Below are 115,343 nucleotides of genomic sequence, written 5' to 3'. Positions count from 1 at the left end.
TGCGCATCCGACTCTGTCTGAGTCCGTGCACGAAGCGGCACTGGGTGTGAATGGCGGTGCGATCCATATCGCTAACCGTCGCAAGAAGAAGTAACGCAGTCATGAGAGCAGGGGCGCCAATGTGGGCGCCCCGTTGCCATAAGGTGGTAGCTTTCTGGCGCGCTATGGCGTACTGAGGTGATCCCCGGTATGTCGAACGGAATTCGCAGTTGGCGGATTCAAATTCCGTACGTGGTTATCCTCCATCAATAACGGGACAAAAAACTATGAATTTGCACGAATATCAGGGCAAGCAGCTGTTCGCTGAATATGGCTTGCCTGTATCCAAGGGCATTGCCTGTGATACACCAAAAGAAGCGGCTGCGGCTGCTGACGAAATCGGCGGAGATGCCTGGGTTGTCAAGGCTCAGGTACACGCGGGTGGTCGCGGCAAGGCTGGCGGTGTGAAGCTGGTCAAGAGCAAAGACGAGATTCGCGAGTTCGCAGAGCACTGGCTGGGCAAAAACCTGGTCACCTACCAGACGGACGAAAATGGTCAGCCGGTTAGCAAGATTCTTGTTGAGTCCCTCACTGACATCGATCAGGAACTCTACCTGGGCGCTGTTGTTGATCGCAGCACCCGCAGCATCGTTTTCATGGCCTCCACTGAAGGTGGCGTGGAAATCGAAAAGGTAGCGGAAGAAACTCCGGAGAAGATTCTCAAGGCAAGCATCGATCCGCTGGTCGGCGCTCAGCCTTATCAGGGTCGTGAGCTGGCGTTTAAACTCGGCCTGGAAGGCAAGCAGGTTGGCCAGTTCACCAAGATTTTCCTGGGTCTGGCAAAGCTGTTTGAAGACTACGATCTGGCTCTGCTCGAGATCAACCCTCTGGTTATCACCCCGGCGGGCGACCTCCACTGCCTCGACGCAAAGATCAATGTGGACGGCAACGCTCTGTACCGTCAGAAGAAAATCCATGAAATGCACGATCCTTCCCAGGAAGATCAGCGCGAAGCCGACGCTGCCAAGTGGGAGCTGAACTACGTAGCTCTTGAAGGCAACATCGGTTGCATGGTTAACGGCGCAGGCCTTGCCATGGGCACCATGGATATCGTCAAGCTGCACGGTGGCCAGCCGGCCAACTTCCTGGACGTAGGTGGCGGTGCGACCAAAGAGCGCGTTACCGAAGCGTTCAAGATCATCCTGTCTGACGATGCTGTACAGGCAGTTCTGGTCAACATCTTCGGTGGTATTGTCCGTTGCGACATGATTGCTGAGGGTATTATCGGTGCGGTTAAGGAAGTTGGCGTCAAGGTACCGGTCGTGGTTCGCCTCGAAGGTAACAACGCTGAACTGGGTTCCAAAGTGCTCGCAGAAAGCGGCCTGAACATCATCGCTGCAACCAGCCTGACGGATGCTGCTGAGCAAGTCGTTAAAGCTGCGGGAGGTAAGTAATGAGCGTCCTGATCAACAAAGATACCAAAGTCATCTGCCAGGGTTTCACCGGTGCACAGGGCACCTTCCACTCCGAGCAGGCTATCGAATACGGCACTCAGATGGTTGGTGGCGTTAGCCCCGGCAAAGGCGGAACCACCCATCTGGGTCTGCCTGTGTTCAACACCGTTCGTGACGCCGTAGAGGCTACCGGTGCTCAGGCGACTGTTATCTACGTTCCTGCGCCGTTCTGTAAAGATGCCATCATCGAAGCGGCAGATGCCGGTATCGAGCTGATCGTCTGTATCACCGAAGGTATTCCTACCATCGACATGCTGTACGCCAAAGAGTACGTCGATCGTAAGGGTGTGCGTATGATCGGTCCGAACTGTCCGGGTGTGATCACTCCGGGTGAGTGCAAGATCGGTATCATGCCGGGCCATATTCACAAGCCGGGCAAGGTGGGTATTGTTTCCCGTTCAGGTACCCTGACATACGAAGCCGTCAAGCAGACCACTGACTTCGGTTTTGGTCAGTCTACCTGTATCGGTATTGGTGGTGACCCGATCCCGGGCTCCAACTTCATTGATATTCTCAAGCTTCTGCAGGAAGACCCGCAGACTGAAGCGATTGTGATGATCGGTGAAATTGGTGGTACTGCCGAGGAAGAAGCGGCTGCGTTTATCAAGGAAAACGTAACCAAGCCGGTGGTTTCCTACATTGCCGGTGTTACTGCACCTCCAGGCAAGCGTATGGGCCACGCCGGTGCCATCATCTCTGGTGGTAAGGGTACTGCGGACGAGAAGTTCGCTGCCCTGAATGACGCTGGTGTTAAAACCGTGCGTAGCCTGGCCGATATCGGTCAGGCACTGAAGGAGCTGACTGGCTGGTAAGCTGGTTGCCTCCTGACAAAACCCCCGCTTCCGGTTATGCCGGAGGCGGGGGTTTTGTGCTTTTGGGCTGGAGCGCCTTACTCTGGCGTTCGCATCGGTCTATAATGGCCGGTCAGCCCTGTCCCGACAGGCTGGATCAAGGTCCCCTGTAGCGCCTCTGGCGGCTTCAGGCGCCGGCCTCCCAACGTTGAAAAGAAGGAGTTCATGCTTTGAGTTCTGTAGATTCCCAGCAAAGAGTGCTGTCAGGAATGCGCCCCACTGGCAAGCTTCACCTTGGTCACTACCACGGTGTGCTGAAAAACTGGGTGAAACTCCAGCATGAATACGAGTGCTTCTTCTTTGTTGCAGACTGGCACGCTCTGACCACAAATTACGACGATCCCAGCGCCATTGAAGCGAGTGTCTGGGACATGGTCATCGACTGGCTGGCTGCCGGGGTCAATCCCGGTTCCTCAACCATGTTCATTCAGTCGAAGGTACCGGAGCACGCCGAGCTTCACCTTCTGTTGTCGATGATTACTCCGCTGGGTTGGCTGGAGCGGGTACCGACCTACAAGGATCAGCAGGAAAAGCTGCGGGAAAAGGATCTGGCGACCTATGGTTTCCTGGGTTATCCACTGCTGCAGAGTGCTGACATTCTGATGTATCGCGCTGGCCGGGTCCCGGTGGGTGCTGATCAGGTATCCCATGTGGAGATTACCCGGGAAGTTGCGCGCCGCTTCAATCATATCTACGGACGAGAGCCGGGCTTTGAGGAGCAGGCGGAAGGTGCCATCGTCAAGATGGGCAAGAAGAACGCCAAGCTCTACCGTTCGCTGAAAAAGCGTTTTCAGGAAGAGGGCGATCTGGAAGCTCTGGAAACTGCCCGTGCGCTGCTGAAAGAACAGCAGAACATTTCCCTGGGCGACCGTGAACGCCTATACGGCTATATTGAAGGCGGCGGCAAGGTTATTCTGCCTGAGCCGCAACCGCTGCTGACGCCGGAATCCAAGATGCCCGGACTGGACGGCCAGAAAATGTCCAAGTCCTACCACAACACCATTGGCCTGCGCGAAGAGCCGGACAGTGTGGCGCAGAAAATTCGCACCATGCAGACAGATCCCCAGCGCGTTCGTCTGACCGACCCGGGCGAGCCTGAGAAATGTCCGGTGTGGGGTCTCCACGAGGTTTATTCGGATGAAGATACCAAGCAGTGGGTTCAGGCCGGTTGTCGGAGTGCCGGTATCGGCTGTCTGGAGTGCAAGAAGCCGCTGATTGATTCCATTGTGGAAGAGCAGCGTCCGTTGCATGAGCGGGCCGCGGAATACGAGAGCAGCCCCGATCTCGTCCGTGCCATCATCGAAGAAGGTTGCGAACGAGCTCGTGATGCGGCACGGGATACCCTTGAGGAAGTTCGTGAGGCGATGGGCCTGAGCTATCGCTAAGCCCGCAGAACTGACCGATCCGGATATGATGGAAGACGCCGCCAGCAACCCGACCATAGATGCCCCGGAGGACGATGCGCCTGCCGGGGTAGGGCCGTTGGCAATGGTCTCCGGTAAGCCGCTGGTTGAAGTGCCGAAGGATCTCTATATTCCGCCGGACGCATTGGCGGTTTTCCTGGAGGCCTTTGAAGGCCCGCTCGATCTGTTGCTGTACCTGATCCGGCGTCAGAACATGGATATCCTTGATATCGATGTGAGCGAAATTACCCGCCAGTACATGGACTATATTGGCGCCATAGAAGCCATGCGTTTCGAGTTGGCCGCGGAATATCTGGTGATGGCGGCGACCCTGGCGGAGATCAAGTCCCGCATGCTGTTACCGCGCCAGGAAAGCGAAGACGACGAAGAACACGATCCGCGGGCTGAGCTGATCCGGCGTCTGCAGCAGTACGAACGCTTTAAAAAGGCGGCCGAGGACATCGATGAGATGCCGAGGCTTGATCGCGATAACTTTGTCGGATCTGCGGCCCTGCCCAAGATGCCGGCGAGCCAGCCGCACCCCGACGTCGACCTGCGTGAGATGTTGCTGGCGCTGCAGGGTGTGCTTAAACGGGCTGACCTGTTTACCAGTCATCATGTAGAAAAGGAAAAACTCTCAACCCGGGAGCGTATGTCGTCGATTTTGCAGGCGCTCAGCGGTGACCGTTTCGTCAGCTTTGAAAGCCTGTTTACCCCGGAGGAGGGGCGGCTTGGGGTCGTTGTGACCTTTCTGGCAACCCTCGAATTGGTCAAAGAGCAGTTGATTGAAGTCGTGCAGAGTGACGTATTTGCTCCCATCCATATCCGCTCCCGTGCTGCCGACTGATTCGGCGGAGCAGAATTCATATATATACAGGCATCCCGGTTAGAGCTGGCATGAACGAAGAACGTATCCGTCATTTACAGGCTATTGTTGAAGCTGCCTTGCTGGCGGCGGGTAAACCGCTGTCGCTGGATCAGTTGCAGGAGCTTTTCGACGACAACGACAGGCCCGCCCGACAGCTTTTGGAACATGTCATGGTACAGGTCGAGGCCGCCTGTGAAGGTCGCGGTTTTGAGCTTAAGAAGGTGGCAAGCGGATATCGTCTGCAAGTGCGGGAAGACTACGCCAAGTGGGTTTCGAGACTGTTCGAGGAGAAACCCCAGCGTTACTCTCGGGCGTTGCTCGAAACCCTTGCGCTGATTGCTTACCGCCAGCCGATCACCCGAGGTGAGATTGAGGAAATTCGCGGGGTAACCGTCAGCAGTAATATCGTTCGTACCTTGCTCGAACGGGAATGGGTTCGCGTTGTCGGGCATCGCGATGTGCCGGGTCGGCCTGCGATGTATGCCACCACCCGCCAGTTCCTGGATTATTTCAACCTGACCAGTCTCGACCAGTTGCCGCCTCTGTCCGAAGTGCGTGACCTGGAAGACATTGGTCGCGAGATTGAAAAAAACATGCAGGGCGAGATTGCGTTTTCCGAGTCTGTTGAGACGCAGCCGGACGCCGCTGGGGAGGGCGATACGCCCTCCCAGGATTCGCAGCAGACCCTACACTGAGTGCCGGCACACGTTCATCGTACCGGCACATTCACCGAATGACTTGAAAGGATCACATCATGGGATCACATCGTTCCCGTCGCGAACATACGTCCGCCCCGGTTGTCGCAGAACCTGAGCGTCTGCAGAAGTTGCTGTCCCGGGCAGGCCTGGGCTCACGCCGAACCATCGAGGCGATGATTGAGGCGGGGCGGCTGAAGGTCAATGGCGAGATTGCGGTCATGGGACAGAAAGCCCTGCCCACCGACCGGGTCGAACTCGACGACCGGCGGATTGATCTTGAGGCGGCTGCAGAGGTGGTTCGTCGGGTGCTGGTCTACAACAAGCCGGAAGGCGAAGTGACTTCCCGCAAAGATCCTGAGGGGCGTCCTACCGTGTTTGACCAGCTCCCACGCCTCAAGGACCAGCGCTGGATCGCCGTAGGCCGTCTTGATATCAATACCACCGGCCTGATGCTGTTCACCACAGACGGTGAGCTGGCTAATCGGCTGATGCACCCGTCCCATGAGATCGACCGTGAATATGCGGTGCGGATTTTCGGCGAAGTGGATGAGGCGATGATCGGTCGCCTCCTTGAGGGCGTTCTGCTGGACGACGGCATGGCGCAGTTTACGGATGTCAGCCCGGCCGGCGGCAGTGGTCTTAACCGGTGGTTTCACGTAACCCTGATGGAAGGGCGTAATCGTGAGGTTCGTCGCCTGTGGGAGTCTCAGGGTGTGCGGGTCAGTCGCCTGAAGCGGGTTCGTTACGGGCCGATTTTCCTTCCCAGCCGGTTATCTGTTGGCCGATGGGAAGAGCTGGATCAGAAAGCCACAGACGACCTGAGCCGTTCGGTTGATCTGGAGCCCGTCGCGATTCCCCATAAAACCCCAGGCGAGAAAACCTCCCAGGAGCGGTTGCGCAAAAAGCAGCCTCCACGTTCGGCCCGTAAACCGTCGGGTTCCAAATGGCAGGTCAGCGACAGTAAACCGGCCGGAGGTCGTCGCAAAGCTCCCCAGAAATCCCCTAAACGCTGACGTCTCGCTCAGGATTGTCTGGTTCACCCGGTGGATCGGGCAATCCTGCTGGCAATGCTGGTGCAATTCCGGCCGCAGCTCTTGGCCCGGTAGAGGGCTTCATCGGCACGGGCCAGCCACTGTTCCGGAGACTCGTTGCGCTGTCTTGTCGCCACTCCGGCGCTGACGGTCACCGTCACGTCGTCATCACCGCAATCTACTGTCAGATTGGCAATCCGCCTGCGGATTCTCTCCGCCACGACCTGAGCGTCTTTCTCTTCGGTATGGGGAAGTAAAACCGCGAATTCTTCTCCGCCAAACCGGTAGGACTGATCCGAGCTTCTGACCGCCAGTTCAATCTCACGGGCTGCGGCCTTCAGCAGATGGTCCCCGATCACATGCCCGTAGGTGTCGTTGACCTGCTTGAAATGATCGAGGTCGCAGATGATGAGCGAATAATTCTCGCGGTGGCGTTCGGCAACACTGCAGGCTTGGCTCAGCGCCAGATCGAGGGCCCGTTTGTTGGGCGCGGACGTCAGTGAGTCTGTGAGGGTGGCCTGTTCAATCACGGCGTACTGGCAGGCGTTTCGAATCGGACAGATGGCGATGGCCAGCATCTGTTCTATGGCCGTCAACTCGACTTCATCAAACCGGTGGCGACGTGCCAGTGTAAGCTCGCCGTAGTGCTCACCCTGGAGGGATAGGCGATATTCGCAGCGGTGCTGGCCACCCAGGCCACTACGGAACACCAGATCCTGTTTGCCGATCCGGTGACGGTAGGTCAGTTGATCAAATCGCACCAGGGTTTCCAGCACTTCCGTAAAAATCGCGATCAATTCTTCCAGAACCAGGCTGGTCGCCATTCGCCGACTGAGCACCGTAAACGGGTTACTGTTCTGCTGCCAGTCAGCCGTCGCTTGCCGAATGATGGCCAATTGATTGGCACTGTCACCGAGGCGGGCAATGTTTGGGGTGTTCTTGCTTGGCATAGCGCAGATCCTGGCTGGATTTTACTCTTGCCAAGCATGACCGGTGCCATAAATTAAATAGTATTTAATTACAATGACTAAAGGGTTTATTCTAAGGCTGGTTCTATATGGAAATGGCTAAGCGTTGTCGTTTTGCCAGGAATTTGACGCATAGGGGGCTGGTCTGTTGTTAACGGGCCGGATCTGCCCGGTTGCCGCTATTTTGATGCCCCGAAGTACACTCCGGGCGGGGAAATGCTGTGATACACTTCCCAGCCTGTTTTGACACCAGAACAAGACCGATTTCCACACTGTAAGGCAGGCATCACATTTCATGCAGTTCCAAGCGCCAGAAAGTCTTTCCGAGCAGATTGCCCAGTTCGTAGGTCAGCGCATTATTTCAGGCCAGCTGGCGCCGGGTGAACGCATTCAGGAACTCAAGGTGGCCGGGGAACTGGATGTCAGCCGTGGCTCGGTACGCGAGGCTCTTCTGATTCTTGAACGACGTCATCTGGTGGAAATTTTCCCCCGTCGTGGCGCGGTCGTTTCCCAGCTCACGCCAAACCTGGTGAACGGCTTGTATGACATCTATATCGAACTGTTATGCATGTTGGGACGGAATCTGCTTGAGCGCTGGTCAACGGCCGACCTTGCGGGGCTGAGCAAGGAAATCTCGGACTTGCAGATAGTGCTTACAAGCAGTCAGCTCAAGGGACGTGAGTCCTGGGAAAAAGCCATCGAAGCAGGTTTTAACATTATGCGCTCGGCCTATCGCATGGTGGCCAACCCGTTTCTTGAGGAAACACTGGAGAACTTCAAACCAGCGATCAGCCGAACCTATTACGTGGCGATGCAGGCTTTCGATGGTGAGCTTTCCGAGACCATCCGCCTGTTCCAGCGCCTGGCGGGCGCGAGTACCCGGGGTGATGTGGCCGGCCTCGATCAGGCCCTGCGGGAGTTCGGGGAGCACCAGCGGCAACAGGTTCTCAAGGTGGTGCTTGAAAAGGAACACACGGCTTGATGACTGTTGGCAGGTCGTGGTTATTGATGTGGACTGCTAATCCGGGCGAAACAACCGACTATGCGACTTAAATCGATCAAACTGGCGGGCTTCAAATCGTTTGTCGACCCTACGACGGTGCCGTTTCCCACCAACATGACTGCGGTGGTTGGCCCCAACGGTTGTGGCAAGTCCAATATCATCGACGCCGTTCGCTGGGTGATGGGGGAGAGCTCCGCCAAATACCTTCGTGGCGAGTCCATGACCGACGTCATCTTCAACGGCTCCAGCGCCCGCAAACCCGTGGGGCAGGCTTCCATTGAACTGGTTTTTGACAATGGCGATGGCTCCGCGCCGGGTGAGTTCGCCCGCTTTGCCGAGATTTCGGTACGGCGCCGGGTGTCACGGGAAGGTCAGTCGGAATACTTTCTCAATGGATCAAAGTGTCGCCGAAGGGACATTACCGACCTGTTCCTTGGCACCGGCCTGGGTCCCCGAAGCTATGCGATCATCGAGCAGGGCATGATTTCCCGGCTGATCGAGGCAAAACCGGAAGAGCTCCGGATATATATCGAGGAAGCCGCAGGGATCTCCAAGTACAAGGAACGGCGCAAGGAAACCGAGAGCCGTATTCGTCGCACCCAGGAAAACCTCGAACGGCTTGCCGACCTCCGTGAAGAGCTTGATCGCCAGCTCCAGCACCTCAAACGTCAGGCTCAGGCTGCCGAACGCTACAAGGAATACAAGCAGGAAGAGCGTCTGAAAAAAGCGGAACTGACGGTTCTGAAATGGCAATCCCTGGACAATGACTTGCAAACCTGGCGGGGCAAAATCAGCGAAACCGAGCTTGAGCTTGAGAAGCTGCTGACAGACCGTGTCAGCATGGAGACCTCTCTCGAAACGCTGAGGGAAAACCATCACGAGCGCACGGAACACTTCAATAAGGCTCAGGCCCGCTATTACGAAGCGGGGGCCGATATTGCCCGTATCGAGCAAAGCCTGGAGCATCAGCGTGAGCGCAGCCGCCAAAGTGCCGCCGAGCTTGATCAGGCCCTGACCAATCTGAGAGAGCTGGCTCGGGAGCTGGAGCAGGACCGGGAAAAACTGGCGACTATCCAGGACGAAATCGACATGATGGAGCCGGAGCAGGAAGCTCTGGCTATCCGTTCTGAGGAATCCGGTGAAAAGCTGCAGCAGGCGGAAGACGCCATGAGCGACTGGCAGCAAGGCTGGGAAGCATTCAGCGCCCGTTCAGCGGATGCCCGGCGTCAGGCTGAGTTGTCCCAGTCGCGTATTCGCTCCCTTGAGGATTCCATCGATCAGCTGGGGACGCGGCGCCAGCGACTGCTTGATGAGCAGTTAACATTGGAGGGGCAGCTGGACCGTGAGGAACTGGATGCCCTGACGGAACAGCAGGAAGAATGCTCCATTCGTCGCGAAGAAGCGTCTGAACGGATTGAGCGGGTGTTGGAACAGGTGCAGGACGCTCGCAACAGTGCACGGGCGTCAGACCAGTCGGTGGCTGATTGCCGTCAGCGGGTGCAGACACTGCGGGCTACCCTGGATTCCCAGCAGGCGCTGCTGGATGAGCAACTGGGTTCGCAGGATAGCGGTCTTCAGGGCTGGCTGTCTGACAACAACCTCGCAGCACTGCCGCGCCTGGTGCAGCAACTGGATATCGATGCTGGCTGGGAATTCGCGGTTGAGCAGCTGCTTGGCCAGATGACCCATGGTGTGTGTGTGGCAACACTCAATGATCTGGGCGGCGCGCTCGGCGATGCGCCCCGGGGGGCGGTGCTGGTTGAGCAGGAGAGTGGCGTCAATAGTGGCGGCCTGCTCGACAAGGTGCGTAATGCCGGCGGAATGGCAGGGCTCCTTGCTACGGTTGGGTACGCCGAAAGCCTGGCCGAAGCCATTGAGCGACGCCAGCAACTGAAGCCAGGCCAGACCCTGCTGACCCGGGACGGTGTCTGGGTTGGTCAGGGATGGGTACGGATGCCGGATTCCGACAGCGGCAAGCTTGGTGTCATTGAACGTCAGAAGCGATTGGCACAACTCCAGGCTGATTATGATATTGCGGACGCTGAGCTTGAATCCGCCAGTGATAGCCTCATCCGTTTTCAGGCGCAGCTGGAGCGTGCAGAGGCCGAGCGTGAAGAAGCCCAAAAGGCGGTCGGTGATATCGAGCGGGAGTTGGCTGACGTCAACTCGAGAATAAGCGGAATTCGCGCTCGATCCGAACAAATTGATGCGCGCTTGCAGCGTATAACCGATGACGGTGAAGAAGTGGCTGCCCAGTTGATTGAACAGCAGGAGCAGCTGGCAGAGGAGCGGGAAGTCTGGCAGGAGGCGCTGGACGCCACCGAAGACACGGAAGAAGAGAGAGAGCGCCAGCTTGAACAGCGCGACCGTCTTCGTGAAGCGTTGGATAACCTGCGTCAGCAGGCCCGCCATGATCGTGACCATGCCCACCAGCTGCAGTTGCAGCTGCAATCCCTGCAAAGCCAGCGCGAAGGGCTGAAACAGACTCTGGAGCGGATGGCCCTGCAGAAAGAGCGGCTGGATGAGCGGGTTGAGGTTCTGCAGGAAACCCGGGAGAGTGCCGAGGAGCCGATCGAGGATCTGCAGATGCAGCTCGAGGGTTTGCTTGAACGCCGGATTGCCGAGGAAGAAAAGCTAGCCAAGGCCCGGGATGCCCTTGAAGACATCGATCGCGAAGTGCGCGAGGTGGAACAGGGTCGAGGCGGCGCCGAACATAAGATTCAGGATGTCCGTGGCCGCCTGGAAAAACTGAAGATGGAGTCCCAGGCGCTCGAAATCCGCTCAGCTAACCACATAGAGCAGTTGCGGGAAATGAATGTGCAACTGAAAGATGTACTGGAGCAGATGCCGGAGGAGGCCAGTGAGCAGGTCTGGTCGGACGAACTGGAAAAGATTGCTGCAAGAATCCAGCGGCTTGGCGCGATCAACCTGGCGGCGATTGAAGAGTATCAGGTCCAGAGCGAACGCAAGACCTACCTCGACACCCAACACGAGGATCTGACCGAAGCACTGGAAACGCTGGATACCGCGATTCGCAAGATCGACCGGGAAACCCGCCAGCGTTTCAAGGAAACTTTTGATCAGGTGAACGGTGGTCTCCAGGCACTGTTCCCGAAAGTGTTCGGAGGGGGTAATGCCTATCTTGAGCTCACGGGCGAAGATTTGCTGGAAACCGGCGTTACGATTATGGCCCGACCACCGGGTAAGAAGAACAGCACTATCCACCTGTTATCAGGGGGCGAGAAGGCACTGACAGCGATTGCTCTGGTATTTTCCATCTTTCAGCTCAACCCGGCGCCGTTCTGTATGCTCGATGAGGTTGATGCGCCCCTGGATGATGCCAACGTCGGTCGTTACGCCAATATGGTCAAGGAGATGTCCAAACAGGTTCAGTTTATTTACATCAGTCACAACAAGATCGCCATGGAAATGGCCGACCAGTTGATGGGGGTTACCATGCATGAGCCTGGTTGCTCCCGTCTTGTTTCCGTCGATGTCGAAGAAGCGGCAGCGCTGGCGGAAGCGTAATAACGTGAAAAGATGACAAAAACGCCATCTGGCCTGCACACGCGTTGTATTCACAGCAGGCTTTTCATAGAGTAACGACGTTAAGCGGATTGCATACAGGACAGCAACATTATGTCTCTTAGGGAATGGTTAATTGCCATAGGTACCCTGGTTATTCTTGGTATTGTTATAGATGGGGTCCGCCGCATGCGCCGGGCCCGCAAGGAATCCATGGCGATATCGTCAGGCATGGGAGCGAACGACCTCCAGGAGTCGCCTCTGGACGAGGAGTTTAATCCCGAGCTGCCCAATGGCGGTGCTCGCACGATATCCCGAGAAACCCTGGAAGAGCGTGGGTATGTGACGAAGGCGCCGAAAAGCCGCTTCGCCAACCCCGAACCAAAGCCAACGCGGCCGGTGGTTTCCTCCCGTGACGTTGAGCCAACTGAGGCATTTTCCGTAGACGAGTCGGCGTCAGCGTCTGACGCCCCTGATCGAATTGAACCCTCATTCAGCGAGGAGAACACCGGCTGGAGTGCCCTGGACAATGAGCCCGAGGTTACCGAGGGCGCTGATGAGATCATCAGTGAGGCGCGTGTTATCAAGCCGGAGGAGGCGAGAGCGCCTCGTTATCAAACTGATGACGAAGAGCCGGCGATCGAAGCTCTGGCGCCCGATCAGACCACCGATGTTGAGCACGACACCGCTGCACGAACCCAGGCTTCTGTCACTAATGACCAGCCACTGGCCGGTGCCAACCGCCCGGACGCCCAGGAGGTTATTGTGATCAATGTTCTGGCCAGGCAGGGCAACGACTTCCAGGGCAGCGCGCTTAAACAGCTGTTCGAGGCCTGTGGGTTGCTGCATGGTGATATGGACATCTATCACCGCCACGAGGAAACGGACACCAGCAGCCCCGTCCAGTTCAGTGTCGCCAACGCCGTTGAGCCAGGTACGTTCAGGCCCGAAGACATGCAAACCCTTTCGACCCCCGGTATCAGTTTCTTCATGAGCATGCCGGGCCCATCCAATTGCATGCAGGCTTTTGAATTCATGCTGGAAACTGCCCAGTGTGTCGTCCGCAACATGGGTGGAGAGATGAAGGATGAACGCCGCAGCGTGATGACGGGTCAGACCATCGAGCATTGTCGTCAACGCATCCGCGAATACGAACGCAAGCGCCGGTCCCAGCGTCACTGAACGATCGGCGGTATTGAGACTGTGGAGAGAGCGCCCGGACTTCCGGGCGTTTTTGGTAAAGCTTCAGGATTCCAGGCCATGTCAACAGGTTCGCCTTCCGTCAACGAGCAGATTGATGATCTGCGTCGTCAGATTAACGACCACAACTACCGTTACTACGTACTGGATGACCCCGGTATTCCGGATGTTGAATACGATCACCTGTTCCGCAGACTGAAAGAGCTTGAAGCGGAAAACCCGGACCTGGTGACGCCTGATTCGCCTACACAGCGGGTTGGCGCCCTGGGCGATACCACCTTTGATGCGATTACCCATCGCCTGCCCATGCTGTCCCTGGATAACGCCTTTGACGAGGCGGAGTTGAGAGATTTCGAGCGCAGGATTCACGACCGCCTGGCTTCTGATGAAGCTGTAGAATTTGTGTGTGAGCCGAAACTGGATGGTCTTGCCGTCAGTCTGCACTATGAGAACGGTCTGCTGGTCAGGGCCGCGACCCGGGGCGATGGTTATATCGGTGAAGATATCACCGGCAACATTCGCACGATCCCTTCGGTCCCTCTGCGCTTGCGTGGCAAGTCTTTCCCGAAGGAAGTGGAAGTCCGGGGTGAGGTTTACATGCCCAAGGCGGGTTTCGAAGCGCTTAACGATGCGCTCAGGAAACAGGGTGAGAAGACCTTTGTTAACCCAAGGAATGCTGCTGCCGGTAGCCTGAGGCAGAAAAACCCGGCAATCACTGCCCGGCGTCCGTTGGAACTGTGTGCCTACAGCGTTGCACTGCCGGATGAGGGTGAGCTGCCATCCACCCATTGGGACTGCCTGCAAGAGGTTCAGGGTTGGGGGTTCCGCATTAACCCTGAAATGTCGAAGGTGGTTGGGGCCAATGGCTGCCTGGAGGCCTATGAGGCACTGCTGGCAAAACGCGCTGATCTGCCTTATGAAATTGATGGCATCGTTTTCAAGGTTAACCGACTGGACCTCCAGGTTCGACTGGGCTTCGTTTCCAGGGCCCCACGCTGGGCCATCGCCCACAAGTTTCCTGCTGAGGAAGCACTGACCATCCTGGAGGATGTTGAATTTCAGGTCGGCCGAACGGGCGCGGTCACCCCTGTTGCCAGACTGAAACCGGTGTTTGTCGGGGGTGTAACGGTCAGCAATGCAACACTGCATAACATGGACGAAATTGAGCGTCTGGATGTTCGCATTGGTGATACGGTTTTTGTCCGGCGGGCAGGGGACGTGATTCCCCAGGTTGTGAAGGTGGTCGCCGACAAGCGGCCAGCGGGCGCCCGTGAGATCCACCTCCCGAGTCAGTGCCCTGTCTGTGATTCTGATGTGATTCAGGTGGAAGGCGAGGCCGTGGCGCGCTGTTCTGGCGGGCTGTTCTGTCCGGCTCAGCGTAAGGAAGCGATTCGCCATTACGCTTCCCGTAAAGCGATGGATATTGAAGGGTTGGGCGACAAGCTCATTGATACCCTGGTTGAGCGGGAGCTGGTTACGACCGTTGCGGATATCTACCGGTTGCGCAAGGCCGACCTGGTCGGTCTGGAGCGAATGGGGGACAAATCCGCAGCCAATCTGATCAAGGCGATCGAAGGGGCCAAGGCGCCAGAACTGTGGCGCTTTATCTACGCTCTGGGAATCCGGGAGGTTGGGGAGGCGACGGCCAAGGGGCTGGCTCGTCACTTCGGGACCCTGGAGTCACTGGCTGCGGCTGACGAAGACGCGTTGCAGGACGTGCCGGATGTCGGGCCGATTGTTGCCGGTCATGTGCATGGCTTCTTTACTCAACCCCATAACCAGGAAACCATCCAGTCATTGCAGGCTAATGGCGTAAGCTGGCAACAGGAACTTGTCAGTGAAGATGAGCAGCCGCTGGCGGGCGAAACCTGGGTGCTGACGGGCACGCTGTCAAAAATGAGTCGTGCGGAAGCAAAAGATATTCTGGAGCGCCTGGGAGCCAAGGTGGCCGGCAGCGTGTCTGCAAAGACCAGTTGTGTTGTGGCGGGTGAAGCGGCTGGCTCCAAACTGACCAAGGCGCAAAACCTGGGCGTCAAGGTGCTTGATGAAGACGAGTTCCAAGCATTCCTGGCCGCCCGGCCAACGGGCGGCTGATGGGGACAGAGCGGCCTCGCTAATACGATTCTGAGAACTCGCGCAGATCGGCGCCAGCGCAATTTGAGTACCATGGGATTGTTCTGTAACGGTGTGTAAATCGCCGGCCCATAACAATAATCCTACTAAATGGACTTTTGCATGCGCGTCAAATCATTTCCTGGTGCCAGGTTCTGTGTTGTTACCCTGATTTTCCTGGCCTTTGGCGCCACGACAGGGTGCAAAACCAAGAAACCAGCGGATGATCCCTCCATCATTGGCATTCCCCCGGCCACTGCGTACCTTGGTGTTGAGTACTACTACAATTTCGGCGCCGACGGCGGCGAGGGCATCCTCAATTACTCCCTGAGCAATGCGCCTTCCTGGCTTGCCCTCGAAGACACCCAGAACAAGGCCCGGCAGGGCATTATCATGAGAGGTGTTCCCGGGATCACCGGCGGTCGGCGAGGCGGGGCTGATCTTGGTGAAACCAAGGACATTACCCTGTTGACCACCGACGGCAGTCGCGTTGGGGTTCAACCGTTCAATATCACCGTTGAAACCAATGATCTTGCACTCACCGGCGCCGATATAGTTGAGGGGACGGCGGACACGGACAGCTACAAGAGCGCTGACGATTCCAGCTGTGCTCTGCCCGTTATGACGGGGCCCGGGGAGCACACGTACACCGTCAACGAATACGATGAAAACGGCGATTTTGTCGCTACCGCGGAACGAACTTCACCGACCGAACCGGTGATTATCCGCATCTCCCTGGATCAGCCCTCAGTTACTCCGGCACAAGTGGCCTTCGAGCTGCGAAGCGAATTCGACCCGAATGTCTGCGAAGAGGGAAGCGTGGTTACGCCGCCACACCAGAAGTGTGAATACGGGCCCCAGAACCAGACCCGGGCCATTCTTGGCCAGGATATTGTCGGTTGGGGCAACGGTAGCGCCGGTGACTTGCCGGTACCGGATTACCTCGTTTACCAGCTGGACGACGCTGGGGAGTTTTACACCAGCGGTGTCATCACCCTCGAGCCCGGCATCACCGAATGCTATATCCGTCTGGAGGTGATTGATGACGGCATCGCCGAAGATCCGGAAGTGTTCACCCTGGCCCTGACTGACGTCCGGGAAGGCATGGTCAGCTTTGGCAATGGTGAAGACGAACTGGTTTTCGGCTCCGAGATCAGGGACGACGAGCCGTCAGCGTCTCTCGAAACTGAGCTTGGTCTGACCCGCGATGTGGTCAATATTGCGCCAGTCCTTCCGGCCAGCCCGGCTGACAGTCCGCAGTACGTGGTTCGGCTGGACGGTGAACGCGACGGTACCTTCAGGGTGCGACTGGGATCAACAGCCACCAGCAGCGCTATTGTTGGCCTGGACTATGAGATCCAGGTGCCGGGAGACGGCGACACCTGGGAAGCTGGTAACGAACTGAGTTTTCCAGAAGGAATTGACGAAGCCTATTTCAGGGTCGTGGCGCTCGGTTCGTTCACCAATGCCCTGAACAATGACAAGTTTGCCGATATCGTGATTGATGAGTCCTACCAGGCGGGCAGGGAGGGCTACGCCGGCAGTGCGGGCACGGTCCTTCACGTGGGCATTAATGAATTGACGTCTGGTCTGATCGTGGGTAGCGAACCCGACTTTGTGCCCACCGACATGGCGGTTGGCCACGACGGACATATCTTCGTTGCCGGGTATGTGCCTGCAACCCGACAGGCAGAGGTTCGCGTTTGGGATCGCGTGGGCAACCCCGCATTCGGTCCGGTTGTGTTGCCCTCCGTAACGGTTGCCGAGGGTAATGAGCCGGTGCTCGCGTACGCGGAAAAGTTCGAGGGTGCGGACGAGTGGTCACGTCGGCTAGCCATCTCATGGGGTACCGACGGTGCGTTGACAGGCGCGAGCAATTCCGGTGGCAGCGACCTGGTGACGGTGTTGTTGAAGTTCGATAGCGCGGCAGTTCCTGAGGCTTATGTGCCGGTGTGGGAGATTCAGAGCGGCACTTCTGGCGACGATTCACCGGTCTGGGTCGGTCTGGACAGCAAGTACACGGTCTTCGTCAGTGGAGAGACTTCCGGGATCTGGTCTGGCCAGACAGGCGCGGGCGGAGTGGATAGCTTCGTCCAGCGGATCGATGATCAGGAAGAGGGTGGCGGGCTGGTGCCATCCGTGGCCTGGACCCGACAGGCCGGGTCCGGTCTGGATGATGCAGTCGTCGGCGGGGGCCTCGCCAGTGAAGGTGCGTTGGCGGCTGGCAATACCTCAGGTGGAGTGAATGGTGAAACGCAGTTCGGCCTGAAAGATTTCTTCTTCTATACCGCTTCTGCCAGAGACGGCAATCTCAACATAAACCAGCGTGGAACTGAGGCTGATGATCCCCTGGCCGCCTCTGTGGTTGGTGACAACCTGATCTGGCTTCTGGGTAATAGCCAGGGGCGTTACTTCGCTCAACCGGTTGTGAATGCAGATGGAGAGGAAACCGCGGCCAAGGAACTCGGGCGGGAAACGACGGCCAGTCAGGCGGGGTACCTGTTGCGCTATAGCCTCGGTGGGGTATTTACCGGGGCGGAATCCCTGAACGACGTTGACGATGTGTCGACAGAAACGTTCACCGAGATTGAACGTTTTGATCAGGCCATCGTTGTTGGGGGATTCACCGACGGCGACTTTATTGCCGGCGGAGGGAATCCTGGGGCGGAACGCCAGCCGGTACTGGTGGGTATCAAAGAAACGCTGGCTACGACGGGGGGCGAATCAGCCGAGTTATGGCGCGTGCAACCTGTTCAACCCAATAGCCGCATTGTCGGGCTGGCCAATTACCGCAACGATGAAATCACTGCTCTGTTTGAGCAGGGCAGCGTTGGCAGTCGGGAGTGGGGTGTGGTGCTGTTCAGCGGCGACGGGCGCCAGCTCAACAGTTTTACCCCCTGAGCCCGGGTCACACGCTGCTTTCCTGCCGCCTGGACTCGGCGTAGAGGCGAAGAAAGTCAGCGCTGGTTACGATGCCCGAGGCGGTTCCCTGGGGCGTGATCAGCAGTGCAGCATCCAACTGGTGGGCCAGCATTAATCGTGCGAGCAAATGGCCATCGGTTTCCGGCGTTGCGGTCAGAAACGACGGCAGCTCAATTTGGCTGAATGTGTAGTTCGTCGCTTCCGCGCGGTTGTTCTGTAGCCACGTCAGTATCCACAGCCGGTCTACCAGTCCCGCAATGGTTGTGTCTGACTGAATGATCAGGTGATGGATGCTGTGGCGTGACATTTCGGCGAGGCCATCAGCCAGGGTTGCCGAAGCGTCAATCGTGAACAGGCTGTGGCTGGTCAGCGCCTTTGCCGGAAGGTAAGGGCGCTCGGGTTCCGGCTCACTCTCCCCGCTTTGCTGATACTGAGCAGCTGCGTGTTCGGGGGAGTTGGAATGCCATTGTGCGTTTAGCACTTCAGGATCAATGGCATCGCCTCGGTTGGGGTTGATACGATGCCCTTCCACCAGTTCGGTGACCGAGCCAACTGGCCGATCCCGAAACACTTCAGGTAGCCGGGTGCCGGTTGGTCGCCCAGGTTCGCTGACATGTATAGCCATAGCCGTTTCGCCTCGCCGTTTCCGCGACTCCTCTGAAAAACGGAGAGCCACGTTATTTATCGCTGATGTTAATAGGTATCGGCGTTGAGGGCTAATACTTGAGTTGGCTGCTCAGGATTGGTTCCGACATCGTTCGGCGCGCAGGCGCTGGCTCATCGATATTGGCAGGGCTCGGGGCTGACCGGAAATAACGTCCGCCAGATATTCCGCGAGTAGCGGCCCGTAAGTGAGGCCTTTGCTGCCAAATCCGGTAAGCAGGTAGGCCTTAGTAGCCTCGTTGGTATCCTCGGCGTCTTCGATATCCAGAGGGCCAACAACCGGCTGGTAGTCATGGGTGGTACAGCGAAAGCCTACTCGTCCGCCCAGCGACTCTGTCGCAACGCCCGTCTTGGTAAAGATGCCAGGAAGCATTCGGGCCAGCTCCTCCAGGTTTTCCTGGTGGCTGGCAGTCGTCAGTTCCGGATTGCTATCTCTCAGGTCGAAGCTCGCGCCCGTCAGGCAGAGGTCATTGTCAGCCGGGTTAAGGTAACGGTTTCCGCAGATTACGCAGGCGGGTGGCTGTATTGCTGTCTGGTCCAGTAAGGTGACCTGCCCCCTGATCGGCTTGAAGCGATACTGCCCCTCGGGCAACAGTTCAGTCACTCTGTGACCGGCACATAGCACCAGCGTGTCCGCATCGACCGTTTCGCCCTGGCGGCTGGTGATTCGCCAACGGCCGTTCATATGGAACTTATCGGCTACGTCAAAACCGAACCGGGTTGTGATTCCCGGATGCTCAAGCATCTGGTTACACAAGACTGGCGGTTTCAACCAGCCGCTCTGAGCGAACCACAGACCAGACTGCTTGATCGGGATGCCAGCGAGATCTGAGGCTTCGTTCGGGGTAACCGGGCAAACGATCGAGGGCGGGTAGTTGTTGCTGGCGAGAAATTTACTCTGGCGCCGCTGCTCGGCGTCGCTGTAGGCAATCTGCAACACGCCGGTCGGAAACCAGGCGCTGCCTTCACGACTGGGATAGAAACGCTGGGCATAGAGCAGGGCCGACAGCGCAAGTTGGGTCTGCGGGCTGTAATCCACCCCAAGTTTTACATACAGCGCGCCCTGCTGGTTGCCGGAGGCGCCATGACCGGGAGCGGTGCCAGAGTCAACGACGGTAACCCTCAAGCCCCGTTCCGCCAGATTGCGGGCCAGCAGGGAGCCCGCCATGCCGGCGCCGACAATAACGGCCGAACGCGATGGCTGGATTCCCGCGGGTCCGGTATCGGTCAAGTCCTTGTCTGGCCGATGGGGCTCCCGGGGCTCGTACGTGCCGGTCAGCATTTCCCGCTTTCTGCCATAGCCGGGGACCTTGGCCATCTCAAATCCCGAAGCGATCAACGCACGTCGGATCCGGCCAACAGCCGTGAAGGTCGCGATGGTGGTTCCCGGACGGCTGTGTTGGCTGACCGCATCGACGACGTCATCAACCCAGAGTTCGGGGTTGAGGGACGGCGCGAAGCCATCAAGGAACCAGGCGTCTGCTGTGAATTCGAGATCTTTCCAGCCATCGAGCGCATCGCCGAAAAACAGGGTCAGCCGCACCCGCCCGCCGTCAAGGACGATCCTGTGAACGCCTGCGGTGAGCTCTGGGTAGGCAGCCTGCAGTTGTCCCGCCAGTTCTGCCAGTTCAGGCCAGAGCTGGTGGGCGCGATGCAGGTCTTCCGGGGTTAGGGGGAATTTCTCAACGCTGACGAAGTGAAGTACCGCGCCGGTGGGGGGGGCTGCGTTTCGCCAGCATTGCCAGGTGGCAAGGAAATTCAACCCGGTCCCGAACCCGGACTCCGCAATGACAAAATGGCCGCCTTGTTCAATCGCCCGGAATCGCTCGTCCAGGTGATTGTGGCCGAGAAACACGTAACGGGTTTCTTCGAGTCCGTTGTCACGGCTGAAATAGACATCTCCGAAATCGCGGGATTCGGGTACGCCATCCACCCAGTTGAGTCTGGCGGGCGAGATGGCGACCTGAGTGGTGGTGTCAACGGAATTCATTACTCAGCCGGGGTTAGACGCTCAATACGCTCAATAATGATCGGTTCCATCGGCACATCTGCCATTCCACCGACGCGACCGGTGGGTTTGCTGGCAATGGCGTCGGCAACCCCCAGTCCTTCCGTTACCCGGCCAAAGACGGCATAGCCCGGTCCCTGCACGCCAGCGTTCAGAAAGGCGTTGTCAGCAACGTTGATGAAGAACTGGGAGGTGGCAGAGTGGGGATCATTGGTACGCGCCATGGCAATGGTGCCACGCAGGTTGCGCAGGGTCTGCGAGGCCTCGTTACGAATCGGGTCTTGGGCCTGCTTGCGGGAGAGGCTTTGATCAAAACCGCCGCCCTGAATCATGAAGCCGGGAATCACTCGGTGAAACACCATGCCATCATAGAAGCCACTATCCACATAGGATAGAAAGTTGCTGACGGTCTCTGGCGCGACATCAGGGCGTAGCGTCAGGACCATGTTGCCTTCGGAGGTCTGGATGGCTACCTGAGGCAGCGGCTCGCTGCTGTCCTGTGCCCAGCTCAGGCTGGCACCGGAAAACAGCATAACAGCGAGTAAAAAGAGTGGATGGATCATGTTTTGGAGCAGTTTTACCGGATTTTTCTTTTTGGGTGTCGTCACGGTAGGGGGCCTCATGTTTAATCGGTCAGGAACAAGCGTCGCTGAGTCTACCAGAATTGTCTGCATTTACAGTAAGCGGCGCCCCGAAATGAACGGTTACAGAGAGCATGGCGGGATGGAGTCTGCCGATACCTGCGGTAACTCAATCATGCCAACCGTTTCTGTACTCAAGCGACATATCGCAAGATCATTGCGTTGATAGCCGGGCCGGGTTGTACGGTGTTTCCAACTATTCAATGGAGGGTGCTGTGGATATCCGTCACGGTCATAAGGAAAAGTCCAGGCTCGGTCGGCTGCTGGTCAATCGCGGCTATCTGAGTGAGATCCAGCTTGAACAGGGGCTGCGCCTGCAGCGTGAATCCGGTGAACGACTCGGCGAGGTGTTCGTTGGGCTCGGCTGGATCTCCGATAAAGAGCTCAATCGCGTGCTGCGCCATCAGGCCCGGTACCGCAATGCAGCTGCGTTTGTAACCATGGTCACCATGCCGTTTCAGCCTCTGGTTTCGCTGGCGGCGACCAACTCCGTCGTCACTCCGGCGGACCAGACCTCCGGAGCGTTGCACCGGGTGACCGGAATGTCACCGCTAGACGACGATGAACTGGCGTCCTTCGCAGGGCGCTCCACCGAGGATTTCCTGGCTCAGCTTGCTACCGTCCGCGGAATGGCAGAAGCGGCGGAGCAGAGCGACGGCGGGCCTGTTGATGAGGCCTATACGGATGCGGTTGAGGGATTGAAACTGGTGGCCCGTTCTTTTGTGCCGGTACTTAATTTTCTCCATTCCGATCTGTCCATTGTCGGAGTTCACTACCGGGAAGGAGAGCCTCGTTACCGCATCTCCGGAGAGGGAGCGCTGGAACTCGCCTTGCCGGAACGTATTGAACGTATCGGGATGAACAACATCCGTGTCAGCGAGAGCGCGTCGGCAACACTTGGAAACGTCACCTTGTCTGATATCCGGTTCCAGGCGGGATCCCACCTGCGGATCTATACCCACTGAACAATCAACGGAAAAAGCCGACGCAGTTCGTTGCTGGCGTCGGCCTTCTGTTTGTCTGATGGGATCTCAGATGCCGTCAGGCACTGGCCAAAACGGTACTCTGATTGACCGAGGTCTGCTGGCCGGTGGCCCCGTAAAGCTTCTGGTTACCGGTGGTTCCACGGAAAATGTCACTCAGCCGGGCCAGGCGTTTCTGCAGGTTGCCTACGACCCTCCCGTTTATCCGGTTGAGCTTGTGGCATTCCTGAAGGCGTTGTTCTGCAGACTTCCAGAGCTCGACCAGGTCGGTCATTCCGCCTGCGGTGATGAACTGGGAGGGGTGCCCGCTGTCAGGGCGGAAGCCCATCTGTACCAGCAGGTGAATCTTCTGTTTGGCGCGTTCGCGCACTGACTGGAGCAGGGCATTCTTGTCTCTGGTCAGTGCTTCCAGGGACTGGACGTCGGATTCGGACAGTGACTTCCGTTCCGTCTTCAGTAGGGCCGCCAGTGCGTCAAGCTGGCGGATATCTTCGTGCAGCAGGTCTTTTAACGTATCTATAGCAGCCATTGTTCAACTCACCCAAAAATGCTTTCATCCATCTCAAGCATTTTCTGGGCCAGTTTCTCAGCATCTACCTTGTAGGAGCCGTCGGCGAGGGCCGCCTTGATCTGCTCAATACGATCATCGTCGGTTTCCGGGTAGCTGTTAAGCCGCTGTTCAAGCTGTTTGAGGTCCTTTGCCTGGGAGCTGAGCTTAACGCTTTCGCCACGTGCTGCCTGGGCCTGGGCCTGCTCAACGGGTGACTGAGGCGCCTTTGCAGTGGCATCGGACTTGGTGGCCGTATTTTTCTGGTGGTTGACCTGGCCTGGGCCAATTCCATTGAAGTCAACTGACATGACGATATTCCTGCTTGCCTGAATGTTTGAGCTGCAACTGGCATAACTGCCTGGTTGGAAGCATTTACCTGATTAACGGCCGAGTGTTTACATTCTTTAGCATTTTTCTCAGGTACTATTAAGAAAAACCGGTTTTACTGGCCATTGCTTGCCATGCGCCCGGGCTGCAGCGGCAATTTGTTGCCGCTTTCACATGGGGATTTCAACCATCCCTGGGGCAATAACCCGGGCCCTGATGCGTCGCTGTGATGACAGATTCTCTACCAGAATCTGCTCACCGTGCTGGCCATTGGCCAGCGCCTGCCCGCGGGTACGAACGGTATAATTGCCGGAGCGCGCGACGATAATAACATGATCACCGCGCTGCACGGTGTCTGGCTCAACGATCAGGTCTGAGGTAAGAACCGTGCCGCGGTTAATGGAGCGGGTCATTTCCTTGCCAAGGAGATCCTCAATCCGAGTGATCGGAGGTCGGCGGCTGTTATTCAGTTCGCCGGGCTGGGGGGTCAGCATGGCGGCCGTGATTCGTTCCCCACGCCCTATGGGCTGAGCAGCGCTGAACACGTCTCCTGTGATGGTCAACGAGACGGGTAAATACATTCGCCATGGCCGGTTACCGTCGCAGCTAATCAGCAGCGTGGGCTGACTCGTGGTCCAGGGATCACCGTTGAAGTCCGCGCTCACGGCATTCGGGCAGGGCGCCAGGTTCAGCCGCGGGTCGAGGTGGCCAATCTGATAGTCCACGGATTGGCCCTCATCGCTCCTGGCCTCGGCAAACTGGTCCAGAAACCGGGTTGCCGCCGAGCGGATTTCGTCGGCGGTGCTGGTCGTGCCAGTGGCGTTCGCTGATGTGGCTATGGCCAGTACTGAGAGCAGAAAAATGATGCTGCGCATATGGCTCACTTTGTCCTATGCTTTGGTTATCAGTGGCCTGGCTACCCGGTTCGGTAGTTGTGCTGATAGCGCCGAGCCGGATTTTCCTCAACATTTCCGGAGCTTGGCCGATAAACAGGTCACAGGCCAAAAAAATGGCATTTGGCACTTAAAAAGCAATAAGCATGCCGGAATATTGGTGTCAGTAGGCAGGAGAAGGTTCGAATGGCAGGTGTATTGGATAGCGTCAACCAAAGAACCCAGCTTGTGGGGCAGAACCGGCTGGAGTTGCTGCTGTTTCGTCTCAGGGGGCGTCAGGTCTACGGCATTAATGTCTTCAAGGTTAAGGAGGTGCTGCAATGTCCCAAGCTCTCCTCCATTCCCAACAGTCAGCGGGTGGTGCGCGGCGTTGCTCATATCCGAGGTGAAACCATCTCGATTATCGATCTGGCGATGTCGATCGGGTTACCAGGTGTTCCCGCGGAAGACCTGCCGAACAGCTTTGTGATCATTACCGAGTACAACCGCAAGACGCAGGGGTTCCTGGTCGGCGGAGTGGACCGGATCGTCAACATGAACTGGGAAGATATTCTGCCTCCGCCGAAGGGAGCGGGACGTGACGTCTATCTCACGGCGGTTACAAAGCTTGACGATAAGCTCATTGAAATCATAGATGTAGAGAAGATACTTGCAGAGTTTTCTCCGCTCAGGGAAGATGTTAATGAGGAGATTCTCAGCAAAAATACCAAAGACCGTGGCGGTCTGTTGCCGGTGTTGGTGGTGGACGATTCCTCGGTGGCGCGACGCCAGATCGAGCGCTGTGTTTCTGCCATTGGTCTTGACGTGATCACAAGGAATGATGGCAAGCAGGCGCTCGAATTCCTCAAGGAGATCACTGCCGATGGCTCCAGGGCATCGGATCATCTGTCGCTGGTCATCTCCGACGTAGAAATGCCTGAAATGGACGGGTATACCCTGGTTACCCGGTGCAAGGGTGATCCGGCGCTTGCCGATCTGTACATCATGCTGCACACCTCGCTCAGTGGCGTCTTTAATCGTGCCATGGTCGAGAAGGTGGGGGCGGACGATTTCATGGCCAAGTTCAGCCCGGACGAGCTCGCTGAGCGGGTGATGGAAATCATTGATCGCCAATGACGGCGGTACAGGCTTAAGTATAGAGACCTAATGAAAGCAGATATTACGCAACAGGAATACGAGGCGTTCAAGACATTCCTGCAGGATGCGTGCGGCATCCTTTTGGGCGACAACAAACAGTATCTGGTTAAAAGCCGACTGCGCCGAATTCTCGAAGAGCATAAAATGACCAGCATCAGCGACCTGCTGGGCAGCATCCAGAGGCCGGGACGCAGCAACCTGCGCGAGGTTGTCATTGACGCCATGACAACCAATGAAACGCTTTGGTTCAGGGATAATCATCCTTTCCGTATTCTGAATGAAAAACTGCTGCCCGAATATGCGGAGTCCAAGGTGCCGGGTTCCCTCAGGATCTGGTCGTCAGCCTGTTCAACCGGGCAGGAGCCATACTCCATTGCGATGATCATCGAGGAGTTCCGGCGTACCCGGCCGGGTCGTATCCGTGATGTTCGGATCACCGCAACAGACATTTCCAAAAGCGTGCTGGAAGTTGCCCGGCGTGGCGAGTATGAAATGATCGCGATTGGTCGCGGCCTGTCTCCTGAGCGACAGAAAGCGTTCTTCACACCTTCAGCCAATGGTGGGTGGCAGATCCGTCCGCAGATAAAGAGCATGGTTGATTTTCGTGAGCTCAATCTCCTGGATCGCTATATGTTTGGCAAGTTCGATATTGTCTTCTGCCGCAATGTACTGATCTATTTCTCTGCCGAACTCAAGAAAGATATCCTCACTCGTATCCATGCAACGCTTAACCCTGGCGGTTATCTGATCCTGGGATCCTCCGAGTCACTGAACGGGCTTTCTGACCTGTACGAAATGGTGCAGTGCCACCCCGGAATTATCTACCGCAAAAAATAGGCCCGATTATGCCCTTCACCGTATGGACGCTGGTGATTGCCCAGTCTTTGGCCATGTGTACGGCCCCCTTTATCGTATTCATTGGCAGCTTACAGGGACGAGCGTTGGCGCCTTCACCCGGTCTCGCCACTCTGCCGGTGGCGCTGGTTGTTATTGGCACCGTGCTGGCGGTCAAACCGGTAACGGTTCTGATGTCCCGTTGGGGGCGTAAGCCGGTGATGCTGCTTGGAGCCGGTGTTGGTGCCATGGCGGCTGGACTGGGGGCGCTGGCGACCGTTCAGGAAAGTTTCGCACTCATCTGTGCCTCCTCGACCATCGGTGGAATGGCGCTTGCGGTGGTTCATCAGTACCGCTTTGCCGCCATGGAGGTCGTTCCTGAGGGATTGGCCGGTACCGCGGCCGCACGGGTACTGCTGGGTGGAATGGCGGCAGCCTGGCTGGGGCCTGAGTTGGCAATGCTCGGGTTTGGCGGTGGTGCCGAATCAGGTTTTGTCACCGGCTGGTTGGCACTTGCGGTCGTCCAGTTGCTGGCGGGCATGGTGGTATTTGTCGGCTATCATGATGGGGGGGCGGTCGCGAACCATCACGGCGGCCATGGTGGACGATCGCTCATCCTGATTTTTCGGCAGCCGGTGATATGGGCTGCGATCAGTTCTGCTGCGATTGGCTATGGCCTCATGAGCTTCATCATGACGGCAACGCCCCTGAGCATGACGGAGATGGCCGGTCACCCGATGGAAGATGCCAAGCTGGTCATCCAGCTTCATATCCTGGCCATGTACCTGCCATCGCTGGTGAGCGGATGGCTCACCCGTCGCATTGGTCTGGCCTGGATGATGATTTGGGGGCTGGTTAGCTATCTGGCCTGTGTGCTGGTGGCGAGTAGTGGCACAGGGTTCAGTCATTTTTTTGTGGCTCTGGTGCTGCTGGGTGTCGGCTGGAATCTTTTGTTCGTCGCTGGCACAACCCTGTTGCCGCAGGGCTATCGTTCTGAAGAGCGGTTCCGGGTACAGGGTATGAATGACATGCTGATCTTTGGTGTGCAGGCCGCTGCGGCCTTGTCTGCCGGTGCGGTGCTGAACGGTCTTGGCTGGCAGGGAGTGCTTTACCTGGCGATTCCGTTCCTGGTTGTTCATGGTGTGGTGATGATCCTTTGGCGAAGGCCCGGGCAGAATGCCGCGTGCGAAGCGCCATAGGGCAAATGTTGGCTAACAGGGAAAATTCTTCGATGGGAATGATAATTAACCGGGTTTCAATGGGGGTTATTGTTGCGCTGGGCTGCACTGGCGCTATGGCAGTGAACGCTGCGCCGTTTGAGTCCAGGGCCTATATTGGTGCGTCAGCGTCGTTGCTGGAGTATTCGCTGGACGGTTCTCCAACGTTCGACTCCACGGCTGTCTCCGGTAAGTTTGGCTATCGCTTTACCCCGGCCATTGCGTTTGAAGGGCGTCTGGGTGGTGGCGTCAAGGACGATGAGTTGGATGCCGGCTTTGTTGACGTCGAAACCCGCCTTCGTAACTACATTGGGGGTTACCTGGTGCTGGGGTATGACAGCCCGAACCCGGTATATCCGTATCTGATGGCAGGGGTGACTCATGCCGAGGCGGAATTCAAGTTCTACGATACGGTCACCGGAAATCGCTTGCTGAATGAAAATGAAGCCGAAACGGCCTTCAGTTATGGCGTAGGTGCGAATTTTGTTGTCACTCGCAATACGGCTGTGACCCTGGACTATTCCTGGTACCTGAGTAAGGACAGGTTTGATCTTGAAGGTGCGTCCCTCGGCCTCGTATTCCAGTACTGAGTCTGCTGGGGGGGGGGGTTATCCGCCGGAGCTAACCCTCAGTATGAAAATGCCGACAGTAATGGTGACGCTGGCCAGTAGCGTGGTGAAGGCTACGATGTTTGCTGCCAGCCGTTCGTTACCGCCAAAGGCTTTTACCATGACGAAGCTGGCGGCAGCGGTAGGGCTGGCAAAGAACAGCATCATCAACCCCAGTTCTTCGTCGCGGAAACCCACAAGCCACGCACCGAACGTGCACAGAGCGGGCAATACTATCATTTTCATCAGGCTGGCGCTGGTTGCCGTTTTGCTGTCGCCGCGAATGGCGCTCAGAGAGAGTGTGCCGCCTATACACAGCAGTGCCAGTGGCAGGGTCAGCGATGCAAAGTAGCTGCCACTGGTCATTATCCAACTGGGCAGGGCGATACCGCTCAGTGCGACTGGAATGGCGGCGATGACGGCCAGAATCAGCGGGTTGCGGAGAATATCCCGGGTGATGCTCCGCCACTGGGGCTGACGTCCGGGTTGATACGCTGCCAGCACGATCACTGATAACGTATTGTAGGAGACGATGACCAGGCCCAGCAGTATCCCTCCCGCGGACAGTCCATAGTCGCCATAAACGCTCGCCGCCAGGGCCAGACCGACAATCCCGCAGTTGCCACGGAATGCGCCTTGCACATAGACGCCACGATCCCGGTAAGGAACTCTCCAGGCCGCCCATAACCAACTGAGCGTAAACCCGGTGATCGTCGCTGCCAGGTAGTAGCCGAGCAGCCTCGGGTTCAGGGCGCTGGTCAGATCGGCGCTTATAATGCTCAGAAACACCAGCGTGGGCAGGGTGGCTTTGAATACCAGCGAAGACGCGGTATTGATAAACGGCATGTCGATCCACCCGATCCGACGCAGGCCAAGTCCGATAAACACCATGGCAAAAACGGGCAGGGTGGTTTCAAGTGTATGGACAAAAATCTGGGTCAGAGTCATGGCCGTCGCCGAAAAAAGTTGGTAAATCGGGAAGTTTGCCTGATTCTGGGGAGGCGGGGGAATAGGGGATATCCTCTCCTCAACGTGTGAATGGTAAGGAGGAAGTATGGGGCGTTCCTGGATGATTGGCGTCGATCTGGGTGGCACAAAAACCGAAGTCATTTTGATGGATCGGCAGAGCCGGGAGCATTTTCGGGCGCGAAAGGACACGCCGGTTGGTGATTACGCAGGAACTCTGGATACGATCTGCCAGCTGGTCGCGGCCGCCGAAGCTCATGCAGGAGCGCAGGCATTGTCCGTGGGTGTGGGGATTCCTGGGTCGGTCTCCCGGGTGACCGGACGGGTAAAAAATGGCAACTCGACCTGGCTGAACGGTCACCGAATGGCTGAGGACCTTGGCGCGCTGCTCGGGCGCAGGGTGACTCTTTCTAACGATGCCAACTGTCTGGCTCTGTCTGAAGCGGCCGACGGGGCCGGGCAAGGTTACCGGGTTGTGTTGGCGGTGATTCTTGGGACTGGCTGCGGATCAGGCATCAGTGTCAATGGTCACCTGCTGGCCGGTCCTAACGGGGTTGCCGGGGAGTGGGGGCACAATCCTTTGCCCTGGACTGCCGGGAATGAGCTTCATAAGCGGCCCTGTTTTTGCGGGCAGTCCGGATGTGTGGAAACCTTTGTTTCCGGCCCGGGGTTCGCCTTAAGTCATCGACTGCTTGGCGGGGACCTGCTGTCACCCAGGGACATCGTTGAGGCGGCCAGAGGGGGGGATGCCAGAAGTACCGCGACCCTGAACAACTACATCGACCAGTTGGCAAGGGGACTTGCGGGAGTGATAAACGTACTGGATCCCGATGTCATCGTACTGGGGGGCGGTATGTCAAACATTGATGAGATCTATGCGCGTTTGCCACAGCGTCTGCCAGCCTGGGTGTTTGGCGGAGAGTGCGACACCCCGGTGCTCAAGGCGGTTCACGGCGATTCCAGCGGTGTTCGTGGGGCTGCCTGGCTGGGTGCGCAAGAGGGGTAGCGAAGGGCGCGGTCAAGCCCACAAGGTTTATCGCCTGGCCTTATTGTGGCCAATAAAAAAGCCCGGCATTTCTGCCGGGCTTTACTATTGGCGGAGAGGGAGGGATTCGAACCCTCGATACGCTATTAACGTATACACACTTTCCAGGCGTGCTCCTTCAGCCACTCGGACACCTCTCCAATAACCTGTGTCGATGCACGGACAGGGCGGGTAAAGGCCCGATAATCTGTGCAAAATCAGCGTGCTGATTCGAGGGCGCAAACTTTAATAGTTTTGCCTGGCTTTGGCAACTCCGTTTCTGGAATTTTTTCTAAAAAAGTCAGATGGGATCCCTAACGGCGGATCGAGAAGTCGCTGAACTCTCCGGTCGCCTGGGATTCGGTAACCACGATCCGGTCAACACGGGCGGCAGGCGGGCCTTTTTTGCACCAGTCGTGTAACGCTTGCAGATTCTTCCGGTCACCTTCGGCTACGACCTCAACGCCACCGTCTGGCAGATTGAGCGCGTACCCTGTGAGGCCCAGGTCTGCCCCAGCCTTTTGGGTATTCGCCCGATAATATACTCCCTGAACACGGCCGGTAACCTGCATTGTCCAACGCGTGGCAGTCATCGGAAGGCCTCTTTTACTATGGGGGATAACGCTAAGTTACCCCTTGCAGGCGTGGGATGGGAAGCAGAAATCCGTTGTAACGAGATGTTAATTCTTGTTGGTATTCAGGAAACCTGTCCTGCGATGAAACAAAACTGTCATGGTTTCTTTCTACCCTTCGGCTGATTCCCGTGTCAGGTCAGAATCATGCTCCGAACAGTCCGCAGTCGTATCTTTTTCTTTTCCACCCTATCCGTGTCTGCACTGGCGGTGCTGGCGTTTATTTCGTGGGCGATCATGAGTCGGGCAGAGCGGGCGACCCATCACCTGCTTTCCGATAATCTCGGTGAATCCTGGGTGCTGAATGATCTTGAATCCGATCATCGGCGGTTGCAGGACCTGGCGTTCAAGATCAAGGCGCAGCTAATGCTGTGGGATGAAATCCACGCCGAATTCGGTGAGGTTGCGCAAAACCTGGAGCTGCACTGGAAGGTCGCCAATGAATCGGCACCTTTAACCGCTTGGGTTCGTGAGCACGAGTTGACGTTTGCGCTGATTCAGGAGTTGGTTGCCTCCATGGGCGAAGGCATCGAGCAGGAAAGTTATTACCGGGTTGGGCAGGTGGTGGATTTCAGGCTCTTTCCCGCGGTTGATCCCATGCTCGACGCCATCAGTCGGCGCAAGGCCGCGAGTCGGGAGCAACTGGAAGTGGAATCTACACGCTTACTGGTGTTCCTCGAGCGTCAGAAATTTAATCTTCTGCTAGCGTCTGCGGCGTTCCTGGTCGCAATTGTGGTGATTACTGCCTGGCTCCGCAGGACTGTGATTGTGCGACTTCAGAAGATAGAAAGGGATCTGCGTGCGATGGATTCCACGTCGGACCTGACCCGGCTGCCGAGGGTCAGTGGGACCGATGAGGTGGCAGGCCTGGGAGCGGCGTTAACCGGGCTAGTGGATCGTTTTGAGCATTTTATCGTCGATATTCGGGGGGCGGCGGCCAGCCTGGTCTTGCGATCAGAGGTGCTTGAGGCTCAGGCGCATGATGTGCAGGCAAGCTCGACCCTTACACGTCAGCAGATCATTGATGTAAACCAGTCTGCCACGGTGATTGCTGATCAGGCGTCAGCCATTGAGCAGGCAACGACTGCGTCTGATCTGACGGTGAACGCTGCAGTGAGGCGAAACCTTGAGGTTCAGCAGGGGCTTCGGAACAGCGAGCAGGCGGCCGAGCATGCGGTAACGGTGATTGACCGGGTGAGTGATTCAATTCAAGTTTTGAACGAGTCATCGTCGAAAATCGAACAGGTGATCGGCGTTATCGCTGATATTGCCGAACAGACCAATCTGCTGGCGCTGAATGCTGCAATTGAGGCAGCGCGAGCTGGTGATCAGGGGCGGGGATTTGCCGTTGTTGCTGAGGAAGTGCGCAACCTGTCCCGCCGGACCTCGGAGTCCACCGGGGAAATTCGTCAATGGGTTCACGACCTGTTGGACGGCGTGGGCGATGTTGGGGGCTTATTGTCTGAAATGCGGGAGGCTGGCGGGCAAAACCGGTCTTATCTGGATGCCTTGAAGCGGCATTTGGAGGGGATGAAGTCGCAGTTCGAAGACCTCGAAGCACACAGTCTGGAAATCAGTCGGGCAGTGCTTCTGCAGCGTGACGAAATCGGACGGGTGGGCCGTCGGGCTCAGGCACTCGATGCAAGTGCTGAAACCCTGAGCTGCAATGTGGAGCAAACCCTTGACGTCAGTGAGGCGCTGCGTGACGAATCGCGGATCATGACAGAGCTGGCGTCACGTTTTACGACATCCGGGTGACAGGGTAGGATAGGCTGCTAATCCAAACACGTGCAGGAGCGGTATGTCCACATCTGAGAATGAGGTTCAGGGTGATCCTCGTGAGGAAAGGTTCGTGGTTGATGCCGAACTTATTCCGGAAGATCAGCTCATGGGGCTCGTGGAAGAGTACTGTACCCGCTACCATGGGCTGAATGACACGGAATCACCCATGGCCGAGCGTGACCGGGTTCGGGCGGCGGTCAGGCAGGGTGAGCTGGTGGTGTGGTTTGACCCTGTGGAGAATACCGCAGGACTGGGCCCCAGTGCTGGCACAAGATCCTAATACTTTGACGCGTTACTACCCCTGATTTACGGTAGACGTTACAATCCCTGTGTTTTCCGGTTAGTCGAACTCGCGAGAGGTGCGCGTTGATTAGGGTATTGGTTGTAGATGACCACGAACTGGTGCGCTCCGGGATAACCCGGATGCTGGCAGACGACCCCGATATCGAGGTGGTCGGCCAGGCGTCTTCCGGTGAGGATGCCATTGATACGGTTCGGCAGCTGAGCCCCGACATTGTATTGATGGATATTCGCATGCCCGGCATTGGTGGCCTGGAAGCTACCCGGCGAATCCTTCGTATTGATGATGGCATACGCGTGATTGTGGTGACGGCTTGTGCTGACGATCCTTATCCGACAAGGGTTATGCAGGCGGGCGCTACGGCCTATATCACCAAGGGTGCTGACATTCGTGAAATGGTGCGTGCGATTCGCATGGCCCATGCCGGTCAGCGATACATCAGCCCCGAGATTGCCCAGAAAATGGCCCTCAAGAACCTCGGCGGTGATGCAGGCGGCGATGCCGGTGATTCTGCATTTGATCGCCTGTCTGAGCGCGAGCTCCAGATTGCCCTGATGGTGGTTGATTGCCAGAAAGTGCAGGACATTTCCGACAAGCTGTGCCTCAGCCCGAAAACCGTCAATAGTTACCGCTATCGTATTTTCGAGAAGCTGGGCATTTCCAGTGACGTGGAACTGGCCTTGATGGCGGTCCGGCTCGGATTGCTCGATGCCGACAAGGTCTGACGATCAGAGCTGGGGCTTTGATACCTCTCGATTTCTCAAGCAGCTGACAGAGCGTCCCGGTGTCTACCGAATGTATGGGGTAGACGGGGCTATCCTGTATGTCGGCAAGGCCCGCAATCTTCGCAAGCGTGTCAGCAGCTACTTCCGCAAAACCGGCCTGGCACCAAAAACTGAGGCGCTGGTCGCTCGCATCCACGATATTGAGATCACCATAACGGGCAGCGAAACCGAGGCGTTACTGCTCGAGCAGAACCTGATCAAGTCGCTGCGCCCCCCCTATAACATCCTGATGCGGGACGATAAATCCTATCCCTATATCTATTTGTCATCCCATCAGGACTATCCCTCGCTGACCTTCCGGCGGGGACGTACCAAAAAAGGCGGAGGCACCTGGTTCGGGCCTTATCCCAGCTCCGGGGCGGTCAAGGAAAGTCTTAATATTCTTCAAAAGATATTTAAGATAAGATCCTGTAATGAAAGCTATTTTAGAAACAGGTCCCGCCCCTGTCTGCAATATCAGATCAATCGCTGTACCGCGCCCTGTGTCGAATTCATAACCCCTGAGGCCTACCAGCAGGACGTCCGCCACGCCACCATGTTCCTGGAAGGCAAGAATCCGGCCATCATCAATGACCTGATGGAGGCGATGGAGCTCGCCGCGAAGACGCTTGAATTTGAAAAAGCAGCAGCCTACCGCGACCAGATCAATCACCTGCGCCACGTACAGGAGCAGCAATCCGTCGACAGTGAAGGCGGCGACGCTGATGTGATTGCCCTTTCTCAGGATGCAGGCATTGTCTGTGTGGTTGTGATTATTGTCCGCGGTGGGCGGGTGCTGGGAACCAAGGACTACTTCCCGCGATACTCCATTGAGCAGTCTGAAGCCGAGCTGATCGGTGCTTTTCTGGGGCAGTTTTACTTTGGCGGTGACGTGAAGCGAGACTTCCCGCGGGATGTGCTTGTGGCAGCCGAGGTGGAGGGGCGCGAGCTCCTTGAGCAGGCGCTATCGGAAGGTGCGGGGCGAGAGGTCCGGATTCGTGGCAACGTCCGTGGTGAGCGCCGGAAATGGCTGGAACTGGCAGAAACCAATGCCCGCCAGACCCTCCTGACACACCTCGCGAGCAAGGAAACCGTTTATCGCCGGTTGCTCGCGCTCAGGGAGTTGCTTGAGCTCACCGAGACGCCTTCGCGGATGGAGTGCTTTGATATCAGCCACAGCCACGGGGAAAATACGGTCGCATCCTGCGTGGTTTTCGATGAGAATGGGCCATTGAAATCTGATTACCGGCTCTACAACATTGAAGGGATTACCGGCGGGGACGATTATGCGGCTATGCGCCAGGTGTTGACCCGGCGCTACCAAAAGCTGGTGAGCGGTGATGGCAAGCGTCCCGATCTGGTGTTTATTGACGGTGGTAAAGGACAGTTGAATATAGCCCGGGAGGTGTTTGAATCTTTGAACATCTCTGACATACCGCTGATTGGTGTCGCCAAGGGCGTTACCCGTCGGGCAGGCATGGAGCAGCTCATCGACGCGCTCACCGGCGACGTGTTCCGGGTGCCGGCAGATTCGCCCGCATTGCACCTGATACAGCATATCCGGGATGAGTCTCATCGATTTGCCATCACCGGCCATCGTGCCCGTCGTGATAAAAAGCGCCGCCAGTCGACACTGGAGGGCATTGAAGGGGTAGGGCCCAAACGCCGCCGTGACCTGATACGGTATTTTGGTGGCATTCAGGAAATACGCAAAGCAAGCATTGATGAAATCGCCAAGGTTAGGGGAATCAGTAAAACCCTGGCGGACACCATCTATGCAGCTTTGCACAATGAGTAAAAAGATTTATGAATGTACCCAATATTCTGACGCTTTCGCGCATCGTGATGATTCCGGTATTCGTGGTTATATTTTACCTGCCGGTTGAATGGCGATACGTGGTCAGTGCGGCAATCTTTGCCCTGGCAGGGGCCACCGACTGGCTCGATGGCTATCTGGCCCGCAAATTGGATCAGAGCACGCCTTTTGGCGCCTTTCTGGATCCGGTCGCTGACAAGCTGATGGTTGCCGTGGCGCTTACCGTGCTCGTTGAGGAGCATCACAGTGCAGTTCTGACCCTGCCGGCGGTCATCATTATAGGGCGTGAGATCGTGATCTCCGCGCTCAGGGAATGGATGGCTGAAATGGGCAGTCGGGCCAGTGTGGCCGTGTCCTATATTGGTAAGGTCAAGACGACCGCCCAGATGGTGGCCATTGTGATGTTGCTGGCCTTTCCTCCGGGTATTGCCTGGTCGTCCGTCGGCACAGTCCTTTTGTACCTGGCAGCGGCTTTGACCCTGTGGTCGATGGTGCTGTACCTGAAGGCTGCCTGGCCGGACCTGTTTCCATCCGCCCATCCAGCAAGTCCGGAACCCCTTGATGATGGGGTGATAAAGGATTGATCAAAGAATAATCAAGTAGTTACGGGTAAGTTTTTAGTAAAAAAGGGGTTGACTCTTCAGCTCGATCCATTAATATATGCGCCACTTCGACAGCAACAGCAAGTCGCAGTGATTCAGAGCGGGAATAGCTCAGTTGGTAGAGCACAACCTTGCCAAGGTTGGGGTCGCGAGTTCGAATCTCGTTTCCCGCTCCAATTTCCTCTCCGGTTCGCCCGGAATGGAAAGCAGTATCAAGTCTCTCACAGTCCACCTGAGAGCATAAAAGTCCCCTTATTTACTTCGGACTTTTCCCGGCGCGGTGGCAGAGTGGTTATGCAGCGGACTGCAACTCCGTGTACGCCGGTTCGATTCCGACCCGCGCCTCCATTTTTTCCTCAAGTTATCAAGTAGCGGCTGGCCTCAGGTTTCGTAGGTCAGAAAAGGCTGCGAATATTCTTTATTGCTTTCGATCCCGTTACGCACTGCTTTCACTGATACAGTTCAGTGTTGAGCTGGCGGGCTTTTGCCTGCGATTGGCGTGTCTGACCAATTTGGAGGCTGACACCCCAAGGCGGCCCCAATAAAAAAGGCTCCCGGATTCGTCCAGGAGCCTTTTTTATTGGGAAAGCATTCGCGTGACCAGCCTTTAGGCTGATGTCAGGCGCTACTTCGGGTACCCCGTGATGTTCCGGATTTTGTGATACAGCGGCTGCAGCCTGGGATACATGTCCAGGTAAACCTCCCGATACAGCCGGTTGTAGAGCGCGCTGGTCTCTGGGTTTGGGTAAAAAGTGTCGCCAACCCGGGTCATTTTTGCCACTGCAGTGGCGAAATCCGGATGAAGTTTCAGGCCGACTGCTGCATCAATCGCTGCACCAAGGCCCGAGGTTTCATAGGTGTGAGGGCGCTCGGCCGGTAACCCGAAGATATCGGCGGTCAGCTGCATGGCGGCGTTGCTCTGAGAACCGCCCCCGGCGACCCGCAGCCTGCGTATTTTCTGCCCGCTACGCTTTTCGATGCGCTCCTTGCCTTCGCGCAGGGCGTAGGCAAGCCCTTCGAGAATGGCGCGATAGAGATGGGCGCGGGTGTGGACGTCGCCAAATCCAATGATCGAACCTTTTGCCTCTGGCCCCGGGTTTCGTACCCCTGGCGACCAGTAAGGCTGCAGCATCAGGCCCATGGATCCTGCCGGCACCGAATCGACCAGCTCATCGAACAACGCTTCCGGCTCAATGCCCCGAGCCTCTGCAAGTTTTTGCTCCCGCAGCCCGAACTGCTGCTTGAACCAGCTGACCATCCAGAATCCCCGATAGATCATCACCTCAGTGGAGTAGTGACCGGGTAGGGCTGAAGGGTACGGTGGCATGAAGCGGGTTGGTTCGACATAACGCCTGCTGGTGGTGTTGATGGTGGCGGTGGTGCCATAGCTCATACAGCCAACATCAGGCGTGAGTCCACCGGAGCCCAGAATTTCACACGCTTTGTCGGAAGCGGCTGCGATAACTGGCAACCCCTGCGGAACTCCGAGATGGCTGGCGGCTTCAGCATGAAGGTGACCAATGGTTTCGCCTGGCTGAACGAGATCCGGAAGCATGTCTCGGGTCACCGGCATTGCCTGCCACTTGAAGTCCCTGGGCGAAGCCCAGCGCTGGTTCTTGTAGTCAAAGGGGAGATAACCAACCTGGCTGCCGGTGGAATCGCGAAACTCCCCGGTCAGCCGATAATTCAGGTATCCGGACAACAGCAGGTAGTGAGCCGTATTGGCCCAGATGTCCGGTTGGTTCTGGGCAATCCAGTTGGCCTGGGTCTTCTCCCTGAAGCGCTCAATGGTCTCCTCCAGGCGTAACGTCTTGAACAGCCAGCCCCAGGGACCTTTGAGGGGGCCGTCGACCCGGGCATGACGCTGGTCGAGCCAGGTGATGGCCGGACGCAGGGGCTTGCCGTCGCTGTCCAGGTTAATCACGGTTCCGCGCTGGGTGGTGACGGTGATACCGGCGACCTGATCCGGACGAATATCCGTCGATGACCACAGCCGTTGGCAGGCCTTGCCAAGTTGCTCCCAGAAATACTCTGGATGCTGTTCTGCCCAGCCCGGCTGTTCGGAAAAGTAAGGTTCAATTTCCTGCTTGCCCTTGCCGACCAGATGGCCGCAGCTATCAAACAACAGCGCGCGAACACTTTGGGTGCCGTTGTCGATTGCCAGAATGAGAGGGTCAGACTGCGCCATGCGGTGCCTCCGGAGCTGTAGTGTCAGAGGAAGGCAGAGAGTAGTTTTCACGCCAGATGGCCAGGTATCGTTCGCGCTCTTTCACCCAGGCGGCCTTGTCCCAGCCCAATGCGGCGCTGCAGGCTTTTTCAATAAGATCCAGCAGCTCACTGGCCCCGTTGGGGAGCATCAGACCGAGACGGGTGCGTCGGAGCATCAGGTCATCCAGGTGAATGACATCGGTGTTAGCGGCGGCCCAGATCAGTTCACACCAGTAGGTGTCGGTTCCGGGTATCTTCAGCGGTTCACCGGACTCGAGCACTTTCGCCAACGCAGGGCCATAGCTCCCCTGGAGTTTGCGCCAGTCATTGTGCGGGATGCTATTGGGACGTTGTCCGCCGGCTTGGTCCGCGGATGGCGGGGGGGAGAAGCCGGGCAGAGCATCGTCCGGCAGTTGCAGATGCGTCAGGTAAGGGCGGCACTGCTCGAGGATCTGCCGGGCAATCAGCCGATAGGTGGTCAGCTTACCGCCGGCGACGTTGACCAGTCCCTGATGATCCCAGATCACGTGTTCGCGGTTTTCTTTTGAGGGCGCCTTGCCCGGGCCTTCACTGACCACCGGGCGCACCCCGGCCCAGGTCGCAACAATCTCGTTGCGGGTAATCTGGCGGCCGGGAAACAGTGTCGACGAGATCTTCAGCAGATATTCCAGTTCTCCCTCGGTAATCCGGGGCTCGAGGTCCAGGGGCGCGGGATGATCAAGATCGGTGGTCCCCAGAACCGTCATGCCGTGCCAGGGGAACGCGAATACCGGACGACGATCTTCAGGGTGCAGCAGTGACACTGAGCACGATACCGGCAGGCTTTCATAAGGGAGTACCAGGTGACTGCCGCGTAACGGACGGATGCTTCGTTGCGATTGCCCATCCCCGGGATCGACCTCACTCGCCCAGGCGCCGGTTGCATTCACAATGACGGGGGCAGACAGCTCAAAACTCTTAACCTGTGGCCCGGACGTGTCGGTGAGGGTTACGGTCCTCTTGCCTCCATTGGCAGGTCCGACGCTGGCCTTGAGATAGTTAAGGCACCAGGCCCCGGAGTTTCTTGCTTCTTCAAGAATCCGCTGCACCAGTCTGGCATCGTCGGTGACAGCATCGAGGAAGCCGCTGGCACCCACCAGGTTCTGGGTACGTAAGCCCGGCACCCAGTTGAGGGTTTCGGCGGCATTGAGACGGCGGCGGGAACGGCGGCCTGCAAGCCGGTCGTAGACAGCCAGGAGCAGGCCAAACAACCAGGGGCCCGGAAACTGTCGCCGGTAATGAGGCATGAGGAACTGCAGCGGGCGCACCAGACCGGGAACCTCTTCCAGAAGCCGCTGGCGTTCCCGAACGGCATCACGGGTCAGACGGAACTGGCCGCTACCGAGATAACGGAGCCCGCCGTGAACCATTTTCGATGAGCGGCTCGACGTTCCCCAGGCAAAGTCCCGCTGTTCCACCAGCAGGGTTCGTAACCCGCCGGCAGCCGCTTCGCGAGCGATGCCGGCACCCGTGATACCGCCGCCTATCACTATGAGGTCAAATGCCAGGGCGCCATCTCTCAAGGCAGCAAGGGCATCCATCCGGGCCGGTTGGCGCATGGGGAGCCTCCGTTTCTTATTTGTTGATGGGCTGAATCAGGGTGCCAGGGTTCAGGCGTCCTTCCGGGTCAAAGATCTGGCACAGGCCGCTGATGGCTGCCATGCCAAGTTCACCCTTTTCAACCTCAAGGAAGGGAGCGTGATCTTTGCCAACACCGTGTTGGTGACTGATGGTCCCGCCGTTTTCAACAATGATGCGGGAGGTGCTTTGCTTGAGGCGCTGCCAGCGTGCCAAGGTGTCCTCATAGTTATCCGCGGTGCGGAAAACGTAGCTGGTGTAGATGCTGCATCCCTGACCGTAGAAATGGGACAAGTGGGTAAACACGTGCAGGCGTTCACCATCGTCAGTAAGGCCCTGGCGCAGATTGTCTTCAATCTTGCCGAGAAGCGCATCGACGTTGTCCCAGTCAGTGGCGGTTTCTAATGTGTCGACGGCATAGCCCATTTGCCAAAGAGCTTCCCGAAGGTAGGGCATGGTGAACCGTTTCTCAGCCCATTTCGCACCAAGGTATTTGCCGGTATAGACGCCATCGTAGGCAGAGCAATGTTTGCGGGCTTCGCTGAGGGCATGCCGACACTGATGCCGGGTGCCGGTTACACCGAAGGTCATCATGCACTTCTTATCACCGGCGCCCCGGAATGCGAGGAACTTCTCCAGCAGACGAATTTGTCCGGGGTGGCCGGCAAGGGCCAGCTGTGTTTCGGTTTCGACGGCATTACTGAGGCGTAGCATGGAAAGCTGGAGCCGATTCTGAACCAGCTCGCGCGCGGCATCCCTGGCTTGCGCCCAAGTCGGGAAAAACACCACGTGGAAGCTTTCCTGCTCGGGCAGACGGGTTACCCGTACTTTGACTTCCGTGATGATGCCTATCCGGCCTTCCGATCCCAGGACCATCTCTCGGACATCGGGGCCGGCGCTGGATGCGGGAATAGTGGGAATATCCAGAGAGCCCCTGAGGGTTTCGATACGACCACCGGCATAGAGTTGCTCGATACGGCCATAGCGCAGGGATTGCTGGCCGCTGGACCGGCTGGCGACCCAGCCACCGATGGTAGACAGCTCAAAGGATTGTGGAAAATGACCGAGTGTGTAGCCTTCAGCCCGCAACTGGGATTCCACGAGAGGGCCGGGGGTGCCGGCGCCGAAGGTTGCAATCTGGCTGTCGGTATCAATATCGATTAACCGGTTCATGGCGGCAAGACTGACGGTCAGCACCGGACGGGCATCCGCCAGGGGCGTGATATGGCCGGCAACGCTTGTACCGCCGCCGTAGGGGATGACCTTGACATCATTTGCCTGGGCGTAGGCCAGCAAAGTACGAACATCCTCACTGGTTTCAGGCAGTGCAACGCCATCCGGAAATACCCCGAAATGCCCGCTTCGCATGGCCAGCCAGTCGCACAGGCTTTGGCCGCGGGCGTGGCGGACCCGGATCTCTGCTCCGGTATCAATCAGCGGGTGAGGTGCCAGGCGAGAATCCGGAACCTGTGCGCATACGGATTCCAGAGTGGCATCCGCCAGCGGGGTGGCTTCACCGATTCGGTCGGCCAGGAACTGTTGCCCCTCTGCGGGCAGTTCCAGTGCAAATTGATCATCTCCCCAGCCATTCCAGCGTCGCATACCTGAAGCTCCTTTATTATATTGGCGACCAACAGGAGTTCAGTTCGGATAACAGACCTGCTGGTGATCCCCTAAAATGGGACCCAATCGATTGTAGCGGTTATGTCCCGTAACCTTTTGACCAAACACGCCAAGGCAAAGGGATTTTTACGCCACAATTTTGACTATAGACGACAAGCCCTGTCGCTTACGTCAACGACGATAGAGTCAGCGTTATCAGTCCGTCTCATCTGCGGGTGTAGTATTGTTGAGCGGAATAAACCGGTAACCCTGTGAAAAACAGTAATGTTTGGATACGGTGTCGGGTAAGGCTATGCTCCCGACCGTCATCACCGCCAGGATGTTGTTCACTATGCTCCAATCCCCCCAAGGGAAACCGTTGGCTTCGGCTGACACACCATCGTTGCCCGTCGGTTTTCAGGTGATCCACGCCAATCGCCTTGAGGACCTGCGTTCGCTGGTTGTTGAAGTTATTCGCAACTATCCCTTGGGGGCGCTGGATGACGAAGTGTTTCTTGTTCATTCGAACGGTATAGCGCAGTGGCTCAAGCTCGCGCTGGCCAGGGATGATGACGACTCCGAGATGGCAGGACTGGGTATTGCAGCGGCAATGAAGTTCTCGTTGCCTTCGCGCTTTCTTTGGCAGGCGTACCGGGCGGTGCTCGGAGATGACGTTGTTGCTACCCAGTCGCCGTACGACAAGGATCAGTTGGTCTGGCGCCTCTACCGCATTCTGCCTGATCTGGTATCCGAGCCGGTGTTTGATTCCCTGGCTCGATTTCTTGCAGGCGAAGAGTCCGATCGCCGCCGCTATCAGCTGGCGGAGCGCATCGCTGACCTGTTCGACCAGTATCAGGTCTATCGGGCGGACTGGCTTGAAGGCTGGCGCCAGCATCGCGATGTGATCCGCATGCGTGGAAACCAGGAACGCCCTCTGCCGCAAGAGCAGCAGTGGCAGGCCGAACTTTGGCGGCGGCTGGTCGCTGATATTGAGACAAAGCCCAACAACGATTCTGGCGATAGCCGCGCTGATATCCACCACCGGTTCCTGGCGGCAGCGTCCACGCTCACGGCCAGGAACCGGCCCCGGGGGCTGCCCAGACGCCTGGTGGTATTTGGGGTTTCTTCACTCCCCCAACAGACGCTTGAAGTGTTGAGCCTGCTGGGGCAGTGCATGCAGGTACTGCTGTGCGTGCACAACCCCTGCAAATATTTTTGGGCCGACATCGTCGAAGACCGGGAGTTGTTGCGGGCATCCCGGAAACGGGGCCTGCAACGCAACGATATGCCGGACGTGTTGAATGACAATAACCTGCACCTCCATGCCCATCCTTTGCTGGCGGCTTGGGGAAAGCAGGGTCGGGATTACATTCGCTTGCTCGATGAGTACGACGATCAGAGCAGCTATCGCCACTGTTTCGAGTCTATTGACCTGTTTCGGCCACCCTGGGATGAACATGAAGCCGGTGTTGGGAGCCAGCACCAGGCGCCCAACCTGCTGATGGCGATTCAGGACGATATCCTCAACCTGCGCCCGGTCAGCGAGGCAACCCGCACCATGGCGCTGGATCAGATTGACGACTCCATCGTCTTTCATAGCTGCCACAGTGCCCAACGGGAGGTCGAGGTTCTCCACGACCAGTTACTGGCCGCTTTTGAGGTGGATCCGGACCTCCGACCCCAGGACATCATTGTGATGGTGCCGGACATCGACAGCTATACGCCCCACATTCAGGCGGTGTTCGGCCAGCTTGATCCGCAAGATCCCCGTTACATTCCTTTTACCGTCTCCGACCAGGGGCAGCGCCATAAGCTGCCGGCCTTGATTGCTCTGGAGAAGCTGCTGTCGTTACCGGAATCCCGACTTGCAGTGAGCGATATACTCGACCTGCTCGATGTTCCCGCGTTGCGGCAACGGTTCGGACTTGAAGAAAGCGATCTGCCGCAACTGCACCAGTGGATTCACGGGGCCAATATTCGATGGGGGCTGGATGGCGCCCATCGTGCTTGCCATGAGCTGCCTGAGGGGATGGAACAGAACACCTGGCTGTTCGGTCTGCGGCGAATGTTGCTGGGCTATGCGGTGGGTGACGGCGAGGCTTGGCAGGGCATTGAGCCCTACGGCGAGGTCGGTGGGCTTGAAAGCAGGCTTGCAGGTCAGCTTGAGCTGTTTTTACGGCGGTTGGCTGAACTTTGGCAATCGCTTCAGACGGCGAGGCAACCGCTGGAGTGGGCCGACATGCTGACCGCAATGCGGGAGGGTTTCTTCGTTAATCTGGAGGATGACGATACCCTGGTGTTTTCTCACCTTGAGCAGGTAGTGGAGAAGTGGATTGAGGCGTGCCGTACCGGAGGGCTGGAGGAGGAGGTGTTACCACTGCAGATTGTCCGCGAAGTCTGGCTTTCCGGGCTGGAGAAAGGCGGCCTCAGCCAGCGTTTCCTCGCCGGAAAAGTGAATTTTGCTACGCTCATGCCGATGCGAGCCATTCCATTCAAGCGTATTTGCCTGTTGGGAATGAGTGACGGCGAATACCCCCGCAGCCAGTCTCCAGTAGATTTCGATCTGATGGCTGACGACTACCGTCCAGGCGACCGTTCGCGCCGGGAAGATGATCGGTACCTCTTCCTGGAAGCGTTTCTTTCTTCTAGAAACCAGCTTTATATCAGTTGGGTAGGCCGAAGTATTAATGACAATTCTGAGCGGCCACCCTCGGTATTGGTGGCTCAGCTACAGGATCATCTGGACACGATTCGGCCTCTGGAGCCTGCCGGTGCCAGCCTGACGGAGCACCTGACCACGGTTCACCCGCTGCAGCCGTTCAGCCCCCGTTATTTCCCCAATGGCCCGGAATCGGGGGGGCTGTTCACCTTTGCCAAGGAGTGGCGGGCAGCGCATGCGCCTCGCGAATCAGTGGCCAAGGGAACGGGCGGTCTTGACGGAACCCGGCCCGCGTATCTGCTGGAGGAACCGCTCACGCTTGCGGCACTGGGCGGCTTTCTCCGTTCGCCGGTCGAGTGCTTTTTCCAGCAGCGGTTGGGCATCCGTTTTTCAGAGCTGGAAGAACCGCTTTGTGACGATGAACCCTTTGTGCTTGATGGTCTCGAACGGTGGAAACTGACCGACGAACTTATACGTGAAGCGTTACTCGGCAACGACCGGGGCGAAGGCGGGAACACTGCGGAGCAGGACTTTTCGGACCAAGATGGCTCCGTTTTGCGAAACCGCCTGAATGGAATCATTCAGCGTCAGGCGGCCAGAGGGGACTTTCCCCAGGGCGGTATTGGTCAGGTGCTTCAGCAACAGGTTGGGCTGGATCTCCCTGAGCTGTATCAGCGTTATCAGGAATCGCTGCGTCAGTTCCCGGACGCGATGGATCTCCAGTTGTTCCGGTTTGATGTGACGGTTCACGACCAGCCAGTGTCGGTTGAGGACTGGGTTGGCGGCGTACGACAGTCGCCGACAGGCGGGCGGGCCTGTATCACCGTCTCAAGCAGTAATCTGGTCGACGGCCGTAAACGCTATCGCTGGGGCCCGGCGCTGACGCCGTGGATCAGGCACCTGGCGGCGTGTCTGCTGAACTCTGATCCCTGCACGACAATTCTCTTGAGCAAGGTCGGTAAAATGATGTTTCCGCCATTGCCGGCCGAGGTGGCCGCCGAGCACCTGACATCGCTCCTTTCGGGTTGGCTCTCCAGTCTCGAAAGCCCCCTGGCAATTGCGCCGAATACTGCCTTTGCCTGGCTGGCGTGGGTCGACAAGGATGAGGACAAAGCGCTCTCGGAAGCCCGTGCGGCCTATGAGGGAGGTTTCAATACCAAGGGCGAGGTGGATCAGCGCCCGGCCTTGCGGCGCGCCTTCCCTGACTTTGACGCGTTAATGGCCAATGGCGAGTTTCGCCACTGGGCAGACGTCTTGTATCGCCCCCTGTGGCTGGCGGTAAAACAGGGCGGGGAGGCCTGACATGAGTGACCAGATTCAGACCGAAACCACGCGGCTGGGTGACCCGAGGGCTCCGCAGGTGCTGAACCCGCTGACCCTGCCGCTACGGGGAAGTCAGCTCATTGAAGCCAGCGCCGGAACCGGTAAAACGTTCACCATCGCCATGCTCTACGTACGTGCGATTCTCGGCCACGGCCAGACCCCTGAATGTGGCCGTCCGTTGACCCCCCGGGATATTTTGGTGGTGACCTTCACCGAGGCGGCCACCAAGGAGCTTCGAGACCGTATCCGCAAGCGGCTGGCAGAGGCTGCCGAGGTATTCCGGCAACCAGCCTCTGAGCAGGGCTCCGGAGCCCATGGTGAGGGGCCATTGCAGGCCCTTCGGAACGACTACCCGGACTCAGACAGCTGGCCGGCACGAGCTCGATTGCTGCAATTGGCGGCGGAGTCGATGGATGAGGCATCGGTGCATACGATCCATGGCTGGTGCAACCGGATGCTTAACGAGCACGCATTTGATAGCGGCGGCTTGTTCAATCAGACCCTTGAGACCGATCATGGCGAACTGCTACTGCAAGTGATCAAGGATTACTGGCGCAGCTTTGTGGTCCCGATGGATGAAGGGATCGCCAATCTCTGGCTTGACCAGTTTGCATCGCCACAGGCGCTCAGAACATCGCTGAGCGACCTTCTGCCCCTTGAACGTCAATTGCCGGAACCGTCAGGCACCCCAGCCAGTCTGCTGGGGGCTCGTGTCGAAGAGCTGCGTTCGACGTTTGCGCATGTGCGGACGACAATAGCGGCGGATGCCGAGGATTTTCTTGCGGTACTGACGGAGGCGTCCGGACGTAAGGATTTTAATGGTAACTCCCTGAGACTGAAGAATGTCGCTGGCTGGCTTGAGTCCCTCAAGCAATGGGCCGGGGGGCAGGACCTGGCGGCGCCAGCTCTGACCCCGGCTGCCTGGGACCGGCTCAGTCCGGACGGTATTGGTCAGGCCTGGAAGAAAGGAACGCCTCCGGTGGACCACCCGCTGATTGAGAGCGTCGTGGCCTTGCGTTCGGTCTGTCGTGAGCCGCTGCCAGTCCAGGCAATGCTCTTCCATGCCTGTCACTGGGTTGCTGACCGGCTGGAGCGTGAAAAACAGCGACGGGCCGAGATGGGGTTCGATGATCTGCTCGAGCGGATGGACCAGGCCCTGGCCGGTGCCAGTGGGCCACGGCTGTCCAATGCCATCCGCCAGCAATTTCCGCTGGTGATGATCGACGAGTTCCAGGACACAGACCCGGTCCAGTACCGGATCTTTGATTCGATCTACCACGCGAGCGAGAACCGCCCGGAGTCGGGGTTGCTGATGATCGGCGACCCCAAACAGGCAATCTATGGCTTCCGTGGTGCGGATATCTATACCTACCTGAAAGCCCGTAAGGATACCGCTGACCGTCAGGTGACCCTGCCGAAGAACTTTCGCTCGGCCACCGCAATGGTCGAGGCCACCAATCACCTGTTTGGGCATGGCGAGCAGCAAGCGATCAAGGGGGCTTTCCTGTTCGGGCAGGGCGACGACAACCCGGTGCCGTTCCACGCCGTCGGGGCCCAGGGACGCCAGGAGAGCCTGCGGATAGAAGGGCAGTTAGCACCCGCGCTGACGTTCTGGGCGCAGGATTCGGAAGACAGGAAGTCCGATGTCATGACGAATGTTGCCGAGACCTGTGCGTCGGAGATTGTTCGCCTCCTGAACCTTGGCCAGAACGGCCAGGCAGGATTTGCGGATGAGACGGGGAGCTGGCAACCCCTGAACGCTTCGGATCTTGCGGTGCTGGTCAACAACGGCACCGAGGCGGCACTGGTGCGACAAGCGCTGGCCAACCGTGGGGTCAAAAGTGTCTACCTGTCAGATCGCCGCTCTGTCCTCGACACTACGGAGGCCCGGGATCTGATCTACTGGCTGGAAGCCTGTGCCGAACCCGAGCGGGACAATCTGGTTCGGGCAGCGCTGGCGACAACCACACTGGCCGTAGACTGGGCCACTCTTGATCAGCTTAGGAACAACGAACTGGCCTGGGAGACAACCCTTGAGCATTTTCGTGGGTTCCGACAGGTCTGGCGCCAGCAAGGCGTGCTGGCTATGGTTCGGTGCGTGCTCAACCACTTCGATGTTCCGGCCCGGTTGCTTTCCCAGCCTGAGGGCGAGCGCGCGCTGACCGACGTTCTTCATCTTGCCGAGCTGTTGCAGCAGGAAAGCCAGCAAGTGGATGGCGAGCAGTCACTGATTCGCCGGTTCAGCGAGATGGTCGCAGCAACCAGCCATCGCTCCGATGCGATGCAGGTTCGGCTGGAAAGCGATGCGGAACTGGTTCAGGTGATTACGGTGCATAAATCCAAGGGGCTGGAATACCCGCTGGTCTTCCTGCCCTTTGCCACCAATTGCCGGCCTGCGACGGGTAAACGCCTGCCTCTGATCTGGCACGACGACGAGGGCGATCAACAACTGGCCTTTGAGGCCCGGGACGATGTTCTGACGCGGGTTGATCAGGAGCGGCTTGGCGAGGATATCCGCAAACTGTACGTGGCGTTGACCCGCGCCCGTCACGGCACCTGGGTGGGGGCGCCGGCACTCAAGGGTGAAGAGGCCCGCAGTGCGCTGAGTTACCTGGTTGCACAGAAGTCAGAGGAGCCGATCAGCGCTGGCCTAAGACGAATGGCGGAAGGCTGTAGGGATATCCTTGTGCAGCCGTTGCCAGCACCGACCGAGGCGATCTACCAGCCACCCAGGGCCGCCGAACTGGGAAACGCTCGGGAACGGACGGCCCCTGGTTGGGACAGCTGGTGGATCGCCAGTTACTCGGCGATCCGCTATCGGGTTGCAGCCACGGATGACGTCATCCCAGAGGTCCCGGCTGAGTCTGAAACGGCCGGTGCGGAGCGGATCCGGGAAGAAGCCGAACCGGCAACCAGGGCTGCCGCACCCCCTGTAGTGCAGAAACCCGCGCCAGACTCGGTTCAGATCCACGGTTTTTATCGAGGGGCTGGGCCGGGCACGTTCCTGCATAGCCTGCTGGAGTGGGCGGCCGAGGAGGGATTTCAGCGCGCCTGCGAAAACGGCCCGGCGCGTCGTGAACTCATCGAAAGCCGCAGCCGGTTACGGGGATGGGACGCCTGGACCGGGCCTCTGGATCACTGGCTGGTTGATTTCCTTCAGACTCGCCTGTCATTGCCTTCACAGCCTGATGGTTCAGCTTCTGAGGTCAGCCTCGCGATGCTGGATCAGGCAGTGCCAGAGATGGAGTTCTGGATATCCAGCCAGGGCGTCAGTACCGGCGAACTGGATCGGCTGGTTCGCCAGCACACCATGACCCACTGGAACCGGGAGCAGATTCCGGAGCGTCCCGCAGCGGACGACATGATGCTAAGGGGTATGTTGAAAGGCTTTATCGACCTCGTGTTTGAGCATGAAGGCCGTTATTACGTGGCGGATTACAAGTCCAACTACCTCGGGCCCGGCGATGAGGACTACAGCGACATGGCTATGGCGGGCGTTGTTGCAGAAAAGCGCTATGACTTGCAGTTTGCACTCTACCTGCTGGCGCTCCATCGCCTCCTCAGAACGCGTCTTCCGGACTACGATTACGACCGCCACGTCGGAGGTGCTGTCTACCTGTTTCTGCGTGGCAACAAGGCCGAAAGCCGGGGCGTGTATTGTGAACGTCCAGACCGTTCATTGATTGACGCTCTGGATCAGTTGTTCCGTACCGGCAAGTCCGGTCAGGATGGGGTGATGACTCAGGAGGCACTGCTATGAGCCAGTTTCAGCCCGCCGCCGGGGCCAGTACGGCCGACGTTGGCACGAGTCTGGATAGCCGTGAACGCCTTCTTGCGCTGCTGGACCAGTGGGTAGACCTCGGATGGCTGCGCGCACTTGATAGCGCCATGGCCCGTTTTCTTGACACTGAGGCGGACGCGGCGGGACAACCACCCAGCCCGCTGCTGTTGTTGCTGGTGGCGCTGACATCTCACCAGTTGGGGCGAGGGCACGTATGCCTGGATCTTGAATTGATGGCGAAGGAAGGCTTTAACGACGCACTGTCGCTCCCCCCCGAAGACGAAAGCGTTCCGGACCGCTGTGAATTGCCGTCCGATGTGCTCGCTCAGGTCACTCCTGAACATTGGCAGGAGGCCTTGGGCCACCCGTTGTTAGTGGCGCAGCCGGGATTGGGATATGACGGGCGCAGCCCCTTGGTCAGGGCAGGCTCAAGAGTGTATCTGCGCCGGTTCTGGCGTTATGAACAGACGGTCTTTCAGCGTTTGCAGGCCCGACTCGGCTCGGTGCCCGGGCTAGAATACCCGACGCCTTCTCAAGGTTCTGAGGCGGCACTGATCAGTGCGCTGACGGTTTTGTTTCCTGGCCACCAGGAGGACGTGGACTGGCAGAAAGTGGCCTGCGCCAACGCTGCCCGTCAAGGATTCAGCGTAATCACCGGAGGACCCGGCACCGGAAAAACCACCACGGTGGTGAAACTACTGGCGGCATTGCAACATGGCGCGATGACCTCAGCCGATGAGCCGCGGGTGTTGCGGATTCAGCTCGCAGCCCCTACTGGTAAGGCCGCTGCCCGACTCAATGAATCCATCGCAGGTGCCGTCAAAGGTCTCGATCTTGGCGGATTGCCAGAGCCTGAGTTGTTAAGGGCGGCGATACCCACTGAGGTGACAACCCTGCACCGTTTGTTGGGAGCCATTCCCGGATCCCGTCGCTTCCGTCACGATCGCCTCAATCCGCTGATGGCAGACGTGCTGGTGATTGACGAAGCATCAATGGTGGATCTTGAAATGATGGCCCGGGTACTGGAAGCGCTGCCAGACGATGCCCGTTTGATACTTCTGGGCGATAAGGATCAACTGGCTTCGGTTGATGCCGGTGCGGTACTGGGTGAGCTGTGTCAGCGTGCGGCTACGGGCCATTACTGGCCGTCGACGGGCGCCTGGCTGGGTGAAGTGACGGGCTACCCCGTTCCCCGCGTACTGCTTGATGAACAGGGGAAGCCGCTGGACCAGGCCATTACCCTGTTACGCCGAAGCTATCGTTTCGACGAACATAGCGGCATTGGTCAACTCGCTGCTGCGGTTAATCAGGGCTGTGAAGGTGGGCGGAGTGGCGAACAGGCCCGCCAGCTGTTTAGTGCCGGTTACGCCGATCTTGCCAGGATTCCGGTTCCTGCGGCCAGCGCAGATGAGGTTATGGCGAGACATTGTGTGGAGGGGGGCCGGGAGAGCTTCCTGAACGGCGGCGAAGGGCGCCAGGATCGCGGCGGCGCGATTGATCCTCCTGCAGGGTACCGGCATTACCTCGAAACCATGAAGTCCAGCCGTCCGGATCGTCTTGCAGGGATTGAAGTCTGGGACCAATGGGCAGCATCGGTGCTTGAGGCTTTTGGGCGTTTCCAGGTGCTGGCTGCGCTGCGAAAAGGCCGATACGGTGTAGAGGGGCTCAATAAGCAGATCGCCGCCCGCCTCAAGGCCATGGGGTTGATCTCGGTGACCGACGGCTGGTACCCCGGACGGCCAGTGCTGGTCACTCGCAATGACTATGGTCTGGGGCTGATGAATGGCGATATTGGTATCGCATTGATGATCCCCGCCCGGCAGTGGGAAAACGGCCAGGAATCGGTGGATCCTGAGCATTTGGTGTTGCGCGTGGCTTTTCCGTCTGGTGATGGCGCCGGTGATATCCGCTGGGTGTTGCCAAGCCGGTTGCAGCAGATCGAAACGGTGTATGCGATGACGGTCCACAAATCCCAGGGTTCGGAATTTGATCACGCATGTCTGGTGCTTCCGGACCGAATCAGTCCGGTGCTGACCCGGGAGCTGGTCTACACCGGGATCACCCGGGCGAAATTCTGGTTCAGCCTCCTGTTACCGGATCAGGGGGTATTTGATGTGGCACTGGCGAGGCAGGTCAATCGGAGTTCCGGGTTGGGGGCGTGTCTGTTTGGAGAGGGATAAACCCAGGCTTATTGCATCGATTCAACCAGGCGCCGGTTAAGATCCTGCCACCGGCTGAGCCGCCCGGGGTCGCCGATGCGCTCATTGCTGGCGCCGATGCGGTTGAGCCACAGACCGTCACCATTGAAACTGTAAACAGGCTCCAGATCCGTTCGCTCCGAGGCGGGTCTGATTTCGCTGATCAGGTTGTCGAGGATCAGGGGGTCCGCATCCGGGGTGGGGTACCACGCCAGCACCATGTGTGCCTGGTTCAGTTCCAGCGCCTTGACGTAGGTGATGCGCAGCTGGGCATCAGGGATGCCGAGGGACTTCAGTGTGAGGTACTTGGCAATGGAAAAGTCTTCGCAATCGGCGCCGTTGGTAGCAAGCATTTCGACCGGGGTCGCCCAGTAGTCTTCCTGGCCCCAGTGCTTGATGTCATTCACGAAATTGACGCGATTGAAAAACGAGTTCACCAGAAACAGCTGGCGCTCGGTTGGCGCGTTGGCAGCCAGGGTCTGCAGGTTCTGCCAGTTTTCGAGCCGGGCCCGGGCCTCGTTACCAAACTCCTGCTGTACGTAGTTGAGAACGCGGTCGCTGACTTCGAAGGCGACCACAGCCGTCACCAGGAAAAATGCTGGGAGCAGGGCAAAACGTCTGGCAAAGTGCCTTATCCCCGGATCCATGGTGTGGCCTCAGTTGCTGTTACTTCTCAGACGCTCTCTAAGTTCTTCAAGTCTCTGACGAATCTCTTCGCGGCGTTGCTCCGATGCCTCGGGCGTCGTGAGCTGTGGTATCGCAGTTTGTTGCTCAGCCACTGGCTCGGGGTCCACGGGTTCTTCCTGGTCATTGGCTGCGAACTCCATGCCTTCACTTTCGGTTAACTCCGGAAAGTAGAGGTTTTCGAACTTGCCAGAGCGATTAATAATGACGCGATTGGCATGAACTGATCGCAATACCGCATTCCCGGGCAATTCATCTCCCACCAGATAAACATCGGTGATGGCGCGGGCATCCTCAATCAAAGCGCTGCCCGGAAACTCACCATCCGCTGCAAGAACGCCACGCAGTACCAGGCGCAGATTGGTCTCTGGCAGGTTTTCGGTATCCAGTGGCTCATTGGTAGCGTCGATGCTGGCAATACCGAACAGCGCAACATCCGACGCCTTGATCTGTTGTTCGGGCCGGGGCTGTGCTGACGTCGCAGTGTCTGTCAGGGCAAGCTGGTCACCGGGGGCACTGGTATCGTTTTGCCACTGCGAGTATCCCTGCCAGCCCAGAGTCGCGAGCATCACAACGGTAAGCAGGGCCGCGAGTAGCAGGGGAAGCCGGGCATTAATAGCAGCCATCTATTTCCTTATCTGTCTGTAACGGTCTTGGTTGGTTCGAGCCTGGGACCCGCTCATCGAACGGTACTCCACATTATCATAGCCTTTTTCGACGATAGCCGGCTCGGTTTACAGCGACTTTAACGGGCGTCTGTAGCGCCGAATTCATCCGACTGTGATTCTGATCGGCTATAAGTGAATGTATTGAGCCTGAACACAGAGAGTTCTGCATGTTAACGGTTATTCATGAAAAGACGCCGTCAAGGATCCCGGGGCCGCCCAAAATCGCAGTATAGTGTATAGAGTTGTTCAGCGGTTCCATATCCTATGGTAGCCTTTCAGAATTATTTGAATGACAAGGAAAACCTTGTTTCGTAACACGACGGGGATGAGCTTGAACACTGACACCGCAATTCCGCCGCAGGAACAGACATTGGGGCGTTTGCCATTTACTTTTGCCAAGCGTAATGGCGTTATCCTGACCCGTGATGAAAACGGTGAGGCCGTTATTCTGGTACGCCCAGGTGCGCCCCATTCTGCTCTGGCTGAAGCCAACCGGGTCAGTGGTGGCAGAGCCCGGTTCACGCCCATAGAGCCCGACCAGTTCGATGCTGCGCTTAATCAGGCCTACCAGAACGATTCCGCCGAAGCGATGCAGATGGTTGAAGGTATCGGCGATGATATGGATCTGGCCTCCCTTGCCGATTCGGTACCGGAAACTGAAGACCTGCTGGAGCAGGAAGACGATGCACCGATTATCCGCCTGATCAACGCGATTCTGACCGAGGCGGTCAAGAGTGGTGCCTCTGACGTTCATATCGAGACCTATGAGAAGCGTCTGGTCGTCCGTTTCCGGGTGGACGGTGTCTTACGGGAGGTGGTTCAGCCCAAACGCGCGCTTGCGCCGCTGCTGGTGTCCCGGATCAAGGTTATGGCCAAGCTGGACATTGCCGAGAAGCGGGTGCCTCAGGATGGCCGGATTGCCCTCAGGGTTGCTGGCCGTGAAGTGGACCTGCGGGTATCCACCATGCCGTCGGCAAACGGGGAGAGGGTGGTTCTGCGTCTTCTGGACAAGCAGGCCGGCAATATACGCCTTGAATCCCTTGGCATGTCCGAGGCAGATCTGAAGGTGCTGCGTAAGCTGATTTACCAACCCTACGGCATTTTACTCGTGACCGGTCCTACCGGTTCCGGTAAGTCCACCACGCTTTATGCGTCGTTGCTCGAAATCAACGATCGCAGCCGCAACATCCTTACGGTCGAGGATCCGATCGAATACAACCTGCCCGGCATTGGCCAGACTCAGGTAAACACCAAGGTCGACATGACCTTTGCCCGTGGTTTACGGGCGATCCTGCGTCAGGATCCAGATGTGGTTATGATCGGTGAGATCCGTGACCTTGAAACCGCTGAAATTGCCGTGCAGGCCAGTTTGACCGGTCATATGGTGCTGTCCACACTGCACACCAATACCGCCGTTGGCGCGATTACCCGTCTGATGGACATGGGGATTGAGCCCTTTCTGATCTCATCCAGTCTGGTGGGGGTGATTGCACAGCGCCTGGTGCGGGTGTTGTGTGAGGACTGTAAGGAAGCCACGGTGGCGTCCGAGGAACACTGCGAATTCATGCAGCAGGACCCGGCCAACCCGCCGACCATTTACCGACCGACCGGCTGTGAGAAGTGCAACCAGCTGGGCTACCGGGGCCGGATTGGTATCTATGAGCTGATTGAAGTCACTGATGACGTCCGCGCGCTGATCCACAAACGGGCTGGCGAACTGGAACTGGAGCACGAGACCCGCAAGCGCAGCCCGAGCATTCATGCTGATGGTGTCGACAAGATTCTGCGAGGCATTACCTCGGTGGAAGAAGTCCTGCGCGTGACCCACCGGAGCTGATAACCTATGCCCGCCTTTGATTACAAAGCACTGGATGCCCGGGGTAAGCAAAAACAGGGTGTGCTGGAAGCCGATAGCGCACGGGCTGTCCGGCAACAGCTGCGGGAAAAGGGGCTTTCGCCGCTGGAAGTGAATCCTGCGGTTGAAAAACCATCCCGCAGCAATCCGCTGAGCAGTCGCGGCGGACTCAGTGCCGCTGATCTGGCCCTGGTTACCCGTCAACTGGCCACGTTGATTCAGTCGGGCATCCCTATTGAGCAGGCCTTGTCGGCCGCTGCCCAGCAGTCCCAGAAGCCCCGCCTGAAGAGCATGATGATCGCGATTAGAGCCAAGGTTATGGAAGGCTATTCGCTGGCGGAGAGTCTGGGAGAGTTCCCACGGGCATTCCCCCGCCTTTATCGATCTACTGTGGCGGCCGGGGAACACGCCGGGCACCTGGACCTGGTGCTGAACCGGCTTGCTGATCACACCGAAAACCGCCAGGAAGCCCGCCAGAAAATTCAGCTGGCCGCCATTTACCCGATCATTCTCAGTGTGGTCGCTGTTGCCATCGTTATCTTTTTGCTGACTTATGTCGTGCCGGACATTATCGAAGTGTTCCTCAAGCAGGGGCAGGAACTGCCTGCACTGACCCGGGCGATGCTCGCTATTTCGGACTTCCTGTCGAGCTACGGCCTGTTCGTGGCGATCGCCATCGCACTGGCCGTTGTTGCCTTTCGGGTGGCGTTACGCAAGCCGGCGAACCGATTGCGCTTCCACCGGTCTCTGTTGAATATGCCGTTGTTTTCGGGGATGGTGCGTGGGGTCAATACCGCCCAATACGCCAGCACCCTGAGCATCCTCACGACCAGTGGGGTGCCGCTGGTGGAGGCGATGCGGATTGCCGGGGAAGTACTGTCCAATGACTACCTGCGCCAGGAACTTCGAGGCGCAGCCCAGAAAGTAAGCGAGGGCGGCTCCCTGCATCGCTCTCTCGATCAGACAGGCTATTTCCCGCCGATGATGCTGCATATGATTGCGAGCGGCGAGGCGAGTGGTGAACTGGACAGCATGCTCGAACGTACGGCTCGAATGCAGGAGAACACCCTGCAGGCAAAGATTGCGGCGATCGTTGGCCTGTTTGAGCCGATGATGTTGCTGGTGATGGGGGGCGTGGTACTGATTATCGTATTGGCGATTATGCTTCCGATTCTGAATATGAGTAACCTGGTCGGATAGTCCGGCCAGCCGAGTCTTTAAAAACAATAACAGGCTCACCAAGACGGCTTTCATCCATTACGGACTCAAGTGGAAAAGAGAAATGAAAATGACGAAGATGATGCAAACAAAAGGACCTGCACAGCGCGGCTTCACCCTGATTGAAATCATGGTGGTCATGGTCATCCTCGGCCTGCTGGTCGCCATTGTGGCACCAAACATCATGGGGCGAGGCGATCAGGCTAAAATCACCATCGCTGAAACCCAGATGAACAACATTTCCAATGCGCTGGATCTTTACCGGCTGGACAACAGTCACTACCCGTCCACCCAACAGGGGCTTGAGGCACTGGTGACAGAGCCTGCCGGCAGCCCTGAGCCCAAAAACTGGAACCCGGACGGCTACATGAAAAGTGTCCCGGAAGATCCCTGGGGCAACCCGTTCGAGTACATCAGCCCAGGTGTTGATGGCGACTATGACCTGATTTCCCTGGGCGCTGATGGCCAGCAGGGTGGCGACGGTGACAACGCTGATATCAGCTTCTGGAACATCAAGCAGTAAATTTGCCGACTATGCCAAGGCCGTTAGCCCGGGGATTTACCCTCATAGAAATTCTGGTCGTCATTATTGTTGTCGGCCTGCTGGCCGCCCTCGCGGTGGTGAATATGGGGGGCAGCGGGCAGGCTCGGGAAATGGAAAACGAGGTCCGTGAGATCTACTTGCTCATGCAAACGGCATCAGAGCAGGCGACGCTCAACAACCAGGAAATTGGCCTGAGATTGCTTGAGGACGGATATCAGTTTGTCGTTTTCGATGAAAATAACCGGGAGTGGGTCGAGCAGGGGCAGCGCATGTTCCGGCCGAGGTCCTTGCCGGAGTGGCTGGAATTGACGCCGCTGATCGAGGATGGTTTGCCGACCCTGGCTGGTGAGGAAGATCAGTTGGAACCGGATCTGGTGTTTTTTTCCAGTGGCGAGGTAACACCGTTTGAGCTGGAGTTCACGATCGGTTCCGGAAGCGAACGCAAGCACCGGCTATGGTCCGATGGAATTAACGGGATCGACTGGCAGGCCCCTGGTGACGAGGATGAATCTTGAACCGTTCTCCTCACGCCTTTTTCAGCCAAGTTTCCCCCCGCAGTACTGAAACCGGCTTTACCCTGATCGAAGTGTTGGTTGCACTGCTGGTATTCGCGCTCGTGGCCACCGCTGCGACTCAGGTCGGCAGCCAGTACATTGCCAGCTATGAACGTATCCGCGATAAAACCATGGCGACCTGGATCGCGGATAACCGGATGAACGAGCTTCGTTTGGCCGCTACCTTTCCGGGGATTAGTCAGAATAACGATGATCTGGATTATGGGCCCTATCGGTGGCGTGTTCTGACGGATGTGCAGGGTACTCAGGATCCCACCATTCGGCGTGTCGAGGTAACGGTGTCAAGATATCTCGAGCAGCGCCCTGAGCCCCTGTCCATTTACACTCTGACCGGCTTTGTCGGTGAACCCCGGGGAGGCGATTAATGCCTTCCTCAATGCAGCGGGCAGCCGGTAACGCCTCTCAGGCCGGTTTTACCCTGATGGAAGTTCTGATCGCTGTCACCATTACTGCGGTGATTGGCCTTGGGATCTGGCAGGTGGTGTCCGGTATCATCCTTGCCCGTGACCGGGTGGATCAGGTTGCGACCCGGTTTGATCAGCTCCAGCGCAGCTTTCTGCTGCTTGAACGGGACATTACCCAGTCTGTCTATCGTCCTGTCCGCAATCTCTATGGTGATACTGAGCCTGCTCTCACCAGTCGCAGTGATGAATTTGACTTGATGCTGACTCGTCAGGGTTGGCGAAACCCTGTCGGACTGAAACGATCCAACCTGCAACGGGTGGCGTACGAGTATACCGGTGATGAACTTCATCGCCGTTACTGGCCGGTTATTGATCAGGGATATGACGACAGCGGCCGGGACCAGTTTCTGGTGGACGGTATCAAGACGTTTGATGTTGAGTTCTTTGATCAGGACCTTAAGTGGGGCAGCAACTGGCCGACCCAGGAGGCCATGAATGCGTCCGTAGAAAGCGGTGGGGGCAATATACCCCTGCCGCTGGCGGTCAGGGTTACCCTGGAGCATGATCAGTTCGGGGTACTGGAACGGCTTTACGTTCTGCCTCCGTTTGATCGTGCCACTGTACAGCGGGTCATGGTGGAGCATGCCCAGAGCCAGGCTGACAGCGAAGTTGAGGATGAGACCCAGAATGAGCAGGCGCAGCCGGGTGAGCAGGCCGCACCGTCGGGGCAGGATGGGGTGATTCAATGATCCGGTCTGTCTCCATTCGCCGCCAGAATGGTATCGCCCTGATCATGGTGTTACTCGCCATGGCCCTGGTGGTGTTGTTGAGTTCCGGCATGACCCGGGAGCAGAGTCTGCGGGTATTCCGGGCGAGTCATCTGCTGGCGCAACAGCAAGGTTACAGCGTGGCGCTGGGCGCAGAGGAGTTCGCCAAGCAGATCCTGTTTCGCGACTATGAAGACGATAAGGACGGAGATGCACTGGCCGACAGTCCCGATGAAGAATGGTCCCAGTATGCGGCCATCCTGCCGCTGGACGACAACGGTGTCATCGAGGTGCAGGTTGACGACCTGAGTGGACGGATCAATCTCAATGATCTGGTTGCAGCGGATGGCAGTGTCGATGAGGTGACCCGGGGGCGGGTTGAGCGCCTGCTCCAGATTGTGGAGGTCAGTTCAATCTCTGTAGACGCACTGATTGACTGGATTGACAGCAATGACGAAGCGATCAGTGCCAGAGGGGCTGAAGATGGGGTCTATCTCCTTCAGGATCCATCCTACCGGGCGGCAAACCAATACTTCACCAGTGTCTCGGAACTGCGACTGATAGATGGCATGACCGGGGACGATTACTGGAAGCTGAGCCCTTATGTGGCGGCACTGCCGGTGTCGGGGCTCGGGATCAATGTTAACATGGCGCCGGCACCGGTTATTCAGGCGTTGCACGAGAAGCTGACGCAGGCTGATGCAGGCGCTATTCTTGAAGGAATCGAAGAAGAACGCTTTGAAAACGTGCAGGATTTTCTTGCGCTTTCACAGTTCGCGGGTCTGGGGCTGAAAGCCACCGGGCTCGGTGTTCGGAGCTATTTTTTCGAGGTGGCTTCGCGGGTAACCGTGGATAACCGACAGGTCAACCTGGTGAGCCTGCTGTATCGGGGGCCAGATGGTGCGTTGGACGTTGTCGCCCGCGATTCCGGACAGAAAAACCGAATTACCAAAAAACCGTTTACGGTTTCTGAAGATCAATAACAAGGACGCCTAACCTTATGAGTTACCGGCTCTACGTCCACTGCGACACAATGATCACTGAGGAAATGGCTTCCGCCGGTGACGTCGTTTTCGACTGGGTCCTTCTGGACGCGGGAGGCGATGTTCAGGCCCGGGGTAGTGGTGATCGCCGGGACTCGATCGAGCAGGTCCTGGTCCAGAATGCCCTCGATAACGTCAACATGATCGGGCTCATTCCCGGCGATGAAGTTCTGTTCTGTGTGGCCGATATCCCCGCGAAGCAAGCCCGGTTTATTCGTCAGGCGCTGCCGTTCGCCATTGAGGAGCAGTTGGCCCAGGATGTAGAGACCATGCACCTTGCACTGGGAGCGAACGCCGAGGATGGGTATCGTGTTGCGGCCATTGACCGGAATGCCATGGCGCACTGGTCCGAACTGTTCGGGCAGTGGGCAAATACCCGCCTGACGGCCATCTATTCTGATGCCGCTATGCTGCCTGTGGGTGATGATGACTGGGCAATCTGCCTGTCTGGCGATACCGCGCTGCTGGCCAGCAAGCGCGGTGAATGGTTACGAATGAACGCTGACAACTTGTCGATGTTCGCCGGCACCTTGACCGTTCCTCCTGAAGATGAGGTTGTCTCCGACGTCCGGATTACCCTCTATGGCGATCAGGGCGCACAGGATAGCCACCTCAACCTGGAGGCTGTATTTTCCTCAAACAGTGCTATAGCGCTTAAGCGGGAAGTGCTTGAGGTATCCACCGTTGAGCTCTTTGCCCACGCTCACTACCGCCACCTGTGTGAGCCGATCAACCTCTGCGAAGGCGAGTTTGCCATTGGTAGCAGCAATACCAGCGCTCTGCGTCCATGGCGCCCACTGATCGCCGTTGCCTGTACCTGGTTTGTGCTCCAGGTCGGACTTGAAATCGGTCTTGGGTTCTATCAACAGCACAAGGCTGAACAGATCCAGCAACAGGCGATGTCCATCTATGCCCAGTATTTCCCCCAGGACCGCCGTACCAACGCTGGCAATGTCCGCAGAGTGGTCGAAGGTCAGCTGAGACAGGCAGGGAGCGACGGTGGAATCGCCGACTTCCTGTCCTTGATCAAGCAGACCGGCCAGCAGTTTGATGCCTTGCCGGGCAAGGAAGCGGTGTCTTTTACGTCATTGAATTACAGTCAGTCCCGGGGAGAGCTCATTGTGGACCTCAGGGCGGACAGCTTTAACAAATTAAGCGCACTCAGAAATGCTCTGGTGCAACGCGGGCTGGATGCTGATATCGGCTCGGTCGTCAACGAAGCCAGCGGTGCTCGCGGCCGTCTGACGATTTCCGGAGGTTGAGACCATGTTCGCTAAATTGAAAGAGCATCCCGCAGTAGGAAAGCTCATTGCCCAATACGATCATCTCCCGAAAAGGGATCAGCAGGCGCTGGCCGTTCTGGTGGTCGCAATTGTGCTTGCCGTCCTCTATTTTGGAATCTGGCGGCCGGCCGCGGGATTTCATGAACGAGCCGAATCGTCACGGGAAAATGCCGAAGCGCTGCTGGACTGGATGTCAGCGAACCGGCCGGCGATCCAGTCGTTGGCACAATCCGGCAACCAGAGAACAACCTCCAGTCAGATCAGCGATGGCCGGGCATTGATGTCAACGGTAACCAGAAGTGCCGGTGAGTCAGGGCTGTCGTTGAACCGGTTTGAGCCAAGTGGCGAAAAAGCGATTCGGGTTTGGCTGGAAAACGTGCCGTTCCAGAGTATCGCTGCGTGGATTGAACGGTTGGATGAGGAGTTCGGTATTGTCGTTGATCAGGCGTCGTTCGATCGACAGGACAACCCTGGCATCGTGTCCGTAAGACTCACATTGTCGATCTGACGGATCAACCCGAGTGGGCGGGAATCCCATAATTCGTGAGGGGAGTTCAGTAATGGCAACCGGTACGCAGGATAGTAACCATGCTCCAGAAGCTGTGGTAGTGCGACTCGATGAATCTGCTGCCAATGAGGCCAAGTCGGTCCTGTTTCAGTCCTATCGGCACGAGCCCACGTTCCAGCACCTGTTTGATCATCGCCGACCGGGGTATGAGCAGCGAGTCAGGGCAACGATCCGTGAACTGATCAACCTGTACTTTGAGTTGAACCAGGAAGCGGTAGGGATCATGGTTGACGAAACCCTGGTTGCCGTTGCTTTCATTGGTGAGCCGGAACTTCGCCTCAACCTGGCAAATCAGCTCAGTTGGCGTATTCGGATGATATTGACGGCAGGTTTTGCCTGTACCCGCCGTTACCTTGAATACCACGAACAAATCCGTTCCTTGTTACCCCAGCCCCAAGCCCATCAGCTTCCCTTGATGGGCGTTCATCCAAAATATCAGAATCGCGGCTACGGCCGGCTGCTGCTTGAAACGGTGATTCGTTTATGTGCGGACAACCCGCGCGGGAGTGGGCTGGTGCTGGATACCGGCAACAGCCGCTATCTGCAGTTCTACGAATCCGAAGGCTTTCACAGCCTGGGTAAGCTGCAGTTGGGCAGCTTTGAGGACTATGTTCTTTTTCGTGCTGCCGAATCTCGAGATAAGATTAAAAACAGCGCCTAACCATAAGAATATAAATAGTATTTTAAAGGAGTTTTTGTGTCCGATAGCACGCAGTATGACCTGATTGTCATTGGCGCAGGTTCCGGTGGAGTCCGCCTGGCCCGCATGTCTGCCCAAAAGGGGGCAAAGGTTGCGGTTGTGGAGTCTCGTTACCTCGGTGGTACCTGCGTCAACGTCGGCTGCGTTCCGAAAAAGCTGTTTGTCTATGGAGCCCACGTCAGTGAAGAGCTGGACGATGCGTCGGGTTACGGTTGGCAGGTTCCGAAAGACCAGATCCGATTTGAGTGGCCCACACTCGTGGCTAACAAGAACGCTGAAATTGAGCGCCTTAATGGTGTCTATCAACGTTTGTTGATCAACTCCGGAGTCACCATTATCGAAGGCAGTGCTGCTCTGGTGGATGCCAATACGGTCGAAGTGGCGGGCCAGCGTTATGAGGCCGCGCAGATCACTGTGGCAACGGGAAGCTGGCCAGTGGTGCCTGACTTACCCGGTGCGGAGTTTATTCTGACCTCTAACGAAATGTTTTACCTGCCACAGTTACCACGACACGCGGTCGTCTGGGGTGGTGGCTACATTGCTGTGGAATTTGCCGGTATCCTGGCCGGTCTTGGGGTGGATACAACCCTGATCTACCGGGGCGACCTGTTCCTCCGTGGTTTTGACCACGATGTTCGTCACTTTATGGTGGACGAGATGAAAAAGAAGGGGGTGCGCCTGAAATTCGGATCAACCATCGAGTCGGTTGAATCGGAAGGTGGGCATTATCTCGTGCACCTCTCGGACGGCAGTACCTTGACGACTGGGCTGGTTATGGCGGCCACCGGCCGTCGGGCATTGACCGATGGCCTCGGACTTGAGGCGTTGGGGGTCGAACTTGAACCCTCCGGACACATCAGGGTCGATGAGCATTTCAGAACTGCGGTTCCCAGTATCAGCGCACTGGGTGACGTTATTGGCACCCCCCAGTTGACTCCGGTTGCTCTTGCTCAGGCTATGGTTCTCAGCCGCCGCCTGTTTGGCGATGGCGAAGGGGAGATGGACTACAACAACATCCCGACGGCGGTGTTCTGTCAGCCCAATATCGGCACTGTCGGGCTTACCGAGGCCGAAGCCAGAGACAAGGGGTACGAGGTCACCATCTACCGTTCAGAATTCAAGCCGATGAAGTATGTGCTGACCGGCCGTGATGAACGCTGCCTGATGAAACTGGTGGTGGATAGTGAGAGTGATCGGGTGCTCGGTGCGCACATGGTGGGGCCGGATGCCGGGGAAATCACTCAGGGCCTGGCCGTCGCCATCAAGAGCGGCGCGACCAAGGCGCAGTTTGACAGTACGATTGGTATCCACCCGACGTCGGCAGAAGAGTTCGTCACCATGCGTGAACCGGTCCGCTGACCGGTTCACGGGACGCTTCAGATATCCAGCCAGCGGCTCAGGATTACTCTGAGCTGATCTTTACGGACCGGCTTGGGAAGATAGTCGTCCATCCCGGCGCTGTGGCAGGCTGTTTTGGTGCCGGGCAAGACATCTGCGGTCAGCGCAATGATTGGCACCCGGGAATGACCGTTCTGGCTTTCCCATTCCCGCATACCCCGTGTTGCTTCATAGCCGTCCATGACTGGCATCTGGCAGTCCATCAGCACCACCTGGTAGTTGAACTGGCCTGAACAAAAGCGATCCAGGGCATCCCTGCCGTTACTCACCGCGTCAGTCTCAAACCCAAGGCGACTCATCAGTGCGCTGGCAACCCGTTGGTTGACGGGGTTATCTTCTACCACCAGCGCTCGGGACGCACCGGGGTTGCGAGTCTGGGCAAGTATCGGGCTCGTTGCGGTGTGGTGGTCCTCATTGGGGTTCTCTTCCAGTTCAAAGGGAATCTCTACGCTGAAGGACGAACCAATGCCCAGGTCGGAATCAAGATTGACGTGTCCCCCCATAAGCTCGACAAGCTTTTGCACCAGAGCCAGGCCGATTCCGGTACCGCCATGTTGTCGGCTGTGACTGGAATCCAGCTGCTCGAATGTTTTGAAAATTTCAGACAATCGGTTAGAGGGAATGCCGCTGCCGGAGTCCTGGACGGTGTAACGGAGAACCGCGCAATTATCTTCTAGATACTGCCACTCCGCCTGTACCTGAATACTACCCTGATCGGTAAATTTTATGGCGTTGTCCAGCAAGCCTACCAATATCTTCCGAAAACGCACCGGGTCCCCTTTAACCAGAGTATTCTCCGGCCAGCTTCCCATGAAGCGCAGGTTCAGCTCCAGACCTTGCTGCTCAGCCAGGTGGCGATAGCTGGCGACACAGTTCTGGATCAGTTGATTGGCATCAAAGCTGGTCGTGTCGAGTGCAAGCTTTCCGCGATCCATGCGGGAAATATCGAGTATATCGTTGATAATGGTCAGCAGATCCTCGGAAGAACGCCTCGCGGTCTTCAGATAATCCTCCTGTTCCGAGGTCAATGGTTCCTCACCAATGAGCTCAAGCATGCCAAGGACCCCGTTGATGGGAGTTCTCAGCTCGTGACTCATCACCGCCAGAAATTCGGATTTTGCGCGGTTGGCTGCTTCTGCCTTTTCGCGGGCGATTTCGGTCGATAAAAGTATCTGCTCCCTGGATGACTTGAGTGATTCCAGGTGTTTAGCGAGTGTATTTAGCTGGCTTTCGAGTTTTGCCACTTCAAGGGACTGGGTACCCGAGAAGGAGGCGGGTTGCCGGTAATCCCCCTTTGTCATTGCTTCAATCCGTTGTGAGAGCAACTGCATGGGCTCCACAAGTTCGTCGAGGCTGCGTCTGGAAATCAGCAGGGTAAATAACAACAGCGCGAGCCCGACAATGGCAGATGACCAAAGAATGTCGCTTTGCCTGTCAGAAAGTACGTCGGGGGAAACACCAACCTCCACGGTACCCAGTCGAATGGTGCTCCCGGTGAAGCCGAAAGTTGGCTCAAACCAGCCTCCGGCCCGGTCGGCGTTCATCTCCAGCGGTTGCTGCAGGATATCGGCCTCAAAGACATCGACGGCGGAGCGCTCAGGGATTGTCTCATCGCTGATGGAGCCCATGACTCTGCCACCAATATCAGTGACCCTTATCCAGTCGGCACGACTGCCGTCGAACGCTCGGCCGATAATCTGATTGAGCATCTGGCTGTTGCCCGAAACAACGGCGTACTCCAGGGCAGGTGCCAGATTGTCAGCAAGCAATTGGCTGTTGCTGAACAGTTCGTTTCTGGCATCAGCAATTCTCGCCGACGTAAAGAAGAACAGCAGCACCAGAAACATGATCAGTGCCGGTAACACAGCCAGGCCCAGCAATCTGCGCTTCAGGGGGCGAGTGCGGGGTTTCATGGACTTCCTCCCTGGTCGGCTGCCTGGAGGAGTCGCTGAAGCTCCTCCTTCAGTGTTTCTTCATCCGGTACCGGTACGTTGAGCGAGCTGGCCACCTGGTGATTTATCTCAACTCCGAAGCCGCTTGGGTAGAAAGCGGGAAGAAATTCGCCGCTTTGCTGGTAGTTCATGATTTGTTGCGCAGCGGCGTTGGCGATAGCCTCAAGTGGAGGAAAGGTGGAGGCCAGGACGCCGGCCCTGACGAAGGCGCGGCCCGGACCGATGACCACCCGGTTTCTGCGATAGGCGGTCAGCAGTATGTGTTTGACGGTTTGAGGGTTGAATATGACCGGATCCGGTACCGCAAGCAGAAAATCGCCGTAACTGAGGGCGCGGGACAGGGTGCCGATGAGGCTTTCTGCATCCCTCACCGTGAACACTCTTGCCTTGAGGTCGTAGTTGGCCAGGGCCTGAATCAGGCCATCGTATTGCGGTTCATAGCCAGGTTGGGCGAGCAGGGCGACACGGCTGGCCTGGGGAAGAATCAGCTTTCCCAGCAGTGCCTGACGAATCAGGGGCGCGTCGTAATATACGGCAGAAACTCTATCGCGCCCTCTGTCCCGGTAACGTGAAAACTGGTCTTCAGTGACCATCAGCGCCAGGGTCGGTGGGCGGGGAGGCAATTGCTGGACTCGGGCAAGGGCTGAGTTCCCAAGGCTGACAACCGGCGCTTCCGGGTATGCTTCGACGGCCTCCGGAGAAAACGCCATGATCTGGATGCCATCACCCAGTTCCTGCTTGAGAAGATCAATGAATCTTAAATTGAACGCGGTGTTATCGGAGCCGGCCACGAGTACCGGATAGCGAAAAGGGGATGACGTTGTGTCAGTCGCCTCGTTTGCTACAGTGATGCTTGTCAGCAAACTTAGAACAAAAAACAGCAGTGCGTGCAGTGCCTGCCCGTGTTTTCTGTTTGTGTGTTTAGGTATCGCTGCTGTACTGATCATTACCTGCCTTGGCAATTTTCAAGTCTGCATGCCGCACCCTGATCGGGGGCACGGCGTTTACCCTTTTGCTTGAAGCCGCGTGAGGACGTCAGAATTTCAGGCCGGCTTCGATAAAGACTTGATTAGGGTCCCTGATGTTATTGTCATCGCTAACTGGCGGTGTATCGTGAAAGTAGTGTTGGAAAATGAGCGCAACGTTGTAGTTAAGTCTAGGGCTATATACGCTTTTTGCCAGCCTCAGATCGGCCCGCTTGAAGGGACCCCGGGCGAATTCATCAACGTAGTAAAACGCCGTCGCCGAGGACAGGTCCCATGCGTATTGCTGGATCCAGGCGATACTACCGGAGTGTTTGGCGCTGAGGCGACTCTCCAGGCGCAGGAAAAGGTCTGTTTCCTGGTCGGTGGGTGGTCCGGTGTAGCGGCCATCCTGGTCCAGATAGGCATAGGTGAGTCGAAGTTGAGTGTCCGGATACTCAAGGGACGCTTCCAGTTCCACGCCCTGCTGATCCAGAGCGACATTGTTTCCGATCGTCCATTCATCGACATTGAGAACGCCGGCGATGACATCTCGCAGTTCATCGTTAAAGTACTTCACTTCGGTAGTGAGCAAGCCACTACCCATACGGAACTGGGCAAAATAGCTGATCTCCCGTGAAACAATCTGTTCCTCGGTCAGGTCTCCGGACCCCTGAACGGTAGGGCCCAGTCGCTGTCCATTCAGAAAGGCGAAATCTTCCGGTGAAATATTCGTCGCGCGGTAGCCCCAATCGGCGTTCTGCTCGAACGCATCCGGAGTCCGAACCGCCTCGGAGTAGACGAATCGGAGGGTCTGGTGATCGGTCAGCTGAAAGTTCGCGGCCACCCGTGGGGAAAGAAACGAGTCGTCTATCGTGGTCGTGGTTTCCCAGTTGGCTCCGGCATTGAAAGTCACCCAGTTGACGGGGGTATATTCCACGTTCCCAAATACCCGGGACTGATAGTTGGCCCCCTTGCCGTTAAAGAACGTGTCGGATTCGAAATTGTCTTCCCGATACCCAAGGCCGGAAACGATTCTGAGGTCAGGGTTAATGATCAGGGTATCTTGTAGTTCAAACTCGAGGCGGGACTCATCACGGTTCTGGTCTACGTCCGCGCAAAACTCGATCGGAAACCCGGTAGGGCAGGTCCGCCACTCCTGAGTACGACCATAGCTTTGGTAACTCGACATCAGGTGAAGGAAGTGGCTTTCCGAAGGGGTATAGCGCCAGGTGGCCTGAAGGTAATAATCCCGGACGTCAACATCTGGATCGTTCTGGGCACCAAACGCCTCACCTATACGCCGCCGGTCGTCCTTGTCCACGCCATCGGTCACGCCGGCACGAAAATCGAGCGCGTTATGGGCGTTGATTGCCGCGACCGAATCGTAGGAAAAGAAGTTCAGCGCATAGCCGTCATTGAACGGCAGCTCGTTTCTATCATCATCGTACTGAAAGTCGAAACCGTCCGAGCCTCTGCGTTGGTAGGACAGGCGCCAATCGTAGTTATCGCTGGTATTGCCCGTTGAACCAAAAAGGCGTTTATAGCCACGACTCCCGTAGGCAGCATGGAATTCGCCCCCCTCAGTGTCTGCCGGAGATTTGGTGATGATGTTGATCGTACCCAGAAACGCGTTGATGCCATAAGCCGCGGCATTGGGCCCTCGGCTGATCTCGATACGTTCAATGTTTTCAATGGCGACCGGCATGCTGTTCCAGTCCACATCGGACAGGCTTGGCTGGTAAGCCGTACGGCCATCGATCTGAATCTGCAGGCGCCGCTGTTCGTAGGCCACAGTGCCGTGGTAACTGGTGACCGGGCTGTTGCTGCCAATGTAGCCAACCGTCATGCCGGGGACCAGGCGAAACACCTCTTCCAGATTGAGAATGCCGAGATCCCTGATGAGACTGCCACGAATGACGGTGGTCGTGCCGGGGACGCGCGACTTTGGCTGACGCAGTTTGGTGGTGCTGAGAACCTCTGGCACCGGCTCTTCAAGGAGGAAGCTGTAATCCGCTTCAAAGGCATCGGAAAGGTTCAGTCCATCTTCACTGCTGTTATCACTGGCACTCACCGGTGACAACGAAAAGCAGCCGATGACCAGCAGAGAATGGAGCTTGATGGTATGGCTTCGGGACACAGGCATAGGGCAATCTTTGTATACAGCGCGCGGTGTTGGCATTATTGCGTGTTGCCGGCCCGAGGTGGTCGGGCCGTATAATCTTTTCTTGATAATAAGTCACCAGGCCATGGCTTGTCTGCCGTGATCAGGAAGAATATTGAGTTCAATTGCCGGGAGTGAATGGAATGGGTTGTTGGGAAGTTCTCGGGATCAAACCGACCCGCGATGCCACCGCAATACGTGAGGCCTATGATCAGCAGGCCAAATTTGCCAACGCGGAAGAGGCGGGAATGCTCAAAAGGGCGTTGTCTGAGGCATTTGCCGAAGCTGGCCTGGAGTCTGACATCCCGTTTGAAGCCAGTGACGCCGCCGTCCCGTCTGCGGCCGTTCAGCCGGCCACTGACTTGTCCGCAGCAGATCATCAGGTTGTGCGGGAGGTGATCCTTCAGGTAAAAGCGCTATTGAACGATCCGGCAAGAACGGGGGATGTCGCTGTATGGAAGGCCGTGCTGACAGAACCTCCTGCAGACCGGGAGGCGTTGCGCCAGGAAATTTCCAATCACATCGAGGGGCAACTCAGACCAATGGCAGTCAATGGTGTTCTGCCCACCGACGTTGGTTATTTTCTCGGCCACTGGTTTGGCTGGGCCGAGCTTGAATCCGCCAGTGAGGGGCAGGAGTCGAGGGTGCCGGGCGATCCTGAGGTTAACGAGCCTGAACAGCTGGACCCGGTAAGTGCTGCCGAGCGGGAATCCATGAAAAGCTTCTGGCCAGCGGTTATTGGCTGGATTGTTGGGCTTGTGGTCCTGACCAGCCTGTTCAGCAACATGACCGGCCAGTGATCTGGCGGCTCAGGTTTCGGTCGTCTCGTTTTGGGCGCTATCAATCCTGCGCCGATAGCGCTGGGCCAATATGGCACCGACAATGACCTGGATCTGGTTGTAACACATGATGGGGAGCACAATCATCCCAAAGCCAGGGTGGCCCGAGAAGAGTACCTTGGCCATAGGCAACCCGGATGCCAGGCTCTTTTTTGAGCCGCAGAAGACAATTGCGGCTTCATCCTCCAAATTGAACCCCAGTACCTTCACCGCCAGTCTCGCCACAAAAATCAGCAGAGCCAGCAGGGCAACACAGAACACCAGGGCAAGTACGATTGCAGACCATGGAAGGTTCTGCCACAGGCCGCTTGCAACTGAGTGGGAAAATGCCGAATACACGATGAGCCAGATCACGCACTGGTCATAACGACTGGCGAGCGTCTCATTGCGTGCAAGAAAGCCCCCAAGCCAGGGGCGAAGCCCGTGGCCGATGGCAAAGGGCAGCAATAACTGCAGACAAATATCCCGCAGTGCGTCAGCGACTGAGAAATTGCTTTCGCCAGAGGTGCTGACCAGCAGAATCAGCAAAAACGGCGTGAGCATCATCCCGAAAACGTTAGAGGCGGCCGCGCTGCAGATGGCGGCCGGAACATTCCCTCGCGCCATCGCGGTATAGGCAATGGATGATGACACCGCAGAGGGGAGGGCGCCCAGATACAGAAAGCCGAGCCCAAGGTCTGCGGGTATCCATGCGGGTGCCAATGAGTTGATCGGCAGTACCACGAGCGGAAAAAATACAAAGGTCAGTGACGTAACCACCAGGTGCAAGCGCCAATGGCTTGCGCCTGCGATCACCTGCTCCCGCGACAACGCTGCGCCATGCAGGAAAAAAAGCAGCGCTACTGCCAGAGTTCCGGTGGTCGACAGTACCTCGGCGAAGCCGCCTTCCGCGGGGAAAAGTGAAGCCAGAACGATGGCGCCCAGAAGGAGCAGGGTAAACGGATCAATACGCATCGGCCGGGCTCTATCGGGTGGAGTTCAGTTTGTCGATACTTGGCTGGAGCAGGGCGGAGGCCAATTGTTTTGCCCGAGCGCTATCCTTTCGCCGAACCGCCGCCAGCAGTATCTCGTGATCTTCCTGGGAAGGTTCCGGTAATGACTCATCCAGTTCGGTGCGTTCAATGGTGCGGGTGATGGCGTGGGAGAAATACGAATACAGTTCGACCAGCGCCGAATTGTGTGCCGCACGAACCAGGGCGTGGTGAAACTGTTCGTCATGACGAATACGTGCCCTGACATCATTGCCGGCAGCGGCGCGTTGATCCAGGGCCCTGGACATGACCTGTACCTCGTCATCGGTACGCCGCTCTGCCGCAAGCCTGGCAGCCTCGGCCTCAAGCATTTGCCGGACCTCCAGCTGATCCTTGAGCTCGGCCTGCTCCATCCGTCGCAGTGTCTCGCCGCCATCGTGACTCGAGCGAACATAGGTGCCGTCGCCCTGACGGGTCTCCAGCATGCCGACGTGCACCAATACGCGAACGGCCTCCCGGACCGTATTACGGCTTATGCCGAGGGCTTCGGAGAGCTCTGCTTCGACGGGCAGGCGATCGCCGGTTTGCCACTGGCCGGTTTCAATTGCGGTGCGTATCGAATCGATAGCGGTATCGACCAGCGAGCCCTTCGTAATTCGTCGCAGTTGGGTCATCTTAATACATCCCTTAATCCAATTACCCAATCATCCTATGTATTCTTGCGAAGAGCAACCCTGGCGCTTGCCCGGGCCGGATCAGCCGCTCACTGACGGAAAGAATGTATAGGCATCCGGATCAACATGACGGGTGAGGTGGCGATAGGTGAAGGTGAAGCCTGGCCAGTTGACGGGATTACGGCCGCTCTCGTCCCTGTACCATGAGGTGCAGCCCGAATCCCATATGCTGCCTTCAAGTCGGCGATGAACGCCGTCGACGTAGACTCCTTGTGGTTCAGGTTTTACGTCCATGGCATCAGCGTGTTGGTCTTCGAGGGATTTCAGACACTCCAGAACGTAATGAATCTGCGATTCGAGCATGTAAATAATGGAATTGTGCGCCAGGTTGGTGTTAGGTCCGTAAAGCATGAACAGGTTAGGGAAGCCAGACACGGCAATGCCCTTGTAGGCTTCAGCACCGTTACTCCACGCGTCGTTCAGGTTTTGGCCATGGCGCCCGGTGATCGTCATGGGCGACAGGAATTGGGTTGCCTTGAACCCGGTTCCAAAAATAATGGCATCAACGTCGTGGTGCTCGCCATCGACGGTGACGACGGCGTTCTCCTCGATGCGCGCGATGCCGGTTGTAACAAGATCTACGTTGTCACTGTCGACGGCAGGATACCAGTCGTTGGAGATCAGAATACGTTTGCAGCCAATCTTGTAGTCCGGAATCAGTGCCTTGCGTTTTTCCAGGTTACGCACGTGCTTGCGGGCTTCCCATTTCGCCTGCAGGGCCATGAATTCGAGCAGGCGGTTGAAGCGGGTAAATGCCAGGGCTCGACTCTCGTTTTTCCAGTAGATCAGCGAGCGGTAGAGACGGTCGTGCATTGGCAGTGTCTTGAAGAGTTTTTGCTCCCATGGCCTGAATGGCCGGTCCGGTTTGGGAATGACCCAGGCGGCTGATCGCTGAAACAGCTTGAGCCGCTTCACCCTGGGCTGGATTTCGGGCACGAACTGGATCGCACTGGCGCCGGTCCCTATGACCGCAACGGTTTTCCCCGTCAGATCAAAGTTATGGTCCCACCGGGCGGAATGGAAGCGGGTGCCTTTGAACTGATCCAGCCCCTCAATGTGTGGAAATCTCGGCTGATTGAGCTGGCCTGTCGCCGTGATCAGAACATTGGCCGTTAACCGATCACCGTCTTCGGTGATGATCGACCATTGATGAGTGGCGTCGTCGTAATGGGCTTCGGCAACGGCTTTGTTGAAACGGATGTGGGACATCAGCCCATACTTTCGTACGCAGCCTTCCATATATTCCTTGATCTCCGCCTGGCGGCCGAATTTTCGTGACCAGTCGTGTTTAGGCTCAAAGGAATACGAATACAGGTGAGACTGCACATCACAGGCGGCGCCTGGGTAGGTGTTGTCGCGCCAGGTTCCGCCGACTTCGGTCGATTTTTCAAGCATGATGAAGGTGCAAACGCCAGCGTTCTTGAGCTGGATGGCCATCCCGAGGCCGCCAAATCCAGTTCCGATGATGACAATGCGGGGGGCTTCCATTGTCTTGGGTGGGGGCAAATCCGTTTCGGTCATGCTCGGGCTCCTTGCGTTAACAGAGGGTCATCTATCTGAGTATAGAGTGACTGAGCCAGCCTAAGGCATGGTAATAAGCGTTAACAGGGCTTGAGCAAACGTCAAACGACGATAAGGGGCGGGTGTCTATGGTAGTCGCTCCGCACCATGATGGTACGGAGCAGCGACAGGAGGGTTTTCCTGGTTATCAGCAACAGGAGGGCATTGTTTATGGCTACAGCCGCAAAAGGGCGGATCCCCAGGTAAATCCTCCGCCAAAGGCTTCCAGAAGAACGACTTCATTCTTTTTGATCCGCCCATCGCGAACGGCGGCGTCAAGGGCAAGAGGAATGGAGGCCGCGGAGGTGTTGCCGTGCTTGTTAACGGTCACAACCACCCGGTCCATTGGCATATCCAGCTTTTTCGCGGTTGCTGCGATGATACGGAGGTTGGCCTGATGGGGTACCAGCCAGTCGATGTCTGATTTTTCCATCTGGTTGGCCGACAGAGTTTCGTCCACGATTTTGCCCAGGGTATTGACGGCCACCTTGAACACTTCGTTGCCTTTCATCTCGACAAAGGGCGCTACGTGCCTGAACTGTTCCTTAGGGCTCGAAACCCCACAGGGAACGTGCAACAACTCTTCGTACTGACCGTCGGCATGCAGGTGTGTAGAGAGAATGCCGGTGTTTTCGTCGGCTTCAAGGATGACTGCACCTGCGCCATCTCCGAAAAGAACACAGGTGCCGCGATCACTCCAGTCAACAATACGGGAGAAAACTTCCGCCCCGACCACCAGCGCCTTCTTACTGGAGCCGGACTTGATGAATTTCTCGGCGGTTGCCAGTGCGTAAACAAACCCACTGCAGACTGCCTGGATATCGAATGCCGGGCAGCCATGTATATCGAGGCGATTCTGGAGGATGCAGGCGCAGCTTGGGAAGATTTTATCAGGGGTTGACGTTGCGAAGACAATCAGGTCGATGTCCTGCGGGTTAATACCAGCGGCTTCAATTGCACGTCTTGCGGCGCCTTCGGCCAGATCCACCGTGGTCTGGTTTTCAAGTGCAATATGACGTTGCTCGATGCCTGTTCGCTCCCGGATCCACTGATCAGTGGTGGCGACCTTCTTTTCAAGATCGGCATTGGTCACGATGTTGTCCGGCAGGTACGAGCCTGTTCCGGTAATGCGAGCGTAAGTCATTAATGACGTCCCCAGGATAAGGCGGAAACTGCTGTTATAAGAATGTTGTAGTCATGGAGCGGAAGGGCTCCAGTGTTAGTCATGCTACTCTTCATTAATGGCGGCCTGTTATTAGCCCTTTGTCAAAGATTACCTAGGCCTTTGGTCGAACGTGCCCGTACCATCAGTTGATTGACGCGGATCAAGCTGAGGCCACATCTCATCCGATTCCGGTTCATAAACCGGATAAATATCAGTTAGTTTGGCTCTTTGCGGGTGACAACCTAAAAACCGGACATTGTGTGTCGTTGAATCTGGATATCATGGAATATGCCCAATCAGTACACGCTTAAAGCGCTCGACATAGGTATAAATACCCACCAGGAATCTGTCGCTTACATGAGAGAGGATTGCCCGGTCTGCCGTGCAGAAGGGTTTACCTCCAATTCCCGGGTGAAAATCAGCGTCGGGAGTCGCTCAGTGGTGGCTTCGGTGAATGTGGTCGATAGCCAAGTGATCCCCGAGGGCCATGTGGGGCTGTCGAAATCCGCCATCCAGCGGCTGGCCCTGGATTCTGTGACGGACGTGATGATCGGCCACGCAGATGTCGTGGCGTCATTGGCCTCGGTACGCAAGAAGGTGTTCGGGAACTCGCTCGATGAAGCTGACATGCAGGCCATCATTACCGACATCAGCGACCACCTGTACAGCGACATTGAAATTGCCACCTTTCTGAGCGTCTGTGCCGGTGGCCGGTTGAATATCGACGAGATCGTTTACTTGACTCAGGCCATGGTCAATGCAGGCAAACGGCTGCACTGGCCCGGCCATGATGCCGTGTTCGACAAACACTGTATTGGCGGACTTCCCGGTAACCGGACTACGCCACTGGTGGTTTCCATTGTCAGCGCCGCAGGTCACCTCATGCCAAAAACGTCCTCTCGGGCAATTACCTCCCCGGCAGGCACCGCAGATACCATGGAATCCCTGACCAACGTCAACCTCGAACTTGCGGACATTCGTCGGGTGGTCAACGAAACCGGCGCCTGCCTGACCTGGGGGGGGGCGGTTAACCTGAGCCCCGCTGATGATGTTCTGATTCGCATTGAGCGCGCTTTGGATCTTGACGGCGAGGGTCAGATGATCGCCTCGGTACTGTCCAAGAAAGTCGCAGCCGGCTCGACCCACACCCTCATTGATATCCCGGTGGGCCCAACCGCCAAAGTCCGAAGCGGTTCGGATGCAGGTCGCCTGGCCAGCCTGTTTACCCAGGTGGGCGCGGCCTGTGGCCTAAAGGTGCGCTGCATCATCACCGATGGCAGCCAGCCTGTTGGGCGTGGAATAGGCCCGGTCGAGGAAGCCCGTGATCTGCTGGCTGTGTTGCGATGCGAAGACAATGCCCCTGTTGACCTCAGAGATCGGGCGTTGTTGCTGGCGGGCCATGTACTGGATATGGCCGAGCACTGTGGCCTGGAGGTTGCCCAGCAGAAGGCGATGGAGCTGTTGATCAGTGGCGAAGCCTACCGCCAGTTCTGCCGGATTGTTGAATCACAGGGCGTTTTCAAATCCCTTCCGGAGGCTCATTATCAGCATACTGAAAACGCGGTGCTGGGCGGGACATTGCGCCGCATTGATAACCGCAAACTGGCAAGGCTGGCCAAGCTATCCGGAGCTCCGTTCAGTCCCGGTGCGGGCCTGAGACTGTACGTAAAGCTGGGGGATGAGGTTAATGCCGGTGACACCCTGTTTACGCTTTACAGTGAAAGTGAAGGGGAGCGGGATTACGCGCTCGAATACTATCGTGAAAATACCGACCTGTTCGTTTTTGACTAGCACGTCGTTTGACTGCTTCGCCGGAGTGCGCCGACAGCCAGGTCGGGTTGCGTATGATTTGTTGGGTTATCGCTGGATCTACAGCAGGAGATGAATGAAATGTCTGAGCTCAGCCAGGCTGTGTTATTTTCCCTGACGCCACACCCGCTGGCTGCGCCACTGGTCAGCCAGCTCGGGGCTACGCCTGGTGACCTCAGCCAGCGGCGGTTTCCGGATGGTGAATCCTATCTACGGGTCAACACCGACGTCAGCAACCGCCATTGCGTGGTACTGGCAGACCTGGCCCGTCCGGATGCCAAGTTCCTGCCCCTGGTTTTTCTCGCGGATACCCTCCGGGAGCTGGGAGCAGCGTCCGTAGGCCTGATTGCACCATACCTGCCTTACATGCGTCAGGACCGGCGTTTTGCCGACGGTGAGGCGCTTACCTCTCGCCTGTTTTCAGGAATGGTGTCTCAGCACCTGGACTGGCTGGTGACGATGGACCCACACCTTCACCGCTATGCATCCCTTGACGAAATCTATTCCATTCCGAGCTGTGTGGTGCAGGGTGCACCGGCACTGGCGCAATGGCTCCAGGGCCAGACAGACCTGCTGCTGGTGGGGCCGGATGCAGAGAGTGAACAATGGGTGAAGGGGATTGCTGAGTTTAGTGGTCACCCGTATATCATCGGTGACAAGCATCGCTATGGTGACCGGGAAGTTCAGGTCACCCTGCCGGCGCTCAGTGACTACAGTCATTACACCGCAATGATCATCGACGATGTTATCTCCAGCGGTCACACCATTCTGGAATGTATTGCCAGCCTGAAGGCCGGGGGGATCTCCCGCGTCCGTTGTGCCGCTATTCACGGCATATTTGCGGACAGCAGCGATATCCGGCTACGCGATGCCGGGCTTGAGGCACTGGTGACCTGCAACACCATCGCCCATGATTCCAATGGCGTCGATATCGCACCGCTACTGGTCAAGCCGGTCACCGAACTGCTGGAGCAAATGCAAGACCCTGGCTGAGAGGGCATCCTGAACACCTGAAAAACCTGGGTCGATCCCCGATGCTGCCAAGTGGGTGTTGATGGCGGCTTTGGTATTGGGGCGCCTGGAATTGGTGAGCGTTTTCGTGTTTTTTTCCCGCCAGTTCCGGCGGGGCTGAACCCGGTCCGTTAAGTCGGGTTTACTCTGGGAGAGGTATGTACTCCTCCTCATCCCCGGCAACTTTGGCGAAGCGTCCTTCTTTCCAGTCGTCCCTGGCCTGCTGAATCCGCTCTTTGCGGCTGGATACAAAGTTCCAGTCAATGTATCGGCGATTAAACGGTTCGCCGCCTATGAGCGCCAGGCGGGTTTCATCAAGGGCTTCAACGATGACGGTTTCCTGCGGACTCAGGATTGCCATGGCGTGTTCCGGAATCTCGGTTCCTTTTGCCTGAAGGCGACCACTGGCCACGTACAGGGCCCGCTCCTCGGCGTCCGGGAGTTGAAGTCGCTGTCCCGGTTGCAGCCAGGCTTCGATGTACAGGGTTTCGGCAAACACCCTGACGGGAGAAGTCCGCCCGTACGCGCTCCCCATCATGACGCGCACGGGTACGCCTTCCACGTTCAGAGAGGGCACAGTGCTCGCTGGGTAGTGGTGAAACTCGGGCTCGATTTCTTCAAACTCGGCCGGCAGAGCGAGCCATAGCTGCAGCCCGTCGAGATCATGATCGGCGCCGGTGACTTCCGGACGTTCCCGTTCGGAATGTGTAATGCCGCGTCCTGCAACCATCAGATTAATGTCGCCGGGCTGGATTGCCTGCAGGCTGCCCAGAGAATCCCGATGCAGGATTTCTCCCTGAAACAGATACGTGACAGTGGCGATGCCAATGTGGGGGTGAGGGCGTACATTGATTCCGGTTCCGGCCTCAAAGTGTGCCGGTCCCATATGGTCAAAGAAAATCCAGGGCCCCACCATTTTGCGTCGTGCCGTAGGTAGCAGGCGCCGGACTGAAAAACCACCAAGATCGCGATTTTTAGGCGTCAACAGAAGCTCTATCGCATCACAGCCTTCGGTGGAGGTGCATTCGAATTCCGCATGCTGGTAGAGGTTGCTCATGGTTAGGGCTCCTTGTTCATTCCAACTGCCTTGGCTGGGGAAGTGGGGCGGCCGGGGATGTACAGGCCAGTATAGCTTCCCAGCCTCTCTGCATGAGGTGGGCTATCCGACAATTTTCGATAGGGAACATGGTGTCGCGTTTGCCCTGGTGCCCGACGCTTCTGGCGCAAGAGACATAGGTTATAACGGATAGCGATGCCCATAATTCCTGTCATTACTGGCCAGAAATTATTCATCAGAGTATAGAAGTAGCTTAAATAAAAACTTGTATCCTACTGAAAATAAGAAATATATGTCTAATAAGGCTGCTCAATGGTGGGAACTTCCAGTTCCAGCCGTATTTCCCCAGACCTATCTGCGTATCGCCCAAGAACGCGGTATCCCGGCGCAGATTATTCTCGAACAGGCCCGGTTGCCGCTGGATTACGCCCGTACGCCGGGTGATCTGACCATGGCCCAGATGGAGCGCTTGATTCTGGCGGTCTGGGACGTGACGGGAAACAACGGGCTTGGCCTCGATGTTGGCTGGCAGTTACCCCCCACGGCGTTCGGAAATTTTGGCTATGCCTTGTTGTGCAGTGCGACGATGGCCGATGCCATTCAACTGTGTCACCGCTATTGGCACCTGGTTGCCCCGGGAACCGCTTTGTCTCTGCGCAGCGAGGGGGCGTGGTTTGTAATCGAGATCAGCATTCCCTCCATACTCGAGCCTCGTTTCCACCAGCTGTTTCTTGAGGTTACATTCACCAGTCTGTGCCACGGATTTCAGTTGCTGACAGGCACGTCGGTGAATGAGCTGGACGTGTGGTTTGATTTTGCTGAGCCTGAATACGCTGACAGAGCCAGGCAGCGACTGGGAACGGTGAGATATGGCAAGGCGAACAACCGGGTCAGGTTTCCGACCCACTTACTGGATACACAACTGGGCATGCATAACCCGATGGCATTGAAGTTTGCCATTGAGCAATGTGACCGGGAAAGTGCTCTCAGCCATGCTCAAAGCAACAAGCTTGAAGCGGTCGTACGTGAACGCATGGTGTTTTCGGTGAATGGATATCCAGGTTTGGAGACCATCAGCCGGCAGCTGAACATGACCAGCCGGACACTTCGACGTCGACTGGAGCAGGAAGGCACCTGCTTCAAGACTCTGTTGGGAGACGCTAAACGCCGGGATGCCGTCCGAATGCTGGACGATCACGATCTGGAAATCCAGAAGGTCGCCGGAATGCTCGGGTATCGGGATCCTGCCAACTTTACCCGGGCATTCCGCCAATGGACGGGACAATCACCTTCCGAATACCGCCGGACCCGGCGGTCTGGTTAAGCGAGCCGATTACACCGTGTCTTGCAGTGTCGCCATGTCAATGACGAAACGGTAGCGCACGTCTGAACGCTCCATACGGTCATACGCTTCGTTGATCTGGTCCATGCGGATCATCTCGCACTCCGGAAGGATGTTCTTTTCTGCGCAGAAGTTCAGCATTTCCTGGGTCTCTGCAATTCCGCCGATCAGTGAGCCTGTCAGCCGGCGGCGACCAAAAATCATCGGCACGGTGAGCTGCTCATCGATAGGGCCGATCTGGCCAACGATAACGAGTGCACCATCCACGTCGAGCAGCGGCATATACGGTGATACGTCGTGGCGCACGGGCACTGTGTCGATGATCAGATCGAAGCCGTTCCTGGCGGCTTTCATGGCTGATTCGTCAGCCGACACCAGAAAGCGTTCGACACCGAGCTCTCTCGCATCCGCTGCCTTGGCTTCGTTGCGACCGATTACGGTGACGTCGGCACCCATGCCAATGGCCAGCTTGACCGCCATATGCCCAAGACCGCCAAGGCCGACAACACCCACTCGACTGCCCGGTCCGACATTCCAGGTACGCAACGGCGAGTAGGTGGTAATCCCGGCGCAAAGCAGAGGGGCAGCGCGGGAGAGGTCAAGGGACTCCGGTACCGACAACACGAACTCCTCGCGGGCGACGATGTGTTTGGAGTAGCCGCCCTGAGTCAGCTCCCGGGTCTGGCGGTCCAGGCCACCGTATGTCGGTGTCATGCCTTCCCGGCAGAACTGTTCTTCGCCATTGGAGCACTGGTCGCAGGTCTGGCAGGAATCAACCATACAGCCAATAGCCACGGTGTCGCCGGTCTTGAACTTGCTGACATCTTTGCCGGTATCAATGACCCGGCCGACGATTTCATGGCCGGGGACCACCGGATAACGGGCGCCGCCCCAGTCATTGCGTACCACGTGGAGATCGGAATGACACACACCTGAATACAGGATCTCGATCGCGACATCGTTGGCCCGGAGTTGGCGACGCTCAAACGTGTACGGCTTCAGGGCCGCGCCCTGTTCGTGTGCGGCATAGGCAGTCGTCTGCATGGTTCAGTTCCCTGGTTGTTGGATCAACGGTTGGGCCGGAATTGGCCGACGTTCGCACAGCGTATAAATGCCCCCTGAGATCGAAGGCCTTGCTGAGCAGGAAAGGAACCATGTTAGCGCCGTTTGGCGACAGGATAAAACCAAGGGGAAACCCTTATGAAGCGATACTGGGTTTTCCCCTGTCTGTCAGGCCTCGCTGAGGAAGTCTGCAAGGTGAAGACCGGCCGGGGCGCCGTTGGCTCCGTCCGGATCGGCGACATCATCTTCCTGGGGAAGGACACTGGTGTCCTCGGGGCCAAGCCACAAAGGCGAAATCATGCCGAGGCCTTTCTGGGCCAGCAGATCCCGGATCAGACTGAATGCAGCTGCGGGCCGTGTCAGGCGCTGAAACTCGGGTACGGGGAGACCGTCGGCATCGGTGGCCAGAATCCCCAGTTTGGCGGCCATCAGGGCGATACGCTGATTCTGCACCTTGCGGCTGTAGCCAGACTGGATGTCTCGATCGAAGGAAGCGATCGATGCACTGCCGTCGAACGTCATCCCGCGGCGCCGGAAATGGGTGGCTCCTGTCATTGACCAGACATCGTCAATGATCACGGTGGTGGTGCGCAGTGCCGCCTGCCGGCCGGGGAACCCTTTCGGATGGAAGGCCAGTACCCGCCCCGGCGCCGCGGCCTGCAGCAGATCAAATGCCTCTTTGCGCTGGATAATGGCCCGCCGTGCAAAGGGCGCAGGGATCAGATCCGGTTCCCGGGGTGATACGACAATTACTTTAAGGTTGGGCTGCGCTGCCAGCCGGTCGGCCATTCGCTGGATCAGGTCTATCTCATGGGCCTCTGCCGCACCATCCGTACGGGCGGTCCGGGCGAATCCGGGGGTTTCGATATAGATCAGTTCCTCCGCTTCGGAAATCCCGCGAGTCAGGGCCCAGAGAGCGTCGTGTACGCCATGGGTTGCAAGGAAATATTCGCGTCTGACTTCATTGATCAGTCGGTTTTCGTTGGCAATGGTGATGGAACCTGCGGGCGAGGGAATCCCCAGCGCACCCGCCACGGTATCCAATAGCTGATCCAGCGTCAGAGGCGAGTTGGTGGCAAGGGCATTGCCCGGAGGCAATAACGAAAGCTCCGGCGTTTCACAGACCGCTGCGACGGTCTGCAACAGAACGCCGGATGAACTGCCGGAGGGGGGCGGTGACGCTGCATCCGGCTGTGGCGGATTCATGTTGTTTCCGCCGGACATAACAATCCAGCCTGGGGATGTTGAGACACTGGCACCACCAGGCAAAGGAAGCATGGGCTGGGTCCGGCGCACTGCATGGCGGGCAAGGTCATAGCCCAAGGCTCCGTTGACCCTGACTCCACTGGCATGAACGTCTGGTCCTGGAGGGTTACCGGGGTTGCCCTGACGAAGAGCGGCAGAGCGGGTCTCTCGTGACCAGCGTGCCCCCGACAGGACGCCTTCCCAGCTAAGGCCATCATCAAGGTGTGTGGTATCGGCAATGCCGCTCACCACAATGGATTCGAGGCGCCCCATTGTGGGATGGCGAGGACCTTCCCGGGGTTCGGTTTCGTTGCCGAGGGCCCGAACGACGTCAATGGGATCTGACAGGCCCGCTCCGGGCGGGCTGCTACGCTCGAGGCCAAACAAGGGCGCAGGGGCGACCGATTTCACGGCCGCTGGAATGGGCGTCATCGGATCCGGCGTGGCGAAGGGATCAGGCGGGAGCGCGGCTGGGCCGCTGTCTATGTTTAGGCGGCGGTTGGCAAACAGGCGCCGTTTGCCTGTTCTTGGCGTGACCACCAGATCAAAAACGAGCGTTGCCGGAGACGGTTTCGGATCGCCTGTGGCAAGCCCCAACGGGTTGGTTACCAGCAACTGGGTGGTGGAACCGGCCTGAACAATCCCTGAGCCGCCGTCTCCCCGCAAAAACGAAGGCGCCTCACCAATGGCCTCGATCAGCTGAAAACGCTGTGCAAACAGGCGCACGCCAGCGCCGTCGGGCAGGGTGTCTGCGGGCAGGGTAACGACCACGTCGTTGCCTGCGGTCCAGACGGCCGTTGCGCCTGCAACAGGGGACGGTGAGCCAGCGGCAAAACCGGTTCCGGTGTCCGGCAGGGGAAAACCTGGCCAGTGGGCCTGCAGCCCTGGCGCCGGCGGTATACCGACACCGTCAGAAATCTCAGGGGCAACGGCGAAAACAAGATTGCTGCCCGGCGCCCCGACGAGACGCTCAAGCACCTGACCGGAGTGAGCCAGCAGATCCGGACCATCGCTCAGGTAATCGATGGTGACGTTGTCCCTGATCTGCGGCTTGAGATCCTCGGGGATATCGCCGTCTTCACCTGGAATGCTCCGAACGGTGCTTTCTGAGCGGTTGCCCCGCAGGTGCCAGTCCAGATCCACCGCAAAGGCGCGAAGAAACTGCCGAGACAGGCTCACCCCTGCCGCCAGAGGGGGGGTGGAAAGAGGCGCGGCAGACATGATTCCGCCCGTCGCCCAGCCTAGCCTGAGTCGTTCTGCTGAGCCGGCCCCGGTTGCCGCCAATTGCTGGGCTCCGGCAAGCACAAGCAACCCTGACCCATCCGGGGCCCCAGCCGGAGCCCCTCCGTCCTGCGCCTCAATACCAGGGCCGCCCGGAACAGCGCTGAAGGGGCGTCCATGTAGATCCGTCACCTGTACCTGAATACCGCTGGCCAAACCGGCAATACTGGTCACCCCTCCTGGCCCCGCCATGCCGCCGCCACCGGAGGCATCCAGGGCAGGGAAGTTCACCATAAGGTCAGCAAACAGTTCCGCAATGGCGACCGGATCGATGATAAGCCCGCGATTGTCGTGAAAGCTCATGGGTTCTGCTCGGTTCAGCGGATCGCCCGCGGCGTAGGTTTGCGGTGAACGGTCGGGAGCGGGCACTGCACCCGTGAAAACCAGTGTTTCCGGAACCGGTCGGTGGTGACGCTGGCTCGGGGGAGCAAACCGTGCGCTTAACAGATGGTCCAGCCGGGCGACTGCCTGGGGGTGAAGGCGGAATGCCGCCACCGGACCTGCAATGGGGGCGCCATTGACACTGCGGAACTCCGAGCCGCTGTCGAGAAACTCCAGGGTTCCGAAAAAGGGCGCAAGGGCACTGCCTGACGGGGTGAGTCGGAGAGCGCTAGTGTCGTACGTCGGATTTGCGGTGCCCCAGCTTGGCCAGAGACGCAAGGCGGTCAGCCCGAGGGCATCCAGACCCTGGTCCTGTAATGACTGGGCAGCGGCGTCGGGTGTTAGGGTAAAGACCTGAACCATGAATCACTCCTAGTGTTTCTTGCTGGCGGTTACGGGCATTGTTTTAACCCCTTGCCCGCCGGGTAACGGTGGTTCCGTCCGGAGAGGTAACCGTGGCCGCAATGCTTCGTAGCTTTACTTTGGAGGTAACGGTAATGGTGACCCGTTGACCGATCCGGCGCCGGGTGACTGTGAAGGTTTCTGCTGGCGCACTGATGGGCACATCCGCCAGGTTGGCGGAGTAGGTTAGCGTGTCGCCGCGCTCAGTAAACTGGGTACCACGGCGCTCGGTACCGGGCAGTACAACCGGCCCCGGAATGGGGGTGAATCGCCGCGGTATCCTCGGTATGCCAGGACGTCCCGGCATTGGGATGAGCGGGCCCGTACCCAAACCGGGTTCTTTCTGCAGCGTAAGCGACAACCGGTAGAATTCACCGCCGACGGCTTCGTCCAGTGCGTTGTCGATCGTAAAGGTGTAAAGCTTTCCGCGACCGGAGATCGTAAAGCTCTTGATGGGTGACAGTGTCGGAACCGGCAGGATCGAGCCTGCCGGAATGTTGTAGGCACGTTCCGTTGACCGGTTGATCGGATCAACGAGCCTGACCGTGACCGATACCGGATGATTGATGTCGGTACGCCGGATGAGTAGCGAAAAATCATCACCTCCGGCCCTCCATACCCCGGATGCATTGCCCCCTGGCATTGCATCCGAGAGATCCTGAATCGGCATTGACAGCCTCAGAAGCGGTTCGGGGACGCCTTTTTCCACCACATCCAGCTGGAGACTATGTGATCCCAAAGGCCCCGGTGCCTGAGGCACGGGTGTTGAGAACCCGATCAGTACATCGCCAGGATTGCTGCCCGGCCATGAGGCTGTCAGCACGCCCAGAGGCGGTGGCCCAGCCGGTGGAACCACCACAGGGATTGCCGGCGAGGCCAGAGAGCGTCCACCAAGGATGCCTTTTTCCGGGATGGGGTCTGCCCAGGCAACTGCCCGGTACCAGACATACTTCCAGGAACCTTCAGGGGTGTCCGTGCCTTGTACAGAGTCAATCCATTCATCTGCCGCAGGACTGGGCGGGCTCACGGTCCAGTCAGCGGTGCTTCCGGTAACCTGGGCAACGGGGAAGCCCATACTGTCGACCTGCCGTGCGGCATCGGCTACCCGGGTGCGGTAAAGATCGATCCGCCGTGGATGGGCGCCGGAGGTTCCCCGGGTCTCGATCCGGAGCCTGGCGGCAAAGCCCGGCCCGTCGGCGACCCGACGGACTTCAATTCGTGGCGGCGCGGGTTCGCCGACTTTGGGGGCGGCGTACACAATCAGGGAATCTGCAGCATCAGTACCTGTTGGCCAGGGGGCTTCCGTGCCCCCGGCGCTGACCGGCAGGATTATCCAGCAATGGATTGCCTGGGAGCCTCGGGGAAGGCTGACGTCCATACTGGTGCCTGTAAACAGTTCATCATTGATACGGGTGAAGGCATTGCGGTCGTTGTCGACATTGAAGGCCGCTTTTAGAGCAATCAGCCGTTGCGACAGGCTTGAACCCGGTGCGGGGTGGGACTGGCCGGTGCGTTCCAGCAGGGTAAATTCATTACTGGTATAGATCGCGTAACCTTCGGCAGCGGGCTGATCGGCCCAATCGAGACGGGCATGGCACTCGCCACTGGCATCCGGAAGACTGGCCAGGGGTACAATCGGTGTTACGGTCGTGTTTCTGGCCCGGGGGTCAGAGGCATAGCAGACCTTGCTGATTGGTGACCAGGCACTGGTTCTGCCGGGGGCGATCACTTCGGATTGCTGACCCTGCAACGCCAGGCCCACATGACGGGTGGCGCCATAATCCAATAAAAATCCCGGTATGGTTATCCGATACCGGCGACTGTGGCCCTGGGTGGCCGGCCCCGGCGTGACCTCGTTTTCACCTTGGGTATCGAGACAGATCACGGTGCCCCCAACCCCGGTTGGGGCATCTCCGGAAAAGTTCACGGAAACGGAGGTCGAAGCTCCGGCCAGCGATGTCTGGACCCCAGCCGGGAAGGTTCCGGGTGGACTCTGATGGCGATTGGCCGCGGCAAACAGTCGGCCCCGGAAGCGTACTGTCTTGACCCTGCGTACCCGCCAGTCGAGGACAAAATCAAGTTGTAGCGTTGCCGGGCACAAGGAGGCTGGCGGGCCGGGGTCGACCGGAACCAGATTGGCATCGACCAGCTGAACCAGATCCGGTTCGGGCTGGTTCCCGCTGTAGTTATGGGTGACCCATGGGCTCCAGATACTGAAGATATTCTGGGTGGCCACCCCATACCTGGCCTGTACGTTGCCCGGATCATTCGGAATGGGGAATGCACTGTCAGTGGCGCTTTGGCGGACCCTCTCCGGGTCTTCGGGGTTGGCCAGGTCGCCAATGGGCATGTGGCCCGGCGCATGCCCCCGCATTTCCATCAATGCCTGGGCTGGGCCTGCCATCGCGAGGTCTGCCCGTGCGACCGCAAAGCTCGCTACCGATGCGAGATTGTCGAGCACAAAGCGCTCCCAGGATAGTCGCACAGCGGCCGTCCAGGGCTGGTCCGCAGCAGCAGGCTGATGGACTCCAAGCGGATCGAGCTGAAGGTCAGCCGGCGCTGGTGCCGGGGTGACTTTACGGGGGCGGGGAATGAGCGCAGCATACTCCACTTCGTCACTGTCACCATCGAGGCCGTTGGCCCAGCGTCCGGTGACCATATAGTCCCAGTCGCTGGTGTTACTGTCGCCAAACAGGCTGGTCGCAGCCAGGTTGACTGTGGGGATATCCTCGTAGGGATAACCGGTGCCGAATCCCAGGGTGACTGCCAACAGCGGATCGGTGGAGGCGGCAAGCTGGAGCAGCGTCAGCGGTGCGACCGTTGCTTTCCCATCCTGTCCACTCATGGCATTTCCCGCGGAATTCTGCGGCGGGTGGATAAGGAAGTCGCGGGTGAAACTGGCCTGATCATTCGGCGCCATGGCCAGAGCCGAGTGAAGCAGGGGCAGCAGTTCGGCTTCGGCTTCGGCGATCAATTCGGCCGCTGAGGGGAGCTCCCATTTAGGGGCAGTCTGACCCGATGGCAGCTGCGGGTGCCATCCCCAGGGGTTGATGCCCCGGCTGTATCGGTTTGCTGCTGCCGCTTTTGCAGGCAGCTCGGCGCCCACCAGGCCTTGATCGATCCCGTGATTCTGTCCGGGAAGGTCGTTCCACTGGCCGGAATCGACCGGAAACCCCACAGTTTCAACCAGTTCCCAACCCTTGATCTGATCCGCTGAAGACATCGGGATGCCCGTCAGGGATTGAATAGAACTGGTGCCGATCAGCAATAAACCGGTGATGTATGGGGCCTGAAAGGTGAAAGGACGGGAACTGTTTGCGCCCAGGCTGAAGTGGAGAATGCCCAGCACATTTTCAAAGCCGACGCCGTCGGCCAGCGGCAGTACGATGACATTCTGTGGTGAGGCGCCTGCGCTGACCACCCCTGACACCGATACCATAGGCTTTTCAAATACGACAACCGTACCCAGGGGGGGCAACGGAATCAATGACGATGCGATGTCAGTGTCTTTCGCGAGTGGCGTTGCCGGCCTGCGCCAGACCTTGAATGGCTCGCTGGGAAGCCCGATCTGCGGGTTGACTTGCCAGCGCAAAAAGATGGATACCGCACGGCTGCCAAAATCCTTGAGATCGGGAAACTTCTCGGGATTCGCCGCCGCGTGTCCACCTATCAATGATCCCAGGGTGATCAGGGCGCCCTGTCCACGAAATACTGTTTGATCGAAAATTCTCGCCGCCATGGTCTTTCGTTCCTTATCAGGCTTCTTCCCAGGGTGCATGTCGGAGCGTTTCCGATACGATCCGGTAGGACTGATCGGTTGCGCTGTCTCCATCGAGATAAGGCGCGGTGAAGGCCTTGCGAACCAGCTCCAGGTGAAGAATCTTGTTACGGGAGAGCGGCTTGAGAATGCAGAGAGCCCGCTGTCTGCCCGGGGCATAGATGACCTGGGCAACGATGCCATCGCCACTTGAGCCTTCGGCCATTGTCAGCCATTCCTGTTCCGTCAGGGCCAGCCGGGTGACCGGAACATCGTCACCGCTGGTCACCTCCTCGGGGAGTGCCCGGGTGCGGTGCATTGGCTCAGACGAATCAACCATCACTGCGACCGGCTGTGGATCGCTGGTCGGGTCGGTCTGCTGCCAGAAGACCAGCACCCGAGGGTGTGAGGGCACGCCCATGGGTTCGAGGCCGGCGCCGATCAGCGCATTGTCGAATTCGGCGCCTTCCGGCTGCCGCGAAGCGAATTGTGTCGCTATCGCCTGCAGGGCCCCGGTAGCGATGGCGCGGTGTTCCGTTGCTGTGCCTGCGAATTGGGTGACGAAGTCCTCGGTGGACGCAAAAGCGCCGGTGCTGAATGATCGGCGAAGCACGCGCTGGCCTACGGTGTTGGCCGGAGCGCCGATATCAACCGCTTCAATGTCCAGAACGTAGTCAGTGTAAGGGTCCAGAGGAATGGGAATAGTGACCGTGGTCTGCCTGACCCGCTCACCATCCACGGGTACGCAGGGCCCGACTTCCGCCATCACATCAACCAGCACCCCTTCAAATGGCGATAGCGCATCGGCCTTGACGTTATCCAGGGTCGCCGCCGTAATCGGGAACGGATGGGGCACACCGGGTTCCTCGACCTGCCGGAATGATGCGGCCTTGAGGCGGGCACGTAACTCCTTGCCATAGGCACCATAGAGCCGGTCGACGTCGTTGGTCGCAAACACAACCTTGAGTTCTTCGTGACCGAAAACATGCTGCTCTTTCTCTGCCGGCGTGGTGCATAACAGCCAGGGATCCAACCGCCGCGGAGCCTCATCATCGGTACGGAACCAGAACGATTCCGTCTGTACGTCGCCACTTTGAACCGTGCCTTCGTCATCCCGCACTGACACATTCGTGACCGTGGTGACCTTGTAGGTTTTGCCGGGGAACATCAGCGCGATGTTTCCACTTTCCGGCCCAAGGAAGCTTTCAACGACCGACCGGTTGCGTTCGATCTGGGTTTGGTCATACGACTCCCGCGTGGCTTCAGCTTCGGTGGTCAGCTCAATGGCGCCAACGAAATAAGGACGGCCAAGACGCTCCATCTTTTGGGCGGTCTTGAGGTCAGGGTAGAGCATGCCGATATTGATACGGGTAGTACCCGCGGGTGGCTCTATTTCGACAAACAGCGCTGAGCGCTGACCGAGGCGGGTCTGGCCATAGAGAACGGTATGGTAGATACACTCAACCCAGGGGCCATTCATATCTGTCCAGCGCGGCGGCAGGCCGGTCAGACTTACCAGATCGGTGACTCGCACCGGACGTTCGCCGATCACCTGGTCTTCGTCATCGAGATAATGAATAACCAGGTTACGGCCAGCACCGGTTTCCTTGTTCAACAGGCGTTCGCTGGCCCACAGGAGGATGGCTCCGGCCTTGATCGGCCCGCTGTCGATCTGGATAACGTCAGAGAGAGGGCCGTGCTTATGGTTCAGAGCATCAAGCTGTTCTGCAAAAGTATCTGCCTCGGCCCGGTTACCGAAAACCACCGGCTCCCCGATATCCCACAGGGGGGACGCAAGCACTCGGCCATCACAACTGGCCTCGCCGGGTTTGGGCGGGGTGCTGGCGCCGGCGGTGACCGAACCGGTGGCTGCGTTGTTGGTCGCCTCTGGGCTCAGTGCTGTGAGACCGGAAAGCAGCTCACTACGGTGAACAATATCGCCAGCAGCAACCCGGCGCAGCGCCTCGCTGATCACCAGCGGGTTGGCATCCAGGCGGTCGGCAAAGCGGCGCCCAAAGCTACCTTCGGTGGCCGCGGTCAGGCGGGCCCGGTCTGCGGAGAGCCGATCGCTAAAGCGGGTCAAGCGGCCTGCGCGGGTGCGTATCCGGTCTGCGACTGTCCCCAGAGAGGCTCGTTCAGCCGGCGTGGAATTCCCCAGGGGAACCCTGGCCCGAGGATCAATCTCTGTGATCAGCGGCCGCTCCCGCAGCAGATCTGCAATATCATGGGGCAGGGCTATCCCGGGTTGAACGGTTTCGTGGGTCCGGTCGTCGTTACCGGCGCCGTTATCCCGGGCAGGGAAGCAGCGGACCTTGCCGCCCTGGATGATGGCGGGCACCAGACCTCGACGGCGGTCAAGGTCACGCACGCCAGTTCGCCAGGTTTCGTGGACTTTAAGGGAAAGTTCAGGTTCTGTTGACCGGTCGGTGTCCGCAGGATCCGGCCAGGCAATGCCTTTGAGGGTCCAGCCGGATTCAGACGGTCCCAGGGGCTCATCGCAGAAGGTCCAGAGCACCGCGGCGGCAGGTGCGGCGTCATGACAAATGGTGCCCCAGCGATCAATCACCGTGTCAACCAGATGTTCAGTGCGTTCCAGCGCCTTGGGGGTCGGGTTTGGTGTCCAGTTGAGAAGCGCCAGTTGCGCGGTCAGGTTCGTATCTGTGGGCGCGTTATGGGTCCACCAGACAGAGGGTTTGTTGCCGTCCATCAGTGCCGGGGAGCCATCCGCGGTTTCCAGCCTCACTTCGGCGAGGTCGTAGCGATAGGCGAAATCGCCCCGCTTAACAAAACCGTCGGCCGGTGCGCCGGGACTGCCTTCGGGGCTGGAGCCCATGACTGACAGGCTGTCATCCCGCGGTGTGGCGGACATTGTGAGCACCGGAATGGCATCAATAGGTACCTCAGGCAAGGTGCTGATGTCTGACGGCTGGGTGGCCGAAGCGATGCCATCGCCGATCTTGCTGTCGATGCCCCGGTCGACCCCGGTGCCCTGGACCAGCGCAGGGGAGCGGCTGACGAGAGAGGTCGCGGTGACCAGCTTGGGGGCCGGGGGCAGGATTTTGTTCTCCTCGCCAATATGGAAGTCCACGCAGCCTTTGAGGGTGAAGAAGAACAAGTCCAGTTCGCCACACACTTCGCCGTCGATGCGGGAAATCTCGGACCGGACGCCATCAACCACTTTCTGGCCGATCTGAACAGCAAGGCCGGCCGAAGCGGACAGGGAAATGATAAACAGCTTCAATTCACCACGCAGATAGAGCAGCCCGCCAACGTAAAACGGATCAAATCCCAGAATCGCGTTAAAGCCTGCGGTCACCCTCAGGTAGAGGTTGATGGAGGTATTGCCCCATACCAGCGATACCTCAAGTCCCATCGCAAGCGCCGTGCCCTGCACCGCCGGAAGAGCGGGCAGGTTGGTGCCAGGCGGCTGATAGGACGGAATGCCGTGCCCGGAAATCATCACGTAACCTGCGCCGTCAAACACTTCCAGTATCTTGATACGGATGGGGCCGGGCATTGGGCGGCCGAGGCCATCATTGCCCGGAAATGTACCCAGATATACGTGCCAGTCGCCGCCATCTTCGAGATTGAAGTAGGCCTCGATGGGAATCCTGATCTCGACGATCGGATCGATCGAGAAATCGATGGACAGCCCGATGGTGAGGGTCCCGCGACCGAAGTCGAGATCAATCACGCACAGGAAGGTGCCTTCGGCGTTCTTGTCCTTTAGCGCCGGCAGGACGGCCAGCAGATTGGCTTTAACCACCAGCAGCACGCGGGGCCCGGGAAGTTCGAGCAGGAACATGCCCTTGACGTTGAAGATGATCGGCGACCCCATGGTGCCAAGCGTGATCCCGACACCGAACGCCCACTTATTGAGTTCCGGTTTCCAGGCCTGAAGGTTGGTCGGGTTGCCCTGGGCCCGGTCTTTGAGCCAGGCCAGCGCAGGTGTCAGTGACGTGATGCCGTCTTCATCCCGGGCGTAGTGCATGGCGAACAAGCCAAGGAAGCCATAGATACCGAAGCCGGATTGGGCCAGCGGTATGGCGACCGGCAACTCCACTTCAAGGGCAATCGCAACACCGGTCGCCGGGCCCCCTTGGGACGCGGGTATCTGAGCCACCGCAATCTGTGCGGCGACCCTGAGCTTTACCGGAATCAATGAAACGTCGATACCACCCTTGATCTCCATCGCGCCACCGGAGTTGTTCATCTCCATGTAGCCTTTGCCTTCGATAACCCCGGGAACTTTCAGGCCGGCACCAAAGGCGGTGAGCTCCGGAGGCCCCAACGGCTCCAGTGGCAATCGAATACGGGCGCGATCGACCGAGATCACGCCAAGGTCGATCGCGAAGCCGAGGTCAATCTCGAAATTGAGCGGATTGGTGCGGGCAATGCGGGCACCCAGCACCTGAAGGATCTGCCCCAGCGGGTCCGGCAGGCGGATCTGGCCCGGGCCTGAAACATCAATGGTATAACCTTTTGACTGGTCGAAGACCGGGCGCAATTCCCAGGCGGCGGTAGAGCCGGGCGGGTAGCCGAACTTCAGACCGATGGCTTTGTAACGGACGGCGAGAGGTGATTCCCGGGGAATCTCCAGCAGCAGGAACCCACCGAGCTTGATCTTGGCGGAAATGGCCGTTTCCACATCAAACAGAATGGAGGTTTCCCAGCGGTCACCCTGGCGACGGAATGCTGCCTCGCCTCCAAATAGCACAACCCGCTCGACGTTCAGCAATGGCTCGCCGTCCACGCGTATTTCCGCCAGCGCGGAAGGCAGGGCCACCACAGCGGCGCTGAGTACAATGGGCGCAATGCCACCGTCTGCAGGGTTAGCTGGTGCAATCTCGGCGAGCAGAGGGGTGAAAACCGTGGTCATTCCAAGAATATTGCGGCCGGTATTCGGCGCCTGCAAAGCCTGCCCCTGGAGCTGGCCGGTTTTCACCAGGCCATCTTTGTCGTTGGGGTCGGCGCCGATGTAGAGCTTGATTTCGTCGCTCTGGCTGGCCGGGTCGGTCTGGTAAAGAAACAGGTAGTCGACTATGCCGTCGGCAGGGTTATTGCCCAAACCCTCAATGGAGGGAACGGACACCCCACCCGTGGTGTCGAGCTGCTCTTCCAGCGCGGTTTCAAAATCCACTGACCCAGACAGTTCCAGGGCAACAAACTGATCCTGAACCACCCGCACCTTCAGTCGCGCTGACCGGAACCAGGACGGGGGTGGCGGATTGTCTGGCGGGTCGTCACGGGTAGGCGGTTGGGGCGGGGGTGGGGTCGGTGCGGCTGGACGCTCTACTTCGCCCTCGATGACCGGACCCGGCATATTGACTGTGAAGTCACGGATCTCGGCTTTCCACCAGACCTCCCTTGGCTCGCCATGGCTTTTCCATCCGGAACCGGCGTTGCCGGTCCAGCTGACCGGAGGCGTTGCGCCGGGGCCGATGGGTGTGGGCAGCAGGTTTACGGTGAACCCTGCCAGCGCAGGTTCTGATTCGATCAACGTGCGCAAGCCGTCGGCCCGGCGTTGCGACAACAGATAATTGTAGGTCGCCTTTTGGTCGTCACCTTCGTAACTGGCGGTACCTTCGATGGTGATGGATTTCGGCGTTATGCGTGACAGCACTTCCTGCCATGCGGGGATAAACTGGCGGGCTGGCGGCTTCCAGGAGGCATTGCTGCTGGGGTCAACCGCCTGATCAGCACTGGTATTGTCTGGATTCAATACGTAATTGGCAGGGTCGGACTGCCCCGGTTTGTCGAAACGGAAATAGCCGTCAATTCTGGTAAATGTTTCGCCAGGCAGCACCGCGCGTATGGTTTTGGATTGACCGCCGGTCAGATTGACCTGGAACGTGGCCGAACTGGAGGTCGGGCCACCGTCGGCTTGCCATTCCGTCGCAGGATCGGGAACGACTCCCTCTACCGCAATCACCACACTGTCACCGGAGTCACTGATCAGACGCAATGGGGGGGCGGTTTGCGGCTGCCCCTCAAGAGTAATCGAGGTCGTGGTCAGGTTCGCTGAAAGATCAGGCTGGGCGCCTGGCGCCGGTTGAACCAGATTGGCTTCCCGAAGATTGGCAGTCACGGTCAGGGTCCGGGATTTTTGCGGGCTACTGGTGTCTGTGGCGGTGATGGTAATGGTCTTGCCCGATGCGCCGAGGCTGATGTCATGCACAATGCCGGCGTGGCCTGCGCCGTCGAACTCGGCGTTGATCGAGTAGGGTGCGCGCCCTCCGACCACGTCGACCAGCAAGCGGGTTGTTGCAGGTAAGCGCACCTCGGCCGTGGTGTCGTTAAGGCGGGTGATACCAATCGCCCGCCCTTGCTGGTCAAAGAACCGGGCACTCAGGGTGAGTTCACCTGAACCCTGATTGATAATCGCGAGATCAAAGTCACCGGTGATGCCGCTGGAATCCCCCAGACCAATGAGCAAATTCTCAACCCCGGCATTGACGGCAAAGTCCTCTGCGCCGTTGGGGGCGAAGAACAAGCGTATTTCCGGCAGGTACAAGCCGGTCCAGGCATCGTCAAAGCCGAACTGGTCGAGCACTTCCGGCGGGGTGTAACCGTCGGAGAGATCAAGGAAAGCAGAGCGGAAGGCAAAGCCGACCACGCGTCCGGAGCCGATAAAGGCGTAGGCGGGTTCCATGGTGATCAATTCGGCGGCCGCCATATCACCAGGATCATCAAGGCCCGAAACACCCAGGGACAACAGGGATACGTCGAGAACCGCTGTGGAATCACTTCCCTGACTGACGCGGAGTTTGATCTTGGGCAGGTGAAAGACCACATCCGGCCGGGTAGTGTCCGGCACCAGCAGCCCGTTGGCTTCCATTTTGGCCGGGCTCAGGAATGGCGGCCGGAGTTCAATCCCTGAAAGCACCAGGTCCAGTACAAAGCCCGTTCCCGGGTAGTCGGATGGCGGGGCATCTGAGGGGTCAGGGTCCCAGGCGCTGAGTACATCGCGCACCGGTTGGAAGTCTGTATCACTGCCGGGAATGGAGGCCTCGCCGGCCGCAATTATGTCACCGGCTATCCGGGGCACTGTCAGCGCGAACTCTACTTTGGTGTCGGTAATATCCAGCCAGGGTTCGCGTCGGTCGGGTTGGGTGCGGGGGTGGCCTTCGGTGTTGGCGGCCCCGGCTCGCAAGGTACCGGTGGTGGGATCAAACGATGGGGGATCTATGTCGCCGGAAAAACGGGCAATTCCCCGGATTACCAACCCTTCAGATCCAAGGGTTGTTTCGTAGGATTCCACATAGATGACAGAAAGCGCCGCATGCCAGGTGGTCGTTTCTCCCCGCAGGAGGTAAGGGCGGATGAGGTCTGCCAGCGCCAGATCGAAGATCATAACTCTCGCTTCCGAAGTTGGTGTTATCCATGGACACCATTGGCGCTATAGCCACTGAAAACGTGGTATGTCGAAACGGAGTTATTTAAACCTGATTATGGGAATTCCTGTCTCCATGAACCGGGTTCTGAATTCGGTTTGCCAGCGACTGAAGTGCCCGGTCAAACCACGATTGATTTCCGTCTCTCTATAGGGATTACCAATGGCAACGCCTGACCCTGGGCAAAGCTGCACAGGCACCAGAACTGCCGATATTGCGCGTAAATATGGAAACATTGAGGGGACATCAGCCAGCGGCGAATAACTCAGCACGCTCTCCCTGATTAGCAAGAGGTATAGGTGGTGCCCGTGAAAAGTTCAAGGTCGGTTTATATTTAATTTTTATAACTCAGGCCGGGTTCTGATAAGACACTCGTTAATTATCTAAATACCATTGCGACATGTATTTTATATATTCAGATTGGACCGAATTTATATCTTTAAAAGATGACGACATGGTGTGTTTTTTTACCGGTGGTTGTGCTCACACCGGGTGACTGGATTTTCTGGCCGGGGCCAGGGGGTTTTGGTGCCAATGCCGACCAAAGGCAGGATCCGTATTGTGGGTGAATTGACTGAGATCCCTACAACAATTGTGAAGCCAGGATTTTGACCATGAATACCGTTGCCAAGTTTCCCTCAGGTGCCGAGACTCACGCCTACAACCCGGCCACTGGTGCCCGGATCGATGCCGTGGCCAACACCCCGGCGGCAGAGATTCCTGCCATTTTTGACCGAGCCCGTCAGGCGCAGGCCATCTGGGCTGAAAAAAGCTTCGGACAACGGCGCCGTCACCTGCTGAAAATGCGTGATTATATTCGTGACAACGCAGATGAACTGGCCCGCATTGTCAGCGACGGAAATGGTAAAACCCGCCTCGACGCGCTAGCGACCGAAGTCCTGCCATGTCTGCTGGCCTGTAGCTGGTATGGCGACAACGCCAGCAAGGTCCTCAAGCCAGAAATTCGTGAGCCTTCCAGCCTGCTGTGGGTTGGCAAACGTTCGGAAATCCGATACGAACCGCTGGGCGTTGTTGGCATCATCAGCCCGTGGAACTATCCACTCTCCATTCCCTTTGGAGAAATCGTGATGGGCCTGATGGCTGGCAATGCCGTGATTCTGAAGGTGGCCGCCGCAACACCCCTGGTGGGCAAGGCCATTGAAGACATCGTTGCTGCGGGCGAGCTCCCCGAAGGGCTGTTCAGTCACATCGTCGGTTCCGGTGGCCAGGTCTCCAGCGCCATGTTCGAGAATGGCATCAATAAGCTGTTCTTTACCGGCTCGGTACCAGCCGGCAAGCAACTGATGGCTCAGGCGGCGGAAACGCTGACCCCGGTATCGCTGGAGTTGGGTGGCAAAGACCCCATGATTGTGCTTGAGGATGCCGACCTCGAACGTGCCGCTAACGGAGCGGCCTGGGCTGGCTACCAGAATGCCGGGCAGTCTTGCGGTGGGGTGGAGCGGATTTACGTCCACGAATCGATTTATCAGCAATTTGTGGATCTGTTGGCAGCGAAGACCAATGATCTGCGCCACGGTGTTCCCAACGACCATTGCGGTGTTGACCTTGGTTCCATGACCACACCGAAGCAACGGGACACGGTAGCTCGTCAGCTGGCCGAAGCCATTGCGGACGGCGCGAAGATTGTTGCTCAGTCTCAGGGTATCGGCAGTCAGGATGGCCATTTCCACCCGGCAACACTGGTCACCGATGTACACCACGACATGACCCTGATGCGCGAAGAGACGTTCGGGCCGATCATTCCGGTAATGGCGTTCAAGACTGAGGATGAGGCTGTAGCACTGGCCAATGATTGCACCATGGCACTGACCGCGTCCGTCTGGACCCGGAATACAGCGCGGGGCAAGAAGCTGGCAAACCGGGTCAAGGGCGGCGTGGTTGCCATTAACGACCACCTGTACACCCACGGTATGTCCGATCTGCCCTGGGGAGGCCCCGGCGAATCCGGAATTGGCCGTACCCACGGCCCTGAAGGCCTTCTTGAAATGAGCAAGACCAAGGTGGTGAACTGGGACTGGCTGCGGGCCAAGCGCAACCTGTGGTGGTATCCGCAGGACAAGCAGAGCTATGACGCCATCCGCAACGCCATGCATATGGTGGCACCGAAATCGCCGGTGGATTTCCTCAAATCAGCGGGCAAGGTGGTGCCGGTGATGATCAAGAAGATGTATTTCTGAGACTCACCATCCCTGGCCTTGTCCAGGCCTCGCAATCACTGCACTGATGCTCTGGTGCAGTGATTGTTTTCCCCTCGATTTAAAACCCTCCAGCTTGCGGCCTCATTGGCCAGTTCCTGCACTCAACTGCGTTGCGTCGCTTAACGGCATCACTCCGGCTGAACTATGCACCGAATGCCCAGACTTGGGAAAGGCTCGACTCTGCGCGACTGCTTCAGGGCTGGCAATCAGGAAACTGAAGCACATACGCCGTTTCAGGTTGGATTAAGGTTGGTTTGTTCTAATGGCTGCGACTCGGGTTACCGATTGGGCAAAGCCTTGCTCACGATTTACCTGTGTCTTCCTGAGTAGCATTCACCGCAGGACGACGCCTGCGGTGTTTTTTCGTGATTTTTTATGAAACCGCCGATCTCCGTGATGGCGCTATCTGCTTCGGGCAACCAGCCAAAGTGCAGCTGGAACACATGCCACAGGCCCGCATACTCCCTCAGATCACACGCCACACCGGCCTCCTCGCACCGCTGGTGTAAACGTTGGGCGTCCGACAACAGAATTTCTTCGCTGCCGACCTGGATCAAGATCGGAGGCAAGCCTCTGAGATCAGCAAACAGCGGGGAGCAGGCGGGATCGGCCCTATCAGCGTGGCCTCGGTATAGCTTTCCAGCCCATTGCAGCCAATCGGCAGAAATCATGGGGTCCCGGCGCCGGTGGCTGGCAATTGTTTCACCGCTGAGGCTGAGGTCGACCCAGGGCGAGAGCAGTACCAGTGAGGCCGGCGAGGGTAGACCTGCCTCGCGAATGGCCACAGCGAGGGTCAGGGCAAGTCCCGCCCCGGCTGAATCGCCAACGATGCTCAACCTGTCTGGATTCTGCCCCTGTTCCAGTAAGCCGGTATACACCGCCAGGGCGTCGTTGAGTGCGGCAGGGTGAGGACTTTCTGGCGCCAGTCGATAGTCCGGTAACCAGACCTTTGCTCCGGCGGCATCGCCGACCGCCGTTGCGAGTTTCCGATGACTGCCAAACCCGCCCATCACGTAAGCGCCGCCATGGAGAAAGAGAACGCCGTGGCCGGACCGGTACTTGCGGGGGTAAATGCTCAGTACTGCCACCGTACCCAGCCGGCCAGAGCGATACCGGGAACCTCTGGGGCCTCTAAGCAGGGCCCCGCATAGGCGGCCCCAGATTCGCTGCATGCCTACCGGCACGCGGGATGACAGCATCGGCTTTATCAGCAGGCGAACAATCCAGTACCAGGCATGCCTCATGGCTCAGGCCTCCTGCATGACGGGTGCGGGCTGCAACTCATAATCCTGCAGATCCAGCTTGCCCGTCATAAGTCGGTAGCTGAAGGTAAATCCCGGCCAGTTGTTTGTATTCTTTCCCGACGCCGTTTTATACCAGGATGTGCAGCCAGCCTCCCATACGCTGCTTTTGATCCGATCCTGGATGCGTGCGGAATAGTCGCTCTGGCGGTCTGCCTTGACGTTCATGTAGTGCAGACCGGGGTCATGAAGTATCCGTATGCATTGCATGGCATACCGAATCTGTGCCTCGAGCATGAACACAATGGAGCTGTGACCAAGGTTGGTGTTGGGGCCATACAGGATGAACAGATTAGGAAAGCCTGATACACACATCCCTTTGTAGGCTTCGGCACCGTCCTTCCAGGCCTGGTTAAGTTCGAGACCATCGATGCCGGTGACCTTCATGGGGGCGAGAAAGTCTGTGGCCTTAAAGCCGGTACCGTAGATGATGGCATCGACTTCATGGCGGGTACCGTCTTGGGTAACGATCGCATCTGCCTCAATATGGTCCAGCTGATCCGTGACCACATCCAGATTGTCCTGGTTGATGGCGTCATACCAGTCATTGGAGATCAGCAGTCGCTTACAGCCCACCGGGTAGTCCGGGATGATTTGTTCACGTTTTACCGGGTCCTTTATCTTTTTCTTGGCTATCCGCTGAGCCTGCCATTTGAAGGCATTCAGCAGGAACCCGAAGCGGGTAAAGGCCAGCGCACGGCTCTCGTTCTTCCAGTAAATCATTGAGCGATAGAGGCGGTCGGCAACCGGAAATGTCTCAAACAGCCATTGTTCAAAGCCGGTGAATGGGCGGTCTGGCTTGGGAATGACCCAGGCTGCGGAACGCTGGAACAGCTTCAGTTCGCTGACCTTATTGACGATCTGGGGTACAAACTGAATCGCGCTGGCACCGGTGCCTATCACGGCGACCTTCTTGTCGGTCAGGTCATAGCTGTGGTCCCAGCGGGCTGAATGGAACACCTTTCCTTTGAATGTATCGAGGCCATTAATGCGGGGATAGGCCGGCTGATTGAGCTGACCGGTGGCGGAGATGAGTGCGTGCGCCTCCAGCACATCCCCGGCAAGGGTCTTTATGGTCCATAAAGCCTTGACCTTGTCGAAGCTGGCGGATTCAACTTCCTGATTAAAACGGATATGGCTGTGGAGATCGTATTTTGCGACGCAGCCTTCCATATACGAACGGATCTCAGGCTGCAGCCCGAACTTTCGTGTCCAGTCACTTTTCGGCTCGAAGGAGTAGGAATATAGGTGTGACTGTACGTCACAGGCTGCGCCGGGGTATGTGTTATCTCTCCAGGTACCACCGACACTGCCTGCTTTTTCGAGAATGGTGAAGGAGTCGATACCCGCTTTCTTGAGTTGGATGGCCATGCCCAGTCCGCCAAATCCGGTACCGATAATAACGATGTGAGGTGCTGCGGTGTTGCTCTTGTTGTTGTGGCTACGCTTCATGATCATTCCTCTGTCATAGGGCCATGTTCGACAGTGATCAGTGTATGAAGGGAGGGCTTGCCTAACGACAACCAGCTGGGACAAAATATCAATAAAAAAGGACATTCATTGGCGCGACCGGAGGGGCTCCATGCCAGCCTGGGATTTCCAGCGAAATGTAGACAGCGCCCGGATACTCACTGACCTGGCCACAGAGATGGGGCTGGCTGAGTCCAGCGTACTGGCGGGAACGGGAATCCGATCAACGGATCTTCGCACACCTGAAACAGTGATCGAGGCCCGCCAGGAGCTGCGGCTGATTGCCAATATGGTGGAGAACCTGGGGGATATTCCCGCGCTGGGTCTGCTTGCTGGTCAGCGCTACCATTTCAATGTCTTTGGTGCCCTGGGGTTTGCAATGGTAAGCAGCAGAACCTTGCATGAAGCCATGCAAACCGGACTGCGGTACGTTCAGCTGACGTTCGCATTCTGCCGGGTTGAGCTTCGGGACCGTGGCAACTTCACCCACATCCGGTTTGATGTTGATGATTTGCCGGAGGCCGTGAGGGCCTTTGTTGCGGTAAGGGATATCGCCTGCCTTGTTACCCTGCAACGGGATATTTTCAGCCGTGTTTCTCCTCAGGCAGCGCTTCACTTTGAGTTTGATCAACCGGCTGATTGCACTCCGTTTGAAACCTTTTTTGATCGTCAGCCGGTCTTTGGGTGTTCGAACAACGAACTGATACTTGATCGGGCTCAACTCCTGGAGCCTATGCCGCAAGCCAGCGAACTTGCCCGAAGTGCCGCAGAATCACAGTGCGAAGCGTTGTTGAATCAGCGACTTCACAGGGCAGGGCTCTCCGCAAGGGTGAGGCAGCACCTGGCGACCCGGGCCGCCGAGATGCCCTCCATGGACTCGGTTGCACAAGCGCTGAACTTAATCCCCAGAACGCTGCGCCGCCGGTTGTTGCAGGAGAGCACCAGCTTTGCGGAACTCAGGGATGAAGTTCGTCAGACGCTGGCGGATGAATATCTCTCAGGCCTGAAGCTGTCCGTGGAACAGGTCTCGGAGCGGTTGGGCTATTCCTGCCCGACCAGCTTTATCAATGCTTATAAACGGTGGCACGGCGTGACCCCGGCTGCGCGGCGGTCACGCCTGAATCCTGAGATCTAACCGGGCGTCAGAGCCCGGCTGATGGGTCCTTGGCTGGGATAAAGCTCATGGCTCGTTCCGCCAGTGCGGTGATCGTCAGGCTGGGGTTTACGCCGAGATTGGCGCCCAGCATTGAGCCGTCCACCACATAAAGGTTGTTGTAGTTGAACACCCGGTTGCGGGCATCAATGACACCGTTCTCGGCCGAATCCGCCATCGCGCACCCGCCCATACAGTGCGCCGTAAAGGGCACGTTGAAGAAAATCTCCGCTGTTGTGGTAAACGGAATGCCATTGAAGTGCTTGGCCATTTTCTTCGTGAATTCGTTGGCTTGCGGAATGTTTGTGGGAATGGGCTTGCCTTCCGTGCAGAGGAGCTTGCTGAAGGGCCAGTACCAGCGCCGTTTCAGGCGCATCGACAGGGAGCTGTCGATGGTTTGCATCACCAGGAAGATCAGTGACTGCCTCGCCCAGCCAACCGGGTTGCTGGCACGCATGAAAATCAACGGGTGACGCACCAGTGCCCACAACCAGTGAAGGATTCTCATCGGGCCTTTGCCGCCGACCATCAATGCTGTCAGTGTGCTGTTGAGGTCATGCCCATTGCCGTAGCGAGTCGCCTCAATGTGCGTGTGTTCGTCAATATGGATGCTGGACCCGATCGCAACCCCGGGGCTCATGTCGACCTCTTTGCCCGGGAACCGTACACCGAGGATGGATTCCGCGTTGGTGCGAATGCGGTTGCCAAGGTCGTCAGAGATATTGGGCAGGGAACCGCTTTGCTTCAGCCTGAACATCAGTTCCTGAGTGCCGAGGGAGGAGGCCGCAAAGATCACATTGCGGGCACGGAAGGTTCTGCGCTGCTTGCGAATCCACGCGGTTGACCGTTCGGTTGTCACCTCGTAGCCATCCGTTCCATCGGCCTTTCCATTCAGCGGGCGGACATCAGTGACCTGGGTTTCCGCAAACACCTTGGCGCCGTTTTTCTCGGCGAAATACAGGTAGTTCTTGTCCAGGGTGTTTTTGGCGTTGTGTTTGCACCCGGTCATGCAACTTCCGCAACCGATGCAGGTCGCTCGATCCGGCCCCTGACCGTCAAAGTAGGGGTCGGGGTAGGTTTTGCCGGCGGCCTCATTATCGGGCGGGAAGAAGGTGGCCACCCGGGTCGGCTTGTAGGTATCACCAACCCCATGAAGCTCAGCCATCTCTTTGAGGAGGTTGTCAGCCGGACCAAACAGTTTGTTCTCAGTAACACCCAGCATCCGCTCCGCTTCGGCGAAATGGGCAGGCATCTCGGTGTGCCAGTCGGACAAACCGGCCCATGAGCCGTCGTTCCAGATAGAGTCAGGCGGAACCAGCAGGGTGTTGGCGTAAGTGATCGAGCCTCCACCAACGGCATTGCCGCAAATGATCATGACATGTCGAAATGGGCGTAGATTGAAAAAGCCCTTTAAACCGATTTTGGGACGCCAGTAAAAGCGGCTGGCATTCCAGTTTGAATCGGGGAAGTCTTCGGCTTGCCAGCGCTTGCCCATTTCCATAACGGCCACTGAATAACCTTTCTCCGCAAGGCGGTGGGCGGACACGCTGCCGCCAAAACCGGAACCAATGATGAGGTAATCAAAATCGTACTGCGTCATGCCATTCCTCGTTGTTGTAATAATCAGGGCGTTTGGACCGGGCTTGGCCACACGTGAAGAATCGTAGAAGCATAACGGCTTTGGTTGGCGCTGGAGAGGTCAAATTCTGACAAAAGAGGGGTTATAAAGTGACACTGTCGGAGGGGGCAACTAAGGATCGCGGGAGTTCAGATACTCGGACGGGGGAACCGATTCCCAACGCTTGAACGCCTTCCGGAAATTCGCGATGTCAGAGTAGCCCAGGGCGAAGGAAATTTCCTGAATGGTCATTTGCCCGTTTTCCAGATAGCGAATGGACAACTGATGGCGCACCCCTTCGAGCACCGCCCGGTAGGAGGTTCCCTCGTCGATCAGCCGGCGGTGAAGGGTCCTTGGGGTGACATGGAAGCGCCTTGCCGTCATTTCGAGAGAGGGGAATCCGTGACGGCTTTGCAGCATGAGCCGGCGTATCCGGGCTGACCAGGTCGTTGCTGCAGGTAGCTGGTCAAGCTCCTGCTGGCAGACCTTCAGGGCTTCCTGAAAGCTCACCGTATTCGCCATTTTTAGCGGAATGTCGATGCTCTCTAACGGCAGCGAAAAACCTGCCCGTTCCCGGTTATAGGCGACGGGGCAACGAAATACGTTTTCGGCCAGCTTTTCGTCACCTTCAAACGGAAACGTCACCTCACGGATGTCACAGGTGCCCATGGTGGTGAAATCGAGGATGTTGCGGACGGCAAGAACAATGGCCTCTGTTATGGGACGTCGCACATCCTCCAAAGGCCGGTTTTCAAAGAAGTGCAGCCAGAGTGCTCCATCCCGTTCGGAGGTCTCCATGGTGACCAGGTCAGTCCGCAGTACCAGATAGCGTTCCAGCAACTGAACGATCTGCCGGGCTGACCCACTACTTAACGCAGCATAGCCAAGTATGCCGTGGGTATTGATCAGCAGGCGCTCACCAATCATCAGTCCCAGTGCCTTGTCGTTGCTGAAGCGACCGGCATCCAGAAGGAGTTGCCGAAATGTACTCCAGGGCATGGTAACCAGGGATTCCTCGGATTTATCGGGGTTCACACCAAGGTGGCTAAGCCAGGCGTCGGTTGGAATGCCGAGGTCCTCAACGATCGCGATGATCTGGAGGATGTAGTGGTTGGGCAGGGTGACGTTTGGGTTGCTCATGCATCGATTGTCAATTAATGCCCTCTATGTGTCAATTAATAACCCCGCGAATTTGGGTTCTGGCCGGTAGCATGTATCGGGTGAATCACCGAAAGGGGACTGCCCATGTTTTCATTCTTCAGGAACAAAAAGAGTGCGCCAGCCGTAAGGTACGCCGACATCAACGGTGAGCGGGTGGAAGTTCAACCGAAAGAAACCCTGTTACATGCGGCGTTAAGGGAAAACATCGATTTTCCCCACAGTTGCCGGGTAGGCGGATGCGCTTCCTGTAAGTGCCGACTGGTCAGCGGGAAGGTAAAAGAGCTGACCGACATTGGTTATATCCTCAGCGACGAAGAGCTCGACCAAGGCTATATCCTGGCCTGCCAAAGCGTTCCCCAGAGTGACGTTGCCATTGAGGTTGATCTCAGCGCACAGAAGCAGCGCAAGAAGGTAACCGGCCGCGTGGTATTGCAGGAGCGCCTGACACACGACATCACCCACCTCAAGATTCAGCTGGGCGAAACACTCGGCTATAGGGCAGGGCAATACGCAGAGCTCTCCATCGACTCACTGCCTGGCGTGGTGCGCAGCTATTCCTTTGCCACCCCAACACAGCCGGACTCCTCCGTGTCCTTTTTTATCCGCAAGGTACCCGGCGGCCAGTTTTCAACCGAAATTAACGAAAAGGACCTGATTGGTCAGTCGGTTCACCTGGACGGTCCCGCCGGGGACTTCTGGCTGCGGCAATCCACAGCCCCCATGATCCTCATTGCTGGCGGCAGCGGCCTGGCGCCGATTCTGGCGATCCTCCGCGACGCGCTCAATGAAGGCTGCCAACGCCCGGTAACACTGCTGTTTGGTGCTCAGACCCAAGGCGATCTATACGCGCTCGACCAGATCCGTGAGATCGAAGGCAGGTGGCACGCACCGTTTGAGTTTTCTCCGATTCTTTCCCGTGAAGAAGAAACGTCGGCGTGGCAGGGCGCCAGGGGATACGTAACCGAAGCGATCCCGGCTCTGGAATTGCAAGGGGCTGAGGCTTACCTGTGCGGGCCGCCGGCGATGATCGACGCCGCTGAATCGTTACTGATTGCGGGTGGCGTAGACCGAAAAAACATCCATGCAGACCGTTTCACCACGCTCGCTGACGCGAACAAACACGTTATCGCCGAACTGGTGGACTAAACAACCAACAAGACGCTGAGGATTCGAGACATGATGCTCTTTCATTACCTTAAGTTCTTTCTTTTTCATGGTATCGGACTGCTGTCCGTTGTTGCCCTGATGGCGGGTGGCCACTGGATCAGCCTTGGTTTGGCCGCCGTACTTGCGATTTATATTATCGGCGACGGCTTGTGCGGGGATGACACCAGTATCCCGGAGTTCAGGCACCCCAAAATTCTAACGGTTCAGGTATGGATGGCCTTGCCCCTGATGTGCCTGATCGTGTTTACGTCGGTGTGGAGCTTCAGCTCTGCTGATGTCCTGGGGTTTGGCGCGCTGGTGACCGACCTGACAGGCTATGACGTGATTGCTGCCAGAGACGCGACCGCGTTTGGGCATCACATCGCGGGGATCGTGCTGACCGGGCTGATGATCGGTGTGATCGGTACCATCACTGGTCATGAGCTAACTCATCGCACATGGGATCCGGTTTCAATGTTTGTAGGACGTTGGTTACTGGCCTTCAGCTTTGACACAGTGTTTTCGATTGAGCACGTCTATGGCCACCATCGCTACGTGTCCACAACGGAAGACCCTGCCACTGCACCGCGTGGACGCAATGTTTACTACCATGTGATCGCGTCGACCCTGAAAGGCAACGCCAGTGCCTGGAAAATCGAGAAGCGTCGGCTCTCACGCAAGGGACAATCCGCCTGGTCATGGCATAACGCCATGCTCCGTGGGCACCTGATGAGTGTCGCCCTGGTTGTCTGTGCCTTGTTTATGGGTGGCGTAAGCGCAGCCCTGTACTTCATCGCCTGTGCGTTGTGGGGCAAGGCGTTACTGGAAATTGTCAACTACATGGAGCACTACGGCATGGTGCGCAACCCGGAAACACCGGTACAGCCCCGCCATTCCTGGAACACCAACAAGCGCATTAGCTCCTGGACCATGTTTAACCTGACCCGCCATTCCCATCACCACGCCCAGGGCGAAGTGCCATACCAGGACCTGAAACCGTTCCCCGATGCACCAATGATGATCAGCGGTTATCTCACCACCATTGTTGTTGCCATGATCCCGCCGCTGTGGCATCGCCTGATGACCCCGAAAGTTCTTGAGTGGGACAGAACCTTTGCCACCGATGAGGAAAAGATCCTGGCGGCCAAGGCGAATGCGGTAAGTGGCATACCGGCCTTGATCCATGCGAACAGAGGCTGAGTAATCAGTGGGGGCAGCTGCGTCAAATACGATGACGCTGACGCCGTCTGATCACCGGTCGGCGTCGCCACTCACCTAAAACAGCCCGTAGCCTGATCTGACGTGTCTACAGCTTGAATCCTTCAATGCACCAATGAATTTGGCTTCGAGGCGCTTGAAAGGTGGAGGGGGCTGAAAACAAATGACACCCGAATGGCAACTCGGGACGTGTTTTTAGGCTCGGGCTGCCGGCATAGTAATAAAAAACAATAAATGGCCAGTCACGGGATTGAGTATTGAAAGTATGGAACTGGTTATTCCAACTAAAGCGGCTGGAAAAGGATATCAACCACTGTGGGTGAAGGTATCCGTTGATTCCCCGTACATAAGCAAGATTAAAAAGACATCGTCGAGAATTGGATCCGAAGGCTGCAACCAAGGTGTTGTTTCGGCAAAGGGAACATGGCATCGGCAGAATGAATTCAGAGAGTATCGCCTCGAAACAGTTTGCGAAAAGCACAAGATTCGCTTCAGGCTCGGCAGCTCGGGCCTGGGAAATTTCATAATTACCAATGGGATATGCATAGAAACACTGGTTGAACTGAGCAATAAATCGAACGCTAATAATACGGTTTTTTACAGTGTGGATGAGCCGGTTTTAATGGCCATTTATTACAGCACCCGATAACTATCAGACATCGTGACAATCAATAAAAAGTAAATAAGACCGTGTTCATGAGCCTCAGGCTCATCTAATGACAATAAAGGCAATAAAGAGGAGAGAATTGTGAAAACTATCAAAAAACTGATCGGCGCAGCTGCGTTTAGTTGTTTGGCCCCCATCGCTTCTGCAAACAGCCTGTCGGTTTGCGTATTTGACGTAATCGGTGCTAATGGCGATGTGTTCAACCTGATGAAAGATTACGCATTGGATGCCAAAACCATTGGCCTCGATCTCGAGCTAAAACCCTACACCGACGAAGGGGTAGCGGTGGGCGATTTCAACGCAGGTCAGTGCGATGCCGTCGCGGCGACAGACCTCCGAACCCGCCCCTTTAACCGGTTCACCGGCTCTGTCAGCGCGGTAGGCGCACTGCCCACTTACGATGACCTTAGAACGCTGCTGGCAACCCTGGCGCAGGACCGGGCGGCACCGCTGATGAAATCGGGTGGCTACGAAGTGCTGGGCATTCTGCCGATTGGTGCGGGCTATCTATTCACCAATGATCGCACGGTTGATTCCGCTGCAGAGCTGGCCGGCAAGCGTATGGCCACACTGGATTATCAGAAAGACGCCATCCATATGGTCAACTACGTCAAAGCCACAGTGGTGCCATCGGATATCACAAACTTTGCTGGCAAATTCAATAACGGCTCTGTCGATACTGCCTATGCGCCAGCGTTTGCCTACGAAGCTCTCGAGCTATACAAAGGGCTCGAACCCAACGGGGGAGTTGTCAATTACACGCTATCCCAGCTGACTGTTCAGATTATCGTTCGTGATGAACTGGTTGCGGATGAAACTGCACAGCAAGCGCGCCAGATCGCCTGGAACATGTTTCCACAGACAATGGACCTGATTGCTCGTCAGGAAAGCGCCATCCCTGATAGCGTCTGGATTCAGATTTCAACCGAAGACAAAGAAGGTTACCAGGAAATGTTTCGTCAGAACCGCATTCAAATGCGGGATGGTTCAAGTGGCGCCCCAACTGTTTACGATTCGCGCATGCTGGCTCTGATGGCCAATATTCGCTGTACCAGCAACCCTGGTGCTTCAGAGTGTACTGCAGCTGATCGCGAGTAATGCCCCTTCATACTCTTGTCGCTAATTCCTCCGGCTCCCTGTGCGTTTCGACGCGCAGGGCTTTTTGTTTTGTGCACGATGTATTCTGAATGATGTCGTTTTCGAATGGTTGACTTGCGATAGGTGTAGAGTCTAATTTGTACAAATGTACAGATATCCCTGCCGCTTCTAGCCAAGGGCCATGCGCATGGCCAGCAGGAGCGCCAATGTCTCTACATCAGAAGCCCGCACACAAGAACACTGGTCAACTCAAAACAATAAAAAGACATGGATACATCCGGAATCTCAAGCTGTTATTACAATCATTACCTTCGATATGCAGAAGAGGAAGGCATAGAGCTGGACGAGAAGCTGCTTGCGCCTGGCTTTGAAGCCGGAGAGTCTCAGGTTCCATTTTCTCAACTGTTACGGCTGATCGATCTTCTCAGGCACAGGCGCAGTGGGGCGCTGGGGCTTGAAGTAGGGGCCAGTATCGCGGTATCGAGTCACGGCTCTCTGGGCGCCGCGATTTCACATTCGCGGGATCTTGATCAGTGCTTGTCGCTGGTCGCTGAATACCACCGCACACGAACCCAGATTGTCGATATCCGGTTTGAAAAGGATGATGAACTGGCTCGTATACGCCTCACCCCCAAGACTTCCTGGGGCGACAGTGAAGTAAGTATTTATGACTCATTTTATATGGTCATGTTCAATATACTCCGGTTTGCCATCGGCAAGAAGGCAGAGCAGTGCGTCCTGGAGTACCCATATCCCGCGCCTGAATGGCACGACGTGTACCTGGAGCATATTCCAGCTCGCCATGTGTTTGACCAGCCGGTGGCTCAACTGACCTTTCCGGCCTCGTTTCTTGAGATTCCCTGCATCGGCTCAGACCCTGCCTACGTCAGGGTTGCGACAGAACAGCTGCAGTCCCAGATGTCGAGGCTGCATCAGGATCAGTCCATGTCCTTTAAAATACGGGACTTGGTGAAATCGACCAAAAACTTCAAGCTCTCGCTTGAAGAGGCCGCCAATACATTGGCCATCTCTAAAAGCACACTGATCCGCAAGCTCCATCAGGAAGGTGAGACATTCAAGTCCTTGGTGGAAGAGATGAAAAAGGATTATGCGACCTACATGCTGAAAAAAACGCCATACAAAATCGATGTGGTGTCGATGCAGCTTGGCTACGATGAAGTCGCGAACTTCAATCGCGCCTTCAAACGTTGGTTTAACTGCACACCAGGCCGTTTCCGCAAAGGGCAACCAAGCCTATGACCGTGGCTTCGGCTAGCCGCGGTTGGTACATTCGTTGTCGTTCGCAAAAACAGATTTTGCTTCCTCAAAACAGGTCTCGGCGAGCGGTGATCGCGGCTCTGTCTTGCGCATCAGAAGGCCCATGGCTGCGTTGGTGTGACCCTCCCTGATCGGGATCAGTCGCAGGTGATCGTTCAGGGTTTCCACGCCATTATCCAGAGGCATGATGGCGCAGCAAATACCGGCGTTAACAGCCTGTAGAAGCTCAAATGCGGAGTCGCTTTCAAGCAGTGCGTCGGGTTCCAGGCCCCGGCTGCGGAAATTCAGAGCGATTGACTGCTGATAATGCATGCCTTCGTTCAACATCCCCAAAGGCACCTCACTGACATCCTCCCAGCTTAGTTCGTGCTGCTCAAAGCTGTGATAGCGAAGATCATGAAGAAGTCCCATGCGGGTAGGCGCCAGCTCCAGAACGTCAAAGTGGCGGGCGTCAAAATTATCCAGATAGCACAACCCAAGGTCGATCTGATTACGGCTCAGACTATCGATGACCTTTTCGGAACTCATGGACACCAACTGGAAATGAAGCTCAGGGTGCTTGTCTCTCAGCGGCCTGATCAATGCCATCGGGTTGATGCTCGATAGCGGCACAGTCCCCAGGCGCAACCTCCCTACCAATTGTCCCCGGCAGCTCGCAGCTTCGGCTTTAAGGCCATCATGGGCGTTGAGAAGTGTTCTGGCCCAGGCAAGGATGCGTTCGCCGGCGTCCGTAAATCCTTCAAATCGTTGCCCCCGATTTACAAGGGTCAGATCAAGCTCCTCTTCGAGATTGCGGATACGCATCGAGAGTGTCGGCTGGGTTACGTGGCACCGTTCTGCGGCCTTACCGAAATGACGGGTCTGGTCGAGCGCGAGCAAAAACCTGAGCTGTTTAATGTCCATGGTGTCGGGCGGCCATTGTAGGTAGGTAGTTGAATTCTCACCCATCCGGATGGTGCAGGCAAACACCGTCGGCCATCGCTTTCGGGCAGACGCTCCGAAAAGGCGATAGAGGCGGCCAATCATGCCATCACGGCTTTCGATTGGACGCTCCAGGACAAGGGAAATACATTGATAGGCGGGGTGGTGAGTCATTTGGCGCGCTTTCACCCATCGTCTGCAATCGGGTAACGGGAGCAAGTGGTCATGAGTGGTAAAAAAACTGCCAGGCAATACGTCAGACAGTACGAAGGACCCGCGGCAGGCTGGGGAGCCCTGAAGAGCGTTGCCCGCAACTGGCTAGCCAGCGAGAACGGCCTCAAGAACCTTCGGGCCATGCTCAAAACCAACCAGGATCAGGGCTTTGATTGCCCGGGATGCGCCTGGGGTGAGTCCCGCGAAGATGGTCTGGTCAAGTTCTGCGAAAATGGCGCGAAAGCCGTGAACTGGGAGGCATCGGGCCGCACCGTAGGGCCTGAATTCTTTGCCCGTCACCGGGTGTCTGATCTTACCCGCCAATCGGATTACTGGCTCGAGTATCAGGGGCGCCTGACGCATCCGATGCGGTACGATGCAGAGACCGATCATTATGTTGAAACATCCTGGGACGAGGCGTTTGGGCTTATCGCCCGACACCTGAACGAGCTTGAATCGCCGAACCAGGCGGAATTCTATACGTCCGGCCGCGCCAGCAATGAGGCCGCATTCCTCTACCAGCTGTTTGTCAGGGCCTACGGAACCAATAATTTCCCCGATTGCTCAAACATGTGTCATGAAGCCAGTGGGCTGGGCATGAAAGATTCCGTTGGTGTGGGCAAGGGCACGGTGGTATTCGATGACTTTGCCAAGGCCGATGCGATCTTCATCCTCGGCCAGAACCCGGGCACGAATCATCCGAGAATGCTGGAGCCGCTTCGGGAGGCCGTGCAACGGGGTGCTCAGGTGGTCTGCTTTAACCCCCTCAAAGAACGCGGGCTTGAGCGATTCCAGCATCCCCAACATCCACTTGAAATGCTCAGCAACGACTCAGAACCCACCAATACGGCTTATTTTCGCCCTGCGCTGGGTGGCGACATGGCAGTTATGCGTGGCATTGCGAAGTATCTGCTGGCATGGGAGCGGCAAGCCCGGGAACGCAACGACGCGCCGGTGTTTGACCATGACTTCCTGCAGCAACACACCGACGGGCTTGATGCTTATCTGTCGGCTATCGATGGCACCAGCTGGGATCAGATTGTTGGGCAGTCGGGGCTTAGCCTGGAGGAACTGGAAACGGCGGCCAAAATGTACCGGCAGGCGGAGCGGGTCATCATGTGCTGGGCTATGGGTATCACCCAGCACCGGCACTCGGTTGCGACCGTTCAGGAAATCGTCAACCTCCAGTTGTTGCGCGGCAACGTAGGTAAGCCTGGCGCAGGGTTGTCGCCGGTTCGCGGCCACAGCAATGTCCAGGGCGACCGAACCATGGGTATTGATGAGAAACCGCCGGAAGGGCTGCTGAACGCTCTTGAAAAACGGTTTAAGTTTGCGGTCCCCCGGCAGCCTGGCCACAACACGGTTCAGGCTATTCAGGCCATGGAGCAACAACAGGCGAAGGTGTTTGTGGCTCTTGGTGGAAACTTTGCCCAGGCCACGCCCGATAGCGAGCGAACGCATGCCGCGTTGCGCCAATGCGATTTAACCGTGAATATCGCCACCAAACTGAACCGTTCGCATCTGGTGACTGGCCGTGATTCACTGATCCTTCCGTGCCTCGGGCGAACGGAGATTGACCTGCAGGCCAGCGGCCCTCAGGGCGTAACGGTTGAAGACACCTTCAGCATGGTTCATATTTCCCATGGTCAGCTAAAGCCTAAATCTCCGCATTTGCGTTCGGAGCCTGCAATTATTGCCGGCATTGCAAAGGCGACCTTGGGCGACCATCCCGTAGACTGGGATGAGCTGGTGGCTGACTACGGAAGAATCCGGGAGTTAATCGCGGATACTATTCCAGGTTTTGAGGGATTCAACGACAAGCTCAAGGCGCCCGGCGGGTTCCATCTTCCCAATGCTGCAGCGGCCAGGAGCTGGAACACGGCGAGTGGAAAAGCGAGATTTAGCGCAAGCGAATTACCCGCCTCTCTCATCAACAGCGCCGTCCTTGAACAAGGGAAGACGCCAGACCTTATACTCCAGACCATGCGCTCTCACGACCAATACAACACCACGGTCTATGGACTGGATGATCGCTATCGGGGGGTTTTTGGTTTGAGAGAGGTGGTGTTCGTAAATCGTGACGACATTCAGCGCCTGGGTTTTCAGGCGGGGGACAAGGTGGACCTGATTTCCCTCTGGAGTGATGGCATTGAGCGCCGGGTGAGCGGATTTACCCTGGTTCCGTACGACATCCCGGTCGGCCAGGCTGCGGCTTACTATCCGGAAACGAACCCTCTGGTTCCGCTGGAGAGCTTTGGCGACCGAACGTTTACGCCAACCTCCAAATTCATTGCAATCCGTTTGCTTAAGGCTGCGCCGACGAACCGAATTCCCTCGCGCTCATCGTGATGTTATCGGCCGGCTGTGGCAGCCGGCCTTAAGGTGCCGGGCTGTAGAGTCTGGGGGCGCTGTGGTGGGGGATGTGAATCAGGTTGAGACCGTACCGGCGAGCCCACTGGACAGTCAGAGAGGTGGGGGCTGACAAGCAGACGAGGGTGGCGATTCTTGCGCGCACGGCTTTGAGCACCAGTTCCAGGCCGCAGCGACTGGTGACTGCGACAAATCCTTCCCGGGTATCGTGCTGGCCACGAGTCATCGCTCCGATAAGCTTGTCGAGTGCGTTATGCCGGCCAATGTCTTCCCGACACAGAGTGACCGACCCGCTACCGTCAATATAAACGGCAGCATGCAATGCGCCACTGGCGCTTGCCATTTTCTGCGCGGCAGCCATCCGGTCACGCAGGTTGGTGAACAGGGTGTGTGCCGGAACAGGAGTGGGGGGCAGGGCGTTGAGCTCAGGCATTGCCCGTTCGATCGCTTCTATCCCGCAAAGGCCGCAGCTGCTGTTGCCTGCAAGCTGTCGGCGTTCTTTCTTCAGCGCCCATTGCGCCCGGCTTGAAACGACCAGGTTCGCCTGATGGCTGTCCCCGGATGGCGCGATCTGGATGTCATAGATTTCGTCCGCGGAATGCACGATATCGTTGGCCAGACTGAAGCCAATGACAAAATCCTCAAGGTCCTCGGGAGATACCATCATGACGGCGTGGCTGATGTTGTTGTAGCTGATGGCGAGCGCGGTTTCGCGGGCCAGGGGGGTTTTGACGTTGGCGTCGCCAGTGCCGAGTTCACGGTAATCAAAGGCTGCGATGTCGTCAGGCAGCGGATTGATCTCCATTCGAATCGGGTCTGCTTTTTCGGGTTGCAGCATAATGACGTCCAGAGCGGGATTGCAGAATTACAGGCTATGAGAGCCCGCAGGAAATGTCCAATCACCTGAAATGATGGCTTGATAGGTGCCGCCTATCACGGAGCGTTCAGGAAGGCCTGGGGTCTGGCCATGACATGCCGAAAACTGGCATGCCAAATTGGTCGTGCCAGAAAGTGGCATAAAGGGTGGGTTGTGCCGGGAACTGGCATCGTTATAATTGCGCGCCAAATTTTGGCATCGCGCCAATCCCGTGCCAATGACTGGCATGGGTCTTTTCTGGGCACCTGAATGTATCGCGATTTTAAAACGACCCTTGAATTAGTTGCAGCCGTACTGGATCACGAAGCCCTGACGTCGGAGGAGCTCCGAGCCAGGTTTGGCGGCATGCCCGACCGCAGCTTCAAGCGCCATATGGCCACGGCCCGAAAACACGGCGCCCAGATGGAGTGTGCCATTAACCCGGACGGCCGTTATGTCTGGCGTTGCCGGAATCGGAGAATGGTGGAATCTCGCGTCAGGGCCTGGCTTGTGTTTGAGCGAGAGCGAACCCTGGTCGGCGAGTCTCAGCTGGATCTCCTTCATCAGGCGCTGTGAGGAATGGTTCTTCATCCGGGGAGACAGCGCCCATAGTCTTAGTTCCAAATGATGAATTGAATGACTCTTTTTGAAGACTTCTTCCAAGCCCTAAACGCGGTAAGTTAGAGTTTCAAGGTTGTTTGTTTTTTGTTCAGTCCGGAGGCCGGGCATACGTCGCTAAGAAGCGCGAGGGTGACGAACATGCAAGTCCAGAACCGACCATCATTTCTTGAAGCAGAGAATCATCAATACGCTGGCACCGGTGGCGTAAGCGAGAATAATGCGCGGGCCTTCTTTGTGCCTGCCTTTAGGGATTCCCGAACCGGTAAGGTGGAAATCTCCCGCTTTGGCGACGGCCGTCCCGCACCCTGCCATCTGATTGACGGGTTGCCTGATGATTGGGTCACTGAAAGGGATCCCTCCGGTCGGGTCGTTGGTATCAAGGCAAACGTCATCTCGGGATTTGTACGATTGGGGCAATTCTTTACCAGGCAGGAAGCGTCGGACTACATGGAACATCTGGCTGGTTAGCCCGGATTTCTCATGAGGGGATAAAAGAAAGCGGCTGAAAGTGCTATAGTTTCAGGACCTTACACCGTTCACCAAGCACCAACAGCCGCTATCCAAAATGGTACCTGAAAAACTGACCTTCTCGCCACTGTCTCGCCGTCAAATTGAAGCCGATTTCTCCGGTGGTCATATCACCTCCGATGCCGGCCTGCTTTTGCTTCGCGAAGTCGACAACCAACACCAGCTCACTCAGCGCCTGGCTACGGTGCTGGACGATGCCCGTAATCCGGTACTGGTTCGCCACAAGCTTCAAACCATGATCCGGCAACGGGTCTTTGGCGTAGCCGCCGGATACGAAGATCTGAACGATCACGAAACGTTACGCGCTGACCAGGCACTTCAGACCGCGACTGGCGAAGCGGCCATTCTAGCGGGCAAATCAACACTGTGCCGAATGGAGCAGCGCGTGGACCGGCAGGCCGTGGTCAAGGCCCACGAACTGCTGTGGCATCACTTCATTGAGCAGCACGACGCCCCACCCAAGGAAATCGTGCTGGACTTCGATGGCACCGACGTTCCGGTGCATGGCGACCAGCCCGGCAAGTTCTTTAACGCCTACTACGATCACCATTGTTACTTCCCGCTGTACGTGTTCTGCGGCCGTCACCTGTTGGTGAGCTACCTGCGCACCAGCAATCGAAGCGACAGCCGCCATAGCTGGGCCATTCTGGCCCTGCTGGTGAAGTTCATCCGGCAGTACTGGCCGGATACCCGCATCGTGTTCCGGGGTGACAGCGGCTTTTACCGTCCCCGATTGCTGAGCTGGTGCGACCGGAACAACGTGGACTATCTGGTCGGCATCAGCAAGAACAGCCGGCTGCTCAAGGAGGTAGACGTACCCTCGATGCTGGTTCGCAAGGCTCACAACGAACTGGGTGAAAAAGTCTCCGCCACCTACCGGTTCCAGTACCAGGCCCGAACCTGGAAACACCCCCGCTGGGTGATCGCGCGTCTGGAGGAAGGCGAACTGGGTGCCAACCCCAGGTTCATTATCAGTTCCCGTTACGACGACGGCGTTAAACTCTACTACGAGCAATACTGTGCCCGGGGTGACATGGAAAACCGGATCAAGGATCAGCAGTTGTGTCTGTTCGCAGATCGCACCTCCAGCACGCGGTGGTGGACCAATCAGTGGCGGTTGCTCCTGTCGGGCTTTGCCTACACGCTGTTCGAGCGATTACGGGCCCACTTGAAGAAGACGCCCTTCGAGAGAATGAGCGCCAGTAACCTGCGGCTGAAGCTGATCAAGGTGGGCGCGGTCATCATTCGCAACACTCGGCGCATACGGGTGTTGATGAGCGATGCCTATCCTTACAAAGACGAACTCTCTGACCTGGTGCGTCAACTGGTTCCGGGATAGAAGCCCGGGCTCCCCCGGCCCGACTCAATGGGGGAAAGGGGGCCGTGTGTCCGGACAACAGGAATTGATCGATTATTGATCAGTCACGGCCGCCAATGAGCGGTAATGGCGGTAACCCGCACAGTCTGCGAGACTTGCTGGGGACCTATGAGAAATCCGGG

83 protein-coding genes and 3 tRNA genes (1 of these 86 running past the window's edge) are annotated in these 115,343 nt (G+C 57.5%); 53 read left to right on the top strand and 33 right to left on the bottom strand.

Annotated elements, in window-relative coordinates; translation table 11 throughout:
* From lpdA to rluB, 7 genes are all read left to right on the top strand, one after another.
* Nucleotides 1-94: the end of a dihydrolipoyl dehydrogenase gene (lpdA, locus tag BLV11_RS14455; protein ID WP_091815994.1), read on the top strand. 1,346 nt of this gene lie to the left of the window's left edge; 94 of the gene's 1,440 nt are visible here — the last part of the coding sequence; its start codon lies off the left edge, out of view; it ends in the stop codon at nt 92-94.
* Between the two features lie 172 nt (nt 95-266).
* A complete protein-coding gene (gene sucC, locus BLV11_RS14450) occupies nt 267-1,433 on the top strand; it encodes an ADP-forming succinate--CoA ligase subunit beta (RefSeq protein ID WP_091815991.1) in 1,167 nt (388 codons plus the stop codon).
* On the top strand, nt 1,433-2,305 hold the full coding sequence (gene sucD, locus BLV11_RS14445; RefSeq protein WP_091815988.1) for a succinate--CoA ligase subunit alpha: 873 nt from the start codon (nt 1,433-1,435) through the stop codon (nt 2,303-2,305). The genes sucC and sucD overlap by 1 nt, the downstream gene beginning before the upstream one ends.
* A gap of 209 nt (nt 2,306-2,514) precedes the next feature.
* A complete protein-coding gene (locus BLV11_RS14440; RefSeq protein ID WP_175528363.1) occupies nt 2,515-3,729 on the top strand; it encodes a tryptophan--tRNA ligase in 1,215 nt (404 codons plus the stop codon).
* A gap of 25 nt (nt 3,730-3,754) precedes the next feature.
* Nucleotides 3,755-4,594, top strand: a complete 840-nt coding sequence (locus tag BLV11_RS14435; protein WP_425433837.1) for a segregation and condensation protein A — start codon at nt 3,755-3,757, stop codon at nt 4,592-4,594.
* Between the two features lie 50 nt (nt 4,595-4,644).
* Entirely contained in the window at nt 4,645-5,310 is a 666-nt protein-coding gene (gene scpB / locus BLV11_RS14430; RefSeq protein ID WP_091815982.1) for an SMC-Scp complex subunit ScpB, read from the top strand.
* A gap of 59 nt (nt 5,311-5,369) precedes the next feature.
* Nucleotides 5,370-6,326: a 23S rRNA pseudouridine(2605) synthase RluB gene (gene rluB / locus BLV11_RS14425; protein ID WP_091815980.1), complete on the top strand. Its 957-nt coding sequence runs from the start codon at nt 5,370-5,372 to the stop codon at nt 6,324-6,326.
* A gap of 23 nt (nt 6,327-6,349) precedes the next feature.
* Here rluB and BLV11_RS14420 read toward each other — a convergent pair whose 3' ends face one another.
* On the bottom strand, nt 6,350-7,294 hold the full coding sequence (locus BLV11_RS14420; protein ID WP_091815976.1) for a GGDEF domain-containing protein: 945 nt from the start codon (nt 7,292-7,294) through the stop codon (nt 6,350-6,352).
* A gap of 313 nt (nt 7,295-7,607) precedes the next feature.
* Here BLV11_RS14420 and BLV11_RS14415 point away from each other — a divergent pair, with 313 nt between their 5' ends.
* From BLV11_RS14415 to BLV11_RS14395, 5 genes are all read left to right on the top strand, one after another.
* Complete coding sequence (locus BLV11_RS14415) at nt 7,608-8,294, top strand: GntR family transcriptional regulator (protein WP_091815973.1); 687 nt, start codon at nt 7,608-7,610, stop codon at nt 8,292-8,294.
* A gap of 60 nt (nt 8,295-8,354) precedes the next feature.
* Nucleotides 8,355-11,843 carry a chromosome segregation protein SMC gene (gene smc / locus BLV11_RS14410; protein ID WP_091815970.1) on the top strand — a complete coding sequence of 1,163 codons (3,489 nt, stop codon included), beginning with the start codon at nt 8,355-8,357 and terminating at the stop codon, nt 11,841-11,843.
* 111 nt (nt 11,844-11,954) lie between these two features.
* Nucleotides 11,955-13,022: a cell division protein ZipA gene (gene zipA, locus BLV11_RS14405; protein ID WP_091815967.1), complete on the top strand. Its 1,068-nt coding sequence runs from the start codon at nt 11,955-11,957 to the stop codon at nt 13,020-13,022.
* Nucleotides 13,023-13,100: 78 nt separating this feature from the next.
* Complete coding sequence (gene ligA, locus BLV11_RS14400) at nt 13,101-15,134, top strand: NAD-dependent DNA ligase LigA (RefSeq protein WP_091815964.1); 2,034 nt, start codon at nt 13,101-13,103, stop codon at nt 15,132-15,134.
* A 141-nt stretch (nt 15,135-15,275) separates the two neighbouring features.
* Nucleotides 15,276-18,053 carry a hypothetical protein gene (locus BLV11_RS14395; RefSeq protein WP_091815960.1) on the top strand — a complete coding sequence of 926 codons (2,778 nt, stop codon included), beginning with the start codon at nt 15,276-15,278 and terminating at the stop codon, nt 18,051-18,053.
* Between the two features lie 7 nt (nt 18,054-18,060).
* Here the strand turns inward: BLV11_RS14395 and BLV11_RS14390 are convergent, their stop codons facing one another.
* From BLV11_RS14390 to BLV11_RS14380, 3 genes are all read right to left on the bottom strand, one after another.
* Nucleotides 18,061-18,699: a CBS domain-containing protein gene (locus tag BLV11_RS14390; RefSeq protein WP_091815957.1), complete on the bottom strand. Its 639-nt coding sequence runs from the start codon at nt 18,697-18,699 to the stop codon at nt 18,061-18,063.
* A 111-nt stretch (nt 18,700-18,810) separates the two neighbouring features.
* Complete coding sequence (mnmC, locus tag BLV11_RS14385; RefSeq protein WP_091815953.1) at nt 18,811-20,727, bottom strand: bifunctional tRNA (5-methylaminomethyl-2-thiouridine)(34)-methyltransferase MnmC2/FAD-dependent 5-carboxymethylaminomethyl-2-thiouridine(34) oxidoreductase MnmC1; 1,917 nt, start codon at nt 20,725-20,727, stop codon at nt 18,811-18,813.
* Nucleotides 20,727-21,308 (bottom strand): peptidylprolyl isomerase, encoded by a 582-nt coding sequence (locus BLV11_RS14380; protein ID WP_091815950.1) that lies wholly within the window; start codon nt 21,306-21,308, stop codon nt 20,727-20,729. Before BLV11_RS14380 ends, mnmC begins: the two co-directional genes overlap by 1 nt.
* 293 nt (nt 21,309-21,601) lie before the next feature.
* Here BLV11_RS14380 and BLV11_RS14375 point away from each other — a divergent pair, with 293 nt between their 5' ends.
* Nucleotides 21,602-22,351 (top strand): cyclic di-GMP-binding domain-containing protein, MshE-related, encoded by a 750-nt coding sequence (locus tag BLV11_RS14375; protein ID WP_091815947.1) that lies wholly within the window; start codon nt 21,602-21,604, stop codon nt 22,349-22,351.
* Between the two features lie 76 nt (nt 22,352-22,427).
* Here BLV11_RS14375 and BLV11_RS14370 read toward each other — a convergent pair whose 3' ends face one another.
* From BLV11_RS14370 to flgA, 3 genes are all read right to left on the bottom strand, one after another.
* A complete protein-coding gene (locus tag BLV11_RS14370; RefSeq protein WP_091815944.1) occupies nt 22,428-22,898 on the bottom strand; it encodes a flagella synthesis protein FlgN in 471 nt (156 codons plus the stop codon).
* 8 nt (nt 22,899-22,906) lie between these two features.
* Nucleotides 22,907-23,227, bottom strand: a complete 321-nt coding sequence (gene flgM, locus BLV11_RS14365; protein WP_091815941.1) for a flagellar biosynthesis anti-sigma factor FlgM — start codon at nt 23,225-23,227, stop codon at nt 22,907-22,909.
* 189 nt (nt 23,228-23,416) lie between these two features.
* The gene (gene flgA, locus BLV11_RS14360; RefSeq protein WP_091815939.1) at nt 23,417-24,121 is read right to left on the bottom strand and encodes a flagellar basal body P-ring formation chaperone FlgA; all 705 of its coding nucleotides are present in this window, start codon (nt 24,119-24,121) and stop codon (nt 23,417-23,419) included.
* A 204-nt stretch (nt 24,122-24,325) separates the two neighbouring features.
* Between flgA and BLV11_RS14355 the strand changes: the two genes are divergently transcribed.
* From BLV11_RS14355 to BLV11_RS14340, 4 genes are read left to right on the top strand one after another with little or no spacing between them, the layout of a single operon-like run.
* Nucleotides 24,326-25,255 (top strand): chemotaxis protein CheV, encoded by a 930-nt coding sequence (locus tag BLV11_RS14355; RefSeq protein WP_091815934.1) that lies wholly within the window; start codon nt 24,326-24,328, stop codon nt 25,253-25,255.
* A gap of 30 nt (nt 25,256-25,285) precedes the next feature.
* Entirely contained in the window at nt 25,286-26,113 is an 828-nt protein-coding gene (locus BLV11_RS14350) for a CheR family methyltransferase (RefSeq protein WP_091815931.1), read from the top strand.
* 8 nt (nt 26,114-26,121) lie between these two features.
* Nucleotides 26,122-27,309: an MFS transporter gene (locus BLV11_RS14345; RefSeq protein ID WP_091815928.1), complete on the top strand. Its 1,188-nt coding sequence runs from the start codon at nt 26,122-26,124 to the stop codon at nt 27,307-27,309.
* Nucleotides 27,310-27,341: 32 nt separating this feature from the next.
* Entirely contained in the window at nt 27,342-27,917 is a 576-nt protein-coding gene (locus BLV11_RS14340; protein WP_175528362.1) for a porin family protein, read from the top strand.
* A gap of 18 nt (nt 27,918-27,935) precedes the next feature.
* On the opposite strand, the gene BLV11_RS14335 is transcribed toward BLV11_RS14340, so the two are convergent.
* Entirely contained in the window at nt 27,936-28,883 is a 948-nt protein-coding gene (locus BLV11_RS14335; protein ID WP_091815922.1) for an AEC family transporter, read from the bottom strand.
* A gap of 106 nt (nt 28,884-28,989) precedes the next feature.
* Here BLV11_RS14335 and BLV11_RS14330 point away from each other — a divergent pair, with 106 nt between their 5' ends.
* Nucleotides 28,990-29,907 carry an ROK family protein gene (locus BLV11_RS14330; protein WP_091815918.1) on the top strand — a complete coding sequence of 306 codons (918 nt, stop codon included), beginning with the start codon at nt 28,990-28,992 and terminating at the stop codon, nt 29,905-29,907.
* Between the two features lie 88 nt (nt 29,908-29,995).
* Here BLV11_RS14330 and BLV11_RS14325 read toward each other — a convergent pair.
* A tRNA-Ser gene (locus BLV11_RS14325) sits at nt 29,996-30,086 on the bottom strand.
* Nucleotides 30,087-30,239: 153 nt separating this feature from the next.
* Nucleotides 30,240-30,518, bottom strand: coding sequence for an acylphosphatase (gene yccX / locus BLV11_RS14320; protein ID WP_091815914.1), 279 nt, complete (start codon nt 30,516-30,518; stop codon nt 30,240-30,242).
* Nucleotides 30,519-30,704: 186 nt separating this feature from the next.
* Here yccX and BLV11_RS14315 point away from each other — a divergent pair, with 186 nt between their 5' ends.
* The 7 genes from BLV11_RS14315 to BLV11_RS14285 all read left to right on the top strand — a co-directional run bounded on the left by BLV11_RS14315 (nt 30,705) and on the right by BLV11_RS14285 (nt 36,170).
* Nucleotides 30,705-32,315: a methyl-accepting chemotaxis protein gene (locus BLV11_RS14315; RefSeq protein ID WP_091815911.1), complete on the top strand. Its 1,611-nt coding sequence runs from the start codon at nt 30,705-30,707 to the stop codon at nt 32,313-32,315.
* Nucleotides 32,316-32,358: 43 nt separating this feature from the next.
* Nucleotides 32,359-32,619 (top strand): YheU family protein, encoded by a 261-nt coding sequence (locus BLV11_RS14310; RefSeq protein ID WP_091815908.1) that lies wholly within the window; start codon nt 32,359-32,361, stop codon nt 32,617-32,619.
* A gap of 86 nt (nt 32,620-32,705) precedes the next feature.
* Nucleotides 32,706-33,365 carry a UvrY/SirA/GacA family response regulator transcription factor gene (gene uvrY / locus BLV11_RS14305; RefSeq protein ID WP_091815904.1) on the top strand — a complete coding sequence of 220 codons (660 nt, stop codon included), beginning with the start codon at nt 32,706-32,708 and terminating at the stop codon, nt 33,363-33,365.
* Nucleotides 33,349-35,202, top strand: coding sequence for an excinuclease ABC subunit UvrC (gene uvrC / locus BLV11_RS14300; protein WP_091815897.1), 1,854 nt, complete (start codon nt 33,349-33,351; stop codon nt 35,200-35,202). The genes uvrY and uvrC overlap by 17 nt, the downstream gene beginning before the upstream one ends.
* Before the next feature lie 8 nt (nt 35,203-35,210).
* The gene (gene pgsA / locus BLV11_RS14295) at nt 35,211-35,804 is read left to right on the top strand and encodes a CDP-diacylglycerol--glycerol-3-phosphate 3-phosphatidyltransferase (protein WP_091815893.1); all 594 of its coding nucleotides are present in this window, start codon (nt 35,211-35,213) and stop codon (nt 35,802-35,804) included.
* Nucleotides 35,805-35,922: 118 nt separating this feature from the next.
* Nucleotides 35,923-35,998 (top strand) — tRNA-Gly (locus tag BLV11_RS14290).
* A gap of 98 nt (nt 35,999-36,096) precedes the next feature.
* A tRNA-Cys gene (locus BLV11_RS14285) sits at nt 36,097-36,170 on the top strand.
* Nucleotides 36,171-36,447: 277 nt separating this feature from the next.
* Here BLV11_RS14285 and BLV11_RS14280 read toward each other — a convergent pair.
* Genes BLV11_RS14280 through BLV11_RS14270 form a run of 3 tightly spaced genes read right to left on the bottom strand, consistent with a single transcriptional unit; the run spans nt 36,448 to nt 41,249 of the window.
* Nucleotides 36,448-38,010, bottom strand: a complete 1,563-nt coding sequence (locus tag BLV11_RS14280) for an FGGY-family carbohydrate kinase (protein WP_091815890.1) — start codon at nt 38,008-38,010, stop codon at nt 36,448-36,450.
* Nucleotides 37,997-39,628, bottom strand: coding sequence for a glycerol-3-phosphate dehydrogenase/oxidase (locus BLV11_RS14275; protein ID WP_245726042.1), 1,632 nt, complete (start codon nt 39,626-39,628; stop codon nt 37,997-37,999). The genes BLV11_RS14280 and BLV11_RS14275 overlap by 14 nt, the downstream gene beginning before the upstream one ends.
* 16 nt (nt 39,629-39,644) lie before the next feature.
* Entirely contained in the window at nt 39,645-41,249 is a 1,605-nt protein-coding gene (locus BLV11_RS14270; RefSeq protein WP_091815887.1) for an FAD-binding oxidoreductase, read from the bottom strand.
* A 352-nt stretch (nt 41,250-41,601) separates the two neighbouring features.
* Here BLV11_RS14270 and recC point away from each other — a divergent pair, with 352 nt between their 5' ends.
* From recC to recD, 3 genes are read left to right on the top strand one after another with little or no spacing between them, the layout of a single operon-like run.
* On the top strand, nt 41,602-45,210 hold the full coding sequence (gene recC, locus BLV11_RS14265) for an exodeoxyribonuclease V subunit gamma (protein WP_091815884.1): 3,609 nt from the start codon (nt 41,602-41,604) through the stop codon (nt 45,208-45,210).
* 1 nt (nt 45,211) lies between these two features.
* On the top strand, nt 45,212-48,991 hold the full coding sequence (gene recB, locus BLV11_RS14260; protein WP_091815881.1) for an exodeoxyribonuclease V subunit beta: 3,780 nt from the start codon (nt 45,212-45,214) through the stop codon (nt 48,989-48,991).
* Complete coding sequence (gene recD / locus BLV11_RS14255; RefSeq protein ID WP_091815877.1) at nt 48,988-51,192, top strand: exodeoxyribonuclease V subunit alpha; 2,205 nt, start codon at nt 48,988-48,990, stop codon at nt 51,190-51,192. The genes recB and recD overlap by 4 nt, the downstream gene beginning before the upstream one ends.
* Before the next feature lie 8 nt (nt 51,193-51,200).
* Here recD and BLV11_RS14250 read toward each other — a convergent pair whose 3' ends face one another.
* Together BLV11_RS14250 and BLV11_RS14245 are read right to left on the bottom strand one after the other, a co-directional pair.
* Nucleotides 51,201-51,857, bottom strand: a complete 657-nt coding sequence (locus BLV11_RS14250) for a transglutaminase-like cysteine peptidase (protein WP_091815874.1) — start codon at nt 51,855-51,857, stop codon at nt 51,201-51,203.
* Between the two features lie 9 nt (nt 51,858-51,866).
* Nucleotides 51,867-52,520, bottom strand: coding sequence for a type II secretion system protein N (locus tag BLV11_RS14245; RefSeq protein WP_091815872.1), 654 nt, complete (start codon nt 52,518-52,520; stop codon nt 51,867-51,869).
* A gap of 367 nt (nt 52,521-52,887) precedes the next feature.
* Between BLV11_RS14245 and gspE the strand changes: the two genes are divergently transcribed.
* The 11 genes from gspE to gorA all read left to right on the top strand — a co-directional run bounded on the left by gspE (nt 52,888) and on the right by gorA (nt 62,878).
* Nucleotides 52,888-54,399 (top strand): type II secretion system ATPase GspE, encoded by a 1,512-nt coding sequence (gspE, locus tag BLV11_RS14240; RefSeq protein ID WP_175528361.1) that lies wholly within the window; start codon nt 52,888-52,890, stop codon nt 54,397-54,399.
* A 6-nt stretch (nt 54,400-54,405) separates the two neighbouring features.
* The gene (gene gspF, locus BLV11_RS14235) at nt 54,406-55,617 is read left to right on the top strand and encodes a type II secretion system inner membrane protein GspF (RefSeq protein ID WP_091815869.1); all 1,212 of its coding nucleotides are present in this window, start codon (nt 54,406-54,408) and stop codon (nt 55,615-55,617) included.
* 88 nt (nt 55,618-55,705) lie between these two features.
* Nucleotides 55,706-56,158 (top strand): type II secretion system major pseudopilin GspG, encoded by a 453-nt coding sequence (gene gspG, locus BLV11_RS14230; RefSeq protein WP_091816348.1) that lies wholly within the window; start codon nt 55,706-55,708, stop codon nt 56,156-56,158.
* An 11-nt stretch (nt 56,159-56,169) separates the two neighbouring features.
* Nucleotides 56,170-56,694 carry a type II secretion system minor pseudopilin GspH gene (gspH, locus tag BLV11_RS14225; RefSeq protein ID WP_091815866.1) on the top strand — a complete coding sequence of 175 codons (525 nt, stop codon included), beginning with the start codon at nt 56,170-56,172 and terminating at the stop codon, nt 56,692-56,694.
* Nucleotides 56,691-57,119, top strand: coding sequence for a type II secretion system minor pseudopilin GspI (gene gspI / locus BLV11_RS14220; protein ID WP_091815862.1), 429 nt, complete (start codon nt 56,691-56,693; stop codon nt 57,117-57,119). The genes gspH and gspI overlap by 4 nt, the downstream gene beginning before the upstream one ends.
* Nucleotides 57,119-57,907 (top strand): type II secretion system minor pseudopilin GspJ, encoded by a 789-nt coding sequence (gene gspJ / locus BLV11_RS14215; protein WP_245726041.1) that lies wholly within the window; start codon nt 57,119-57,121, stop codon nt 57,905-57,907. The genes gspI and gspJ overlap by 1 nt, the downstream gene beginning before the upstream one ends.
* A complete protein-coding gene (gspK, locus tag BLV11_RS14210; protein WP_175528359.1) occupies nt 57,904-58,908 on the top strand; it encodes a type II secretion system minor pseudopilin GspK in 1,005 nt (334 codons plus the stop codon). Before gspJ ends, gspK begins: the two co-directional genes overlap by 4 nt.
* A gap of 17 nt (nt 58,909-58,925) precedes the next feature.
* The gene (gspL, locus tag BLV11_RS14205) at nt 58,926-60,230 is read left to right on the top strand and encodes a type II secretion system protein GspL (RefSeq protein WP_091815859.1); all 1,305 of its coding nucleotides are present in this window, start codon (nt 58,926-58,928) and stop codon (nt 60,228-60,230) included.
* Nucleotides 60,231-60,234: 4 nt separating this feature from the next.
* A complete protein-coding gene (gene gspM, locus BLV11_RS14200; RefSeq protein WP_091815855.1) occupies nt 60,235-60,759 on the top strand; it encodes a type II secretion system protein GspM in 525 nt (174 codons plus the stop codon).
* Between the two features lie 52 nt (nt 60,760-60,811).
* On the top strand, nt 60,812-61,480 hold the full coding sequence (locus tag BLV11_RS14195) for a GNAT family N-acetyltransferase (RefSeq protein ID WP_091815852.1): 669 nt from the start codon (nt 60,812-60,814) through the stop codon (nt 61,478-61,480).
* 36 nt (nt 61,481-61,516) lie between these two features.
* On the top strand, nt 61,517-62,878 hold the full coding sequence (gorA, locus tag BLV11_RS14190; protein WP_091815848.1) for a glutathione-disulfide reductase: 1,362 nt from the start codon (nt 61,517-61,519) through the stop codon (nt 62,876-62,878).
* A gap of 17 nt (nt 62,879-62,895) precedes the next feature.
* Here gorA and BLV11_RS14185 read toward each other — a convergent pair whose 3' ends face one another.
* From BLV11_RS14185 to BLV11_RS14175, 3 genes are all read right to left on the bottom strand, one after another.
* On the bottom strand, nt 62,896-64,830 hold the full coding sequence (locus tag BLV11_RS14185) for an ATP-binding protein (protein WP_091815845.1): 1,935 nt from the start codon (nt 64,828-64,830) through the stop codon (nt 62,896-62,898).
* On the bottom strand, nt 64,827-65,660 hold the full coding sequence (locus tag BLV11_RS14180) for a type 1 periplasmic-binding domain-containing protein (RefSeq protein WP_091815842.1): 834 nt from the start codon (nt 65,658-65,660) through the stop codon (nt 64,827-64,829). Before BLV11_RS14180 ends, BLV11_RS14185 begins: the two co-directional genes overlap by 4 nt.
* A 244-nt stretch (nt 65,661-65,904) precedes the next feature.
* Nucleotides 65,905-67,977 carry a TonB-dependent receptor plug domain-containing protein gene (locus BLV11_RS14175; protein WP_091815839.1) on the bottom strand — a complete coding sequence of 691 codons (2,073 nt, stop codon included), beginning with the start codon at nt 67,975-67,977 and terminating at the stop codon, nt 65,905-65,907.
* A 161-nt stretch (nt 67,978-68,138) separates the two neighbouring features.
* Between BLV11_RS14175 and BLV11_RS14170 the strand changes: the two genes are divergently transcribed.
* Entirely contained in the window at nt 68,139-68,795 is a 657-nt protein-coding gene (locus tag BLV11_RS14170) for a hypothetical protein (protein ID WP_091815835.1), read from the top strand.
* 9 nt (nt 68,796-68,804) lie between these two features.
* Here BLV11_RS14170 and BLV11_RS14165 read toward each other — a convergent pair whose 3' ends face one another.
* The 4 genes from BLV11_RS14165 to BLV11_RS14150 form a co-directional block, all read right to left on the bottom strand.
* Nucleotides 68,805-69,788, bottom strand: coding sequence for a bile acid:sodium symporter family protein (locus tag BLV11_RS14165; protein ID WP_091815832.1), 984 nt, complete (start codon nt 69,786-69,788; stop codon nt 68,805-68,807).
* 10 nt (nt 69,789-69,798) lie between these two features.
* Nucleotides 69,799-70,479 carry a FadR/GntR family transcriptional regulator gene (locus tag BLV11_RS14160; protein WP_091815829.1) on the bottom strand — a complete coding sequence of 227 codons (681 nt, stop codon included), beginning with the start codon at nt 70,477-70,479 and terminating at the stop codon, nt 69,799-69,801.
* Between the two features lie 81 nt (nt 70,480-70,560).
* Complete coding sequence (locus tag BLV11_RS14155; protein ID WP_217634581.1) at nt 70,561-72,060, bottom strand: flavin-containing monooxygenase; 1,500 nt, start codon at nt 72,058-72,060, stop codon at nt 70,561-70,563.
* A gap of 214 nt (nt 72,061-72,274) precedes the next feature.
* Complete coding sequence (locus tag BLV11_RS14150) at nt 72,275-73,243, bottom strand: beta-ketoacyl-ACP synthase III (RefSeq protein WP_091815826.1); 969 nt, start codon at nt 73,241-73,243, stop codon at nt 72,275-72,277.
* A 309-nt stretch (nt 73,244-73,552) separates the two neighbouring features.
* On the opposite strand from BLV11_RS14150, the gene BLV11_RS14145 reads away from it, so the two are divergent.
* Complete coding sequence (locus BLV11_RS14145) at nt 73,553-75,055, top strand: thymidine phosphorylase family protein (protein WP_091815823.1); 1,503 nt, start codon at nt 73,553-73,555, stop codon at nt 75,053-75,055.
* Nucleotides 75,056-75,154: 99 nt separating this feature from the next.
* Nucleotides 75,155-76,066 (top strand): ribose-phosphate diphosphokinase, encoded by a 912-nt coding sequence (locus BLV11_RS14140; RefSeq protein ID WP_217634580.1) that lies wholly within the window; start codon nt 75,155-75,157, stop codon nt 76,064-76,066.
* 160 nt (nt 76,067-76,226) lie between these two features.
* Here BLV11_RS14140 and BLV11_RS14135 read toward each other — a convergent pair whose 3' ends face one another.
* Nucleotides 76,227-77,141 (bottom strand): pirin family protein, encoded by a 915-nt coding sequence (locus BLV11_RS14135; RefSeq protein ID WP_091815816.1) that lies wholly within the window; start codon nt 77,139-77,141, stop codon nt 76,227-76,229.
* 292 nt (nt 77,142-77,433) lie between these two features.
* On the opposite strand from BLV11_RS14135, the gene BLV11_RS14130 reads away from it, so the two are divergent.
* Nucleotides 77,434-78,465, top strand: a complete 1,032-nt coding sequence (locus BLV11_RS14130; RefSeq protein WP_091815813.1) for an AraC family transcriptional regulator — start codon at nt 77,434-77,436, stop codon at nt 78,463-78,465.
* A 9-nt stretch (nt 78,466-78,474) separates the two neighbouring features.
* On the opposite strand, the gene BLV11_RS14125 is transcribed toward BLV11_RS14130, so the two are convergent.
* The 4 genes from BLV11_RS14125 to BLV11_RS14110 form a co-directional block, all read right to left on the bottom strand.
* Nucleotides 78,475-79,527 carry an NAD(P)-dependent alcohol dehydrogenase gene (locus BLV11_RS14125; protein WP_091815810.1) on the bottom strand — a complete coding sequence of 351 codons (1,053 nt, stop codon included), beginning with the start codon at nt 79,525-79,527 and terminating at the stop codon, nt 78,475-78,477.
* Between the two features lie 186 nt (nt 79,528-79,713).
* Nucleotides 79,714-82,815 carry a phospholipase D-like domain-containing protein gene (locus tag BLV11_RS14120; RefSeq protein WP_091815807.1) on the bottom strand — a complete coding sequence of 1,034 codons (3,102 nt, stop codon included), beginning with the start codon at nt 82,813-82,815 and terminating at the stop codon, nt 79,714-79,716.
* A 43-nt stretch (nt 82,816-82,858) separates the two neighbouring features.
* On the bottom strand, nt 82,859-86,593 hold the full coding sequence (locus tag BLV11_RS14115) for a hypothetical protein (protein WP_091815804.1): 3,735 nt from the start codon (nt 86,591-86,593) through the stop codon (nt 82,859-82,861).
* Nucleotides 86,594-86,609: 16 nt separating this feature from the next.
* Complete coding sequence (locus tag BLV11_RS14110) at nt 86,610-93,965, bottom strand: DUF6603 domain-containing protein (RefSeq protein ID WP_091815801.1); 7,356 nt, start codon at nt 93,963-93,965, stop codon at nt 86,610-86,612.
* 654 nt (nt 93,966-94,619) lie between these two features.
* On the opposite strand from BLV11_RS14110, the gene BLV11_RS14105 reads away from it, so the two are divergent.
* The gene (locus tag BLV11_RS14105) at nt 94,620-96,203 is read left to right on the top strand and encodes an aldehyde dehydrogenase family protein (protein ID WP_091815797.1); all 1,584 of its coding nucleotides are present in this window, start codon (nt 94,620-94,622) and stop codon (nt 96,201-96,203) included.
* Between the two features lie 329 nt (nt 96,204-96,532).
* Here BLV11_RS14105 and BLV11_RS14100 read toward each other — a convergent pair whose 3' ends face one another.
* Together BLV11_RS14100 and BLV11_RS14095 are read right to left on the bottom strand one after the other, a co-directional pair.
* Entirely contained in the window at nt 96,533-97,468 is a 936-nt protein-coding gene (locus BLV11_RS14100) for an alpha/beta hydrolase (RefSeq protein ID WP_091815793.1), read from the bottom strand.
* A 3-nt stretch (nt 97,469-97,471) separates the two neighbouring features.
* Complete coding sequence (locus BLV11_RS14095; protein WP_342707453.1) at nt 97,472-98,977, bottom strand: flavin-containing monooxygenase; 1,506 nt, start codon at nt 98,975-98,977, stop codon at nt 97,472-97,474.
* A gap of 130 nt (nt 98,978-99,107) precedes the next feature.
* Here BLV11_RS14095 and BLV11_RS14090 point away from each other — a divergent pair, with 130 nt between their 5' ends.
* The gene (locus BLV11_RS14090; RefSeq protein ID WP_091815787.1) at nt 99,108-100,130 is read left to right on the top strand and encodes an AraC family transcriptional regulator; all 1,023 of its coding nucleotides are present in this window, start codon (nt 99,108-99,110) and stop codon (nt 100,128-100,130) included.
* A 7-nt stretch (nt 100,131-100,137) separates the two neighbouring features.
* Here the strand turns inward: BLV11_RS14090 and BLV11_RS14085 are convergent, their stop codons facing one another.
* Both BLV11_RS14085 and BLV11_RS14080 read right to left on the bottom strand, forming a co-directional pair.
* Nucleotides 100,138-101,748 (bottom strand): GMC family oxidoreductase, encoded by a 1,611-nt coding sequence (locus BLV11_RS14085; RefSeq protein ID WP_091815784.1) that lies wholly within the window; start codon nt 101,746-101,748, stop codon nt 100,138-100,140.
* A 150-nt stretch (nt 101,749-101,898) separates the two neighbouring features.
* Entirely contained in the window at nt 101,899-102,906 is a 1,008-nt protein-coding gene (locus tag BLV11_RS14080; RefSeq protein ID WP_217634579.1) for an AraC family transcriptional regulator, read from the bottom strand.
* A 105-nt stretch (nt 102,907-103,011) separates the two neighbouring features.
* On the opposite strand from BLV11_RS14080, the gene BLV11_RS18430 reads away from it, so the two are divergent.
* The 4 genes from BLV11_RS18430 (at nt 103,012) to BLV11_RS14065 (ending at nt 108,316) form a co-directional block, all read left to right on the top strand.
* Entirely contained in the window at nt 103,012-104,073 is a 1,062-nt protein-coding gene (locus BLV11_RS18430) for a 2Fe-2S iron-sulfur cluster-binding protein (protein ID WP_217634578.1), read from the top strand.
* 30 nt (nt 104,074-104,103) lie between these two features.
* On the top strand, nt 104,104-105,273 hold the full coding sequence (locus BLV11_RS18425; RefSeq protein ID WP_217634577.1) for an alkane 1-monooxygenase: 1,170 nt from the start codon (nt 104,104-104,106) through the stop codon (nt 105,271-105,273).
* A gap of 766 nt (nt 105,274-106,039) precedes the next feature.
* A complete protein-coding gene (locus BLV11_RS14070; RefSeq protein ID WP_245726040.1) occupies nt 106,040-107,056 on the top strand; it encodes a putative solute-binding protein in 1,017 nt (338 codons plus the stop codon).
* A gap of 267 nt (nt 107,057-107,323) precedes the next feature.
* Complete coding sequence (locus BLV11_RS14065) at nt 107,324-108,316, top strand: AraC family transcriptional regulator (RefSeq protein ID WP_091815781.1); 993 nt, start codon at nt 107,324-107,326, stop codon at nt 108,314-108,316.
* 12 nt (nt 108,317-108,328) lie between these two features.
* Here the strand turns inward: BLV11_RS14065 and BLV11_RS14060 are convergent, their stop codons facing one another.
* Nucleotides 108,329-109,237 (bottom strand): LysR family transcriptional regulator, encoded by a 909-nt coding sequence (locus tag BLV11_RS14060; RefSeq protein WP_091816326.1) that lies wholly within the window; start codon nt 109,235-109,237, stop codon nt 108,329-108,331.
* A gap of 243 nt (nt 109,238-109,480) precedes the next feature.
* On the opposite strand from BLV11_RS14060, the gene BLV11_RS14055 reads away from it, so the two are divergent.
* Nucleotides 109,481-111,817 carry an FdhF/YdeP family oxidoreductase gene (locus BLV11_RS14055; RefSeq protein ID WP_091815778.1) on the top strand — a complete coding sequence of 779 codons (2,337 nt, stop codon included), beginning with the start codon at nt 109,481-109,483 and terminating at the stop codon, nt 111,815-111,817.
* Nucleotides 111,818-111,845: 28 nt separating this feature from the next.
* Here BLV11_RS14055 and fdhD read toward each other — a convergent pair whose 3' ends face one another.
* Complete coding sequence (fdhD, locus tag BLV11_RS14050; RefSeq protein ID WP_217634576.1) at nt 111,846-112,676, bottom strand: formate dehydrogenase accessory sulfurtransferase FdhD; 831 nt, start codon at nt 112,674-112,676, stop codon at nt 111,846-111,848.
* A 288-nt stretch (nt 112,677-112,964) separates the two neighbouring features.
* Between fdhD and BLV11_RS14045 the strand changes: the two genes are divergently transcribed.
* The 3 genes from BLV11_RS14045 (at nt 112,965) to BLV11_RS14035 (ending at nt 115,182) form a co-directional block, all read left to right on the top strand.
* Nucleotides 112,965-113,270 (top strand): hypothetical protein, encoded by a 306-nt coding sequence (locus tag BLV11_RS14045; protein ID WP_091815774.1) that lies wholly within the window; start codon nt 112,965-112,967, stop codon nt 113,268-113,270.
* Between the two features lie 183 nt (nt 113,271-113,453).
* Nucleotides 113,454-113,783 (top strand): hypothetical protein, encoded by a 330-nt coding sequence (locus tag BLV11_RS14040; protein WP_091815771.1) that lies wholly within the window; start codon nt 113,454-113,456, stop codon nt 113,781-113,783.
* Between the two features lie 97 nt (nt 113,784-113,880).
* Complete coding sequence (locus tag BLV11_RS14035) at nt 113,881-115,182, top strand: IS1380-like element ISMaq4 family transposase (protein WP_091812234.1); 1,302 nt, start codon at nt 113,881-113,883, stop codon at nt 115,180-115,182.
* Nucleotides 115,183-115,343 lie beyond the last annotated feature (161 nt).

The organism is Marinobacter mobilis (assembly GCF_900106945.1).
Taxonomy (GTDB): domain Bacteria; phylum Pseudomonadota; class Gammaproteobacteria; order Pseudomonadales; family Oleiphilaceae; genus Marinobacter; species Marinobacter mobilis.
Note: the sequence above shows the minus strand (reverse complement) of the source record. Positions and strands in the feature narration are given on the sequence as shown.

Coding starts and splice junctions, on each gene's coding strand:
- BLV11_RS14315 (WP_091815911.1), top strand. CDS start 30,705: ATGCTCCGAACAGTCCGCAGTCGTATCTTTTTCTTTTCCACCCTATCC.
- gspF (WP_091815869.1), top strand. CDS start 54,406: ATGCCCGCCTTTGATTACAAAGCACTGGATGCCCGGGGTAAGCAAAAA.
- BLV11_RS14140 (WP_217634580.1), top strand. CDS start 75,155: ATGTCTGAGCTCAGCCAGGCTGTGTTATTTTCCCTGACGCCACACCCG.
- BLV11_RS14105 (WP_091815797.1), top strand. CDS start 94,620: ATGAATACCGTTGCCAAGTTTCCCTCAGGTGCCGAGACTCACGCCTAC.
- gspK (WP_175528359.1), top strand. CDS start 57,904: ATGATCCGGTCTGTCTCCATTCGCCGCCAGAATGGTATCGCCCTGATC.
- BLV11_RS14060 (WP_091816326.1), bottom strand. CDS start 109,237: ATGGACATTAAACAGCTCAGGTTTTTGCTCGCGCTCGACCAGACCCGT.
- BLV11_RS18430 (WP_217634578.1), top strand. CDS start 103,012: ATGTTTTCATTCTTCAGGAACAAAAAGAGTGCGCCAGCCGTAAGGTAC.
- fdhD (WP_217634576.1), bottom strand. CDS start 112,676: ATGCTGCAACCCGAAAAAGCAGACCCGATTCGAATGGAGATCAATCCG.
- BLV11_RS14420 (WP_091815976.1), bottom strand. CDS start 7,294: ATGCCAAGCAAGAACACCCCAAACATTGCCCGCCTCGGTGACAGTGCC.
- mnmC (WP_091815953.1), bottom strand. CDS start 20,727: ATGAATTCCGTTGACACCACCACTCAGGTCGCCATCTCGCCCGCCAGA.
- yccX (WP_091815914.1), bottom strand. CDS start 30,518: ATGACTGCCACGCGTTGGACAATGCAGGTTACCGGCCGTGTTCAGGGA.
- BLV11_RS14275 (WP_245726042.1), bottom strand. CDS start 39,628: ATGCGCCAACCGGCCCGGATGGATGCCCTTGCTGCCTTGAGAGATGGC.
- recB (WP_091815881.1), top strand. CDS start 45,212: ATGAGTGACCAGATTCAGACCGAAACCACGCGGCTGGGTGACCCGAGG.
- gspM (WP_091815855.1), top strand. CDS start 60,235: ATGTTCGCTAAATTGAAAGAGCATCCCGCAGTAGGAAAGCTCATTGCC.
- BLV11_RS14130 (WP_091815813.1), top strand. CDS start 77,434: ATGTCTAATAAGGCTGCTCAATGGTGGGAACTTCCAGTTCCAGCCGTA.
- recD (WP_091815877.1), top strand. CDS start 48,988: ATGAGCCAGTTTCAGCCCGCCGCCGGGGCCAGTACGGCCGACGTTGGC.
- BLV11_RS14135 (WP_091815816.1), bottom strand. CDS start 77,141: ATGAGCAACCTCTACCAGCATGCGGAATTCGAATGCACCTCCACCGAA.
- BLV11_RS14395 (WP_091815960.1), top strand. CDS start 15,276: ATGCGCGTCAAATCATTTCCTGGTGCCAGGTTCTGTGTTGTTACCCTG.
- BLV11_RS14245 (WP_091815872.1), bottom strand. CDS start 52,520: ATGGCTGCTATTAATGCCCGGCTTCCCCTGCTACTCGCGGCCCTGCTT.
- BLV11_RS14145 (WP_091815823.1), top strand. CDS start 73,553: ATGCCCAATCAGTACACGCTTAAAGCGCTCGACATAGGTATAAATACC.
- sucC (WP_091815991.1), top strand. CDS start 267: ATGAATTTGCACGAATATCAGGGCAAGCAGCTGTTCGCTGAATATGGC.
- zipA (WP_091815967.1), top strand. CDS start 11,955: ATGTCTCTTAGGGAATGGTTAATTGCCATAGGTACCCTGGTTATTCTT.
- BLV11_RS14160 (WP_091815829.1), bottom strand. CDS start 70,479: ATGACCCAACTGCGACGAATTACGAAGGGCTCGCTGGTCGATACCGCT.
- BLV11_RS14390 (WP_091815957.1), bottom strand. CDS start 18,699: ATGGCTATACATGTCAGCGAACCTGGGCGACCAACCGGCACCCGGCTA.
- BLV11_RS14125 (WP_091815810.1), bottom strand. CDS start 79,527: ATGCAGACGACTGCCTATGCCGCACACGAACAGGGCGCGGCCCTGAAG.
- BLV11_RS14345 (WP_091815928.1), top strand. CDS start 26,122: ATGCCCTTCACCGTATGGACGCTGGTGATTGCCCAGTCTTTGGCCATG.
- BLV11_RS14310 (WP_091815908.1), top strand. CDS start 32,359: ATGTCCACATCTGAGAATGAGGTTCAGGGTGATCCTCGTGAGGAAAGG.
- pgsA (WP_091815893.1), top strand. CDS start 35,211: ATGAATGTACCCAATATTCTGACGCTTTCGCGCATCGTGATGATTCCG.
- BLV11_RS14340 (WP_175528362.1), top strand. CDS start 27,342: ATGGGAATGATAATTAACCGGGTTTCAATGGGGGTTATTGTTGCGCTG.
- BLV11_RS14080 (WP_217634579.1), bottom strand. CDS start 102,906: ATGAGCAACCCAAACGTCACCCTGCCCAACCACTACATCCTCCAGATC.
- BLV11_RS14175 (WP_091815839.1), bottom strand. CDS start 67,977: ATGCCTGTGTCCCGAAGCCATACCATCAAGCTCCATTCTCTGCTGGTC.
- BLV11_RS14155 (WP_217634581.1), bottom strand. CDS start 72,060: ATGACCGAAACGGATTTGCCCCCACCCAAGACAATGGAAGCCCCCCGC.
- BLV11_RS14355 (WP_091815934.1), top strand. CDS start 24,326: ATGGCAGGTGTATTGGATAGCGTCAACCAAAGAACCCAGCTTGTGGGG.
- gspJ (WP_245726041.1), top strand. CDS start 57,119: ATGCCTTCCTCAATGCAGCGGGCAGCCGGTAACGCCTCTCAGGCCGGT.
- BLV11_RS14150 (WP_091815826.1), bottom strand. CDS start 73,243: ATGACTTACGCTCGCATTACCGGAACAGGCTCGTACCTGCCGGACAAC.
- BLV11_RS14350 (WP_091815931.1), top strand. CDS start 25,286: ATGAAAGCAGATATTACGCAACAGGAATACGAGGCGTTCAAGACATTC.
- BLV11_RS14335 (WP_091815922.1), bottom strand. CDS start 28,883: ATGACTCTGACCCAGATTTTTGTCCATACACTTGAAACCACCCTGCCC.
- gspG (WP_091816348.1), top strand. CDS start 55,706: ATGACGAAGATGATGCAAACAAAAGGACCTGCACAGCGCGGCTTCACC.
- BLV11_RS14185 (WP_091815845.1), bottom strand. CDS start 64,830: ATGAAACCCCGCACTCGCCCCCTGAAGCGCAGATTGCTGGGCCTGGCT.
- gspL (WP_091815859.1), top strand. CDS start 58,926: ATGAGTTACCGGCTCTACGTCCACTGCGACACAATGATCACTGAGGAA.
- BLV11_RS14110 (WP_091815801.1), bottom strand. CDS start 93,965: ATGATCTTCGATCTGGCGCTGGCAGACCTCATCCGCCCTTACCTCCTG.
- BLV11_RS14090 (WP_091815787.1), top strand. CDS start 99,108: ATGCCAGCCTGGGATTTCCAGCGAAATGTAGACAGCGCCCGGATACTC.
- BLV11_RS14120 (WP_091815807.1), bottom strand. CDS start 82,815: ATGGTTCAGGTCTTTACCCTAACACCCGACGCCGCTGCCCAGTCATTA.
- BLV11_RS14270 (WP_091815887.1), bottom strand. CDS start 41,249: ATGCGACGCTGGAATGGCTGGGGAGATGATCAATTTGCACTGGAACTG.
- BLV11_RS14165 (WP_091815832.1), bottom strand. CDS start 69,788: ATGCGTATTGATCCGTTTACCCTGCTCCTTCTGGGCGCCATCGTTCTG.
- rluB (WP_091815980.1), top strand. CDS start 5,370: ATGGGATCACATCGTTCCCGTCGCGAACATACGTCCGCCCCGGTTGTC.
- BLV11_RS14380 (WP_091815950.1), bottom strand. CDS start 21,308: ATGATCCATCCACTCTTTTTACTCGCTGTTATGCTGTTTTCCGGTGCC.
- BLV11_RS14170 (WP_091815835.1), top strand. CDS start 68,139: ATGGGTTGTTGGGAAGTTCTCGGGATCAAACCGACCCGCGATGCCACC.
- gspE (WP_175528361.1), top strand. CDS start 52,888: ATGAGCTTGAACACTGACACCGCAATTCCGCCGCAGGAACAGACATTG.
- BLV11_RS14065 (WP_091815781.1), top strand. CDS start 107,324: ATGGATACATCCGGAATCTCAAGCTGTTATTACAATCATTACCTTCGA.
- BLV11_RS14055 (WP_091815778.1), top strand. CDS start 109,481: ATGAGTGGTAAAAAAACTGCCAGGCAATACGTCAGACAGTACGAAGGA.
- flgA (WP_091815939.1), bottom strand. CDS start 24,121: ATGCGCAGCATCATTTTTCTGCTCTCAGTACTGGCCATAGCCACATCA.
- BLV11_RS14085 (WP_091815784.1), bottom strand. CDS start 101,748: ATGACGCAGTACGATTTTGATTACCTCATCATTGGTTCCGGTTTTGGC.
- BLV11_RS14435 (WP_425433837.1), top strand. CDS start 3,755: ATGATGGAAGACGCCGCCAGCAACCCGACCATAGATGCCCCGGAGGAC.
- BLV11_RS14095 (WP_342707453.1), bottom strand. CDS start 98,977: ATGAAGCGTAGCCACAACAACAAGAGCAACACCGCAGCACCTCACATC.
- scpB (WP_091815982.1), top strand. CDS start 4,645: ATGAACGAAGAACGTATCCGTCATTTACAGGCTATTGTTGAAGCTGCC.
- BLV11_RS18425 (WP_217634577.1), top strand. CDS start 104,104: ATGATGCTCTTTCATTACCTTAAGTTCTTTCTTTTTCATGGTATCGGA.
- smc (WP_091815970.1), top strand. CDS start 8,355: ATGCGACTTAAATCGATCAAACTGGCGGGCTTCAAATCGTTTGTCGAC.
- sucD (WP_091815988.1), top strand. CDS start 1,433: ATGAGCGTCCTGATCAACAAAGATACCAAAGTCATCTGCCAGGGTTTC.
- gspH (WP_091815866.1), top strand. CDS start 56,170: ATGCCAAGGCCGTTAGCCCGGGGATTTACCCTCATAGAAATTCTGGTC.
- BLV11_RS14040 (WP_091815771.1), top strand. CDS start 113,454: ATGCAAGTCCAGAACCGACCATCATTTCTTGAAGCAGAGAATCATCAA.
- uvrC (WP_091815897.1), top strand. CDS start 33,349: ATGCCGACAAGGTCTGACGATCAGAGCTGGGGCTTTGATACCTCTCGA.
- BLV11_RS14195 (WP_091815852.1), top strand. CDS start 60,812: ATGGCAACCGGTACGCAGGATAGTAACCATGCTCCAGAAGCTGTGGTA.
- BLV11_RS14280 (WP_091815890.1), bottom strand. CDS start 38,010: ATGGCGCAGTCTGACCCTCTCATTCTGGCAATCGACAACGGCACCCAA.
- BLV11_RS14100 (WP_091815793.1), bottom strand. CDS start 97,468: ATGAGGCATGCCTGGTACTGGATTGTTCGCCTGCTGATAAAGCCGATG.
- BLV11_RS14045 (WP_091815774.1), top strand. CDS start 112,965: ATGTATCGCGATTTTAAAACGACCCTTGAATTAGTTGCAGCCGTACTG.
- flgM (WP_091815941.1), bottom strand. CDS start 23,227: ATGTCAGTTGACTTCAATGGAATTGGCCCAGGCCAGGTCAACCACCAG.
- BLV11_RS14370 (WP_091815944.1), bottom strand. CDS start 22,898: ATGGCTGCTATAGATACGTTAAAAGACCTGCTGCACGAAGATATCCGC.
- BLV11_RS14250 (WP_091815874.1), bottom strand. CDS start 51,857: ATGGATCCGGGGATAAGGCACTTTGCCAGACGTTTTGCCCTGCTCCCA.
- ligA (WP_091815964.1), top strand. CDS start 13,101: ATGTCAACAGGTTCGCCTTCCGTCAACGAGCAGATTGATGATCTGCGT.
- BLV11_RS14415 (WP_091815973.1), top strand. CDS start 7,608: ATGCAGTTCCAAGCGCCAGAAAGTCTTTCCGAGCAGATTGCCCAGTTC.
- BLV11_RS14330 (WP_091815918.1), top strand. CDS start 28,990: ATGGGGCGTTCCTGGATGATTGGCGTCGATCTGGGTGGCACAAAAACC.
- recC (WP_091815884.1), top strand. CDS start 41,602: ATGCTCCAATCCCCCCAAGGGAAACCGTTGGCTTCGGCTGACACACCA.
- BLV11_RS14035 (WP_091812234.1), top strand. CDS start 113,881: ATGGTACCTGAAAAACTGACCTTCTCGCCACTGTCTCGCCGTCAAATT.
- BLV11_RS14115 (WP_091815804.1), bottom strand. CDS start 86,593: ATGGCGGCGAGAATTTTCGATCAAACAGTATTTCGTGGACAGGGCGCC.